Annotated in this window: 98 protein-coding genes and 4 tRNA genes (2 of these 102 cut by a window edge); 53 read left to right on the top strand and 49 right to left on the bottom strand. The window is 64.2% G+C overall.

Features of this window, described 5'->3' with window-relative positions:
* The 9 genes in view from spt to G3I74_RS02865 are tightly spaced (at most 44 nt apart) and all read left to right on the top strand, a layout consistent with a single transcriptional unit that may run on beyond the window.
* On the top strand, positions 1-1,120 hold the 3' portion of the coding sequence (gene spt / locus G3I74_RS02905; RefSeq protein ID WP_164210071.1) for a serine palmitoyltransferase. 65 nt of this gene lie to the left of the window's left edge; 1,120 of the gene's 1,185 nt are visible here — the last part of the coding sequence; its start codon lies beyond the left edge, outside the window; its stop codon occupies positions 1,118-1,120.
* A gap of 44 nt (positions 1,121-1,164) precedes the next feature.
* Entirely contained in the window at positions 1,165-2,235 is a 1,071-nt protein-coding gene (locus G3I74_RS02900; protein WP_203594475.1) for a fatty acid desaturase family protein, read from the top strand.
* Between the two features lie 37 nt (positions 2,236-2,272).
* The gene (locus G3I74_RS02895) at positions 2,273-3,289 is read left to right on the top strand and encodes a diacylglycerol/lipid kinase family protein (protein ID WP_164210070.1); all 1,017 of its coding nucleotides are present in this window, start codon (positions 2,273-2,275) and stop codon (positions 3,287-3,289) included.
* Positions 3,286-4,218, top strand: coding sequence for a hypothetical protein (locus tag G3I74_RS02890; protein ID WP_164210069.1), 933 nt, complete (start codon positions 3,286-3,288; stop codon positions 4,216-4,218). Before G3I74_RS02895 ends, G3I74_RS02890 begins: the two co-directional genes overlap by 4 nt.
* Positions 4,215-5,921 carry an ABC transporter ATP-binding protein gene (locus G3I74_RS02885; protein ID WP_203594474.1) on the top strand — a complete coding sequence of 569 codons (1,707 nt, stop codon included), beginning with the start codon at positions 4,215-4,217 and terminating at the stop codon, positions 5,919-5,921. The genes G3I74_RS02890 and G3I74_RS02885 overlap by 4 nt, the downstream gene beginning before the upstream one ends.
* Complete coding sequence (locus G3I74_RS02880; RefSeq protein ID WP_164210068.1) at positions 5,915-6,826, top strand: lysophospholipid acyltransferase family protein; 912 nt, start codon at positions 5,915-5,917, stop codon at positions 6,824-6,826. Before G3I74_RS02885 ends, G3I74_RS02880 begins: the two co-directional genes overlap by 7 nt.
* A gap of 13 nt (positions 6,827-6,839) precedes the next feature.
* Positions 6,840-9,095: an ELM1/GtrOC1 family putative glycosyltransferase gene (locus G3I74_RS02875; RefSeq protein WP_164210067.1), complete on the top strand. Its 2,256-nt coding sequence runs from the start codon at positions 6,840-6,842 to the stop codon at positions 9,093-9,095.
* On the top strand, positions 9,085-9,807 hold the full coding sequence (locus tag G3I74_RS02870; protein WP_164210066.1) for a 2OG-Fe(II) oxygenase: 723 nt from the start codon (positions 9,085-9,087) through the stop codon (positions 9,805-9,807). The genes G3I74_RS02875 and G3I74_RS02870 overlap by 11 nt, the downstream gene beginning before the upstream one ends.
* Positions 9,807-10,334 (top strand): DUF4124 domain-containing protein, encoded by a 528-nt coding sequence (locus G3I74_RS02865; RefSeq protein ID WP_164210065.1) that lies wholly within the window; start codon positions 9,807-9,809, stop codon positions 10,332-10,334. Before G3I74_RS02870 ends, G3I74_RS02865 begins: the two co-directional genes overlap by 1 nt.
* On the opposite strand, the gene lolA is transcribed toward G3I74_RS02865, so the two are convergent.
* Genes lolA through ald form a run of 3 tightly spaced genes read right to left on the bottom strand, consistent with a single transcriptional unit; the run spans position 10,328 to position 14,371 of the window.
* Positions 10,328-10,927 carry an outer membrane lipoprotein periplasmic chaperone LolA gene (gene lolA, locus G3I74_RS02860; protein ID WP_164210064.1) on the bottom strand — a complete coding sequence of 200 codons (600 nt, stop codon included), beginning with the start codon at positions 10,925-10,927 and terminating at the stop codon, positions 10,328-10,330. The two genes, G3I74_RS02865 and lolA, sit on opposite strands and share 7 nt — an antisense overlap.
* Positions 10,928-10,966: 39 nt before the next feature.
* Complete coding sequence (locus G3I74_RS02855; protein ID WP_164210063.1) at positions 10,967-13,270, bottom strand: DNA translocase FtsK; 2,304 nt, start codon at positions 13,268-13,270, stop codon at positions 10,967-10,969.
* Positions 13,271-13,315: 45 nt separating this feature from the next.
* The gene (ald, locus tag G3I74_RS02850; RefSeq protein ID WP_164210062.1) at positions 13,316-14,371 is read right to left on the bottom strand and encodes an alanine dehydrogenase; all 1,056 of its coding nucleotides are present in this window, start codon (positions 14,369-14,371) and stop codon (positions 13,316-13,318) included.
* 181 nt (positions 14,372-14,552) lie between these two features.
* On the opposite strand from ald, the gene trxB reads away from it, so the two are divergent.
* The 3 genes from trxB to aat are packed head-to-tail and all read left to right on the top strand — an operon-like array spanning position 14,553 to position 17,386.
* On the top strand, positions 14,553-15,509 hold the full coding sequence (gene trxB, locus G3I74_RS02845; RefSeq protein ID WP_164210061.1) for a thioredoxin-disulfide reductase: 957 nt from the start codon (positions 14,553-14,555) through the stop codon (positions 15,507-15,509).
* On the top strand, positions 15,490-16,626 hold the full coding sequence (locus G3I74_RS02840; RefSeq protein WP_164210060.1) for a GNAT family N-acetyltransferase: 1,137 nt from the start codon (positions 15,490-15,492) through the stop codon (positions 16,624-16,626). Before trxB ends, G3I74_RS02840 begins: the two co-directional genes overlap by 20 nt.
* Before the next feature lie 13 nt (positions 16,627-16,639).
* The gene (aat, locus tag G3I74_RS02835; RefSeq protein ID WP_164210059.1) at positions 16,640-17,386 is read left to right on the top strand and encodes a leucyl/phenylalanyl-tRNA--protein transferase; all 747 of its coding nucleotides are present in this window, start codon (positions 16,640-16,642) and stop codon (positions 17,384-17,386) included.
* On the opposite strand, the gene G3I74_RS02830 is transcribed toward aat, so the two are convergent.
* The 19 genes from G3I74_RS02830 to G3I74_RS02740 form a co-directional block, all read right to left on the bottom strand.
* Positions 17,375-17,947, bottom strand: coding sequence for an SRPBCC family protein (locus tag G3I74_RS02830; RefSeq protein WP_203594473.1), 573 nt, complete (start codon positions 17,945-17,947; stop codon positions 17,375-17,377). The genes aat and G3I74_RS02830 overlap by 12 nt on opposite strands.
* 83 nt (positions 17,948-18,030) lie before the next feature.
* Positions 18,031-18,630, bottom strand: coding sequence for a rhomboid family intramembrane serine protease (locus G3I74_RS02825; RefSeq protein ID WP_164210057.1), 600 nt, complete (start codon positions 18,628-18,630; stop codon positions 18,031-18,033).
* A 59-nt stretch (positions 18,631-18,689) separates the two neighbouring features.
* Positions 18,690-19,442 (bottom strand): lysophospholipid acyltransferase family protein, encoded by a 753-nt coding sequence (locus G3I74_RS02820; RefSeq protein WP_164210056.1) that lies wholly within the window; start codon positions 19,440-19,442, stop codon positions 18,690-18,692.
* Between the two features lie 82 nt (positions 19,443-19,524).
* A complete protein-coding gene (locus G3I74_RS02815; protein WP_164210055.1) occupies positions 19,525-19,986 on the bottom strand; it encodes an Hsp20 family protein in 462 nt (153 codons plus the stop codon).
* A 138-nt stretch (positions 19,987-20,124) separates the two neighbouring features.
* Complete coding sequence (greB, locus tag G3I74_RS02810) at positions 20,125-20,631, bottom strand: transcription elongation factor GreB (RefSeq protein ID WP_164210054.1); 507 nt, start codon at positions 20,629-20,631, stop codon at positions 20,125-20,127.
* Between the two features lie 14 nt (positions 20,632-20,645).
* Positions 20,646-22,022, bottom strand: a complete 1,377-nt coding sequence (locus G3I74_RS02805; protein WP_164210053.1) for a class II fumarate hydratase — start codon at positions 22,020-22,022, stop codon at positions 20,646-20,648.
* Positions 22,019-22,873 carry a class I SAM-dependent methyltransferase gene (locus G3I74_RS02800; protein WP_164210052.1) on the bottom strand — a complete coding sequence of 285 codons (855 nt, stop codon included), beginning with the start codon at positions 22,871-22,873 and terminating at the stop codon, positions 22,019-22,021. Before G3I74_RS02800 ends, G3I74_RS02805 begins: the two co-directional genes overlap by 4 nt.
* 15 nt (positions 22,874-22,888) lie before the next feature.
* Complete coding sequence (pgsA, locus tag G3I74_RS02795) at positions 22,889-23,449, bottom strand: CDP-diacylglycerol--glycerol-3-phosphate 3-phosphatidyltransferase (protein ID WP_164210051.1); 561 nt, start codon at positions 23,447-23,449, stop codon at positions 22,889-22,891.
* A gap of 65 nt (positions 23,450-23,514) precedes the next feature.
* On the bottom strand, positions 23,515-25,335 hold the full coding sequence (gene uvrC, locus G3I74_RS02790; protein WP_164210050.1) for an excinuclease ABC subunit UvrC: 1,821 nt from the start codon (positions 25,333-25,335) through the stop codon (positions 23,515-23,517).
* Positions 25,332-25,799 carry a low molecular weight protein-tyrosine-phosphatase gene (locus G3I74_RS02785; RefSeq protein ID WP_164210049.1) on the bottom strand — a complete coding sequence of 156 codons (468 nt, stop codon included), beginning with the start codon at positions 25,797-25,799 and terminating at the stop codon, positions 25,332-25,334. Before G3I74_RS02785 ends, uvrC begins: the two co-directional genes overlap by 4 nt.
* Positions 25,796-26,554: a 3-deoxy-manno-octulosonate cytidylyltransferase gene (gene kdsB, locus G3I74_RS02780; RefSeq protein ID WP_164210048.1), complete on the bottom strand. Its 759-nt coding sequence runs from the start codon at positions 26,552-26,554 to the stop codon at positions 25,796-25,798. Before kdsB ends, G3I74_RS02785 begins: the two co-directional genes overlap by 4 nt.
* Entirely contained in the window at positions 26,551-27,546 is a 996-nt protein-coding gene (gene lpxK / locus G3I74_RS02775) for a tetraacyldisaccharide 4'-kinase (RefSeq protein ID WP_164210047.1), read from the bottom strand. Before lpxK ends, kdsB begins: the two co-directional genes overlap by 4 nt.
* Positions 27,547-27,558: 12 nt before the next feature.
* Entirely contained in the window at positions 27,559-29,310 is a 1,752-nt protein-coding gene (gene msbA / locus G3I74_RS02770) for a lipid A export permease/ATP-binding protein MsbA (protein WP_164210046.1), read from the bottom strand.
* On the bottom strand, positions 29,307-29,738 hold the full coding sequence (locus G3I74_RS02765; RefSeq protein ID WP_164210045.1) for an ExbD/TolR family protein: 432 nt from the start codon (positions 29,736-29,738) through the stop codon (positions 29,307-29,309). The genes msbA and G3I74_RS02765 overlap by 4 nt, the downstream gene beginning before the upstream one ends.
* A 15-nt stretch (positions 29,739-29,753) precedes the next feature.
* On the bottom strand, positions 29,754-30,395 hold the full coding sequence (locus tag G3I74_RS02760; RefSeq protein WP_164210044.1) for a MotA/TolQ/ExbB proton channel family protein: 642 nt from the start codon (positions 30,393-30,395) through the stop codon (positions 29,754-29,756).
* A 100-nt stretch (positions 30,396-30,495) separates the two neighbouring features.
* Positions 30,496-32,772: a DNA internalization-related competence protein ComEC/Rec2 gene (locus G3I74_RS02755; RefSeq protein WP_164210043.1), complete on the bottom strand. Its 2,277-nt coding sequence runs from the start codon at positions 32,770-32,772 to the stop codon at positions 30,496-30,498.
* A gap of 27 nt (positions 32,773-32,799) precedes the next feature.
* On the bottom strand, positions 32,800-33,489 hold the full coding sequence (gene lolD / locus G3I74_RS02750; RefSeq protein ID WP_164210042.1) for a lipoprotein-releasing ABC transporter ATP-binding protein LolD: 690 nt from the start codon (positions 33,487-33,489) through the stop codon (positions 32,800-32,802).
* Complete coding sequence (locus tag G3I74_RS02745; RefSeq protein WP_164210041.1) at positions 33,482-34,726, bottom strand: lipoprotein-releasing ABC transporter permease subunit; 1,245 nt, start codon at positions 34,724-34,726, stop codon at positions 33,482-33,484. The genes lolD and G3I74_RS02745 overlap by 8 nt, the downstream gene beginning before the upstream one ends.
* Before the next feature lie 9 nt (positions 34,727-34,735).
* Complete coding sequence (locus G3I74_RS02740; RefSeq protein ID WP_164210040.1) at positions 34,736-35,665, bottom strand: RluA family pseudouridine synthase; 930 nt, start codon at positions 35,663-35,665, stop codon at positions 34,736-34,738.
* 607 nt (positions 35,666-36,272) lie between these two features.
* Here G3I74_RS02740 and G3I74_RS02735 point away from each other — a divergent pair.
* A complete protein-coding gene (locus G3I74_RS02735) occupies positions 36,273-38,651 on the top strand; it encodes an Rne/Rng family ribonuclease (protein ID WP_164210039.1) in 2,379 nt (792 codons plus the stop codon).
* Between the two features lie 36 nt (positions 38,652-38,687).
* Here G3I74_RS02735 and G3I74_RS02730 read toward each other — a convergent pair whose 3' ends face one another.
* Positions 38,688-39,329, bottom strand: a complete 642-nt coding sequence (locus tag G3I74_RS02730; RefSeq protein ID WP_164210038.1) for a response regulator — start codon at positions 39,327-39,329, stop codon at positions 38,688-38,690.
* 228 nt (positions 39,330-39,557) lie between these two features.
* On the opposite strand from G3I74_RS02730, the gene coaE reads away from it, so the two are divergent.
* On the top strand, positions 39,558-40,184 hold the full coding sequence (gene coaE / locus G3I74_RS02725; RefSeq protein WP_239056523.1) for a dephospho-CoA kinase: 627 nt from the start codon (positions 39,558-39,560) through the stop codon (positions 40,182-40,184).
* A 15-nt stretch (positions 40,185-40,199) separates the two neighbouring features.
* Here coaE and fusA read toward each other — a convergent pair whose 3' ends face one another.
* Positions 40,200-42,242: an elongation factor G gene (gene fusA / locus G3I74_RS02720; protein WP_164210037.1), complete on the bottom strand. Its 2,043-nt coding sequence runs from the start codon at positions 42,240-42,242 to the stop codon at positions 40,200-40,202.
* Between the two features lie 195 nt (positions 42,243-42,437).
* On the opposite strand from fusA, the gene G3I74_RS02715 reads away from it, so the two are divergent.
* The gene (locus G3I74_RS02715; protein WP_203594471.1) at positions 42,438-42,953 is read left to right on the top strand and encodes a glycine zipper 2TM domain-containing protein; all 516 of its coding nucleotides are present in this window, start codon (positions 42,438-42,440) and stop codon (positions 42,951-42,953) included.
* A 50-nt stretch (positions 42,954-43,003) separates the two neighbouring features.
* Here G3I74_RS02715 and G3I74_RS02710 read toward each other — a convergent pair whose 3' ends face one another.
* Genes G3I74_RS02710 through G3I74_RS02700 form a run of 3 tightly spaced genes read right to left on the bottom strand, consistent with a single transcriptional unit; the run spans position 43,004 to position 46,862 of the window.
* A complete protein-coding gene (locus tag G3I74_RS02710) occupies positions 43,004-43,387 on the bottom strand; it encodes a DUF2237 family protein (protein WP_164210035.1) in 384 nt (127 codons plus the stop codon).
* A 35-nt stretch (positions 43,388-43,422) separates the two neighbouring features.
* Positions 43,423-45,444: a S9 family peptidase gene (locus G3I74_RS02705; RefSeq protein ID WP_164210034.1), complete on the bottom strand. Its 2,022-nt coding sequence runs from the start codon at positions 45,442-45,444 to the stop codon at positions 43,423-43,425.
* Positions 45,445-45,500: 56 nt separating this feature from the next.
* The gene (locus G3I74_RS02700) at positions 45,501-46,862 is read right to left on the bottom strand and encodes an FAD-binding oxidoreductase (RefSeq protein WP_164210033.1); all 1,362 of its coding nucleotides are present in this window, start codon (positions 46,860-46,862) and stop codon (positions 45,501-45,503) included.
* An 80-nt stretch (positions 46,863-46,942) separates the two neighbouring features.
* On the opposite strand from G3I74_RS02700, the gene serA reads away from it, so the two are divergent.
* Both serA and G3I74_RS02690 read left to right on the top strand, forming a co-directional pair.
* Entirely contained in the window at positions 46,943-48,178 is a 1,236-nt protein-coding gene (gene serA / locus G3I74_RS02695) for a phosphoglycerate dehydrogenase (protein ID WP_164210032.1), read from the top strand.
* Between the two features lie 25 nt (positions 48,179-48,203).
* Positions 48,204-48,479 carry a GNAT family N-acetyltransferase gene (locus G3I74_RS02690; RefSeq protein ID WP_164210031.1) on the top strand — a complete coding sequence of 92 codons (276 nt, stop codon included), beginning with the start codon at positions 48,204-48,206 and terminating at the stop codon, positions 48,477-48,479.
* Here G3I74_RS02690 and G3I74_RS02685 read toward each other — a convergent pair.
* Positions 48,458-49,834, bottom strand: a complete 1,377-nt coding sequence (locus G3I74_RS02685) for an aminotransferase (RefSeq protein ID WP_203594470.1) — start codon at positions 49,832-49,834, stop codon at positions 48,458-48,460. The two genes, G3I74_RS02690 and G3I74_RS02685, sit on opposite strands and share 22 nt — an antisense overlap.
* A gap of 297 nt (positions 49,835-50,131) precedes the next feature.
* Between G3I74_RS02685 and G3I74_RS02680 the strand changes: the two genes are divergently transcribed.
* The 17 genes from G3I74_RS02680 to glgC all read left to right on the top strand — a co-directional run bounded on the left by G3I74_RS02680 (position 50,132) and on the right by glgC (position 69,527).
* Positions 50,132-51,457: a rhodanese-like domain-containing protein gene (locus G3I74_RS02680; protein ID WP_164210029.1), complete on the top strand. Its 1,326-nt coding sequence runs from the start codon at positions 50,132-50,134 to the stop codon at positions 51,455-51,457.
* 72 nt (positions 51,458-51,529) lie between these two features.
* Positions 51,530-53,722 (top strand): molybdopterin-containing oxidoreductase family protein, encoded by a 2,193-nt coding sequence (locus tag G3I74_RS02675; RefSeq protein WP_164210028.1) that lies wholly within the window; start codon positions 51,530-51,532, stop codon positions 53,720-53,722.
* A complete protein-coding gene (locus tag G3I74_RS02670) occupies positions 53,719-54,258 on the top strand; it encodes a 4Fe-4S dicluster domain-containing protein (protein ID WP_164210026.1) in 540 nt (179 codons plus the stop codon). The genes G3I74_RS02675 and G3I74_RS02670 overlap by 4 nt, the downstream gene beginning before the upstream one ends.
* Before the next feature lie 25 nt (positions 54,259-54,283).
* On the top strand, positions 54,284-55,285 hold the full coding sequence (gene nrfD, locus G3I74_RS02665; protein ID WP_164210023.1) for an NrfD/PsrC family molybdoenzyme membrane anchor subunit: 1,002 nt from the start codon (positions 54,284-54,286) through the stop codon (positions 55,283-55,285).
* 66 nt (positions 55,286-55,351) lie between these two features.
* Entirely contained in the window at positions 55,352-56,119 is a 768-nt protein-coding gene (locus G3I74_RS02660) for a rhodanese-like domain-containing protein (protein WP_164210021.1), read from the top strand.
* Positions 56,120-56,145: 26 nt separating this feature from the next.
* Complete coding sequence (locus tag G3I74_RS02655; RefSeq protein WP_164210019.1) at positions 56,146-57,765, top strand: hypothetical protein; 1,620 nt, start codon at positions 56,146-56,148, stop codon at positions 57,763-57,765.
* Between the two features lie 68 nt (positions 57,766-57,833).
* A complete protein-coding gene (locus tag G3I74_RS02650; protein WP_203594469.1) occupies positions 57,834-58,199 on the top strand; it encodes a hypothetical protein in 366 nt (121 codons plus the stop codon).
* An 84-nt stretch (positions 58,200-58,283) separates the two neighbouring features.
* Positions 58,284-59,540: a TolC family protein gene (locus G3I74_RS02645; protein ID WP_164210016.1), complete on the top strand. Its 1,257-nt coding sequence runs from the start codon at positions 58,284-58,286 to the stop codon at positions 59,538-59,540.
* On the top strand, positions 59,537-60,856 hold the full coding sequence (locus G3I74_RS02640; RefSeq protein WP_164210014.1) for a heavy metal-binding domain-containing protein: 1,320 nt from the start codon (positions 59,537-59,539) through the stop codon (positions 60,854-60,856). Before G3I74_RS02645 ends, G3I74_RS02640 begins: the two co-directional genes overlap by 4 nt.
* Positions 60,843-60,986 (top strand): hypothetical protein, encoded by a 144-nt coding sequence (locus tag G3I74_RS02635; protein WP_164209504.1) that lies wholly within the window; start codon positions 60,843-60,845, stop codon positions 60,984-60,986. Before G3I74_RS02640 ends, G3I74_RS02635 begins: the two co-directional genes overlap by 14 nt.
* Entirely contained in the window at positions 60,979-64,134 is a 3,156-nt protein-coding gene (locus G3I74_RS02630) for an efflux RND transporter permease subunit (protein WP_164210012.1), read from the top strand. The genes G3I74_RS02635 and G3I74_RS02630 overlap by 8 nt, the downstream gene beginning before the upstream one ends.
* A 23-nt stretch (positions 64,135-64,157) precedes the next feature.
* Positions 64,158-64,688, top strand: coding sequence for a c-type cytochrome (locus tag G3I74_RS02625; protein ID WP_164210010.1), 531 nt, complete (start codon positions 64,158-64,160; stop codon positions 64,686-64,688).
* On the top strand, positions 64,685-64,981 hold the full coding sequence (locus G3I74_RS02620) for a hypothetical protein (RefSeq protein ID WP_164210009.1): 297 nt from the start codon (positions 64,685-64,687) through the stop codon (positions 64,979-64,981). Before G3I74_RS02625 ends, G3I74_RS02620 begins: the two co-directional genes overlap by 4 nt.
* A gap of 313 nt (positions 64,982-65,294) precedes the next feature.
* On the top strand, positions 65,295-66,659 hold the full coding sequence (locus tag G3I74_RS02615) for an NAD(P)/FAD-dependent oxidoreductase (protein ID WP_164210007.1): 1,365 nt from the start codon (positions 65,295-65,297) through the stop codon (positions 66,657-66,659).
* Between the two features lie 28 nt (positions 66,660-66,687).
* Positions 66,688-67,035, top strand: coding sequence for a hypothetical protein (locus G3I74_RS02610; RefSeq protein WP_164210004.1), 348 nt, complete (start codon positions 66,688-66,690; stop codon positions 67,033-67,035).
* On the top strand, positions 67,032-68,096 hold the full coding sequence (locus G3I74_RS02605; protein ID WP_164210002.1) for a porin: 1,065 nt from the start codon (positions 67,032-67,034) through the stop codon (positions 68,094-68,096). The genes G3I74_RS02610 and G3I74_RS02605 overlap by 4 nt, the downstream gene beginning before the upstream one ends.
* Positions 68,097-68,231: 135 nt before the next feature.
* Complete coding sequence (gene glgC, locus G3I74_RS02600; protein WP_420823060.1) at positions 68,232-69,527, top strand: glucose-1-phosphate adenylyltransferase; 1,296 nt, start codon at positions 68,232-68,234, stop codon at positions 69,525-69,527.
* A gap of 22 nt (positions 69,528-69,549) precedes the next feature.
* Here glgC and G3I74_RS02595 read toward each other — a convergent pair whose 3' ends face one another.
* A complete protein-coding gene (locus G3I74_RS02595; RefSeq protein ID WP_164210000.1) occupies positions 69,550-70,971 on the bottom strand; it encodes a glycosyltransferase in 1,422 nt (473 codons plus the stop codon).
* Positions 70,968-71,654: a uridine kinase family protein gene (locus G3I74_RS02590; protein WP_164209998.1), complete on the bottom strand. Its 687-nt coding sequence runs from the start codon at positions 71,652-71,654 to the stop codon at positions 70,968-70,970. Before G3I74_RS02590 ends, G3I74_RS02595 begins: the two co-directional genes overlap by 4 nt.
* Positions 71,655-71,735: 81 nt before the next feature.
* Between G3I74_RS02590 and G3I74_RS02585 the strand changes: the two genes are divergently transcribed.
* The gene (locus G3I74_RS02585; protein ID WP_164209996.1) at positions 71,736-72,749 is read left to right on the top strand and encodes a DUF4922 domain-containing protein; all 1,014 of its coding nucleotides are present in this window, start codon (positions 71,736-71,738) and stop codon (positions 72,747-72,749) included.
* 7 nt (positions 72,750-72,756) lie between these two features.
* On the opposite strand, the gene G3I74_RS02580 is transcribed toward G3I74_RS02585, so the two are convergent.
* The gene (locus tag G3I74_RS02580) at positions 72,757-74,439 is read right to left on the bottom strand and encodes an ABC1 kinase family protein (RefSeq protein WP_164209994.1); all 1,683 of its coding nucleotides are present in this window, start codon (positions 74,437-74,439) and stop codon (positions 72,757-72,759) included.
* A gap of 159 nt (positions 74,440-74,598) precedes the next feature.
* Between G3I74_RS02580 and G3I74_RS02575 the strand changes: the two genes are divergently transcribed.
* Positions 74,599-75,225 carry a transglycosylase SLT domain-containing protein gene (locus tag G3I74_RS02575; RefSeq protein ID WP_164209991.1) on the top strand — a complete coding sequence of 209 codons (627 nt, stop codon included), beginning with the start codon at positions 74,599-74,601 and terminating at the stop codon, positions 75,223-75,225.
* Here G3I74_RS02575 and G3I74_RS02570 read toward each other — a convergent pair.
* The gene (locus G3I74_RS02570) at positions 75,201-75,644 is read right to left on the bottom strand and encodes a hypothetical protein (protein ID WP_164209989.1); all 444 of its coding nucleotides are present in this window, start codon (positions 75,642-75,644) and stop codon (positions 75,201-75,203) included. The genes G3I74_RS02575 and G3I74_RS02570 overlap by 25 nt on opposite strands.
* Positions 75,645-75,722: 78 nt before the next feature.
* Here G3I74_RS02570 and G3I74_RS02565 point away from each other — a divergent pair, with 78 nt between their 5' ends.
* From G3I74_RS02565 to G3I74_RS15815, 3 genes are read left to right on the top strand one after another with little or no spacing between them, the layout of a single operon-like run.
* Positions 75,723-76,856: a PQQ-dependent sugar dehydrogenase gene (locus G3I74_RS02565; RefSeq protein WP_164209987.1), complete on the top strand. Its 1,134-nt coding sequence runs from the start codon at positions 75,723-75,725 to the stop codon at positions 76,854-76,856.
* Positions 76,850-78,166, top strand: coding sequence for a ferredoxin reductase family protein (locus G3I74_RS02560; RefSeq protein WP_164209984.1), 1,317 nt, complete (start codon positions 76,850-76,852; stop codon positions 78,164-78,166). The genes G3I74_RS02565 and G3I74_RS02560 overlap by 7 nt, the downstream gene beginning before the upstream one ends.
* A complete protein-coding gene (locus G3I74_RS15815) occupies positions 78,163-78,525 on the top strand; it encodes a cytochrome b5 domain-containing protein (RefSeq protein ID WP_338063044.1) in 363 nt (120 codons plus the stop codon). Before G3I74_RS02560 ends, G3I74_RS15815 begins: the two co-directional genes overlap by 4 nt.
* 4 nt (positions 78,526-78,529) lie before the next feature.
* On the opposite strand, the gene G3I74_RS02550 is transcribed toward G3I74_RS15815, so the two are convergent.
* From G3I74_RS02550 to G3I74_RS02530, 5 genes are all read right to left on the bottom strand, one after another.
* Positions 78,530-79,783, bottom strand: coding sequence for an arginine deiminase (locus G3I74_RS02550; protein WP_164209982.1), 1,254 nt, complete (start codon positions 79,781-79,783; stop codon positions 78,530-78,532).
* Positions 79,784-80,025: 242 nt separating this feature from the next.
* The gene (locus tag G3I74_RS02545; RefSeq protein WP_203594467.1) at positions 80,026-82,185 is read right to left on the bottom strand and encodes a TonB-dependent receptor; all 2,160 of its coding nucleotides are present in this window, start codon (positions 82,183-82,185) and stop codon (positions 80,026-80,028) included.
* A gap of 166 nt (positions 82,186-82,351) precedes the next feature.
* Positions 82,352-82,438, bottom strand: a tRNA-Leu gene (locus G3I74_RS02540).
* Between the two features lie 70 nt (positions 82,439-82,508).
* Positions 82,509-82,582, bottom strand: a tRNA-Cys gene (locus tag G3I74_RS02535).
* Positions 82,583-82,672: 90 nt separating this feature from the next.
* Positions 82,673-82,748 (bottom strand) — tRNA-Gly (locus G3I74_RS02530).
* A 155-nt stretch (positions 82,749-82,903) separates the two neighbouring features.
* Between G3I74_RS02530 and G3I74_RS02525 the strand changes: the two genes are divergently transcribed.
* On the top strand, positions 82,904-85,552 hold the full coding sequence (locus G3I74_RS02525; protein ID WP_164209980.1) for a glycosyltransferase family 39 protein: 2,649 nt from the start codon (positions 82,904-82,906) through the stop codon (positions 85,550-85,552).
* A gap of 62 nt (positions 85,553-85,614) precedes the next feature.
* A complete protein-coding gene (gene infA, locus G3I74_RS02520) occupies positions 85,615-85,833 on the top strand; it encodes a translation initiation factor IF-1 (protein WP_164209977.1) in 219 nt (72 codons plus the stop codon).
* Between the two features lie 54 nt (positions 85,834-85,887).
* Here infA and clpA read toward each other — a convergent pair whose 3' ends face one another.
* The 4 genes from clpA to aceB form a co-directional block, all read right to left on the bottom strand.
* Positions 85,888-88,182 (bottom strand): ATP-dependent Clp protease ATP-binding subunit ClpA, encoded by a 2,295-nt coding sequence (clpA, locus tag G3I74_RS02515; RefSeq protein ID WP_164209975.1) that lies wholly within the window; start codon positions 88,180-88,182, stop codon positions 85,888-85,890.
* A gap of 36 nt (positions 88,183-88,218) precedes the next feature.
* The gene (gene clpS, locus G3I74_RS02510; RefSeq protein ID WP_164209973.1) at positions 88,219-88,554 is read right to left on the bottom strand and encodes an ATP-dependent Clp protease adapter ClpS; all 336 of its coding nucleotides are present in this window, start codon (positions 88,552-88,554) and stop codon (positions 88,219-88,221) included.
* A 70-nt stretch (positions 88,555-88,624) separates the two neighbouring features.
* The gene (aceA, locus tag G3I74_RS02505) at positions 88,625-89,908 is read right to left on the bottom strand and encodes an isocitrate lyase (RefSeq protein ID WP_164209971.1); all 1,284 of its coding nucleotides are present in this window, start codon (positions 89,906-89,908) and stop codon (positions 88,625-88,627) included.
* 45 nt (positions 89,909-89,953) lie between these two features.
* Positions 89,954-91,582 carry a malate synthase A gene (aceB, locus tag G3I74_RS02500; protein ID WP_164209968.1) on the bottom strand — a complete coding sequence of 543 codons (1,629 nt, stop codon included), beginning with the start codon at positions 91,580-91,582 and terminating at the stop codon, positions 89,954-89,956.
* A gap of 115 nt (positions 91,583-91,697) precedes the next feature.
* Between aceB and G3I74_RS02495 the strand changes: the two genes are divergently transcribed.
* The 4 genes from G3I74_RS02495 to acnA all read left to right on the top strand — a co-directional run bounded on the left by G3I74_RS02495 (position 91,698) and on the right by acnA (position 97,376).
* On the top strand, positions 91,698-92,645 hold the full coding sequence (locus G3I74_RS02495; protein WP_164209966.1) for a LysR substrate-binding domain-containing protein: 948 nt from the start codon (positions 91,698-91,700) through the stop codon (positions 92,643-92,645).
* Positions 92,646-92,748: 103 nt separating this feature from the next.
* A complete protein-coding gene (gene mnmA / locus G3I74_RS02490; protein ID WP_164209964.1) occupies positions 92,749-93,897 on the top strand; it encodes a tRNA 2-thiouridine(34) synthase MnmA in 1,149 nt (382 codons plus the stop codon).
* A complete protein-coding gene (hflD, locus tag G3I74_RS02485; protein WP_164209961.1) occupies positions 93,894-94,505 on the top strand; it encodes a high frequency lysogenization protein HflD in 612 nt (203 codons plus the stop codon). The genes mnmA and hflD overlap by 4 nt, the downstream gene beginning before the upstream one ends.
* A gap of 102 nt (positions 94,506-94,607) precedes the next feature.
* On the top strand, positions 94,608-97,376 hold the full coding sequence (gene acnA, locus G3I74_RS02480) for an aconitate hydratase AcnA (RefSeq protein WP_164209959.1): 2,769 nt from the start codon (positions 94,608-94,610) through the stop codon (positions 97,374-97,376).
* Positions 97,377-97,447: 71 nt separating this feature from the next.
* On the opposite strand, the gene G3I74_RS02475 is transcribed toward acnA, so the two are convergent.
* Positions 97,448-97,921: a Crp/Fnr family transcriptional regulator gene (locus G3I74_RS02475; protein WP_164209957.1), complete on the bottom strand. Its 474-nt coding sequence runs from the start codon at positions 97,919-97,921 to the stop codon at positions 97,448-97,450.
* Between the two features lie 183 nt (positions 97,922-98,104).
* Between G3I74_RS02475 and G3I74_RS02470 the strand changes: the two genes are divergently transcribed.
* Entirely contained in the window at positions 98,105-100,072 is a 1,968-nt protein-coding gene (locus G3I74_RS02470) for a S9 family peptidase (protein ID WP_164209955.1), read from the top strand.
* A gap of 37 nt (positions 100,073-100,109) precedes the next feature.
* Positions 100,110-101,486 carry a YfcC family protein gene (locus tag G3I74_RS02465; RefSeq protein ID WP_164209953.1) on the top strand — a complete coding sequence of 459 codons (1,377 nt, stop codon included), beginning with the start codon at positions 100,110-100,112 and terminating at the stop codon, positions 101,484-101,486.
* A gap of 16 nt (positions 101,487-101,502) precedes the next feature.
* Here the strand turns inward: G3I74_RS02465 and G3I74_RS02460 are convergent, their stop codons facing one another.
* The 4 genes from G3I74_RS02460 to G3I74_RS02445 form a co-directional block, all read right to left on the bottom strand.
* Positions 101,503-102,438 carry a ribose-phosphate diphosphokinase gene (locus tag G3I74_RS02460; protein WP_164210270.1) on the bottom strand — a complete coding sequence of 312 codons (936 nt, stop codon included), beginning with the start codon at positions 102,436-102,438 and terminating at the stop codon, positions 101,503-101,505.
* Between the two features lie 59 nt (positions 102,439-102,497).
* Positions 102,498-102,574: transfer RNA gene (locus tag G3I74_RS02455), tRNA-Gln, on the bottom strand.
* Between the two features lie 64 nt (positions 102,575-102,638).
* Positions 102,639-103,250 carry a lipoprotein insertase outer membrane protein LolB gene (gene lolB / locus G3I74_RS02450; protein WP_164209951.1) on the bottom strand — a complete coding sequence of 204 codons (612 nt, stop codon included), beginning with the start codon at positions 103,248-103,250 and terminating at the stop codon, positions 102,639-102,641.
* The gene (locus G3I74_RS02445; protein WP_164209949.1) at positions 103,247-104,971 is read right to left on the bottom strand and encodes a tetratricopeptide repeat protein; all 1,725 of its coding nucleotides are present in this window, start codon (positions 104,969-104,971) and stop codon (positions 103,247-103,249) included. Before G3I74_RS02445 ends, lolB begins: the two co-directional genes overlap by 4 nt.
* A 42-nt stretch (positions 104,972-105,013) precedes the next feature.
* On the opposite strand from G3I74_RS02445, the gene hemA reads away from it, so the two are divergent.
* From hemA to cydC, 6 genes are all read left to right on the top strand, one after another.
* Entirely contained in the window at positions 105,014-106,267 is a 1,254-nt protein-coding gene (gene hemA / locus G3I74_RS02440; RefSeq protein WP_164209947.1) for a glutamyl-tRNA reductase, read from the top strand.
* A gap of 11 nt (positions 106,268-106,278) precedes the next feature.
* A complete protein-coding gene (prfA, locus tag G3I74_RS02435; RefSeq protein WP_164209945.1) occupies positions 106,279-107,364 on the top strand; it encodes a peptide chain release factor 1 in 1,086 nt (361 codons plus the stop codon).
* Between the two features lie 85 nt (positions 107,365-107,449).
* Positions 107,450-108,865, top strand: coding sequence for a cytochrome ubiquinol oxidase subunit I (locus tag G3I74_RS02430; protein ID WP_164209942.1), 1,416 nt, complete (start codon positions 107,450-107,452; stop codon positions 108,863-108,865).
* 5 nt (positions 108,866-108,870) lie between these two features.
* Positions 108,871-109,878 (top strand): cytochrome d ubiquinol oxidase subunit II, encoded by a 1,008-nt coding sequence (gene cydB, locus G3I74_RS02425; protein ID WP_164210269.1) that lies wholly within the window; start codon positions 108,871-108,873, stop codon positions 109,876-109,878.
* A 46-nt stretch (positions 109,879-109,924) separates the two neighbouring features.
* A complete protein-coding gene (cydD, locus tag G3I74_RS02420; RefSeq protein ID WP_164209940.1) occupies positions 109,925-111,568 on the top strand; it encodes a thiol reductant ABC exporter subunit CydD in 1,644 nt (547 codons plus the stop codon).
* Positions 111,561-113,207: a thiol reductant ABC exporter subunit CydC gene (gene cydC, locus G3I74_RS02415; protein WP_164209938.1), complete on the top strand. Its 1,647-nt coding sequence runs from the start codon at positions 111,561-111,563 to the stop codon at positions 113,205-113,207. The genes cydD and cydC overlap by 8 nt, the downstream gene beginning before the upstream one ends.
* Positions 113,208-113,214: 7 nt before the next feature.
* Here cydC and G3I74_RS02410 read toward each other — a convergent pair whose 3' ends face one another.
* The 3 genes from G3I74_RS02410 to ybeY form a co-directional block, all read right to left on the bottom strand.
* Entirely contained in the window at positions 113,215-114,312 is a 1,098-nt protein-coding gene (locus G3I74_RS02410) for a lipoprotein N-acyltransferase Lnb domain-containing protein (protein WP_164209936.1), read from the bottom strand.
* 86 nt (positions 114,313-114,398) lie between these two features.
* Positions 114,399-115,241: an HlyC/CorC family transporter gene (locus G3I74_RS02405; protein WP_164209934.1), complete on the bottom strand. Its 843-nt coding sequence runs from the start codon at positions 115,239-115,241 to the stop codon at positions 114,399-114,401.
* A gap of 51 nt (positions 115,242-115,292) precedes the next feature.
* On the bottom strand, positions 115,293-115,343 hold the end of the coding sequence (gene ybeY / locus G3I74_RS02400; RefSeq protein ID WP_164209932.1) for an rRNA maturation RNase YbeY. It continues 408 nt past the right edge of the window; only the last 51 of its 459 coding nucleotides appear in the window; the start codon falls outside the window, past its right edge; the stop codon is at positions 115,293-115,295.

The following is a 115,343-nucleotide window of genomic DNA, read 5'->3' as shown; positions in this document are numbered from 1 at the left end:
GGCCGCGATCGCCACGCCGATCGAATCGGTTCATTCGGCAACCCGCGGCTCTATCAACGGCAACGAAGTCATCCTGGCCGGCACCAACAACTACCTCGGCCTGACCTTTGATGCCGATGTCGTTGATGCGGCGGGTGCCGCGCTGCGCGGGCTGGGTTCGGGCACCACGGGTTCGCGCATGGCCAACGGCAGCTACGACGCCCACCGTGCGCTGGAGCAGGAACTAGCCGAAGCATTTGGATGGCCGGCCGCCATCGTTTTTTCGACCGGCTACCAGGCCAACCTCGGGGCGCTGTCGACGCTGGTCGGTCGCGGCGAATACCTTGTGCTGGACTCCGACAGCCATGCCAGCATCTACGATGGAGCCCGTCTCAGCCACGCCGAAACGCTGCGCTTTCGCCACAATGATCCCGACAACCTGGACCGACGTCTCGCCCGGCTGGGCAAAGACGCCCGCCGGGCGCTGATCGTGGTCGAGGGCCTGTATTCCATGCTCGGCGATCAACCGCCGCTGGAAGCCTTCGTCGAGGTCAAGGAAAAGCACGGCGCCTGGCTGCTGGTCGACGAGGCCCATTCCTTCGGGGTATTCGGTAACAGAGGCCTGGGTCTGACCGAAGCCTGCGGACTGCTGGACCGGGTCGACTTTGTCGTCGGGACTTTTTCCAAAAGCCTGGCCGGATTGGGCGGTTTTTGCGTATCACCGCATCGCCAGCTCGACCTCATGCGACTGGCCAGCCGCCCCTATATCTTCACGGCTTCGCCCTCACCGGCCACCATTGCCGGCACCCGTAAAGCGCTGCAGAAGCTGCTCGGAGGGCAGGCCCTGCGGGCGCAGCTGCATCGCAATTTCCAACGATTCTACGCGGCAGCAAAAGAACTGGGCTACCGCCTTGGCAGCGACATTCCCGGTCCGGTCGCCGCCATTATCCTGCCCGACCGCGAAACTGCGCTCGCGCACTGGAACGGCCTGCTGGCTGCGGGCGTCTACGCCAACCTGATGATCCCGCCGGCCACGCCATCGGGTCTCAATTTGCTGCGCATTTCGCTCAGCGCCGCCCATAGCGACCATGACGTGGACCTCCTCATCGCCGCGCTCACCGAAATGACGGTTGCGGCCTGAGCGTCATAGCAGGAGCCTTAGCGCCGGCCGCTTATAATGTCAGCATGAACGAAAGCGAACAAAAGCAGTGGATTCGCCAGGCGCACGCCGAAGTCGATGATCTTTTCGCGCGCAGCCCGGCGATCTACTGGACCGACCTGCTGATCAGCGCCACCGTCGCCTGGACGGCCACCGTGGCTTATTTCGCGCTCCCCTGGGGCTCGCCGGGACAGCTTATCGGTCTGATCGTGGCCGGCATCGCCTTTTACCGGGCCGGCACTTTCATGCACGAGATCATCCACATGCCGCGCGGTGAGTTGACCTGGTTCAAGCGTGCCTGGAACCTGCTGGTGGGCATTCCACTGCTGATGCCCTGGATTCTGTATCGCAATCACATCGAGCACCACTCGCGCGCCCATTTCGGCACGCCGCGGGACGGCGAATATCTGCCGCTGGCCGCCGCGCCGCTGCGCGAGACCTTCCTCTACCTGCTGCGCATCCCCATTCTGCCGCTGATGGCCCTGGCGCGTTTCGGTCTGGCCGGACCCCTGTCGCGCTTCAGTCCGAGCTTCCGCGAATGGCTGCTCAGCCGGGGCTCGGCCTACGCATCCAACCCGTTCTATCGAAAGCGCTTCCCGGAAAAAGAGCGCGCTCACCTGGAGACCGTCGAGTGGCTGGCGCTGGCCTGGGTCCTGTTCTGGCTGGCAATGACCGTGTTCGGCCCGGTAGAACCGGCACACTGGCTGATGGCCTGGCTGCTGCACGGCTGGACGATGGCCCTGAATTGGGTGCGTAATCTTGCCGCGCACGGCTATGCGCGCCGCGGCGAAACCATGTCGCACCTGGAACAGCTGGAGGATTCGATCAACATCACCGGCCAGACATGGCTCACGCTCTGGCTTTTCCCGGTGGGGCTTCGTTATCACGCGCTGCATCACCTGTTTCCCGGCCTGCCGTACCACAATATGGGCCAGGCTCATCAGCGGCTGATGGACCGGTTCGGCCAGAATTCGCCCTACGCCGTGGCCAATCATGACAACTATTTCCGGGTCGTCGCGACCCTGTTCAGCCGCGCCGCGGCAGTTCGTCCGGCGGAGTCCGCCATCACGAACTGGCGATCCGGACCGGCGGCCTGAGCCTGCCACCGGCAAAACCTTTGCCCTCCTGACCTGAATGCCCAACCTGGTGACCGAATCCGCTTCGACCGAGAAAGCGGCTGCCGTCAAGTGCAAGAACGGCCGCGCGTCGGCCGGGATTCTGATCAATCCGCGCAGCTTCCGAATCAGCGCCGGCGCCCGGCTCGATCGGGTCTGTGAAACGGCCCGCGCGGCCGGCACGCCGGTCCACGTAGTCCACGGGCCGGACGAAATCCAGGCCGCGCTGGCCAGCTTCGGGGAAGACCTGCCCCTTCGGCTGGTCGTGATCGGTGGCGATGGCACGGTTCAGGCGGCCGTCTCGGCGTTGCTCAAGACGCCGCTGAGCTCAATTCCTCCGCTGCTGGTGCTCGGCGGTGGCAGAACAAACCTCACCGCAAGAGATCTTGGCACGCACCGTTCGCTGGCCCGACTGCTGGAGCGCGCTTTGCACGATCCGGACAGACTGAACCACACTCAGCGACAGATCCTGAGGCTGGAGCAACCCGATCAGGGGCTGAAGCTGTTCGGCTTCTTCGTCGCCGGCGCGCTGGTCGATCACGTCATCCGCGACTGCCACCGTTACCGGACGCGGCATCGCGGCTGGCTGCGCACCGGACACCCGTCTTCGGCCTGGCGGGTTCTGCAGCTTGGTGTGCTGGGTGCGCTCGGACGATCGCGTTTCCGTCCGCGACCGATGAGAATCAACGCCGGCAGGCTGGGTTCACTGGACCAGTCCGTGCGAGTTTTTGTGGCCAGCTCGCTGGAACACGATCGCGGGTGGATCGATCCCTACGCCGCGCGCGGATCGGGGCCTGTTCGGCTGACCGCGATAAGTGCCCAGGCACCCCGGTTCTGGCTCACGCTGCCCGGCCTGCTGCGCGGTCGCCTGAACCCTGCCCTGCGAGCCGAAACCGGCTATTTGAGCGGCCGCACCGAACGGGTGGTCGTGCGGGGGCTGAACGCTGTATGCGTGGACGGACAGGAATACGACCTTGATCCGACATTGGACCTGGTGCTGGATCCCGGACCGGCCATCCGCTTTCTCACGCCATGAACGCGGTTACCTCGGCCATGCTCGAAGATCTTTCACAGCCACCGCCCCAGGGGCTGGACGGGCTGCTGTCTGCCCTGCGAGCGCGCTATGGCGAAGAGCTGCTGGCGATCGTGCTCTACGGATCCTGCCGGCGTGATCAGGATGTCCACGACGGCCTTGTTGACCTGCTGGTGCTGGTGCGGCGTTATCGCACCGTCCACGGTCTGCATCCATCCGCGCTTTTCAATCGCCTGCTGCCACCGAACGTGTACTACCTTCAGGCTGAAAGCAAAAAACGCACGGTGCGCTGCAAGTACGCGCTGGTCACCCTGGAGCAGTTCGCCAGGCGCTGCCGGAGCCGTAGCGATCACTACTTCTGGGCGCGATTCACCCAACCGTGCCGACTGGTGTATGCCCGCGCTGATCAGGCCCTGCCCGAACAACTTGCCGAAATCCGGGCGACGGCGGCACGGCAGTACTGCCGGCGAATCGCGCCGCTGCTGACCTCGCCCGTCGCAGCCACCGGCTTCTGGCAGCGGGCACTGACTGCGACCTACCGCTGTGAACTTCGACCGGAATCATCCGACAATGCCCGACGCCTGATCGCTGCCGACCCGGTGTTCTGGGAAAGAATCACCCAGGCGCTTGCCGACGAGCGGTGCTGCGGACTGAGCGAAGAAGACGCGCTGTTCTTCCGAACCACGAGCAACCGGCAGCGTTTGTTGACTCGGCTGCAGTGGCAGTTGCGGCGGGTGTCCGGAAAAGCCTTCAACCTGGCCCGCCTGTTCAAGGCCGCTGGCACCTTCAGCAACGGCATCGACTACATCAGCTGGAAGGTCGAACGCCACAGCGGCGTTCGCATCGAACCGACCGAACGCATGCGCAGGTATCCGCGGCTGGCAGCATGGGGAATGGCCTGGCGGATGTGGCGCCAGGGAGGGTTCCGATGAGCGCATCCGGGCAGGGCGCCCTGCGCATGTTGTGGACCTTCGCCAAAGCATATCCGGGGCGGACCTCGCTGGCACTGGCAGCACTGGTCGTCGCCGGTCTTGTCGACGGACTGGGGCTATCGCTGCTGCTGTCCATGCTCAACCTGGCCACCGGGGAGCAGGAAGACCCTTCGATGCCGGAGCAGGTCGCGCTGGATGTCGTCGATCGCCTGGGTCTGGATCCTACGCTGGTGACCCTGCTGACGCTGGGCGTGCTCATGATTGCGCTCAAGGCAGTAATCGTGCTGCTGGCCAACCGCCAGGTCGGCTACACGGTTGCCCATGTGGCCACCGATCTGCGTCTGAGCCTGGTGCGCTCGGTCATGGAAAGTCGCTGGCGATATTACCTGTCGCAGCCGGTGGGCAAACTTTCCAACGCCATGGCCACGGAAGCCAATCGCGCCTCCGAAGGGTTCTATCACGGTGCCGTCATGGCCACCCAGATCATCAACGCCGTTGTCTATGCCGGCCTGGCGCTGCTGATCTCATGGCAGGCGAGCCTGATCGCCCTGGTCTTCGGCGGGCTCCTGCTCGGGTTGCTGCACTTTCTGGTGCGTATGGCTGGCGGTGCAGGAAGACGCCAGACCGGACTGTTGAAATCGCTGCTGTCGGTCATGACCGATCAACTGGGCGCCGTCAAACCGCTCAAGGCCATGGGCCGCGAGGATCATGTCGACAGCATGCTTTCCAACCAGACCCGCGAACTGAAAAAAGCCCTGAAGAACCAGGTCTTTGCAAAGGCGGCGCTGATTGCGCTGCAGGAACCCATGCTGGCGATCCTGGTCGGGATCGGGTTCTTCTTTTTCCTGGTCCAGATGAACATGCCCATGGCAACAGTGATGATCATGATTTTCCTGATCGCGCGCTCGGTCAACCATCTGGCCAAGGGTCAGCGCGCCTGGCAGCATATGAGCATCAGCGAAAGCGCCTATTGGTCGCTGGCCGGCACCATCGACGAGGCGCGCAGGGAAGCCGAACCGCCGCGGGGTTTCCGGACGCCCGCGCTGAACGACGAGATCCGGTTCGAGCGGGTCGGATTCAAGTACGACGCCAAAGAGGTCCTCAGCGGGATAGACCTGGACATCCGGTCGGGCCACCTGACGGTACTGACGGGGCCCTCGGGCTCCGGCAAGACGACCCTGATCGACCTCGTCGCCGGCCTGCTCCATCCGGATTCGGGCCGCATCCTGATCGACGGGGTCGATCTGCAGGAAATCGACCATCGACGCTGGCGGCGCATGATCGGCTACGTCCCCCAGGATCCGCTGCTGATCAACGACTCCGTGATTCGCAACCTGACCCTGGGCGATCCCGACCTCGGACCGGATGATGCCGAGCGGGCCCTGAAAATGGCCGATGCCTGGGGGTTCATCAGCACCCTGCCCGACGGCATGGAAACGCTGCTGGGCGAGCGCGGTGGCCGGCTGTCCGGCGGCCAGCGCCAGCGACTGGCCATTGCCAGGGCCCTGATACACCGCCCTAGCCTGCTGATCCTCGATGAGGCCACCAGCAATCTTGACCACGAGTCGGAGGCCGCCGTTATCGCCACCATCGGCCAGCTCAAGGGGCGCTTGACCATGCTTGCCGTCAGCCATGACGAGGGGCTGGTCGAGGCCGCCGACGCGGTGATAAGGGTGCAGGAGGGCCGCATTCGGAAATGCTGAAGATCCGGCGCTGGCTGCGGCGCGGCGGCTTCCATCTGCTCACGGCCACGGCCCGGGTCTCGGCCCTGGGCGGCCCGGAGACGGTGCGCCTTGTCGGTTACCTGCTCGGCACCCTGCATTATCGGCTCGGCAGGCGCAAGCGCCGAAACCTGCTTAAACAAATGGGAACGCTGATGCCCGATCGCCGGACTGACGACAGACTGCAAACCGATCTGCACGAAGCCTACCGAGTCAACGACCGGGCCATCCTGGAAGTCCTCGCTGCCTACAGCGGCGCGCTCAAACCCGGCCAGGTCGCCGAAATGTGCTCGCTGGATCAGATCCAGCGGCTGGATCGATCGCTCGCGCAGGGTCGCGGCGCGGTGCTGCTGGGTATGCACATGGGCAACGGCATTGCCCTGGCCATCCACCTGGCCCGGGCCGGATATCCGGTGAGCGTGGTCTACCGCGAGTCAAAAAAAATCCGGCCAACGTTTTTTGCCCGCGGCATCGCCAGAAACGGGCTCCAGGCCATTCCCGCGCAGCCGGCCGCAGCCGGTTTTCGTCGCATGCTACGGGCGCTGAAAAACGGCGGAATCGTGTTCATCCTGATGGACCAGGCCAGCAGGACAGGCGGCGTACCGGCGCGCTTTCTGGGCAAGGACCTTGACATGCCGCCGGGGCCGGCGGAACTGTCGCGCAGAACCGGCGCGCCCCTGATCCCGCTGCTTCTGACGGGCGCTGAGCAGGGCTGGCAATTCCGGCTCGCAAAGCCGCTGCACCTGGATCCGTCGCGTCCAATCGCGCACGAGGTTAAAATACTGGCCGGTATCATGGAAGCGCATATTCTGGAACATCCGCAATGGTGGACCTGGCATCAGCGCCGCTGGTCCCGCTACCCTTTCGGCCCGCCGATCTGCACCTGAACAGAGACCCCTCATGCCCCTGCTGATCCAGAGAATCGCGCGCGGACTTCGCCCCGCTGGCTTTCATCCAGAGCGGCCACCCGCGCACCGCCGCGCTCCCGATCGGATCGTGCTGGGCGTGCGCAACGGAACACGGCCTTCAAGCAAACCCCCGGTGCGAATCTATCTCGGTACCGAGCGTGGCCAGTTCCGGGCCGAGCGCGTCTTCATCTGGTCAGTGGAGAAACATCGTGATCCGTCAAGGATTTATGAAATATACCTTATGCGAGATCTCAGTGGGTTTCGGCGGCGCTTCTGGCTGACTGGATTCACCAATTACCGCTTCGCCATCCCCGAATTCTGCGACTTCACCGGCCGCGCCATCTACAACGATGCCGACCAGATTTACCTCAAGGATCCCGCCGAGCTGTTCGATACGCCAATGGACGGGGCCGGGTTTTTGTCGATCAACGACCGCGATACCTCGGTGATGCTGATCGATTGCCGGCGCATGCGCGAGGCCTGGAACGCGCACGACGTTCGCCGTCTCGGACGCAAGGCGCTCGAGGCGCGTGCCCGCAAGGCCGGTCTGTGGGGGCACCTGGACGGCGGCTGGAATGCGCGCGACAGCGAGTATCACCCGGACCGCTCGCATCTTGTGCATTTCACCACCCTCCATACCCAGCCCTGGCGGCCCTTTCCTGCCGAATTCGTCTATTTCGACAATCCCACCGATCCGCTCTGGCCCGAGCTCGAGGCCGAGGCCGACCGACACCGCTTTCTGCCGTTCACGGCGGCACAACCCTCTCCGGCCTGGTCCAGGGCCGTTGCCGGGCTGCCGGATGCGAGTCTGCGCGCGCTGCTCGGCCCCCAACGCCCGAACAGCACGCCGTCGAACCTGAAAATCGACCAACTGTTCGAGCGGCTGCCCGACCAGGATGTGCCCTGGGTGCTGGAGCGGCTGTTTGACATGACCGACCGGCTGGCGGTCAGCATTCGCGAGCCGCGCCGACACGCCAGGGGCCGGACACGACGCAGTCTCTGGTTCTGGCTGCAGCAGTTCGCGGCCGCAGGACGCCTCCATCCCGGAACCCGCTGGTCGCTGGATTACCGGCACCCGTGGGGTCGGCATGAGCGCCACGAGGGCGGTCCGGTCCTGGACGGATCGATCGTGGTCCTGACTCATCGCAAGCCCGGTCACGCCAACCAGGCCCGTGCGTTGGGCCGCAGCCTGGCCGCCAGGACGGGCCGACCGCTGACCGAGACCGTCATCGGCTGCAGCGAAGCGGGCTTTGTCCTGGCCCGTCTGTTGGGTCGATCACCTCTGCCCGAAATCGGACGCGATGCCCGTATCGTGTTGGCCGGCGGCTGGCTGCCCTGCCGGATCGCACGGCTGCTGCAGCGCCGGGACCCGCAGCTGCGACTGATCCTGAGCGGACGCAAGGCCGGCCCGGCCGAGGCGATCGGCAGCGTCATCGTGCAGTGCCGTCACTTCGGCCTGCCACCGCATCCCAACCGCCTCACGACCCTGCTTCCGCTCAACGCCGGACGGGTAGATGCAACCGACAGGCCGGCGCGCTGGTCGGCCTGGCTGAACGCCCCCCGCAAGATCGCGCTGCTGGTCGGAGGCAGTTCGCGATCGCACCAGCTCACCGACGCCCAGGCCAGAAATCTGGCCCACGAGGTCTCGGCCTTTGCGCAGAAACAACAGGCCCGGCTGCTGGTCGTGGGCAGTCGCCGCAGCGCGCCTGTCGCGGAGGCGCTGCAGGCCGGGCTTGGCGCCGATGATGCCTTTTACCGCTGGCGCCCAGACGATCCGGAAAATCCGTACCACCTGGCCCTGGTGGAGGCCGATGCATTGATCGTCACCGGGGAAAGCGAATCCATGCTTGCCGACGCGGCCAGTCGCGGCAGAGGGTTCCTGATCTGGCCGATGGAGCAGCGCTCGGCCGGCCTCTGGACGCGGCTGAGCCGGGAGATCACCGAGCGCGCCGTGCGACCGCGATTCAACCGGCGCGGCAGCATCCGGCCGCAGCAGGGGCAGACCTACCTGTGCGCGCGCGCGCTTGAGCGCGGCTGGGTCCTGCCGCCGCGCGATATCCAGGCCCTGCATCGCGCGCTGCACGAAGCCGGCATGGCCGCACCGTTCGGCGAGCCCATTCCCGCGACTTTCCGGCCCACCCCGAATTCGGAGCTCGACCAGATCACCGTGCGTGCCGCTGAACGCCTGGCGATCGATCTTGCTGACACCCGTGCCATCGAAACGAAATCGAAAATCCATGAGTACTGAACAGACGATCCTGGATCGCGACCGACTGACCGCCATCGAAACCGCCACCTTCCGCCAGGCAGACCCATACCCCTGGCTCAATCCGGAGGGGCTGCTGACCGATCGGGGTTTCGAGCTGCTGCGACAAAACCTCCCGGAAACCGGCCAGATGAAGGCCAGCTTTGGCCGTAAGCGCGCCCACGGACAAAAACCGCACGACCGCTATGCGCTGGAATATCACCCGGATCTCGACCTGCACCCGGTCTGGCACCAGTTTATTGCCGAGCTCAACGGCCCGGCCTACCAGGACTGGCTGGCCCGTCTTTTTGCGACCCGACGATTCACGCTGAGCTATCACTGGCACTACGCGCCGCGTGGCGCATCCGTTTCACCCCACTGCGACGCCAAGCGCAAGCTCGGCTCCCATATCTTCTATTTCAATACCGAAGACGAATGGGAACGGGACTGGGGCGGGCAGACCGTCATCCTTGACGACGGCGGTCGTTTCTCCCGCAGCAGCGCGCCAGATTTCGGCGACTTCGAGCGCGCCTGGGTGGCCGATGCCATGGGCAACCGCTCCCTGCTTTTCCAACGCCAGGGCAACTCCTGGCACGGCGTGCAGGCCCTGGATTGCCCGGAAGGACGGCTGCGCAAGGTGTTTATCGTGGTTGTCAACGCCGACAATCTCAAAGCGAGGCTGCGCCGTCTTTTCCACCGCCCCGAGGGCGCCTGATGAAAACCAGAGCGCACTCATCTCGAAGCGGAAGACGCGCAGCCCGGCTGCTGGTCGCCCTGTTCGCCGGCCTCATGCTGGCACCGGCGACGGCCAATGAAACGATTTACCGCTGCGAACGCGAAGACGGCAGCGTGGCCTTCAGCGACCGCCCCTGCGACGAACAGGCGGCAGTCTACCGGGCCGGCAACAACCTCAGCGTGGTCGATGCACCGAAGCGCCTGGCCGAGCGCATCGAGCAGAACCGGGCGTTTATCGATCAACGACGCGAGCGCCTGCAACAGCAGCGCCGGTCCGCGGAGCCGGCAACCGAAAGGGCTGAGCAACCACCACCCCAAAGCAGCCCGCAGCAGCCGTTGCTACAGGTGCCCTACTGGCCACCGCAGCCGATCGAGCCACCGACTCCGCAACCGCCTGGCGGGCGTGAACCCAGCCCCGACGACGATCGTTTTTCGGCTTTGAGCGGTCCGTTTCCCGGCACGACCCGGCGCCGCGACGCCTCGGCGAGAGACCCGGACGCTCAGTAACCCTCGAGTACGTCTACTCCAGGCGGCGGCTCGAAGCGAAAAAGGTCATCGTCCAGATCGGGGTTTCGTTCCAGTGCCCGGAGTTCCACCAGGGTCATCTGCCCAACCAGCCGGTCAGTGAATTCCAGCGTGACCGGCACCCCGTCGACGAAGCGCAGGCTCGCGCGTTCGAAGCCGGACTCGTCGTCGAGTGGAACGAAATGCAGCTCATCGGCGGATTCCGTCGGCTCGATACGATAAAAGCGCTCCAGCATTTCCGGCCGGGTCAGGACCAGCAGGGCGGACTCCCCCGCCGCCGGCTGATCGCGCACGGTGACCTGCTCCAGCGATTCATCGAAATGCCACAGGCGCTGGCCGTCGGCGACCAGTTGCTGAGGAAAAGGATCTGAGTAGTCCCAGCGGAACCGATCCGGTGCCTGGTAATACAGCCTTCCTTCAGATTCCTCGAGGGCGAAGCCGTCGTCGTCGAAGATGATCTGCCGGAACGACCCCGAAAGCGTATCGAGCCCGTCGGCGAAGCGATCGAGTTCGTCTTTGGCGTCGGCCAGAACCAGGCCGGGCAAGAACAGCAGAGCGCAGATCATCCAGCGCATGGCAAACTCCTGGGAAGAAAAAAATGCAGACGACCGTCTTCAGTCGCGCGGCGGCGCCGGTGCCAGCACCTCGCGCTGGCCGTTGTGCTCGGGCGCGCTGACCACGCCCTGGGCCTCCATTTCCTCGATCAGCCGCGCGGCCCGGTTATAGCCGATGCGCAGCTGTCGCTGAACGCTTGAAATCGACGCGCGCCGACTCTCCAGCACGTAGGCAACGGCCTTGTCGTAAAGTTCATCGTCGGAATCGCTGCCGGCGGCTTCCGGCAAACCGTTGGCGCCGATGTTATGGCCGTCGGCGGTGGTCTGGGTCTCGGCGAGCACTTCTTCCAGGTAGTCCGGCTCACCCTGCTGCTTGAGCCAGTGGACCACGGCGTGGACCTCGTGGTCGTCAACAAAAGCGCCGTGAATCCGCTCCGGAAGACCGGAGCCAGGCGGCAGGTACAGCATGTCCCCGTGCCCCAACAGCTGCTCGGCACCCTGCTGGTCCAGGATGGTGCGCGAGTCGATGCGCGACGAGACCTGGAAGGCCATCCGGGTGGGAATATTGGCCTTGATCAGGCCGGTAATGACGTCCACCGACGGACGCTGCGTGGCCAGGATCAGGTGAATGCCCGAAGCGCGCGCCTTTTGCGCCAGTCTGGAGATGAGCTGCTCAACCTTTTTGCCGACGATCATCATCATGTCGGCGAACTCGTCGACCACCACCACGATGAACGGCAATCGCTCCAGGGTCGGGGGCGACTCACCCTCGGCCAGCGCTTCAGCCGGCACCATCGGATCGGGAATCGGCTGATTGCGGTTGATGGCGTCCTGCACCTTGCGGTTGTAGCCGGCCAGATTGCGCACCCCAAGAGAGGCCATGAGGCGGTAGCGCCGCTCCATTTCGGCCACACACCATCGCAGCGCGTTGGCGGCTTCCTTCATGTCGGTCACCACGGGCGTAAGTAGATGCCCGATGCCCTCGTAGACCGACAGCTCCAGCATCTTCGGGTCGACCATGATCAGGCGCACCTGGTCGGGCATTGCCTTGTAGAGCAGGCTCAGGATCATGGCGTTGATCGCCACCGACTTGCCCGATCCGGTCGTGCCGGCCACCAGCAGATGCGGCATGCGCGAGATATCGGCGGTCAGCGGCTTGCCCGAGATGCTTTTGCCCAAGCCCAGCGTCAAGGGCGAGGAGGCCTTGGTGTAGGCTTCCGCGGCAAGGATTTCCCGCAGGTGGACGATTTCCCGATTCTGGTTCGGGATCTCCAGACCAATGACGCTTTTGCCGGGGATGACGTCGACCACGCGCACCGAAATCACGCTCAGTGCCCGGGCCAGGTCCTTGGCCAGGTTGGAGATCTGCGCCCCTTTGACGCCGGGCGCCGGTTGCAGCTCGAAACGGGTGATGACCGGGCCAGGATGAACCGCCACGACTTCGGCCTCGACGCCAAAATCGGCCAGCTTGAGCTCGACCTGCCGGCTCATCGCCTTGAGCGTCTCTTCGGAGTAGCCGGCCCGCTGCACGCCCGCCTCGTCGAGCAGTTCCAGCGGCGGCAGCCCGCCCTCGGGCAGATTCTTGAACAAAGGCTGCTGCCGCTGGCGCAGATCTTCGCGCTTGGAGACCTGCGGCTCGGCCTGGGCTTCGATCTTGACCTCGGCCCGACCTTTGCGCTTGATGGTATCGGCCTTGCGAACCTCTTCGCGAACCGCACGCGCCTTGCGCCCGTGCCACCACTCCCTGGCCTGGCCCACGAATTCGACCAGCCGCTCGGACATCGCAAGCGCCCAGTAACCGGTCCGGTCAACCACCACAATCCACGAAAGTCCCGTCAGCAGGGTCGTTCCAGCCAGAAAAAGGCTCAGGAAGATCAGGGCTGAGCCGGTAAAACCCAGCACCGAGATCATGGGCGCAGCCAGAACCTCACCCAGAGCCCCGCCGGCCTGAGGCAGACTGCCGCGGCTTTGCAGCGCCAGCAGCACGCAGCCGGTGACCACCATGAGCAGCAAGCCGCCGGCCCGCACCGACCATTCCACCAGTCCGGCCGGCTCGGTGCGCTCGCGCAGCAGGCGCAGCCCGAGCACGAGAATCAGCAGCGGCGCCGCGTAGGCCATATAGCCAAACAGAAACAGGAACAAATCCGAAAGCCAGGCACCAAGACGCCCGCCGAGATTGTGAATCTCGCCGCTGGCCGCAGCCCGGGACCAGCCCGGATCGAGCGGATGATGGCTCAACAGGCTGAGCAGCAGATACAGCGCCATGACCGTGATCAGCAGAAAAGCCGCTTCACTCAGCCGCCGGGTCATGGCGACCGTACGCGCGTCGCGGGGCTCGGGTGTCTTGCTCGCCGCTTTTGGCATGCCTGCAATCTTGCGCTACGCAACCGTCATTCCCGCCCGACGCGCTCAGCGCAGGGCCGGGTGGATGATTTCTCCGCCGCGGACGTTGACACCGCGCGCCAGCGGGGCCGCGTGCTCCCAGTCCGGCCGCGCCATGCGCTGAACGTACGGCAGGATCGCCGCCGACAGGGCCTGGCTGGAAGTGCGGGGCACCGCGCCCGGCATGTTGGTGACGGCAAAATGGGTGACGCCGCCGACCTGGTAGGTCGGATCGGCGTACGTCGTCGGGCGGGTGGTTTCGAAACAGCCGCCCTGATCGACCGAAATATCGACCACGACGCTGCCGTCGGCCATGGCGGTGATCATCTCCCGGGTCACCACGTGAGGCGCACGAGCGCCGGTCACCAGCACAGCCCCGACCACCATGTCGGCGCTGGCCACGAAATCGCCAACGGTTTCCGCATAGGGATACAGCGCGGTCACGTTCGGGCCAATCGCCATCATCTCGGCCAGCCGGTCCTGGCGCTTGTCGAACACGGTCACGCGCGCGCCGGTGGCCGCGGCCAGCCGCGCGGCGTTGCCGCCGGCCGCGCCGGCACCCAACACCACCACGTGACCGCGGTCCGCCGCCGGCAATCCGCCCAGCAGAATGCCCCGTCCACCCTGCGGCTGATGGAGCAGATGGGTTGCCACCTGGACGCCGATGCGCCCGGCAATATTACTCATCGGCGCCAGCAGAGGCAGCGAGCCGTTGTCTTCTTCCACGGTTTCGAAGGCAACGCCGGTCAGACCAATCGCAAGCAGTCGCTCGGTCAGCGAGGGCTCGGCGGCCAGGTGGAGATAACAGAACAGCAGGTGCTCCGGGCGCAGGTGATCGAGATCGCCGGCGATCGGCTCCTTGACCTTGACCATGAGTTCGGCTTGACCGTATACGCTCTGCGCATCGGGCACGATACGAACGCCGACCCGCTCGAAATCCTCATCGGTAAAACCGCTTTTCAGACCGGCACCGGACTGCACGAGCACCTCGTTTCCGGCCCGCACAAGGTCGCCGCAGGCCGCCGGCACCAGTGCCACCCTGCCCTCCAGTGTCTTGATTTCCGTCGGTATCCCGATCCGCATGCAATCCCTCCATCAATCCTGTCCAGTGAAACAATGGTCATCGTTCGCCACCGTTACCGGTCTCTTTTTTTGGCGATCGGCTGTTATCTTAGAAAGCATTCCGCCAGGCGCTTGCAATGCAGCGTTCCCGACCCGACCTGACCGGTTGGCCATTCGACCCCGTAAGACTGGAGAAGTATACATGTCCGATCCCCGCCACATTCGCCTGCTGATCCTGGGTTCCGGCCCAGCCGGCTACACTGCGGCGGTGTACGCCGCGCGCGCCAATCTGCAGCCGGCGCTTATCACCGGCATCCAGCAGGGCGGGCAGTTGATGACCACCACCGACGTCGAAAACTGGCCCGGCGACTACCCGGATCTGCAGGGACCGGCGCTGATGCAGCGGATGAGCGCGCACGCCGAGGCCTTTCAGACGGAAATGATCTTCGATCATATCCATACCGCCGATCTCGGTTCGCGTCCCTTTCGCCTGGAGGGCGACAGCGGCGTCTACACCTGCGATGCGCTGATCATTGCCACCGGCGCTTCGGCCCGCTACCTGGGGCTGGAATCAGAGCAGTCCCTGCTGGGCCGCGGCGTATCGGCCTGCGCCACCTGTGACGGATTCTTCTACCGCAACAAGCCGGTTGCCGTGATCGGCGGCGGCAACACCGCAGTCGAAGAAGCGCTGTATCTTGCCAACATCGCCAGCAAGGTCACGCTGGTCCACCGGCGCGACGAGCTTCGCGCCGAAAAAATCCTGCAGGAACGGCTGCTCCAGCGCGTGGAAGAAGGCACGATAGAGATCCGCTGGAACCATGTGCTCGACGAAGTCCTGGGCGACGACGACGGCGTCATCGGCATGCGCATTCGAAATGTCGAAACCGGCGCTGTCACCGACGTTGATCTTGATGCGGTTTTCATCGCCATTGGCCATGATCCCAACACCAAAATCTTTACGGAGCAGCTGGATATGAAAGACGGCTACATCCAGATCCGGAGCGGACTGGAGGGAATGGCCACCGCCACCAGCGTCCCGGGTGTTTTCGCCGCCGGCGACGTGGCTGACCACGTGTACCGGCAGGCCGTGACCTCGGCTGGTTTCGGCTGCATGGCAGCCTTGGATGCCGAAAAGTTCCTTGACGATCCGACAGCCTGACTACGGTTCAAACGCTCACCGATCCCTGCCGGATCGCGAGAGCTGGCAGGCGCTGGAGCACAATCCCGGACCATTCGTCGACTGGGACTTCCTCGACAGCGTACAGCAGACCGGCTGTGTCGGGGACGAGGCCGGATGGCAGCCTTTTTTTCTGACCAACACGGACGGCGGTGGCGTCAGCGCTGCGCTGCCCGGCTGGATCAAGCACCACTCCCACGGTGAGTTCGTTTTCGACTGGGCCTGGGCCCGGGCCGCGCACCAGTCCGGGCTGCCCTGGTATCCAAAGCTGCTGGTCGCGGCACCGTTTTCGCCGGTGACCGGGCCGCGATTGTTCGGCGCTGAAACGAACCGGCCCGCAGCAGAAGCGCTGGCGGAAACCCTGATCAAAACCGTCCACGACGGCGGCCTGTCCTCGGCCGGGGTGAACTTCTGCCGTGACGCCGACGCGGACATTCTCCGCGCCGCCGGGTGGTTGGAGCGCTTCGACTGGCAGTTTCACTGGCAAAATCCGGGCTATCGCGATTTCGATGATTTTCTGGCTCGTTTTCGGCGCAAGGCCCGCAAGAACATCCGCGCCGAGCGCAGAAAGGTCGCCGAAGCGGGCTGGCAGCTGCGCTGGAAAGGGGGCGACGAGCTTGACGAAAAAGACATCGATCTGGTCTGTCGCTGCTATCTGACGACGTTCCAGCTCTACGGCAACCTGCCCAGCCTCAACCACGCGTTTTTCTCCGAAGCGGCGGCGCGTTTTGGCGATCGCTTCCAGGTCTGTCTGGCCGAGCGTGACGGCGAGCCGCTGGCGGCGGCCATCTTCTGGCACGATGGCCGCCGTTTGTACGGCCGCTACTGGGGAAGCCTGGTTGATTGCCGGGACGTCCACTTCGAAGCCTGCTATTACCAGGGCATCGAGTTCTGCATCCGGCGCGGGCTGGAAGCTTTTGAACCCGGCGCGCAGGGCGAGCACAAGATTCGCAGGGGCTTTCTGCCGGCGCGCACGCAGTCGTTTCACTACATCCGCCACCCCGGCATGCGCACCGCCATTGCGCGCTACCTCAGAAGCGAAGGCGCCGCTCTGCTGCACTACCGCGAGCATCTCGACAGCCTGAATCCCTTTGCCTGAGGCGAACTCCCTGATGCGTCATTTCATACCGCAGCTCGCGCCTGACTCCAAGTCGCAATTCCCGGATCCGGCAACGGTCAGCCATCCCGAGGGCCTGCTCGCCTGGGGCGGCGATCTGCGTCCCGAGCGCCTGCTTCGGGCCTACCGGCAAGGTATTTTCCCCTGGTACGAAAAACCGCCGATCCTGTGGTGGTCACCGGCGCCGCGCGCGGTCTTCCTGCCGGGCCATGTCCACGTCAGCCGGCGTTTGCGCCGAACGCTGCGCCAGGGCGCTTTTCGACTCAGCATGGACGCAGACTTCAGCGGCGTCATCGACGGCTGTGCGGCACCGCGGGCGCAGGATGGCGGCACCTGGATTACATCCGAGCTTCGTGCCGCGTTCCTGGACTTGCACCGGGCCGGACATGCGCACAGCCTCGAGGTCTGGCTCGATGACGAGCTGGCCGGTGGTCTTTACGGGCTCAGCCAGGGCAAGATTTTTTTCGCCGAGTCGAAGTTTCACCGTCGGCGGGATGCTTCCAAGATTGCGCTGGTGGCCCTCATGCACGCGCTGCACCGCTGGAACTTCCTGATCGCCGACTGCCAGGTCTGGAATCCGCACCTGGAACGCATGGGGGTGCGCCTGCTCGACGGCGATGAGTTTCGCGCCGTGCTTGCAGAAGGGACGCAACACGAAGATCAGATCGGGAACTGGCAAGCCCGTTTTGCGGCACTGCAGGTTCAGCCCCAGGATCTGGCAAATTGCGACTCAAGCGTCTGAGGCTTCTCCGGCCGGCACCGGCGGCACCCCTTCATGACGTTCGAGGTAGCTGGCCAGCCGCTCAAGACCGCGCGCATACTCGGGCCCGACCAGCCCCGGCAGCAGCAGCGACATGTAGCGGCCCACCAGGTCAAAGCTGGCGGCCTCGACGCGCAACCCCCAGGTAACCCTCTCGCCACCGGATGCGGCCGGCTCAATCAGGAAAAATCCTGCCGTTTCGGTTTCGCCCAGCTCCATGCGCAGCTCGACGCGTCGCGGCGGCGTGACGGAAGTGATCCACAAGCGCCCGTCGCCGCTGCCGCCTTCATCGCTCCAGACCACCGTTGAACCGACACCGCCGGACGGCCCTTCCAGCCGAAATCCGGCCTCCGGCACACGCTCGAACCAGGGCGACCACTGCGGAAAATGGCGAAAATCCTGCAGGACCCGGAAAATGTTTTCTGCCGGCTGGTCAATCACCAGAGAACGCTGGACCACGCTCACCCGCGGCAGGAAGAAACCGACCACCACGACCAGGATGGCCAGCGCCAGAAGAACTGCAAACACCCGTCGAATCAGCATCGAATGATTTCTCAGTGCAGTCCGGGCCAGTCACGGTCGCGATTACCGTCGCGATGCCGGTCCGGGAACTCCTCGTGTCCGGATTACGACCACGATCGATCATCATCCTCCTCGTCCTCGAGTTCCCAGTCATAGGTTTTTAACGGCGGACGATCCCAGTCCCTGTAAAGGAAAGCCAGCAGCAGGCCCAGGATCAGACCGCTGATATGCAACTCCCAGCTCATGGTCGAGATCAGCGGAAAGACGCCCCACAGCAAAGAGCCATAGAAGAACCAGATCATCAGCGATACGCCAACAGAGCGCAGGTCGCGGCGCAGGATGCCGGCGACGAACACGTAGGTCAGGATGCCGTAAACCAGACCGCTGGCGCCGATGTGCACGCTCGGACGGGCAAATGTCCAGGCCAGCGCGGCCGAGCCCAGATACAGCAGGGGCAGCACGCGCAGGCTTGAATTCGGGTACAGAAATAACAACGCAACCCCACCGACAAACAGCGGCAGGGTGTTCGACATCAGGTGCGCCAGGCTGCCGTGCAGCAACGGCGTGGTCAGCAGGCCCAGAAGTCCGCCAGGGTCACGGGGACGCAGCCCGAGGCGGGCCATTTCCGGACCCACCACGGTTTGAATGCCGAACATCAGCCACACGATGACGACGAATCCCAGGGTCAATTTGACCGCGAGCATGAAGCTGGTCCTGGCTCGCGCCGAGGCGGTGTATCCGGGGTCGGGCACCCGCAGCTGCATCAGGCCGACGTCGACAAGGCCGAGGCGATCTGATCGCGCACCTGTCCGCGCAACGCGTCGATGTCACCGGTCTTGAGGCCGGCCGTGGAGACCGGCGGATGGATGCGCAGATGAACCCTGCCCGGTCGAAGACGCAGCGTTCCGGCCGGCAGCACGTCGCGGGTGCCGGTAACGGTCATGGGCAGAACGGGCAACTGCTGGTCCACCGCCACGCGAAAAGCCCCTTTCTTGAACGGCAGCAGCTTGCCGCTGCGGCTGCGCGTCCCCTCGGCAAAAAATAAAATCCCGGTTCCCGGCTGCAGGCGAGCCACGGCGGAGTTGATTGCATCCCGGGCCTGGGCCGGGTCGGCGCGGTCGATGAAGATGTGGCCGATGGCCCGGCAGCCGGCCGCCACGAATGGGATTCTGTTCAGCTCGGCCTTCATGACCCACCGCAGATCAAGACCGCAATAGCCATAAATCACCGGAATATCGAACTGGCTCTGGTGATTGGCCACGACCACGTACGACTGATCCGGGTCAACATGTTCCATGCCCTCGATATCCACTCGCGCCGGCGTCATACGCGTCAGGATTCGGCACCAGCTCACGGCCACGTAAAGATTGGCCGCACGGGGAGAAATCAGGGCGATCGGAATGGCCAGAGCACCGCCGACGATGGTGAGCACGACAGCCGTCGGCACGAACACCAGCCATTGCCACAGCGGGTAGAGCGGAAGCCAGAACGGCGATTTTTCAAGGGTAGCCGACATCGAGCCATTATCGTACAGAAAAGGGGCACCCGAAACCGGGTGCCCCCTGTGACGTCACCGTATCGATGGAGCGACGGCGCGATCAGGCAGCCTTGGCCTTCTTCTCGCTGTCGATCAAACGGCCGTTGCCGATCTCGATCTTGCGTGGCTTCATCTGCTCGGGCAGTTCGCGCTTGAGTTCGATATGCAGCAGGCCGTTTTCCAGTCGGGCGCCGTGCACTTCGACATGGTCAGCCAGCTGGAAGCGACGCTCGAAGGAGCGCGTGGCGATGCCGCGATACAGCAGTTCACCTTCGCTGGATTCCTCGCTCTCGCCCTTGCTGCCCGAAACGGTCAGCGTGTTCCGTTCGGTCACGATGTCGAGATCGTCTTCGGCGAAACCCGCCACCGCCATGGTGATGCGATAGCGATCCTCTCCAAGCGACTCGATGTTGTACGGCGGATAGCCGCCGGAATCCACGCGCGAAGCGTTGGACAACATGTCGGCCAGGCGATCGAATCCGATCGCGGTGCGGTACAGGGGTGTGAGATCAAAGTTGGTCATGGTCTTATCCTCCATAGGAAGCAATAAGTTATTTCGATGGTAAGGTCCGCCTGCCCATCAGGCCGGACCGGGTGAGAGCCCTTGCGGCGCTCTCGCAGACTTAGATGGGCATCGGGCACGGAAGTTTCAAGACGGCGATCAATCACTTTCATCGCCGGCATAGTCGATCTCCAGCACCACCAGGTGACGTTGCCCCTCGGGCACCTGAACGGCGACTTCGTCATCGCGGCGCTTGCCCAGCAGCGCGCGGGCGACCGGCGAGTCCACCGAGATATGGTCCGCCGAATCGCCGATCTCGTCGGCCCCGACGATGCGATAGGCGTCGATCTCGCCAGCCTCGTTCTCGACCCGAACCCGCGCGCCGAAAAACACCCGGTCGCAGTCCGCCGGCGGCGCGGTGACCGGCTTGAGCTGATCAAGACGCTTCTGAAGATAGCGGATACGCCGTTCCATCTCCCGCAGCTGTTTCTTGCGATAGATGTATTCGGCGTTTTCAGACCGGTCGCCCTCGGCCGCAGCCGCGCTCAGCGCCGCGACCACCTCCCTGCGGCTCGGCCACAAACCGGCAAGCTCGTCGCGCAGGCGTCGCAAGCCCGCGGCGGTGATGTAGGGACTGGACTTTTCAGACGGCGGTCGCCAGCGCATCTGTCGCCGGGTGCCTACAGTCCGCCGCGGGTCAGCTTGAGCGGGTCGAGCAGCTTTTCCAGCTCCTCGCGCGACAGATCCGTGACCTCCAGGGCGACGTCGATGATGGGACGACCCTCGCGGTAGGCCTGCTTGGCCGCCGCCGCGCCCTTTTCGTAGCCGATAACCGAGTTGAGCGCGGTGACCAGGATCGGGTTGCGCCCCAGCGCAGCCTCAAGCTGATCGCGACGGACCGAGAAAGTGGCAATGGCCTGGTCGGCCAGGAGACGAGTGACGCTGCCCAGAATATGCAGACTTTCCAGCAGCGTTGCGGCAACGACCGGCAGCATGACGTTGAGCTGGAAGTTGCCGGACTGACCGGCCACCGTGATGGTGGTGTCGTTGCCGATCACCCGCGCCGAGACCATGCACACCGCCTCGGGAATCACCGGGTTGACCTTGCCGGGCATGATGGAACTGCCCGGCTGCAGCGCCTGCAGCTCGATCTCACCCAGCCCCGCCAGGGGTCCGGAGTTCATCCAGCGCAGGTCGTTGGCCATTTTCATCAAGGCCACGGCCAGGGTTTTCAGTTGCCCGGACAATTCCACGGCTGCATCCTGGCTGCCAATGCCCTCGAACTTGTTGTCGGCCGAAGAAAACTCGAAACCGGTGGACGCGCTCAGCGCCGCGGCGACGCGCTGGCCGAATTCAGGATGGGCGTTGATGCCCGTCCCCACCGCGGTTCCGCCCTGCGGAAGACGGCCGATCCTGCCGAGCGCATCGACGATGCGCGCCCGCGCGCTGGCCAGCTGGGCGGCCCAGGCTTCCAGTTCCTGGCCCAGGGTGACGGGCATGGCGTCCATCAGGTGGGTCCGGCCTGTCTTGGCCACCTCAGCCAGTTCGGCAGCGCGATCGAGCAGCACACCATGAAGATGATCGACGCCGGGCAGCAGGTGCTCCGAGGTCTGCAGGCAGGCGCTGACCTGGATGGCGGTGGGAATCACGTCGTTGGAACTCTGGCCCATGTTGACGTGATCATTGGGGTGAATGCCGAGCTCGCCCTCAGGATCGGCCAGGCGCGCGATGACCTCGTTGGCGTTCATGTTCGAACTGGTGCCGGAGCCGGTCTGGTAGACATCGACCGGGAAATGCCCATCGAGCTCGTTGTCGGCCACGCGCCGGGCCGCGGCGCGAATGGCACCGGCACGCGCTGAATCCAGCAGCTCCAGACCCTCGTTGGCCTCGGCGCAGGCACTCTTGATCAGGCCCAGGGCGCGGATGAAAGCGGGCGGCATGCATTGACCGCTGACCGGAAAGTTGTTCACCGCCCGCTGCGTCTGGGCGCCCCAGAGGGCGTCTTCCGGGACCTGGAGTTCGCCCATGCTGTCGCGTTCACTGCGAAATGTACTCATTTTTTCTCCCTGTTGATGCGCTGACCCGATGTTTTTTCGGCGACGATGTAGGCAATCCAGCCGGCGTCGGCGTCGCCGATCTCGGAAGGTGTGTAAACGCCGTCGCCTTCGCCCGTTTCCTCGTCCGTGCCTTCCCAGTAGACAGTCGCCTTCTCAAATCCCGCCTCGAGCAGAACCTCGCGAATTTCGGGAAGAGTCCACAGGCGCCAGTGGTATTCGAAGGCGCTGTGCAGGGTCGAGTCATCGGGAAACTCGAAGTGGATACGGCAGGTCATGTGGTGATGGATGGGATCGAAGCTGGCCTGATCCCAGACATAGGTGAAATCGTCGTACTCGGTGCGCTCCTCGATTTCGCGATGGGCATCGTAGCCGCCAAATGCATCCAGAAACAGCACGCCGTCCTCCTTGAGGCCAGCGCGGGCGCGCTCAAAATAGGCGCGCAGCAGATCGCGCCGGGTGAACAGGTAGTAGCTGAAGTTCATCGCCAGGATGGCGTCCACGGGCGCCGTTACGACTTCAAGTACGTTGCTTTCGATCAGCTCGACGCGCTCCCGGGCCGAGGACTTCAGCGAGGCCAGGTGATGGCGCCGTCCCCATTCGAGCACGTCCGCGTCGAGGTCCACGCCGACGGCTTCGTTCGCGCGATCCATGCGCACCCAGGCGCAGGCGGTATTGGCCGTTCCGCAGAAATCCTCGCGGATTCGCTTCAGCGGTCGGCCGGCCAGCGCCTGATAGGTTTCGGCCACGAACTCCAGCTCGGCTTCAGGATCCTGGACGCTGGCCTCATAGAGGACGTGACGGTCAGCCTGCTCGGCCAGGGTCGATTTCTTCTTGACGGAGGATTTTGCCATTGGGACGCTTGTGCCTCAGCGCTGTTGCTGCACCGCGGGCCAGGCCGCGCGCAGATAGGTGATCATCGAAAGAATGGTCAGGACGGCCGCGGCCACCAGCAGCCAGATCCCGATGCTCAGGATAGGCAACCCGAACAGATCCTGGGCGAAGAGCAGAAAACCGATCGCCACCATCTGCAGAATGGTCTTCATTTTTCCGGTCCAGGCGACCCTGACGCGGGCGCCCTGCCCCAATTCTGCCATCCACTCGCGCAGGGCCGACACGGTGATTTCGCGACCGATGATGACGGCCGCCGATATCGCCAGCAGCAGCTCGGGGTTACGCTGGACGATCAGAATAAGCGCCACCGCCACCATCAGCTTGTCGGCCACCGGATCCAGAAAGGCTCCGAACGCACTGCTCATGCCGAAGCGGCGGGCAATCCAGCCGTCCAGCCAGTCGGTGATAGCCGCAGTGATAAAGATCAGCAGCGCCGCCAGGTTGGACCAGTCGAACGGCAGGTAGAACACGACGACCAGTACCGGGATCATCACGATCCGGAGCAGGGTCAGAATGGTGGGAATGGTCAGCTGCACGCGCCGGAATCCTTTGTCGGAGCCCGAATTATCCCGCATATCGCGCCCCGGGTCAGGGCTTGTGCTCAGATTGACGCGTTTTGCAGGTGCTCGACGATGCGCTCGGCCAGCGCGCGGTGAATGCCCGGCACCTTCATCAGATCATCTGCTCCCGCCTTGCTCAGACCCTGCAGTCCGCCGAAGTGACTGAGCAGCTTCTGGCGGCGGGCCGGACCGACACCGGGAATCGCCTCCAGCGGCGAGGCCTGGGCACGCTTCTGGCGCCGACGGCGATGCCCGGTGATGGCAAAGCGATGGGCCTCGTCGCGGATCTGCTGGACCAGGTGCGAGGCCGGGTGATGCGGCCCCGGCACGACCTCCCTGCTGCCGACCACAAGACGCTCGTAGCCGGCCTTTCGGGCCGCGCCCTTGGCCACGCCGACCAGCCGGATGGCGTCCAGGCCAAGATCATCGAGCACCTGCTGCGCCCGTCCGAGCTGGCCGGCGCCACCGTCGACCAGAATCAGGTCGGGCAGGTTTTCCTCCTGCTCCAGGGCGCGACGATAGCGGCGGGTCAGCGCCTGCTCCATCGCCGCGTAGTCATCACCCGGTTCGATACCGGTGATGTTGTAGTGACGATAGTGTTTCTTCATGGCGCCCTCGGCGCCGAACACCACGCAGGCGCCGACGGTCTCGGTGCCGGAAATATGGCTGATGTCGAAACACTCGATACGCCGCGGTGGCTGATCCAGATCGATCAGTTCGGCCAGCGCCTGCAGGCCGCGGCCGACCTGATCGCGTTCAGCCTGGCGCCGGCGCAGCGCATCTTCGGCGTTGGTCGTGGCCAGGCGCACCCACTGCGCCCGCTGCCCGCGCAGGCGCCAGCGAAGGGCAACCCTGGCGCCGCGCTTGCGTCCCAGGGCTTCGCTCCACAGGGTCGGTTCGGCCAGCGCGTGCGACAGCAGGATCTCGGTCGGGGGGATGCGCTCGGCGTAGTACTGGCCCACGAACGCGGCCATGACCTCGCTTTCTGTCAGGCCGTCGTGGAGGTTGCCGGGAAAGAAGCATCGGCCGCCAACATTGCGCCCCTGGCGAAACTCCACCACCTGCACGGCCGCCTTTCCCGCACGCAGATACAGGGCGATCACATCAAGGCTTTCGCTGCCGCCGGCAACGAACTGGCTGGAACGGACTCTTTGCAGGGACTGGATGTGATCGCGCAGTCTGGCCGCCTTCTCGAAGTCCAGTGCTTCGCTGGCCGACTGCATGCGCTCGGCCAGATACTCGATCACGGCCGTATCCTCCCCCTTGAGCAAGCGCCGGGCCGCCTCGACGTCGCGCGCATAGTCCTCGGCGGCGATGTAACCCACGCAAGGCGCCGAACAGCGTCCGATCTGGTACTGCAGGCACGGGCGGGTCCGGTTGGCAAATACGCTGTCGCGACACTGACGCAGGCCAAACAGCCGGTAGATCTCGCTCAGGGACTCGCGCACCGCGCCGGCGCTGGAATACGGCCCGAAGTACTCTCCGGGGGCCTTGCGGCTGCCGCGGTAGAACGCGATCCGCGGAAAGTCGTGCGAGGTATCGAGGCGGATCCAGGGATAGCTCTTGTCGTCGCGCAGGTTGATGTTGAAACGCGGACGAAACGCCTTGATCCACTCGTTTTCCAGCAGCAGCGCCTCGGCCTCGGTGCGCGTCAGGCTGACTTCCATCGCGGCGGTCCTGGCGATCATCAGGTTGATCCGCGAACCCTTGTCGCGACGGTCGAAATAGCTGGCCACGCGCCGGCGCAGGTTGCGCGCCTTGCCGACGTACAGCACCCGGCCCTCGTCATCCTTCATGAGGTAAACCCCGGGCCCGGTGTTCAGGCTGCGGGCGAAAGCGGCCCCGTCAAAGGCGGCGGTCATCGGCGCTGAGCGCGCAGCTCCGCGATCAGTCGGTCGGCAGCGGTTTCAAGCATGTCGATCACGCGCTGGAAGCCTTCATCGCCGCCGTAGTAAGGATCGGGCACTTCATCGAGACCGTAATCCGGCGCCAGACTCATCACCAGATCGACGCGCGACCCGACTTCTTCGGGCGCCATCTTTCGCAGCGCGGCAAGGTTCGAACGGTCCATGGCGTAAATTCGATCGAAGCTGGCAAAGTCCTCCAGCCGCACCTGACGGGCGCGCTGCTCGCTCATGTCCACGCCCCAACTGAGGGCGAAGGCCTGCGACCGGGGATCCGGCGGATGACCGATGTGCCAGTCACCGGTGCCGGCAGAGTCGGTGACCAGCTCGATCCCGGCGCCGGCCAGCTTGTGATCGAACACGGCCTTGGCCGTGGGACTGCGGCAGATATTGCCGAGGCAGACAAACAGGATGCTTTTCATAGCTTTTGTTCAACGTTGAAATGACTCGCCCGAACGCGCGCCAGGTCTTCGGGCGTATCGATACCGGGCGGAACCGGCTCCGGCGACGGCGCGCAGGCGATCCGCCAGCCCGCCGCGAGCGCTCGCAGTTGCTCAAGCGATTCCACGGCTTCCAGGTGGCTGGCCGGCAGTTCCGGCCAAGCCTGCAGCGCGCTCACCCGGTAAGCATACAGGCCGACGTGTCGACAGCCATCGCCGGCCCGAAAGGCGCGACCGCGCGGCCAGGGCACCGGCGCGCGGGAAAAATACAGCGCCCGCCCGCCAGCGTCGGTCACGAGCTTGACGACGTTGGGATCGCGCCACTGCGACTGGTCTTCCAGCGGCCGCCACAGCGTCGCCATGTGCGCCCCAGGGTCTTCGGCCAGCAGCTCGACCACCCGCCGAATGGCCGAAACCGGCATCAGCGGCTCGTCGCCCTGCAGGTTGACCACCACCTGGTCGGCGGCCAGGCCCAGCCGACCGACGGCCTCGACCAGCCGGTCGGTGCCTGAGACATGGTCGGCGCCGGTCATGACCACCTCGCCACCCGCCTCACGCACGCAGCGCGCCACCTGCTCGCTGTCGGTGGCCACGTGCACGCCGGCCGCGCCGGCGGCCAGGGCTCGCTCGAGCACGCGAACAACCAGGCTGCGCCCGCCGAGATCGACCAGCGGCTTGTTCGGCAGCCGGGTCGAGGCCAGTCGGGCCGGAATCAGAACGTGGAAGCCGTTATTCATTGCCCGAATTGTTGCACATGCGCGGCAACCGACTGCAGCAGGGCTTCAGGCAGCGCGGCGCTGACCTCGAGCACGTGGATCCCCGTCGGCAGCGGCTTCAATCGCCGCAGTTTGACGGCGTCTTTGGCGGTGGTCACGATCGGTGCGGGAATCCCTTCAAGGTCCCCGGCAACGAAGGCATGATGGTCGGGGAAGGCGTGCAGCGTCGGTTGCTGGCCGAGCGCTTCCAGAGAGCGAACAAACTGACCTGGATGGGCGATACCGGCCACGGCGCTGACCGCGCTTCCGGCCAGGGCGTCCGGGTCAAGACGCGCATCGTCGTCCAGCCGAACCAGTGCTTCGGGCCGCAGCTCAAAGTACTGTTCCGTCGCCGCTATCTGTTCGTCCGGCCCCCGGAAAAGAACCGCATCGACCTGCTCCAGGCGCTTCAGGGGCTGACGCAGCGGTCCGGCCGGCAGAAGCCAGCCGTTGCCGAAGCGGCGTCGGCCATCGATGAGCACGATTTCGAAGCTTCGAGCCAGACCTCGGTGCTGGAGGCCATCGTCGCTGACGATGACCCCGGCCCCTGCCGCGACCGCCGCATCCATCGCCGCCCGGCGGTCGCGACAGACCCAGACCGGCACTGCCGACTGCTGGGCGATCAGCACCGGCTCGTCACCGCACACGCCGGGATCAGATTCCGGATTCACCCGTACCGGCCGTTTACCGGAGCCTGCCCCCCTGTCACCACCGTAGCCGCGACTGATAACCGCGGTTTGCAGGCCCAGGCCGGTGAGATATCGGGCCAGCGCGATCACCGTTGGCGTCTTGCCGCTGCCCCCCACGGCCAGGTTGCCGACCACAATCACCGGAACCGGAGGATGCCCGTCCGGGCGCTGCCAGCGTGAGCCGAGCACGATCCCGTGCAGGGCAGACAGCATCCGCCAAAACCACGGCGGGCACGGCGTTTCGTACCACAGGTGATTGGCGTAGCGCTCGAGGCGGGCCCGCATCAGGCAGAACCGTCAGCGATCGACCAACTGCAGCTTGTGCAGATGGCGATAGATGCCCCCCTCGTGCGCCAGCAGCGATTCGTGCGTCCCGCGCTCGACCATACGGCCACCGTCCAGCACCACGACCTGGTCCGCTTTCTGCACCGTAGCCAGCCTGTGCGCAATCACCAGCGTGGTCCTTCCTGCCATCAGCACCTCCAACGCGGCCTGAACGGCCTGCTCCGATTCTGCATCCAGGGCCGAAGTGGCCTCGTCGAGAATCAGAATCGGCGCATCCTTGAGCAACGCCCGGGCAATGGCCAGGCGCTGCCGCTGGCCGCCGGAGAGCAAGGCCCCGCCTTCACCGATGGATGCATCCAGGCCATCCGGCAAACGTTCGATGAACTCCATCGCGTGGGCCGCCCGCGCCGCCTCCTCGATCGCCGCGCGCGACGGGCGGTCGATACTGCCGTAGGCGATATTGGCCGCCACCGTGTCGTTGAACAACACCACGTCCTGGCTGACCAGGGCGATCTGACGACGCAAAGCGTCCAGCTTGTACTCGCCCAGCTCAACGCCGTCAATCCGCAGCTGACCGCTGTCCGGGCTGTAAAACCGAGGCAGCAGCTTGACCAGGGTGGTCTTGCCGGAGCCGGAGCGACCGACCAGGGCGGTCACCGAGCCGGGTGATACGCGAAAGCTGATGTCGGTCAGCGCCGCCAGGTCCGCCGACGGGTAGCGGAAACAAACCCGATCGAATTCGATTTCGCCGCGCACCCGGCCCGGATCCACGCTGCCCTCGTCCGGCTCCGGCGGCGTATCCAGCACCGCGAAAATGCTCTCGGCGGCGGCCAGGCCTTTCTCGATCACCACGTGCATCTTGGTCAGACGCTTGAGCGGGGGAATGCAGGCGACCATCGCGGCCAGCACGGACATGAAGATCCCGGCGGTGACCTCGGCGCGCATGAAGTCGCTGGCGGCGATGATCAGCAGCAGAATCACCGCGGCACCGGCCGCCAGCTGGATCAGCGACGATGACAGCAACTGGGTCGCTGTCAACTTAAGGTGAAGTCTCCTGTTGTTCTCATTAATACTTGAAAATGAGTCTTTTTCCTGGTCTCTCGCGCCAAACACCTTGATCACTTCATGACCGTTCACCGCTTCCTCGGTCACATGGGTTACGTCGCCCATGGAGTCCTGGATGCGCGTCGAGATACGGCGGAATCGATGGCTGATCACGGTGACCACCAGGGCAATCACCGGCACCAGCAGCAGCATGGTCATCGTCAGCCGCCAGGACTGAATCAGCATGACGGTGACCAGTGCCACCACCGTGAGAATGTCGCGAATCGTGCCGATCAGCGCGGTGGTGGTCGCCTGCGCGACCTGCTCGGCGTTGTAGGTCACCCGCGAAATCATCTGCCCGGAGGAGTGGCGGTCAAAGTAGGCGGCCGGAAGCTCCAGGTAACGCGCGAACAGATCGCCGCGCAGGTCGGCGATCACGCGACGGCCGACCCACTCCATCCCGAACACGCCGCCGAAATTGCCCAGAATCCGCAGCAGTACCGCGGCAAGGACCAGCGTCGGCAAGACCAGATTGAACGTGGGATCGGGGGCGGCGATGGTGTCATCGATCAGTGGCCGCAGCAGGTAGAAAAACAGACCCTGCCCGGCCGCATCCAGCGCAACGGCCAGCACCGACAGGGCGAAGACGCCGCGCTGGCGCCTGACGTAGCCCAGCAGTCGCCGGTAGAGGCGCGGCGCATCAGCCGGAGCAAGTTTCACCGCTCGTCCCCGGCCGGATCCGCTTCCATCGTGGCGATACCAACACGGCCGATGCCCTCGGCGGCCGCAGCATCCAGTACCAGCACCACCAGTCCGTGGGAGGCGCGGCCATCGGCGCGAACAACGAGCGGCGCCTCGGGCGCGGCCTCGCGGCGCTCGTTCAGCACGGCCTGCAGCGCCGCGCGCGTATTGTCGGTCAGCAGTTGATCATCGACGAAAATCCGCCCGTCTTCGCTGACGGTGACTTCGATAACCTCCGGCACGGATTCGGCTTCCGAGGTCGACGCTTCCGGTAGCTCGAGACGCAGCAGCGCCTGCTGATCAAAAGTGGTGGAGACCATGAAAAAGATCAGCAGCAGGAACACCACGTCAATCAGCGAGGTCAGGTTGATCTCGGGTTCCTCGCGGTCTTCGTTCTGCAGGCGCATGGCGGCGTTCTCCGCTCAGCCGTTGCCGCGACCGTGGAATTTCTGCCGGCTGATCTGGCCATGCTCGATGGCCTGCAGCAGGTTGAGCGCCTGGGCTTCCATCTGGAGGACGTAATCGCGCACCAGACCGCGGAAATAGCGGTAGAAAAAATAGCTCGGAATGGCCACGCTCAAGCCCGCGGCGGTGGTGATCAGGGCCTCGGAAATGCCGCCGGCCATTTCGTTCGGGTCACCGACCCCGTGCAGCATGATCGCGCTGAAAACACGAATCATGCCGATGACCGTGCCCAGCAGACCAAGCAGCGGCGTGATGCCGGCAATCGTGCCCAGCGTGTTGAGAAAGCGCTCCAGGCTGTGGACGACCTGTCGGCCGGTATCTTCAACCGCCTCCTTGATCACCTCCCGGCGCCGGTCACGATGCTCAAGAGCGGCCGCCAGCACCTCCCCGAGCGGCGAACTCAGCCGGAGCTGCTCGATGTGCTGATGATCGAGCTCCTCCTGGGCGGCCCAGCGCTGGACCTGGTCCGGAAGACCGTGCGGCACGACCCTGGATCGACGCAGGGCCAGAAAGCGCTCCACGATGATCGCCACCGCCAGCACCGAGCACAACACGATCGGCGTCATCAGCCAGCCGCCGGCAATCACGATTTCTAGCATGGTCTTTGCAGCCTCATCGGTACATCCGGTCCGGACAACCCTCGCCGCGCATGATAACGGGTTTGCCGCCGCGGATTCGCCGAGCGGCGGCCGACCAGGCTCAGGGACAGCCGTAGGAATCGTGCCAGAACTGTCGCCGGCGCCCTCTTTCGGTCCGCACACGGGGTGGCTGGTCTGGCGCCATCCGCACCTGCAGGGCACCGCATCTCCCGGTGGTCAGCAGCGCGGTACCGCGTCGCTCCAGGCGCTCGACGATCTCCTGATGAGGACGCCCGAAACGGTCGTGGCGGTCGACCGACGCCAGAGCAAGCTGCGGCGACAAACGATCCAGGAACGGCGCACTGGCGGCGCGCCGATGACCGCCGGCCGACAACACCAGGAGGTCGGCGTTGATCCGCGGATAGTCGACCAGCAGGCGGTTTTCGACCCGGTGGTCGATGCCGCCCGTCAGCAGTGCGCGGCCGCCGGGCCCGTCGATCAGCAGCACGCAGCTACTGTTGTCGCCCAGGTCCGGCAGGGCCGGCGAGGGATGCAGGAAGCGCAAGCGATAGCGGCCCAGAGGCCATACCTCTCCCTGACGGCAATCGCTGCCGCCCAGACCCGGCGCGACTCGCACCCGCAACGGGTGGGACCAGCCCGCTGCCGTTGCCAGACCGCCGGCGTGGCCGCGATGTCCGCGCGCGACCACCACGCCGTCCAGGAAATGGCCGAAACGGGAAGAACCTGCGCCCGGGAGCAGGCGACTGATGGCGTCCCGGCCCTCGCCGTCTCCGGGGCCGGTGTCGAACAGTACGCGTTGGCCGTCGCTTTCCAGCAGCACGGCCTGGCCGTCGCCGACGTCGAACATCGTCAACTCGAGCACGGAAGCATCCGGCTTGCGATCCGCGGGCAGCACCAGCGGCAGCAACAGGAAAGCCCCCAGCCAACGAGCGGGCCAGCCGGGCGGAGCCATCAGCCACAGCGCGCCAACAACGGCAAGGATGACAGCAAACAATCCGGCGCCGGCCACGTGCCGATTCGTCCAGGCTTGCGCGTTCAGCCACTCCAGCAACGACAGCAAGAGCTGCAGACCCGGCTCCAACGCCGCGATCAGCCAGTCCGAAGGCAGGCCCAGCATCATCGTCAGCAGGGTCGCGAGCAATAACGGCAGGATCCAGAAACCCACCAGCGGGATGGCGATGAGGTTGGCCGGCAGCGCGCCGGGAATCCACTGCTGGAAAACCCCGATGTTGAGCGGCAGCAGGCCGATCCCGATCACCAGCTGGGTCAGCACCAGACCACGCAGCCAGCCCTGCCCAACCCGCGACGGCCGCCAGGCAAATGCCCACACGAGAACGGCAACCGCGCTGAAAGACAGCCAGAAACCGGTCGCCAGCGGCGCCATGGGATCGAGCAGCAGCACGGCCAGCAGCGCCAGCAGCAAGGCATGTGCCGGCTGTACGCCGCGGCGCAGCGACAGAGCGGTTCCCGCCACCGCAAGCATGATCAGGGCGCGGACCGTCGGCAGGGTAAAGCCGGCCAGCCAGGCGTAACCCAGGCCGGCTGCAAGACCCGCGACCACCGCGAGCCGGCGGCGGTCGAGGCTGGCGTTGAACAGCAAAAGCGGGCTCAGCAACCATCCGCCCAAAAAACCGGCCAGTCCAGCCACCATGCCGATGTGGAGCCCGGAGATCGCGAGCAGATGCGCCGTGCCCGTGCGCTGCAGCAGCTCACGAAGCTCCGGACTGATCGCAGTGCGGTCGGCCAGCCCCAGCGCGCGCAGCAGCGCGGCGTTGTCCAGATCCGTGGTTTCGGCCTGCAGCCGTTCGGCGAGGTATTGGCGTTTTCGATCCACGGCGCCGCGCCAGCCGGCCGTCGCCAGGCGCTCGGCGCCGCCCTGGACGGAGGCCGTCGCACCAACGCCCAGCGAGAGCAAATGACGGGTCAGATCGAAGGCGCCGGGGTTCAGACGGCCCGCCGGCGGATCCAGGCGCAGGTCGAAGCGCCACCTTTGTCCGGGTCGCAGGTACTCCCGGGGACGGTACCAGGTCACCTGAATGCGCCCGGGAAGCTCGTCAGCTGCGGCACCATCCGGCACCAGCATGAAACGCAGCCGATCACCCTGACGTTCCGGCAGCCCGGCGATCCGTCCGCTCACCGGAAGCTCGCTTCCGGCACGATCGGCCGGCCAGCTTTCAGCCAGGAGAAAGTGGGCGTGCACCAGAAACCAGCAGCCCCCCAGCACCAGCGCGGCCGGCATGCGCGCCGGCCGAAAGCGGATGGCAGCCAGCAATGAAAAAGCGCCCAGGACGCCGAGCAGCCACGGCGGCGGCAGCGCCGGAGACAGCACCGCAATCAGGGCGCCGGCGGCAAAAGCAAATCCGTGGCGCCAGTCCATGCCTACTGACCCACTCGTCCAGACCGGTCAGTCCAGCGGCTGCAGCGTACCGCCGGTCATTTCCAGGCGGCGATCCATGCGTCGAGCCAGCTGCAGATCATGGGTGACCAGGACGATACTGGTCTGCATCTCCCGGTTCAGCTCCAGCATCAGGCCGTGAATCTGGTCGGCGTTGCGTTCGTCGAGGTTCCCGGTCGGCTCGTCGCCCAGCACGCAGGCGGGGCGATTGATCAACGCCCGGGCTACAGCAGCGCGCTGACGCTCGCCGCCCGACAGCTCTCCGGGTTTGTGGTGCAGCCGCTGACCGAGACCGACCCGCTCCAGCAGCTCGGCCGCCAGGCGCCCGGCATTGCCCGCGTCATCGCCGCGGATCAGCAGCGGCATGGCGACGTTCTCCAGCGCGCTGAATTCGGCCAGGAGGTGATGAAACTGGTAGATGAAACCCAGCGAGCGGTTGCGAATCGTGGCGCGCCGGTGTTCGTCGGCCGATCCCATATCCTCGCCGACGATCCGGACTGTGCCGGCCGTCGGCTGATCCAGACCGCCCAGCAGGTGCAGCAGCGTGCTCTTGCCCACGCCTGAGGCGCCGACAATGGCCAGCCGCTCACCGGGCAGGACGTCAAAGTCCACGCCGGTGAGCACGCGTACCTCGGCCGGACCCTGCCGGAAGGTCTTGACCAGACCGCGGCAGCTGACCACGCTTTCGGAGCTACTCATAGCGTAGCGCCTCCACCGCCTCGGTGCGCGCGGCCCGCCATGCCGGGTACAGCGTCGACAGCAGGGACAGCACCAGCGCCAGGCCGGCAAAGCGGAACACGTCGCCGGCCCGCAGTTCCGAAGGCAGGTCACTGATGTAATAGACCTCGGCCGAGAGAAACTCGATGCTCATGAGATTCTCGATCGCGGCAACCACCGATTCCACGTTCAGCGCCAGCGCGATACCCGCCACGACGCCGATCAGGGTGCCGATCACCCCGATCAACGAGCCCTGGATCATGAACACGGCCATGACCCGGCGCGGGGTCAGGCCCATGGTTTTCAGGATGGCGATATCGGCCTGCTTGTCGGTCACCACCATCACCAGCGTGGAGATGATATTGAAGGCCGCCACCGCGATGATCAGCGACAGGATAATGAACATTACCGTCTTTTCGGTCTGGACGGCGCGGAAGAAGTTGGCGTGCTGCTGGGTCCAGTCGCGCACCTGGTAAAGCCCCGGAAGCTCGGCGCTGATATCGCGCGCGATCCAGCGCGCCCGCATCATGTCGTCGAGCTTCAAACGGATGCCGCTGATGTCTTCGCCCAGCCGGAACAGGCGCTGGGCGTCCTGATAGTGAATCAAGGCCAGGGCGGTATCGTACTCGTGGACCCCGGCCTCAAACAGGCCGCTGACCTCAAAGCGGCGGACCTGCGGTATGACCCCGCCCGGCGTGGCCCGGATTTCAGGCGCAAAAATCGTCACCGAATCGCCCGGGCCGACCCCAAGACGATTGGCCAGCCCGACACCCAGCACCACCTGCCATGCGCCCGGCTGCAGGCTGTCGAGGCTGCCTGAGCGCATCATGTCGAGAATTTCCGAGACTTCAGGCTCCGCCGCCGGATCGATACCACGAATCATCGCCCCGGCCGTGCGCCGCGCCCGCAGCATCGTCTCCTGCTCCACATACGGCGCGGCGCCCAGCACGCGCGGCTGGGCCCGGGCCGTGTCAACGACCTCGCGCCAGTCCGGAAAGCGACCGTCATAGCCCTGGATCGTGGCATGAGAAACCATGCCCAGAATCCTTTCGCGCAATTCGCGCTCGAACCCGTTCATCACACTCAAGACCGTGATCAGCGTCATCACGCCCAGAGCGATCCCCGCCATGGAGATCAGCGAGATGAAGGAGATGAAATGGTTCCTGCGCTTGGCGCGCAGATACCTGAGACCGACAAACAGGGGCAGAGGCTGATACATGGGGTTCGGTCAGTCCTGGACGCCCTTCCGGCGCAATGGCTGCAGTACCGTGCTCAATTCTTGCGGCAACGGCGAGCTGAAAAGCTGATCCTCAGGCCACGGCAGGCGCAGGCAATGCGCATGCAAAAACAGGCGCTTGAGCCCATCTGGTGGCGGCGCTTCATTGTAGCGTGAGTCTCCGGCCAGGGGATGACCGATGGCGGCGGCATGCGCCCGAATCTGATGGGTTCTCCCCGTTTCAATCCGCACCTCGGCGTAGGCATAACCGGCCAGACGCTCCAGCACCCGAAAATGCGAGCGCGCCGACTGGCCGTCCTGATCGGCCACGACCCGGTGCTGACCGCTGCCGTCGCGGATCTTTGTCAGCGGCAAATCCACGGTGAAAGCCTGCTCGCCAGGCTGGCCGGAGAGCAGAGCCAGGTAGCGCTTGTCGATCTCGCGGCCGGTAAAACAGCGCTGCAGAGCCACCAGGGCTTGATGATGGCAGGCCAGAATCACCAGTCCGCTGGTGGCACGGTCGAGCCGATGAACCGGCCGCCATTCCGGCGAAATCCTCGCGACCACATCCATCAGGCCAAACGACAGCCCGGATCCGCCGTGCATCGCCAGTCCGGCCGGCTTGTCGATCACGCAGAAGTCGGCCGTGCGGGCGACGATACGCGAGCGAATTTCGGCGACCAGGTCATCGGGGACGGTCGCCGGTCCGGACGGCTTGACCGAGACCGGCGGAACGCGCACCTCGTCGCCGACCCGGAGCTTCCTCATCGGCTTGGCGCGGCCGCCGTTGACGCGCACCTGCCCGGTCCTGACCAGTCGGTAGACCAGGCTGCGCGGCACGCCGTCCAGCAGCCCGACCAGGAAATTATCCAGACGCTGCCCGCCGCGATCGGCCGGTACCAGTACGTGTCGAACCCGCGAAGCCACTTTCCCGGAATTCATAAGCACTTGCACGGCAACCAAAAACCCATTGATGTATCTATCGCCCGGATGATGCAAGTGCTAACATATCAGGGTTGAAGGCTGGCGATGGGGCCGTCGGCCGGTTGTCGATCGTTACCATCCGGCACCGGGATCACAACAGCATGGCTTTTGCGTGTGATCAAAACCGGCCTGACCCGCCACCTTGAACAAGAACGCTTTGAACGTGCAGCCGGCGCCAGGCGCGGTTTCACGATCCATCCGGAGGAATTGCCTCCGGAGCGAATACAGACACAGGCCGGCCCGGATGCCGGCATGAACTCAACAATGAGCCCGTTCCCGGCGACCGAAAAGAATTCCGGACGGCCGGGATTGGTGAAGAAAGACATTCTGGCGATCACGCCCGCCCGCTGCGGGCGCGACGATGCAGGGACTTGCTGCTGGCGGTCATATCCCGCCGCGCGCACGGCCTGTAGAACAACAGTCCACCCGGGCATTCAGGCCAGGGCATGGTTTGGCCGTCAGCGCTGCGACAGGGTTCGCCGCTGGCGGCGACCTGGCGACCAGAATGTCTCCGTCACCGGTTCCGGTCCGCTCGGCGGCTGGAACGGCGGAGGACCCAATAAAAATGAAACGCATGCTGATCAACGCAACTCAACCCGAAGAGGTGCGTGTCGCCATCGCCGATGGCCAGAGTCTGCTGGATCTCGATATCGAGGTGCCGGCACAGGAACAGAAAAAATCCAACATCTACAAGGGCAAGATTACGCGGGTCGAACCGAGTCTCGACGCCTGTTTTGTCGAGTTCGGATCCGAACGCCACGGCTTTTTGTCGATGAAGGAAATCGCCCGGGAGTACTTCTCCGAAACCGCCCGTAAAGCGCTGGATGAGGGCAACCGGGTCGAGATCAAGGAAGCCGTCCGGGCCGGACAGGAAGTCATCGTCCAGGTCGACAAGGAAGAGCGCGGAACCAAGGGCGCCGCCCTGACCACCTTCATCAGCCTGGCCGGCCGCTACATGGTCCTGATGCCGAACAACCCGCGCGCCGGTGGTGTCTCGCGCCAGATCTCGCGCGACGAACGCAAGGAAATCCTCGACACCCTCAAACAGGTCGAAGTCCCCAACGGCATGGGTCTGATCGTGCGTACCGCCGGCGTGGGCCGCGAGCAGGAGGAACTGCAGTGGGATCTGGACTACCTGCTCCAGCTGTGGACCGCGATCCTGGAGGCGGCCAAGACCCGCCCGGCGCCGTTCCTGATCTACCAGGAGAGCAACCTCATCATCCGCGCCCTGCGCGACTACCTGCGCGAGGATATCGGTGAAATCCTGATCGACGACGATCGCGTCTTTGAAGATGCGCGCGAGTTCATGCAGCAGGTCATGCCGCACAACCTGCGCAAACTCAAAGCCTACCGCGACGACACGCCGCTGTTTTCTCGCTACCAGATCGAAAGCCAGATCGAATCGGCCTTCGCCCGCGAGGTGCGTCTGCCCTCCGGAGGGGCGGTGGTCATCGACCATACCGAAGCGCTGCTGTCGATCGACATCAACTCCGCGCGTGCAACCAAGGGGGCCGACATCGAGGAAACGGCGCTGCAGACCAACCTTGAGGCCGCCGGGGAAATTGCCCGCCAGCTGCGCATTCGCGATCTCGGCGGATTGATCGTGATTGATTTCATCGACATGCTCAGCAAAGAGGCCCAGCGCCAGGTCGAAAACTGCCTGCGCGACGCCATGCGCATGGACAAGGCCCGGGTCCAGATCGGACGCATTTCGCGCTTCGGCCTGCTGGAGATGTCGCGCCAGCGACTGCGGCCGTCGCTGGGCGAGTCCAGCCATATCACCTGCCCGCGCTGCGACGGCTACGGTTCGATCCGATCGGTGGAGTCGCTTGCCCTCGCCATCCTCCGCCTGGCCGAAGAAGAAGCGATGAAAGACCACACCTCACGCGTCATCGTGCAGTCGCCTCCCGAGGTCGCCAATTTCCTGCTCAACGAAAAGCGCGGCGTCATGGCCGATCTGGAGCGCCGCAACAAGTTACCGATCACCATCGTGGCCAACCGCTGGCTGGAAACCCCGCGCTTTGAAATCCAGCGATTGCGCGGCAGCGAAACAATGGAAGAACCCAGCTATGCCCTGCCCAACGGAGATGAAACCGAAATGGCGCCGATGGCGGCGCGCGATGGCGCTGAAAACACGACGCGCCCGGCCGAGGCCGCCGTCAGCGGTATCCGCCCCGCCACACCCGCCCCGGAGCGCACCCCGGAACCGTCAGGGTTGGCCGCTTTCTGGAAATCATTGATGGCCAGTCTCGCCTCGCTGTTCGGTGCGGGGGGCAAGGAATCAAAGCGCAAATCCAGTCAGGGCCAGGGCAGCAAGCGTCGGGCCCCGCGTTCAGATCAACGGGCCGGGGCTCGCAGTGGCCCGACGTCAAAGCCCGATCGGCAGGACAAACCGAGGCGGGATAATCAGGGCCAGAACGACGCCGGCAACAGCGACAAAAAGAGGAAGAAAAAGAAGAAGAGCGGCAACCGCGGCAAGCCGACAAAAGGCCAGCCGTCAACAGCGCAGGACAACGAGCAAACGCCCCAGGGTGAGAGCGAAAAACCACCGCGCAAGAAGCGACGCCGTCGCGGCGGCAAGAAGCGGCGCAGCAGCAAGGAAGCCTCAGGTCCCTCTGCTTCCAACGCGTCACAGCAGGACAAGCCTGACAGCAAACCCGCCGACGGCTCACCCGACCAGACCCAGAAAGAGTCCGGCTCGACCGACCTGAAGGCGACGCCGCGTCGAATCCGCCATGAAGAGGCATCCTCTCCCCCGGTGAAAAGCGAAAGCCCCTCGCAAAAGCCCGAACCGCAGGCGCCAAGTGGCGGTGGCGACCCGGCCGGCGATCAGTCGGCCGCAAAAAGTGCGGCGGGCGGGCAGGACAAACCCAAATCCGTTCGTGGCGAAGACGGTATTTACCGACTGGCCGATGGCGGTAAAGAGGAAAAGCCGGACTCGTGAATCTGGCCGTCCGGGCCGGGCGATTCTCGGCCCGGCTCAGACTTCAGGCTTGAACAGCCCGTAGCGGATGGCAAGGCGCAGCAATTCGACCTCGTTACGAACCCCGACCTTGTCGTAGATGCGGTACTTGTGGGTCGCCACCGTCTTGGGGCTGAGCTTGAGCACCTCGCCGATCGAGTTCGCCTTCATCCCCTGAATCAACATCAGGGTGACTTCCAGCTCGCGACCGGTCAGATCCTGAAACGGCGAGGCCGGCGTCCCCGGCAGGAGAGAAAGCGCCAGCTGCTGGGCAATTTCAGAACCGATATAGCGCTCCCCGCGATGCACGGCCTGGACGGCGGAAACAAGCTCGTCCGCGCTGGCGCCCTTGGTCAGGTAACCGCTGGCGCCGATATCCAGCAGCCGCGCCGGCAACGGCGGCTCGGCGTGGGCGGTCAGCACGATCACCCGGATGTCGGACTGGGTCTTGAGGATTCGCTCGGTGGTCTCAAGCCCCGAAAGACCCGGTAGACCGACGTCCATCAGGATGACGTCCGGCTCCAGTTGGCGTGCCAGTCGGATTGCGTCTTCACCGTTCGAGGTTTCCGCAACCACTTCGATATTGTCGAACTTCGCCAGGATGTTGTTGATCCCGGTGCGAAAGAGCTCATGATCCTCGACGATCATCAGCTTGATCATGGCATTCCCCATCTGCGCGTTCCCTGCCCCTTAAAGTACCCCAAAAACCGCCGCCTGAAAAGTTGGAGCTCCCCGCTGGTCCAGGATCAGGCTGGCCGTGCGCTACCATCTGTCCTGTTCCCCACAACCCGTAGCGCCGCCAAAATGAATGATGATTCATCTCTCCCCCCTGCGAATCTCGGCCTGACCGGCGCTTGGATTTGCCGCAGCCGGGCCAGCGCCTGAGCGATGTCGACCGCGGCCAAGCCGATGCCCATGGTAGCGCTGACCGGCGGGATCGCCTCCGGGAAGACCGCGGTTTCCGATCGTCTTGCCGCGCTGGGCATTCCCGTGGTCGACACCGACCTGATCGCGCGCGACGTGGTCGCGCCCGGCACACCCGGACTGGCTGCCGTCGAGACGGCTTTCGGCCCCGCTGTCCTGCGCCCCGACGGCGCACTCGACCGCAAGGCGCTCGGCTCAAAGGTATTTCAGAACGCCGCGGCCCGGGAACGGTTGGAGGGTATTCTGCATCCCCTGATCGAGGCCGAGGCACGAGTGCGCGTCCGCCGACTTCCTGCCGCCCCCTATTGCGTGCTGGTCGTGCCACTGCTGGTCGAAAGCGGCCTGTTTGCCGATGCCGACCTGGTGGTTGTGGTCGACGTGCCGGAGACCCTGCAGCGGCAACGCCTGGCAGCGCGAGACGGCGTCGATGATCTCACCGTAGACCGGATTCTGGCCGCGCAGGCCAAACGCGAAGTGCGTCTGGCCCGTGCCGACCGCGTCATCGAGAACACGGGCTCGCCGGCCGATCTGAAAGACCGCGTGGACCGACTGCACGCAGACTTGCTCGAGCACTTCGGCCCGCGCCCCTGAAGCCGGGAGCCAGGGTCAGTCGTCGTCTTCGTCTGACGGGCGGTGGGCCTCGACCAGCTGCTTCTGGATATCGCCGGGTACGGCCTCGTAATGGGAGAAAGACATCGTGTAGCGGCCCTCGCCGCCGGTCAGACTTTTCAGCTCGGTCGGGAAATCACTGAGCACCGATAGCGGCACGGCCGCCTTGATGGTCGTGGTTGTGCCGCTGTGGCTGTCCGTACCCTGGATGCGGGCTCGCTTGGAAGCCAGCGCCCCGGTCACGTCGCCCATGACCGTATCCGGCACCGTGACCTCGAGCTCGACGATGGGCTCGAGAATCTGCGGACCGGCATCGGCGATCGCATCGAGGAATGCCTTGCGCCCGGCCACCACAAAGGCGATTTCCTTGGAATCCACCGAGTGGAACTTGCCGTCGTAGACCACGACCTCGACGTCCTGTAGCGGAAAGCCAGCGATGGCGCCATCGTCGAGCACCTGGCGCACGCCTTTCTCCACGGCCGGAATCAGGCTGGTGGGGATGGCGCCCCCGACCACCTCGCTTTTGAAAACGAAACCTTCGCCGCGCCCCAGCGGCGCGATACGCAGAAAGACCTCGCCGAACTGGCCGGCCCCGCCGGTTTGCTTCTTGTGGCGATGATGGCCCTCGGCCCGACGGGTGATGGTTTCGCGGTAGGCAATCCGCGGCGGCCGGGTATCGACTTCCACGCCATAGCGCGTCTCCAGACGCTCCAGCATCACCCGCAGGTGCATTTCTCCCAGCCCGCGGACCACGGTTTCGTTGAGCTCCTGGTTGTGGTCGATCACGAAACAGGGGTCTTCTTCGCTCAGGCGCTCCAGCGAGGCGGCCAGTTTCTGCTCCTGCCCGCGGGTTTTGGCCGCAACGGCAACCCCGAACATCGGCTGCGGGAAATCCACCGGCTTGAGAAAGTAGTGATCCTCATCGTGCGAGTCATGCAGGATGGCGTCGTAGTAGATGTCGTCCACCTTGGCCACCGCGCACAGATCGCCCGGAATGGCGACGTCGATTTCCTGGTGCTCCTTGCCGTGCATGCGGTACAGGTGCGAGACCTTGAAAGGCTTGCGGCCGTCGCCGATGTAGAGCTGGGTATCGGGCTCGATCGTGCCCTGGTACAGCCGAAAGATCCCGAGCTTGCCGGCGTACGGATCGTTGGCGATCTTGAAAACATGCGCCAGCACGTGACCGTCGGGGTCCGGCGTGGCCGTCACCCGCTCCCGCTCCGGGCCCTTGCGGAACGGCGGCGGATTGCCCTCGGCCGGGTTGGGCAGCAGGCGCTGGGCCAGCCGAAGAAAGTGTTCGCAGCCGGCGCCGGTCAGGGCCGAGGTAAAGCAGATCGGCACCAGGTGCCCCTGGCAGAACGCCTTCTCGAAGGCGTCGTGGAGCTGCTCTGGGCTGATTTCCTCGCCTTCCAGGTAAGCCGCCATCAGTTCCTCGTCGACTTCGACCACCTGGTCGACGATCTCGGTGTGGGCATCGGCCACCGACAGAATGTCGGTCTCGCCTTCAGTGCGATAGAAGCAGTCGCGGACGGTGGTGAAGCCCTCGGCGGGCAGGTTGATCGGCAGACACTGGGGGCCGAATTCTTCGCGAATCGCGGCCACCAGTCCGGGGAGGTCGAGATCGTCGCCGTCGATGCGGTTGATGACGATCATCCGTCCCAGCTTGCGCTGCCTGGCGCGGCGCATCATGCTGCGCGTCGACATCTCGATCCCGGCGCTGGCGTTGACCACGATCACAGCGGTTTCGATCGCGCTCATCGCCGAAAGCGCCTGGCCGCGGAAATCGGGATCGCCCGGCGTATCGATGATGTTCAGCCGCGCATCCTGGTAAGGAATGGTGACCAGACCCGAGACCAGCGAATACTGGTATTTGCGCTCCAGCGGGTCGTAGTCGGTGGTCATGGTGCCGCGCTCCAGGCTGCCGGGCTCACCCTGCATCCCGGCCTTGACCATCAGCATGTCCAAAAGAGAGGTCTTGCCGGCCCCGGCGTGTCCGAACAAGGCGAGGTTTCTGATTTGTTGCGTGGTCTGGGCAGGCATGGTCTCTCCGTAGATTTTATGGCAAGTTGCCTCGGATGATTTTCCAGCATCGGGGCCGGTTCAGGCCGAATTCAGCCAGCCCGTTCTAACCTGTCGATGACGCTGGACATCGATGCCCTTCAAGCTTACCGAATCCAGCGCCGGGTATTGGACTTTTGTCATCGACGCACGACCCTTCGATTAAGGAGAACCGACATGCTTGCCAGAACCGCGACCGTTGCCCTGTTCACCCTCGCCGCAGGCCTTGCCCAGGCAGCCGGCGTCCACTACCAGACCGTGCCGGTGGTCGAGGTCGAGCCGAACTACAGCGTCACCCGCACGCCGGTGGACCGGACCGTGTGCTGGGACGAGACCTCTTATCAGCGCACCGCGGACTCGCGCCGTTCGGCCACGCCAACCGTCGTCGGCGCCATCATCGGCGGCGTGATCGGCAACCAGTTCGGCGGCGGCAACGGTAAAAAGGCGGCCACCGTGGCCGGTGCCGCCCTGGGCGGATCGATCGGCCGCGATGCCGGGCGCGCCAGGCAGCCGGGGCGTTACTTACCGGTCACCGAAGAGCGCTGCACCGTTCAGCGCGATTACGAGGAACGCAGCGTGATCAGCGGCTACCGGGTTTCCTATCTGTACGAGGGCCAGGTCCATCAAACGACGATGCGCGACCACCCGGGCGATCAGATGCGGGTGCGGGTGTCGATCACGCCGGCGCCCTGAGGTCTCGCTTAAAGCCCAATACGCCCCGCCTTGCGCGGGGCGTTTTTGGTTCAGTGCAGCGTGCCGGTTGCGTGCGCTCTTAGCTGGTCCAGGGTGACGTAGGACAGCGCCGCCTGGTGGGTTGCCTCCAGCACCACGCGCGGCGCACAACCCGCTTCAAACGCTTCGCGCCAGCGCGCCGCACACAGGCACCACTGATCACCCGCCTTCAGGCCCGGAAAACCGAACTGCGGGCGCGGCGTGGAAAGGTCGTTGCCGCGGCTGGCGCTAAAGCGCAGAAAGGCGTCGGTCATGATCGCGCAGATGGTATGGCTGCCGGCATCGGAATCGCCGGTGTTGCAGCAGCCGTCACGATAAAAGCCGGTGACCGGATCGCGGCCGCATTCGCGCAGCCGCTCACCGAGCACATTGACGCTTTCAGCCTGGTCGGTCATGGCAAATCCTCTTGTATCAATCCAGGCGATTTTTATCAATCCAGGCGATAGTCGATCTGGTAGGGCGGTGGATCCCCACCCTCGCCTTTCAGGTAATGATCCATCCAGCGCATCAGGCGCAGGCTGTAGTCCCAGCGCGGAGCCGCGCGCCGGTTGCCGTGGCCCTCGCCGCGGTAGAGCACCAGCCGGACCGGCGGCGGATCATCCTGGAGCACCAGGTAGCGGTACAGGATCCGGGACTGGGTGGGGTCGACGCGCGGGTCGGCATCGCCGTGCAGGATCAGGATTGGCGTCTGTGCCTGCTCGGCGTAATAGATCGGGCTGGCCTTGCGATACAGATCCCAGTCCTCCCAGGGCCAGGTGCGGTAGTGGAGCAGGTAAAGCTCCTGCGGGATGTCGGAGGTCCCCAGCATGGCGATCTTGTCCGACAGCCCAACGTTCATGACCGCGGCCGCGAAACGCTCCGAATAATAGGTTGCCGCCCAGGCCGAGGCGTAGCCGCCGTAAGAGCCGCCGGTGATGCCGACGCGCTCGCCGTCGACCAGGCCCTGCTCGACGAGATGGTCGATACCGTCGACTAAGTCGCTGAACTCTTCCTTGGCCGGGCGGCCCTGGGACGTCAGGGCAAACTCCACCCCGCGCCCGGTGCTGCCGCGATAGTTCGGGTAGAACATGAAGTAGCCTTCGGCGGCAGCGTGCTGGGCCGGCAGGTTGTACGAGGTCAGCCAGCCGTTGGAATAATGGGCCTCCGGGCCACCGTGCGCGGCGAGGATGAGCGGGTAGCGCTGCCCTTCCCGATAGTCCAGCGGCCGCACCAGCAGCCCCTCGATCTCCAGGCCGTCGGCGGCCGGGTAACGCACCACTTCCTGACGGGCCAGGGCCACGTCTTCCAGCCAGGGATTGCTGTCGGTCAGGCGCTCCGGCGCGCCGCTGGCGCTGGCGGCTGCATACACCTCGGGCGGGTGCGCAGGCGTGTGGGCGCGCAGGGCCAGGCGCCCGCTCTCGGCCACCGACAGGGCATCGAAGATCAGCCCGTCTTCGGCAAACAGGGTCTGCTCGGCGCTGCCGTCGACGGCGATCTGACCGACGCGGGCCTCCACGCCTTCGTAGCTGATGAACAACACGCGATCGGGGCCGTTCCAGTCCACGTGCCAGACGTGGCCTTCCAGATCCGGCAGCAGGTTCAGCCACTCGCCGCCATCACGATCGGCAACCATCAGGCGGCCTTCGCGGGTATCGTTGATGATGTCGGTGGCGATGAACGCAAAGTGGTCGCCGTCGGGGCTCCAGGCGCTCTGGCCGAGCTTGCCGGGGTTTTCGATCCGCCCCAGCTCCTCACCGTCGGGCCGGATGATGCGGATGCGCGGAAACATCAGGGTATCGTCGACCAGCTGGCGCGGGGTCACGACCACCGCCAGGCGATCGCCGGCCGGCGACCACTGTACCCGCTGCACGGAACCGTCAATCTCGACCGGTTCGGGCTCGCCGTTTTCAAGCTCGGCGATCCACAGCCGGCGCGGACGCCAATCCTCCTCGAAAATGACCTGGTCGAAGCCCTTGTCGTGCAGCGACTGGATTTCCTCGTCGAGCGGATCGGTGGCTACCAGAGCCACGCGCTCGCCGTCTGGCGACAGGCTGTAGCCGGCCACGCCGGTGCCGACCGAGATCAGGCGCTGCGCCTCACCGCCGCCGACCGGGATGCGATACAGCGCGGCGTGTTCATCGTCACCGCGCGTAGCCACGAAGGTGACGGCCGAGCCGTCCGGCATCCAGCCCAGCTGGCCGATATTGACCTCGCCGGTGATGAATCCACGGCTGACGCCGGAAGCATCGATCAGGTGCAGTTCGGCCCAGGCCGGACCGTCTTCGTCGACGCCGGGGCGTCGCGGAACCGATCTCGTGTAGGCGATGTTTTGACCATCAGGGCTGATCGCGACCTGTCCCACCTGCTCGAGCCGGGCGATCTGCTCCAGCGTCATGCCGTCATCGGCCAGCGCCGACAATGACGCCATCAAACCCAGAGAAACCAGACAAAACAACATACTTTTCAATCGCATGAGCGATACTCCTGAGAAAAAGCTTTGCAAAATAGGTCGGTCAACACGATAGCAGATCAGGCCAGCAGCTTGCCGGGGTTGAGTACGCCGTCGGGATCGAACAAGGCCTTGAGCCCGCGCAACGCCTCGATCTCTGCCGGACTGCGACAGTAGTGCAGGTAGTCGCGCTTGAGCAGGCCCACGCCATGCTCGGCGGAAATGCTGCCACCGTGCGAGCGGACCAGGTCGAACACGCGCGGGCTGAGCCCATCGCAGGCGGTGCGAAAATCGCCCACGTCCATCTTCGGCGGACGCAGGATGTTCATGTGCAGGTTGCCGTCGCCGATATGGCCGAACCAGACGACCTCGAAATCCGGATAGTGGCGCCCGACCAGATCATCCAGCGCGGCCAGAAAGCCCGGCACTTTCGAGACCCGCACCGACAGGTCGTTCTTGTAGGGCGTGCGCGGCGTGATCGCCTCGCTGATGGCCTCGCGCCAGCGCCACAACTCGGCGGCCTGGGCCGCGGACTGGCTGAGCACGCCGTCGCTGACCATGGCGTCTTCGACCAGCTGCTCGAACACCGCCAGCGCATCGCTCTCGCGCTCGCCGCCGGGGTTATCGAACTCCACCAAGCCAAAATACGGCGCCTGCGGATCCAGCGGGAAGGTCTGGTCTGCGTGCGCGGCCACCTGCTCGACCGAGCGCCGGTCGAAAAACTCGAAGGCCGACAGACCAAGCGCCCGACGCAGGGCCGTAAACGCCGGCATGATGGCGGCCAGATCGGCAAACGCCAGCAGCAGCACGGACTGCTCCGGCGGCGGCCGGGTCAGGGCCAGGCTCGCCTGGGTAATAATGCCCAGCGTCCCCTCGCTGCCGATCAGCAGCTGGCTCAGATCCGGTCCGGCGTTGTTCTTGACCAGTCCGCGGTTGAGCCGCAGGACCTCACCACGACCGTCGACGACCTCGAGGCCCCGCACCCACTGCCGCGTCATGCCGTAGCGCAACACGCGGATGCCGCCGGCGTTGGTCGCGATACTGCCGCCGACCTGGCTGGAGTCGGCCGCCGCCCAGTCGACCGGGTAGTACAGCCCGGCCTCGGCGGCCAGGCGCTGGACTTCGCCGATGCTCATCCCGGCCTCGGCGGTCAGACTGGGCTCGACGGAATCGAGCTCAACCAGCGTGCGCATCCGGTCCATGGACACCACGATCTCGGCGGCGGCGGCGACCGCGCCACCCGACAGCCCGGTTCTCCCGCCGCTGGGCACCAGGCGCGCCTTGTTGCTGCGCGCCCACTTCACCAGCGCCACAACTTCTTCTGTGGAGCGCGGAAAGACCACCTTCGCCGGCGACGGTGTCCAGAACCGGGTCCAGTCCTGACCGTAATGCACCAGGCTTTCGGTGTCGCTCAGCGTTTCGATCTCAGGGAATCCGCTCATCGTTCAAAATGCCGCAGCTTTGATCCTGCGATAATCGAGCACTGGAACCAGCACGCCGACTTTCACCACAGGATGCACTCATGACGACCAGACACCATTCTCTGGCCAAGAACAAGATCAAGTTTCTCATGCTCGAGGGCGTCCATGCGCGAGGACTCGATGAGATCCGGCGCCAGGGCTACGAAACGATTGCAACCGAGCCCAAGGCGCCGCCGCCTGAGCAACTGCTCGACATGGTCGAAGACGTGCATTTTCTCGGCATTCGCTCCCGCACGCAGGTCACGAGCCAGTTGCTGGATCGGGCGCGCAAACTGACCGCCATCGGCTGTTTCTGCATCGGCACCGACCAGGTCGACCTGACCGAGGCGCGCCGGCGCGGCATCCCGGTCTTCAACGCCCCGTACGCCAATACCCGTTCGGTCGCCGAACTGGTGCTGGCCGAGATCGTCATGCTGCTGCGCGGCATCCCGGCGCGCAACGCGGCCGCTCATCGCGGCGAATGGCTCAAGAGCGCACGCGGATCGCACGAGGTGCGCGGCAAGACGCTGGGCATCCTGGGCTACGGACATATCGGGTCGCAGCTGGGCATACTCGCCGAGGGTCTGGGGATGCGGGTGATTTACTACGATATCGCCGCCAAGCTGCCGCTGGGCAACGCCGAGCCGGTGAACACCATGTCCGATGTTCTGGCGCGGTCCGACGTCGTCACCGTCCACGTGCCCGACACCGAGCTGACCCGCAACATGATCGACGCGCAGGCCCTTGAGCAGATGCAGGCCGGCGCTTACCTGATCAACGCCGCACGCGGCCGCATCGTCGATATCCCGGCCCTGGCCGACGCGCTGCGCGGCGGACACCTGGCCGGGGCCGCGATCGACGTTTTCCCGGTCGAGCCCAAGGGCAACGACGAGTCCTTCGAATCCGAACTGCGCGGCATGGACAACGTTCTGCTCACGCCCCATATCGGCGGCAGCACCGAAGAGGCCCAGGAAAACATCGCCCTGGACGTGGCCACCAAGCTGGTCCGTTACTCCGACAACGGCTCGACCATGGGCGCTGTCAACTTCCCCGAAGTCAGCCTGCCCGATCACGCCAGCGCCCGGCGCATCATGCATATCCACCGCAACGAGCCGGGCGTGCTGCAGGCCGTCAACAGCGTGATCTCGAAGGCCTCGGTCAACATCGCGGCCCAGTACCTGCAGACCCTGCCCGACGTCGGTTACGTGGTCATGGACCTGGAAACCGACGACGCCCCCGCGCTGGTCCGCGAACTCGACGCCATTCCGGCCACGCTGCGCACCCGCTTTCTTTATTGATCCGCTACAGCCCGAGGCCAATGTCATGAGCGAACCCATCAACCACTTAAGCGACCAGCGGCTCTTCCGGACCATCGTCGAAGACCACGCTTGCGAACTGCACTACAGCTTCGATGACGACATCGTCAGCTTCGACAGTGTGCGGGTCCCCGACGCCGTGGGCGGGCGCGGCATCGCCGGCCGTCTCACGCGCCACGCCCTGGACTGGGCGCGCGCCCAGGACTTATCGGTGCGCCCCGCCTGCCCCTACGTGGCCACCTGGATCAAGCGCCACCCCGACTACGCCGACCGGGTCGCCTGAACGGACTTCAGCGCCCGGTCCAGACCACGCTCCAGCTTGCCGGCCAGCTCCTCGATCTGGGCCGGATCGATGATCAACGGCGGGCACACGGCAACGATATCGCCCGGCAGGGCGCGCACCACCAGCCCTTCCTCCAGGCAGGCGGCGGCGACCCGAAACGCCATCTTCTCGGCCGCGGGAAAGGACTGGCGGCTTTCCTTGTCGGCGACCAGCTCCAGCCCGCCGATCAGACCAATGCCGCGCTGATGGCCGACCAGCGGATGGTCGGCCAGTCGCTGCAGCGCGCCCTGAAAGGCCGGCGCCATCGCCGCGGCATGGTTGATCAGCCCGCGCTCTTCCATCAGTTCCAGGTTGCGCACCGCCACCGCGGCCGCGACCGGGTGGCCGGAATAGGTCAGGCCGTGGCCGAAAATCCCCACCTCGCCGGCGGCTTTCTCGATCGGCTCGTACATGAACGGCGGCACCGCCACGGCTGAAATCGGCACGTAGGCCGACGACAGCGCCTTGGCCATGGTCATGGTGGCCGGGCGCATGCCGTAGGTCTGGCAGCCAAAGGCCTGGCCGGTGCGGCCGAATGCGCACACCACCTCGTCGTCGACCAGCAGGATGTCGTTGGCTTCCAGCAAAGGCTGGATGCGCTGAAAATAGCCTTCCGGCGGCAAAATCACCCCACCGGCGCCCATCAGCGGTTCGGCGAAAAACGCGGCGATGTTGTCGGCGCCTTCGCGCTCGATCACCTGCTCGAGTTCCTGACCCAGGCGCTCGACGAACTCGGACTCGCTTTCGCCCGGCCGGCCCTGGCGATAGAAATGCGGCGAGGTCAGGTGGATGACCTCGTCCATGGCCAGACCGAAATGCTTGTGGAAAGCGGGCAGCCCGGTCAGTGCCGCGGTCGCCACGGTCACGCCGTGGTAGGCGTTGCCGCGCGAGAGAATCTTGCGCTTGCCGGGTTTGCCGATGGCGTGGAAGTAGTAGCGCACCAGCTTGACCTGGGCATCGTTGGCGTCGGAGCCGGAACATCCGAACAGGAAGCGCGCGCCGTCGATCGGCACCCATTCAGACAGCTTCGCGGCCAGCCGAATCGATGGCTCATTGCTCTTGCCGGCAAACAGCGGCCCGTAGCAAAAGGTCTCCATCTGCTCGGCCGCCACCCGCGCCAGTTCCTTTTCGCCATAGCCCAGCGCGGTGCACCACAGACCGGCCATGCCCTCCAGATACTGCTTGCCGGCGCTGTCGTAAACATACACACCCTCACCGCGCGACCAGATCAGCGGACCGGCGCGGGAGTGCCCCGCCAGATCGGTGCACGGATGAAAAAGATGGTCCAGGTCCTGTTGTTCAAGTGAGGCGTTCAAGTTGCAAGACTCCCAATGAGTAGATACGGCAGACCTCATGGTAGTGCTTTTCACGACCCGAAGCGCTCCCGACGGGGTCGTGAAAAGGAAATAGAACGGTCTAATTAAGCGCTCTTTGATGCACGTCAATTACTTCCAATCCGGAGATGCATAGGATGCTGCCATGAGATTGAGGGTGACCGCACCCGTCAGGCTCATGCAGGGACTGCAGATCAAGCGAATCGGATCAAAGCCTTGGAACTGCAGGCCATACGGGTAAAGACTCACTACAACGAAGAGATCAAGGAGTACTTGAACATGAAGTCCAAATTCTTCAACACTTTAGGCAACCTGGGTCGAATCGGCCTGCTGCTTGCCTTCCTCGCCCCCTTCAGCGCTCTGGCGCAGGACACTGAAACCGTCAAGGGCCGGGTCATGGATATCTCGCGCAAGGCCGAGACCATCCAGCTCAACGTCAGCGGTCAGGACCCGGTGGTCGTGCGCTTCGATTCCGACACCCAGTTCCTCGGCGCCGACGGCATCGCCGATGTCGGCGGCAACGAACTGCTGGAAGTTACCTACGTCCCCGGCAGCCCGGCCAGCACGATCGAAAAGATCGTTTTCGGCCTGCCCGATGGCGTCGAAATCGACACCGATGAACTATTGGCCATCATGACCGCCGATGCACCCTACCTGCTGGTCGATACGCGCCCGGCTCGCCGCTTCCTCGCCGCGACCATCCCGTCTTCGATTAACGCCTTTCCCGGCGACGGCGCGGATGCCGTGCTGGGTGTGCTGCCGGAAGACAAGTCCGAGCTGGTGATCTTCTACTGCGGCGGACCGACCTGCCCGTACACCGGCCAGGCCGTCGACATCGCCATCGAAGCCGGCTACACCAACGTCAAGGGCTACCAGGACGGCGCCCCGACCTGGAAAAAAAAGCAGCTGCCGATGCACACCGACCCCGAGTGGCTGGCCGAGCGCCTGAACCCGGGCCACGTGGTGATCGACACCCGCAGCCCGGCGATCGCGAACATGGAACACATCCCAACGGCTGTTTCCATGGAGGCCTCGACCTTCCAGGCCATGACCCAGCGCTTCATCGACCAGCAGCAGCCTGCCCGCCTGCCCGGCGTGGCCGACAAGAAGGCGCCGATCATCCTGTACGCCGACAGCCACGTTGACCAGGACCTGCTGACCGCGTTCAAGGAACTGCGCAGCTGGGGCTACAGCGGCGTGAGCGTGATCAAGGACGGCTTCGACGGCTGGACCTCGGCTGACCTGCCGACCGAAAGCAACGGCCTGTCGCTGTCGATCAACTACGAGCGCCAGCTCGCCCCCGGCGCCATCAAGCCGGCCGAGTTCGCGGCCATGTCGTTCCCGACCGATGAGGTCCAGATTCTCGATGTGCGTTCCGACGAGGAAGTCGCAGCCGGCATGATTCCCGGCGCGGTTCACATCGGCCTGGACAACCTGGAAGACCAGCTCGGCCAGTTGAGCAAGGACAAGCCCGTCATCGTCCACTGCTCCACGGGCGTACGCGCCCAGATGGCCTACCAGGTCCTCAACGATGAAGGCTTCGAGGCCAGCTTCCTGAACGAGGAAGTTGAAATCGACTCCGACGGCGACTACGAGATTCTGTAGCCGACCCGCAGCATCGGCGGGGCCACGCTGCCCCGCCGATCCTTCCGCAACACGAAACACCTGAGAGTCCCCATGAAAAGACGCGAGTTCATCCAGCTATCCGCAACGGCCGGTGCCGCCGCCATGGCGCCCCTTACGCTGACCGGCTGCAAGGCACGGCCGCTGCCCGGAGAAGGCGAAGTGGTACAAACGCCGGTCTTGTGCAACGTCTGTTTCTGGCGCTGCGCCGGCACCGTATCGGTCGAAAACGGCCAGCCCTGGAAAATTGAGGGCAACCCCGACGATCTGCACTCCAACGGTCGCTTCTGCACCCGCGGCGATGCCGGCCTGGGCATGTATACCGACCCGGACCGCCTCAAGCAGCCGATGCTTCGCGTGACCGAAAACGGGCGCCAGCGCTTCAAGCCGGTGTCGTGGGACGAGGCTTTCGATTACATCGCTGAAAAAATGAACAAGATCAAGGAAGAGCACGGCCAGGACCGCCTGTGCCTGTTCTCCCACGGTTCCGGCGGCAACTTCTTCCGCCGCACCCTGCGCGCATTCGGCTCGCCGGCCTACACGGCGCCCTCTTACGCCCAGTGCCGGGGTCCGCGCGAAGTCGCGTTTGCCCTGACCTACGGTGAAGGCGTCGGCTCGCCCGACCGCACCGATATGGAAAACTCGCGCTGCATCGTGCTGATCGGCTCGCACTTGGGCGAGAACCTGCACAACGGCCAGGTCCAGACCTGGATCGAGGCGGTGCGCAAGGGCGCCACCATGATCACCGTCGACCCGCGCTTCTCGGTCGCCGCCGGCAAGTCCAAGCACTGGCTGCCGATCAAGCCCGGCACCGATATCGCCCTCATGCTGGCGTGGATGAACGTCCTGATCAACGAAAATCTCTACGACGCCGACTACATCGCCCGCTACGCATCGGGCTTCGATGAACTCAAGGCTCACGTCCAGCCCTACACCCCCGAATGGGCCTACGGGCAGACCGGTATCCGGCCCGACGTGATCCGCACCACCGCCCGCGAAATGGCCATGGCCGCCCCGGCCACGCTGGTTCACCCAGGCCGTCACGTGACCTGGTACGGCGACGACACCCAACGCGAGCGCGCCATCGCCATCCTCACCGCGCTGCTCGGCGCCTGGGGTCGCGAAGGCGGCTACTACGAGCAGGAAAACGTCTCGATCCCCAGCTTCCCGCTGCCGGACCCACCCGCGCCCGCGACCAACTGGCGCGACGAGGTGCAGGGCGATTTTCCGGTGGCCCCGTCCGGCATTTCGCAGAAGTTCATCGACGCCTCGATCGGCGAAGACGCCTACTTCAAGGGCTGGTTCGTCTACAGCAGCAATCTCGGCCACACCATTCCCGGGGTCACCGAGAAGCTGGCCCAGGCCTCGCAGGATCTCGACTTGCTCGTCGTCGTCGACACCATGCCGTACGGCATCACCGGCTACGCCGACGTGATCCTGCCCGAGTGCACCTACCTGGAGCGCCTGGATCCCATGCGCAACAGCCCCGAGCGCGAGCCGTCGCTGGCCGTGTCGGTGCCGGCTTTCGAGCCCAAGTACGACTCCAAGCCCGGCTGGTGGATCGCCAAGCAGATCGCCGAACGCCTTGATCTGGGCGACTGGTTCCCCTGGGACGACTACAGCGAAGAGCTGGACTGGCAGCTGCGCCAGGTCGGCAGTTCGTTTGAAGAAATGCGGCGCATCGGGGTCAAGAAATTCCCGCGCCAGACGCCGAAGTACTTCGCCCCCGGCGAGAACCGCAGCTTCCGCACCAGCTCCGGCAAGATTGAGCTGTACTCGCAGATGCTGGCCGATTTCGGGCACGACCCGCTGCCGGTGTTTACCCCGCCGCCGAGCAAGCCCGAGGGCGAGTTCCTGCACCTCAACTACGGCCGCGCCCCGGCGCATACCTTTGGCCGCACCATCAACAACCCGCAGCTGTTCGAGCTGATGCCGGAAAACACGGTCTGGATTCACCCGGTGGCCGCAAGCACGTTCCAGGTCAGCAACGGCCAGTACGTGCGCCTGAAAAACCAGGACGGCGTAGAAAGCAACGCCGTTCGCGTGCGGGTCACCGAACGCATCCGCCCCGACTCGCTGTTCATGGCCCACGGTTTCGGCCACAACTCGGCTGATCTCAGCCTGGCCAACGGCCGCGGTGCCGACGACCAGGGCCTGATCACCCGGATCCTGGTCGACCCGATCGCAGGCAGCACCGGCATGCGCGGCAATTTCGTAACCCTGATTCCCGAGGAGGCAAGCGCATGATCCGCTACGCGATGGTCATCGACACCAAACTCTGCATCGGCTGCGGCGACTGCGTCGTTGCCTGCAAGACCGAAAACAAGGTACCGGCCGGACTCAACCGCGACTGGGTCGTCGAGGCGACCACCGGCACCTACCCGGACTTAAAGACCGAGTTCCGTTCGGAGCGCTGCAATCACTGCACCAAGCCGACCTGCCTGTATGCCTGCCCCACGGCGGCGACCTACCGCTGGGAAGGCACCAACATCGTGCTCGTCGACCCGGACAAATGCACCGGTTGCGGGGCCTGTATCGCGGCCTGCCCCTACGACGCCCGCCTGATCATGAACGAAGGTTATGTCAGCAAGTGCACGTTCTGCCATCACCGCGTCGAGCAGGGCCTGGACCCGGCCTGCGTCGCTTCCTGCCCGACCAACTGCATGCATTTCGGCGTGCTCGACGATCCCAACTCGACCGTCAGCCGCCTGCTCGCCACGCGCGAGCACAAGGCCATGCACGAAGAGACGGGTAACGAACCGCAAGTCTATTACCTGACCTGATGCCCTTACAGCCGGAATCAATACCATGCGTGAAGAAATCCTGATTACCGTTAGAGACAACTACAAGATCGACCCGACCGTCAGCGTCTGGGGCTGGCAGGTCATCGCCGACCTGTTCCTCGTCGGCCTGACCGCCGGTGCGCTGATCTTTGCTGCGCTGGTCATCCTGCGCGGCAAGGAAGAGACCTTCGACTTTACCGCCAAGCGGCTGCCCTTGATCGGGCTGATTTCGATCGGTCTGGCCATGACCTTCCTGTTTCTGAAGCTGACCCACAAAATCGTTTTCTGGCGGTTCTTCGGCGCTTTCGTGCCGACCGCGGTGATGTCGTGGGGCGCCTGGCTGCTGCAGCTGGTGATTCTGGCCATCCTGCTGCTGACCCTGCAGGGACTGCGCAAGGGCTACCCGTCCCTGGCCTCGCCGGTCGAGAAGTTCGGCATCGGTCGATGGGCGCTGAACTGGGCCGAGCGGATCAAGCGCCCGGTCGCCTGGGCCAGCGTCGTACTCGGCGTGATCATCGCCTTCTACACCGGCACGCTGATGACCTCGATGGACGCCCGGCCTTTCTCCAGCAGCGGGCTGATGGCGCCATTGTTCCTGGTCTCCGGCCTGGCAACCGCCGCAGCGGTGGTGCTTATCGGCTCGCGCAACGCTGAAGAGCGCCGGCTCTTTACCGGTACGCTGTTCGGACTGTTGGCCTTCAAAGTCCTGTTGCTGGCACTGACCCTGGCCAACCTTGCCAACGGCTCGCAGCAGCAGATCGAGTCTCTGCACCCGATTTTCGGCGGTGACTATACCCAGCTGTTCTGGCTGTTCTTCGTCATCCCCGGACTGCTGGTTCCGCTGGTCATCGAGGCGTTTGGTTTGCGCGGCAAACGGCCGGCCTGGATGATCATCAGTCCGGTCCTGGTGCTCTACGGCGCCTATATGCTGCGCCAGCTGTTCGTCGACCTGGGCCAGGTGTCCGGATATATCGACTACGTCAACACCTACAACCCGGCACTATTAGATCTACTTGGCATGCATTAATGGTTTGTTTTGGGATAAACTCTCGATTTAGTCCAACCTAATGAAGAGGTTTATTCCATGCAAGCTGTGTCGCGGAAGTCTTGGCGTATCGTCGCCCTGCTGGGTGCCACCGTTGCCCTGACCACGGCCTGTGGTCAGAGCGGCGATCCGATGCAATACGACGTCGAACGGGTCGGTTCGGCGATTGCCCGGGGTGAGGCGCAGATTTCGATCCCCGAGCTGTCCCGGCGGGTGGTGGAGGATCAAGGCGACTTCCGGCTGGTCGACATTCGAGATGCCGCGGCTTTCGAAGCCTTCCACATTCCCGGCGCGGTCAATGTCGGGGCCATGGAAATCGTTCGGCCCGAAAAGGCTGAAGAAGTCGCCGGCGGACGTCAGATCGTCCTGTATGGCGAGACCGGCATCGCCGCCAGCCAGGCCAGCGCGGTTCTGCAGATGGCCGGCATCAACGCCCTGGCACTGGCCGGAGATTTCGACGACTGGTTCGCCTATACCAGCGACCCGGCCGTCGAGCTCGCCGGGGTCAGCGACCCGCTCGGCGACAGCGAGCGCCAGGCTTTTGTCGAGTTCTTCCACGGCGATAGCGCCGAAGCGCCTGATGGCTATTCTCCCGGCGTCACGCCGGCCGGCGGCGGCGCTTCCGCCGCCCTGGGCATGTCGGCTCCGTCAGCGGAACCCGCCGAGTCGGCGCCGGCCAGCGCCAGCGACCCCCACGGTCTGGGACTGCACCTGGGCGTCGGCGTCGACATCGAGCGGCCCGAACTGGCCGTGGTCGAGGAAGAAGAGACAGCGGAAGAAGAACCGCGCCGCCTGATCATCGGCGAGGGCTGCTGACAGCGATTTCAAGTTTGGACAGCATCGTGACAGCGTTCTTCAAGCCGGTCCTCTGGGCCGGCTTTTTCGTCCTGGCCGGCGTTTTGCCGGCCAGCGCCGCGTGCCTGGACTGTCATCAGCCGCATGCCCTGGACGAGTCCGACCCGCACGCCTTTCTGGCCCAGCAGTGCCAGGCCTGCCACCTGGGCGAGGTCGACGCCGCTAACCGCGAGGATGCGCACGCCGGCATGATCTCATCGCCGGGCTGGCTGGACAACGCGGCCGAGACCTGCGGCACCTGCCACGTCGACGAAACCCGACACGTGGTCGAGGGTTTGATGCACAGCGGCCGCGGCATGGTCAACGTGACCCGCCATACCGTGGGCGAGCAGGACCGACCCGACCAGGGCGATGGCCGCCTCGACGGCCTGGGACACACGCCCGCCGATTCGATTCTGCGCAAGCACTGCGCCAGCTGCCATCTCGGCCAGCCCCAGCACCAGATGACTACCGAGGATCCGATCGGCAGCCGCGGCGGCGGCTGCCTGGCCTGCCACGCACCCCACGAGACCCAGCGAGGACAGGGACACGTGACCCTGTCGGCCACGGTCAGCGATCAGAGCTGCTCGGGCTGCCACTCGCGTTCGGGCCGAATCGCCCTGAACTACGCCGGCCTCGCCGAAGTCGACGCTCATGTCCTCGACGAGAACCACCCCAACCCGCTGGGCCGTCTCCCCGACGGCCGACTGGTGGAATCCACCCATCGCGACGTCCACCACCAGGCCGGGCTGGCCTGCATCGACTGCCACACCACCCGCGACGTCATGGGGCCAACCGGCCAGTTCAACCACGGCTCGGATGCGGTCGATATCCAGTGCGCCGACTGTCACGACAACCGCCAGCCGCGCATCACCGAAGCCGATTGGCCGTCGGATCTGCGTGGCCAGCTCGGCCGCCTGCCGTTCGAGCGTGATCCGCAGCGGCGCTTCCTGACCACCGAACGTCGCAGCACGCCCCTGTGGCATATCGAACTGCGCGCCGACGGCAGCAAGATCCTGCACCGCAAGGTCAACGGCGGCAGCCTGCCGATTCCGCCGCTGACCGAGGCCAGCCATCCCGACGACGGCCACCATGATCGGTTGACCTGCTCGACCTGCCACACCCAGTGGGCGCCGCAGTGCCACGGCTGCCACATGGACTACGACCCCGAAAAGGAACAGTTTGACCACGTCGCGCGCGAGTTCACGCCCGGGTCGTGGTCGGACCAGCGCTGGAACGTGCACAACGACGCCCCGCCCATGGGCGTGGATAGCGAGGGCCACATCGTGACCTTCGTGCCCGGCATGATTCGCACCATCGACCATCCCGACTGGGAACAGACCCAGTTCCGCCGCTATTTCGCGCCCTTGAGTCCGCACACCATCGGACCGGCCAGAAGCTGCGAGGATTGCCATCGCTCCAGCCAGGCGCTGGGCCTGGGTCGCGGCACGCTGGAACACAACGGCGACGAGTGGGTCTTCAACCCCAACCAGGCAGATCTGCAGGATGGCCTGCCGGCCGATGCGTTCGTTGACCTGGAAGGCCGCTCAGGCCGCACCACCCGGGCCGGCGCCCGGGCCCTGACCGCCGAAGAGATCCAGCGGGTGCTGAACGCCCTGCCGCCATAGAAGGCGATGGACTGGGCACAGCGACTGTGGTAGCGTCTCCGCCAATGACTCGGCACTATCGCCTCTTTGTGCTTCTGCTCGGCCTCGTGCTGGCCTGCGCCGGGCTGCCCGCCCACGCCTGCCCCGCCCACGGCAGCGCAGTCGCCGGCGCGCCCGCTGAATCGGAAAACCCCGCCACAGACGGCAGCGATTGTCCGTTCCACGCCGCCCAGGCTGATAACCAGGGCGATGCGCCATCGGAAAACGCGCCGGACGACGCCGGCTGCTGCTTTTTCGATTGCGGCTGCGGCTGCAGCGCGCCGGTGCCGGGTCCGGTCGGCGCATTGGGCAGCGAAGCCTGCCCCGACCACAGCGCGGCCAACGCGACGACCCGCCACTTCGATCCGTCTCCATCTCCCGAACGCCTGCTGCGACCTCCCCAGTCTCAAGCCTGAGTCCGGCGCGTATCCACGCGCGTGTAACGCCCTCGTATGACGGGGTAGCACAATGGCCTATAAAGAACTCTTCGGGAGAGCTGCATGTCGTTCAAATCTGTTTTCAGCGGGCTCGTCGTGCTCGGCGCACTGTGCCAGCCGCTCAGCGCTCTGGCCCTGTCGATCGAGTCGGCGGTCGAACAGGCGCTGGCTCGCGACGCCGGCCTGCGCGAGCTGGACCGCAAGGCCCGGGCCTTCGATCATCTCGCCGTTGCCGAAAGCGCCCTGCCCGACCCGGAGGTAACCATCGGCGCCGAAGGCCTGCCGATCGACGACCCGCTGTCAGCCGACATGATGACGATGTACCGGATCGGAGTGCGCCAGCGGTTTCCGGCCGGCGATTCACGCCGCCTTGCCGGCGACCGCAACAGCGCCCGGGCGCGGGCCGTGGCCGCCGACCTGCGGGCGCGCGAACTCGAGGTCGCGTTGCAGACCCGCCTGGCCTGGCTGGACTGGGTCAGCGCGCGCGCCTCGGCCGATCAGGTCGACGCCATGCTCGAGCAGCTCGGTCAGCTGGTGAGCATTACCCAGCGGCGGTTTCAGGCCGGGAGCGGTCGCCTGCAGGACGAGTCCCAGGCGCTGCTGGAGCTGGCGCTGCTCGAGCGCCGGCGGGTCGATGCCCAGACCTCGATGGACGAAGCCCGCGCCCGGCTCGAGCGCTGGATCGGTCCCTTGACACCAGGCGCGGCCGACCCTCGCCTGCCGCAGTGGTCGCTTCAGGAATCGCCAGGTGACGATATCCCCGCGCAACTCTCCCGGCATCCCGAGCTGATCGCTGCCGGCATCCGGGTGGAGGCCGAAGAGGTCGCCGCCGATCTGGCCCGCCAGGCCTATCGCCCGCAGTGGATGCTGGAAGCCGGCTACGGTCATCAGCGGGGCAAGGACCCCAGCGGCCGGCGCATGTCCGACAAACTCTTTGCCATGGCCACGATCAGCCTGCCGCTGTTTACCGACGACCGCCAGGACCGCCGGGTCGATGCCGCGCTGGCCGAACGCGATGCGCAGCAGGCGCAGGCGCAGTTGATCCTGCAGCGCCTGAGCGGCGAACTGGCCCGGCAGCAGGCGCTGCAGGCACGCCTGGCCGAGAGCCGGGAACTGCTGGAACAGCGCATCCTGCCGCGCGCCCAGGACACCGTGGACGCGACACTCTCGGCCTACGAGAGCGATCGGGCCAGCTTCGACGAGCTGGTCCGTGCGCGCCTGCGCCAGCTTGAAATCGACCTTGACCTGATCGACACCCGGCGCCGCCAGCTGGGCGCGATTGCCCGCATTGCCAGCCTGACCGACAAGGAACTGCCATGACCAAGAACCTCTACAGCCGGCCGGTGTTGTCCACTCTGGCCCTGCTTCTGATGCTGATCCTGGCCGGCTGTGCCGACCCCGAGGGCCACGAGGAGCACGATGCTTCGGAACACGCGGAATCAGCGCAGGCAAGCGATTCCGAGGACCACGCCGATCACGACCACTCGGAACACGACCATGCATCAGAGCAAGACAGCGCGGTCGATCGCATGCTCGGCGACCAGACCGAAACCCGCTACGTCTGCCCGATGCACCCCCAGATTGTCCAGGACAGTCCGGGCAGCTGCCCGATCTGCGGCATGGATCTGGTCCAGCGCGAGCGCGAGGGCGGCGGCACCACCACCGTCAACGTTCACCCGGCCGTGCAGCAGGCGATGAACCTGCGCACCGCCGAGGTCGAGCGCGGACGCCTTTTCCGCCGCATCAGCGCCGTCGGCACGCTCGAAGTCGACCAGGCTGCGCTCAGTCATCTGCACCCGCGCACCGAAGGCTGGATCGGCGAGCTGGACGTGGCCAGCGTCGGCGAACCGGTGCGTGCGGGCCAGCGCCTGTTTACCCTGTACGCCACCGAACTGGTCAACGTCCAGGATGAGTTCCTGCAGGCGGTCAGGGCCGGCAACGACAGTCTGATCCGGGCCACCCGACGCCGGCTGGAGGTGCTGGATGTCCAGCCGGAGGTCATCGAGCGCATCCGCGACGGCAACGAAGTCCTGACCTACGTGCCCTGGTACGCCGAGCGCGACGGCTATGTCTCCGAGCTCAACATCCGCGCCGGCATGTTCGTGCAACCCGGGCTGGACATGATCGAGATCGCCGACCCCAGCCGGGTCTGGCTGATCGCCGACATCTTCGGCAGCCAGATCGACTGGCTGGGCGAGGACCAGCCGGTTCGAATCCAGCAGGTGAGCAATCCCGGCCAGACCCTGCGCGGGCGCGTCGATCTGGTCTATCCGGAACTTTCGCCCCGTACCCGCACCGCCCGCGCCCGTATCGTGCTGGACAATCCGGACGGCGAGCTCAAGGTCGGCGACTGGGCCAGCCTGGCAATCCTGGCCGGGCCGAAGAACGACATCGTCTACGTCCCCAGCGAGGCGATCATCCGCACCGGCGAGGAGCAGCGCGTGATCGTGCAGGACGACGAGCAGCAATTCAGCGTCCGCCTGGTCCACGCCGGCCTCGAGTCGGGTGAATACACCGAGGTGATCCACGGCCTGGAAGAAGGCGAGCGGGTTGTGGTCTCGGGCCACTTCCTGATCGATTCCGAGGCCAGCATCAGCGCCGGCCACAGCCGGATGACCAGCCATGACAATCATTGATTGGATTAAACCGCGGATGAACGCGGATGAACACGGATGTTTCCTTCAGCGCCGTTTGCCTTCCTTTATCTGCGTTCATCTGCGTTCATCTGCGGTTAAATTAATTGCTGAGGAGCAGCGGCATGATTGACGCGATCATTCGATGGTCGATCGCCAACCGGCAGCTGGTGCTGGTGATGGCCGTGGTGCTGACCGTGGCCGGTCTCTGGGCGCTGCGCAACACGCCGGTCGACGCCATCCCCGACCTGACCGATACCCAGGTCATCGTGCGCGCCACCTTCCCCGGACAGGCGCCGCAGGTGGTCGAAGACCAGGTCACCTACCCGCTGACCACGGCGCTGATGTCGGTGCCGGGCGCGCACACCGTGCGCGGCTTTTCGATGTTCGGCGACGCCTTCGTCTACGTTCTGTTCGAAGACGGCACCGACCTGTACTGGGCCCGGGCCCGGGTGCTGGAGTACCTGAGCCAGGTCGAGGGCCGGCTGCCCGAGGGCGTCAACGCCGAGCTCGGGCCCGACGCCAGCGGGGTCGGCTGGGTCTACAAGTACGCCCTGGTCGATCGCAGCGGCAACCACGATCTGAGCCAGCTGCGCGCCCTGCAGGACTGGTTTTTGAAGTTCGAGCTGCAGTCGGTCCCCGGCGTGTCCGAGGTCGCCAGCGCCGGCGGCATGGTCCGGCAATACCAGGTCGCGGTCGATCCCAACGCCCTGCGCGCCTATGATTTGACCCTGGGCCAGCTTGAAAGCGCGATCCGGCGCGGCAACGCCGAGGCCGGCGGTTCGCTGATCGAGCTGGCCGAGGCCGAGTACATGGTGCGCGCCGGCGGCTACATCCAGTCGCTGGAGGATCTGAGCCAGATCCCGGTCGGCGTGCTGGAAGACGGCACGCCGGTCCTGCTGGAACAGGTCGCCGAGATCCGCTTCGGCCCCGAATCACGACGCGGCATCGTCGATCTCAACGGCCAGGGCGAGGTCGTCTCCGGCATCGTGGTGATGCGCCAGGGCGAAAACGCGCGCGCGGTGATCGCCGCCATCCAGCAGCGCCTGGACGATCTTCGCCCCGGCCTGCCCGAGGGCGTGGAGATCGTCGAGACCTACGACCGCTCGCCGCTGATCGATCGCTCCATCCGCACACTGTGGGAAAAGCTGGCCCTGGAGTTCGCCATCGTCGTGCTGGTGATCGCGCTTTTTCTATGGCACCTGAAGTCCTCGCTGGTGCTGCTGATCAGCCTGCCGCTGGGGGTGCTGGCCGCTTACCTGGTGATGTACTTCCAGGGCATCAACGCCAACATCATGTCCTTAGGCGGCATCATCATCTCCATCGGCGTGATGGTCGATGCCGCCATCGTGCTGATCGAAAACGTCCACCGCCGGATCGAACGCGACGCCCCGCGCACCAGCGAGGAGCGCTGGGAGGCCATCACCCAGGCCACGCTCGAGGTCGGCAAGCCGATCTTCGTGTCGCTGCTGATCGTGGCCCTGTCGTTCCTGCCGGTGTTCGCCCTGCAGGCCCAGGAGGGCCGGCTGTTCTCGCCGCTGGCCTTTACCAAGACCTACGCCATGGCGGCCGCGGCCGGTCTTTCGGTCACGCTGGTGCCGGTGCTGATGGGGTATTTCGTCGGATCCCTGGGATCGGGCAAGGGAACAGGCAGCCCGTTCGCGCGCTGGCTGGAAGCCGGCTACCGACCGCTGGCGCGCTTCAGCGGCAACCATCCCTGGATCGTCGCGGTGCTGGCTCTGGCGCTGGTCGTCTCCATGCTCTTTCCGGCCTCGCGCCTGGGCACGGAGTTCATGCCGGAACTCGACGAGGGCGACCTGATGTACATGCCCACCACGCTGCCCGGCTTGAGCCCCGGCAAGGCGCGCGAGCTGCTGCAGCAGACCGATGCCATCATCGCCTCGCACCCGGAGGTCGAGCGCGTCATGGGCAAGGCCGGGCGGGCCGAGACGGCGACCGATCCGGCGCCGCTGACCATGATCGAAACCTTCATCACCCTGAAACCGCGATCGCAGTGGCGGCCCGGAATCGACACCGCCGACATCATGGCCGAACTCGACGAGATGGTGCAGTTCCCCGGCCTGACCAACGCCTGGGTTTTCCCCATCCAGACCCGCATCGACATGCTCCAGACCGGGATCCGCACCGACATCGGCATCCAGATCTCGGGCCCCGACCTGGGCGTGATCCAGGATATCGCCGAGCAGGTCGAGGCGGTGGCGGCCGAACTGCCCGGGACCACCAGCGCCTTTGCCGACCGTCCGGCCTCGGGCCGCTACATCGAGATCAGCCCCGATCGCCGCGCCCTGGCCCGTCACGGCATGAACATCGCCGACCTGCACGATCTGATCCGCTTCGGTGTCGGCGGCGCCAACGTCACCGAAACAGTCGAAGGCCTGGAGCGTTTTCCGGTCAACCTGCGTTATCTGGCCGACTGGCGCGACTCGCCCGAGCAGCTGCGCGTGATGCCGCTGGTCACCCCGTCGGGTACCCATATCGCCCTGGGCGAGGTCGCCGAGATCGAGATCGCCGCCGGACCCGCCATGATCCGCAGCGAAAATACCCGTCCGGCCGGTTTCGTCTTCGTCGACATCAACGACGACGACCTGAGTGGCTGGGTGGCCATGGCCCAGGCCGAGATCGCCCAGCAGGTGGAACTGCCCGGCGGTTACTCCATTACCTTTGCCGGCCAGTACGAGTACATCGAGCGGGCCCGGGAGCGCCTGAGCGTGCTGATCCCGCTGGTGGTTGCCATCATCGTCGTGCTGCTGATGATGATCTTCCGCACGATCTTCGAGGTCGCGCTGGTGCTGGTGACGGTGCCGCTGTCGCTGGCCGGCGGGTTCTGGCTGATGTGGCTGCTGGACTTCCAGATGTCGGTAGGCGTGGCCGTGGGCTTTATTGCCCTGGGCGGGCTGGCCGCCGAGACCGGCGTGATCATGCTGGTCTATCTCAACAACGCCTACCAGCGGTTTCGCGAGCAGGTCGGCGAGCGCACCTTCACCCGCGCCGACCTGCGCCATGCCATCATCGAGGGCGCCTGCCAGCGGGTTCGGCCCATCACCATGACCGAGACCACGGTGTTCCTCGGTCTGCTGCCGGTGATGTTTTCTTCCGGCACCGGCTCGGAAGTCATGCAGCGCATCGCCGCGCCCATGGTCGGCGGGGTGTTCACGGTCTGGCTGGTTGCCCTGCTGGTCATGCCGGCCCTGTACTATCTGTGGCACCGGCGCGGTTTGCCGCAAGCGACCGAAGCTGAACGGGCAACTGAACGGGCCTGAAACCGGAGCACAGGAGAAAACGCTTGGCGTTTATCAAGCACGCAGCAATCGTCCTGCTTCTGGCCGCCCTGATCGGGGCGTCCGTGGCCGGCTGGATCATTCTCGGCGGACGCTTTGATGTCGCGGTCTCGGCCCAGCTGCCGCAGCCCGTTCACGACCTGATCCACCTCACCCGGGTCAACGCGGTCAGGCGCGAAGTGCGCGATCTGGACGCGCGGCCGATTGATCTGGACGACGAGGCGGTCCTGTTGGGCGCGGTGCGGGGCTTTGAATCCATGTGCGCCGATTGCCACCAGCGGCCCGGTGGCGATCCGCCGGCGCTGGCCCGCAGCCTGAACCCGGCACCGGCCAAGCTGTGCGAGGCCGCCGAAAAACGCTCCGTGGAAGAGCTGTTCTGGGTTACCAAACACGGCATTCGCATGAGCGCCATGCCGGCCTGGGGCACAACCCGCGATGACCAGGAACTCTGGGCCATCGCCACCCTGGTCGCTCGATTCCCGAACCTGACGGCGGCGGAATATGAACAAATGCGGGCCGCCGCCATGGCGCAATGATTTTCGCCCTGGTCGGCGCCATCGTCATCCTGGCCTCGCCCTGGATCTTCCTCTACTTCTCGCCTTCTCCAAAAAATCGGCCACACCTGCGAAAGATCAATGGCGCGATTCTGGCCATCGCCGCCCTTGCCTGCGGACTGCTTGCGCTCTGGATTCGCCAGACCCTGGCCGGATCCGAGGATTTCCAATGGTGGCCCGCGGTCGCGCTTGCCTACAGCGCGCTGCTTTTTCCCACGATCCTGCTGATTGGTGGATTGATCCGTAACTTCTACCTGTTTCCGGATCGCAAGTAGGCGTCGATCTTGGCCGAAACGCCAACCCGGCCCCGGAGCCGTCCCTCATCGTTCGACGCTCCAATCATTCGTCTTTCATGCATCTTATCTACATAAGTACGAATTGATGCAGATCAAAGGACAAAACAAAATTTTCACGGACAATTGATCTCGCTTTGGAGTGAGCCGCTCCGATCGCGCCGGATCAGTGCACAAGATCGATCTGATATTTAAAAAGCGCTGCTTACCGACCCGATCGGCCCTGCGGGGTAGTCAGGAAAAAAACGCCATTCCATACCAAGGTAGCCAAGCCCGGTGCCGGAGAGGAGCAAGCATGAAAAATCAACTGCTGTCACTGATTAAAGAACAAAAAGACCTCGCCCTGCCCGACCCCGGGCGCCGGCGTCTGCTGCAGGCCTCCGGTCTCGGCCTGGCCGGCCTGGCCGCTGGCGGTACGCTACTGGCGTCCCAACCCGCAAAAGCCGTCGACACCTCGGCTCGTATCGTCATCGTCGGCGGCGGCGCGGCCGGTCTTTCGGTTGCCAACCGACTGGCCGACGGCCTGTCCGGCGCGCGCATCACCATCATCGAAAAGCGCGAGCAGCACATCTATCAGCCGGGCCTGACGCTGGTGGCGACCGGCATCTGGAACCAGCGCAAAGTGCTCGACCGCAACGCGCGCTACATGCCCTCCGGGATCGACTGGATCAAGGGCCTGGTCAGCGAGTTCGACCCGGAGTCCAACCGGGTCGTAACCGACAGCGGCCAGGTGGTCGAGTACGACTACCTGATGGTCACCACCGGTCTGCACGTCGACTTTGCCGCGATCGAGGGCATGAACACCGATCTGATCGGCACCCAGGGCATCGGTTGCGTCTACGACAACAACGACCACGCCACCCGCACCTGGCAGATGATCGACCGCTTTGCCGAAGAAGGCGGCGTCGGCCTGTTCACGCGACCGCCCGGGGGCATCAAGTGCGCCGGCGCGCCGCTCAAGGTCACCATGCTCACCGAGGACCTGATGCAGCGTCGCGGCACCCGCGAGCGCGCCCAGTTCTTCTACCCGACCGCGGGCACGGGGCTGTTTTCGCAGCCGGACATGAACGACTTCCTCAAGCAGGAGTTTCCCAGCCGCGACATTACCGTGCAGTGGAACCACGTGCTCGCCGGAATCGAACCTGAAATCAAGCGGGCCACCTTCGCCACACCCGAGGGCAACGTGCGTCTGGACTACGACTTCATCCATGTCGTCCCGCCGATGCGTGCCCCGGATGCGCTGGCCAACAGCGACCTGGCCTGGCAGGCCGGCTCGTTTGCCGACGACGGGCGCTGGATGGAAGTCGACAAGCACACCATGCGCCACCCGCGCTTCCCCAACGTGTTCGGCGCCGGCGACTGCGTCGGCACGCCGATCGGCAAGACCGCGGCCAGCGTCAAGGCCCAGGTGCCGGTGGCGGTGGAAAACATGATCCAGGCCATCCAGCAGCGCGAGATGACGGCCAGCTACAACGGCTATACCTCCTGCCCGCTGATCACCGCGCGCGGGCGCGGCATCCTGGTCGAGTTCGACTATGCCCTCGACATGGTGCCCTCGTTCCCCTTCATCAGCCCGTACGAAGAGCACTGGGTGCCCTGGGTGATGAAGGATCGCATGCTGCACGCCGCCTACAACGCGATGATGCGCGGCCGCGTCTGAACCTGACCGACCCTAAGGAGACATAACAATGGCATTTTCCATCGTCGGCATTCTTTCGGTTCTGCTCGAAGTGATTCGACCGCTGCTGCCGCTTCTGATTGCGGTTGTCGTGATCGATTTCATTCTTTTGCTGCTGGCGCTTCGCCGCGGCACCCTGGTCACGTCCGGCGCGATCCGCCTGGCGGTCATCGTCGGCGCCATCGCCGCCGTCATCACCTTTTTTCTTGCACCGGCTCTCACCAGGTCGAGTTTCGCCAACCTCTCGGGGGCACTTGATTATCTGTCCCTGATCGGTGGCGCGCTCGGCGTGGGAGTGCTGTTTGCATTACTCACCTGGCCCCCTGCGGCCTTACTTCAACGGAGTCAAAAATCATGAAGTCGCAAAGAAAGATGAAAATCTCGACGCTGGTTGGCGCCATGGCGCTGGCCGGAGCCGTCACCCTGCCCAGCGTTGTCATGGCCAACGAGCCGAGCAACAGCTTCAGCATCTTCCTGCGCATGCAGGCCGAGCTGGTCGACGGCAGCGGCGATATCGTGGAGTCCCAAGGCAACGACGGCCTGAATTTCGGTGATGGCTGGATCAACGGCCGTTCCGACGCCGGTGGCTGGAGCGGTTTGTTCTTCAACGGCAGCGTCGGCATCACCGAAGATCTCCAGGCCGTCGGCCGTTACTCCATGAATCTCGACATGGGCGGCTACAAGGACAGCGATCGCGATGTCTGGATCGGCCTGCACAGCAAGACCTTCGGCCGGATTACGGCCGGTCGCCACCACACTCCCTACAAGCTCTCCACGCTGGGATGGGACCCGTTCAACGCCACCTTCCTGCAGGCGCGCGCCAACCAGGGTCGTTCCGGCAGCGTATTTGGTCACAACAGCTTCCTGGACGATTCGATCAATTACCAGCATTCGTTCAGCGGCATCAAGTTTGCGGCCATGGTCGGGATCGATGACAGCAACGAGCCGGACACCGGCAAAACCCGTGGCGACCACATGGTTGCGTTTTCGCTCAGCGCGCCGGTCGGCCCGGTCGAGCTGGTCGCATCCTACATCGACGCCAGCGAATACCGCGGACGGGCCGATGACAGCACCGGCTTCAAGGTCGGGGCGCGCTACAACGAAGGCGCGTTCACGCTGGCCGGCCAGTACGAGATGCGTGATGAAGGTTTCGAAGACGGCGATTTCGTCTTCCTGACCGGCAGCTACAAGATGGGCAAGTGGACCCACAGCATCAACTACGGCCAGTTCATGGACGATCTTGACGGTCGCGACAACGACGGCGATTACTTCGCCATCGGCACGCGCTACAGCCTGGGCCGGATTGCCTCGATCCACGTCGGCTACAAGCGCTCCGAGCGCGACATCCAGGGTGACGACAACGTGTTCGGTATCGGCTTCCGGTTTGGCCTGAACACCGGCAACCTGCTGGCGCGCTAAAAGCAGCAAGCTCGCAGGGACTTCGCCTGCCTGAAAGCGCCGCGGCCCTCCGCGGCGCTTTTTTGTGGTCTAAAACAACCGTCAATCACTCAAATTCGGTACTCTGTAACCTGGTTGGCAAAACATCCTCTGCAGATGAACTCGGCACGCTACGTCAGTCGCCTCACCCGCCAGACGCAAGCCCTCATCCTCGCCGGTGGTCGCGGCACCCGCCTGGAAATGCTGACCAACTGGCGCGCCAAGCCGGCGGTACCCTTCGGCGGCCAGTTCCGCATCATCGATTTCAGTCTTTCCAACTGCCTGCATTCCGACATCCGGCGGATCGCGGTCCTGACCCAGTACAAGTCCCACTCGCTGATCCGCCACCTCATGGTCGGCTGGAAGAAACTCAACACCGACTACGGCAGCATCCTCGACATTGTCCCGGCCCAGCAGTGGCTGGAAGACGAAAGCTGGTACCAGGGCACCGCCGACGCGGTCTTCCAGAGCCTGGACATCGTCGAGGCCTATGATCACACCTACACGCTGATCCTGGCCGGCGACCACATCTACAAGATGGACTACGGCGAAATGCTGGCCGAACACGCCCGCAGCGGGGCCGACATGACCGTGGCCTGCAACGTCGTGCCGCTGCAAGACGCCTGCGGGTTCGGGGTCATGCGCGTCGACGACCGCGACTGGGTGACCGGATTTACGGAAAAGCCGGCCGAGCCGGAGCCGATGCCGGATGATCCCAGCCAGGCCCTGGCGAGCATGGGCATCTACATCTTCAACTCCGAGTTCCTGCACGAGGCGCTGACCCGCGACGCCAGTTCCGAAAGCTCAAGCCATGATTTTGGCAAGGACATCATCCCGGCCGCGATCCAGGCGGGCCGAAAGGTTCTCGCCTTTCCGCTGGCGCGTGCTGTCAGCGGCAAGCCTTACTGGCGCGACGTGGGCACGCTGGATGCGCTTTACCAGGCCAATATGGAACTGCTTACCGACGATCCACCGCTGGACGTGCACGAACAGCACTGGCCGATCTTCACCTATCCCGTCCAGGGTCCGCCGGCCAAGTTCACCGACCACGGTCCCCGCGGCGGCTGCACCGTGGTCGAGTCCATGGTCGGCAACGGCTGCGTGATCACCGATTCGAGTATCCGCAAGAGCCTGGTCTTCAACGACTGCCGAATCGAGACCGACTGCGAACTCGACGGCGCGCTGGTTCACCCGGGCTGCCAGATCGGTTCCGGCTCACGGCTGAAGAACGTTCTGCTCGACAACGGCTGTATCGTGCCGGCCGGTACCGTGATCGGCGAGGACCACGCCGCCGACAAGGCGCGCTTTCACGTCACCGAAGGCGGCATCGTGGTGGTCAATCGCGAAATGCTGGGCCAGGAACGCCGCTACCAGCCGCCCGACTACACCCATATCCCGCGCGCATCAGCCTGAAAGGCGCGCGAGCCCAAGCAAACTAAGCCTTGTCGAGGTAGGCCCTGATCCGGCGGCTGGCGTCCAGCACCGGGACGGCACCCTCCATCGCGCGCACGCCGATGCCGCGATTGGTCTCGATCTGCTCGAGGTAAGCGGCCGCCGTCTTGTCCCAGGTATAGGTCGACAGCACGCGCTCGATCCCGGCGCGGGCCAGCTGCGGGTATCGATCCAGCCCTTCCAGAAAAGCCCGGCCCATGTCTTCGGGATCTTCGGGATCCATCAGCACCCCGGCGCCGCCGGCGAAGATTTCCGACGGCCCACCGTTGCGGGTGGCGACCACCGCCAGCCCGCAGGCCGCGGCCTCGATCGGCGCCAGACCAAATGGTTCGAACAGCGAGGGCAGCGCAAACACCGAGCCGCTGGCGGCGAACAGCCGGTAGCCGGCAGCCAGTTCACGCTGCGAGCGGGCGTTGACAAAGCTGACCCGCTCTATCAGGCCGGCCTGGCGGATGCGATCGAGAATCGGGCCGAGCACAGCCTGCTCGTCTGCGCGCAGCGCCTCGATCCCGGCCCAGGGATCGTCCACGCCGCGCACGAAAAGCGCCAGGTCGGCGCCGGAGGCCAGCTCCGGGCTGCGGCAAAAAGCCTCGACCACGCCGGCAACGTTTTTCTTCGGGTCCAGCCGACTGGCCACCACGACGTGGGGACGCCCGGGATTTCTGACGCCGGATCTCAGTCGTGCCAGCGTTTCGCGCTCATCAAGCGATGAATCGGCGTGAAAGATAGCGCTATTGATGCCGGGTGGAATGACGCGGAAACGGCGATCGTCGGTCGGCTCGATTGCACCCGTATAGAGCGGGTGCCCGTACTGGCTCATCCGCTCATCGCTCGTGGAAGCGATGATCGTATCGGCGTCTGCCATGGCCAGGCGCTCGGCATCGATGCGCTGCGAGAACCGGTAGCGATCATCCAGGCTCTCAAAGGATTTGCCGGTGCTGCTGATCAGCTTGTCGAGCTTCTGCGCACCCAGCGAGTGCCCGGTGAAGGTAAAACCGAGTCCCATCCTTGCCTTTAGCAGCACGGCGAGGTAGCCGCCATCAGCGTAATGGGCGGTCAGGAAATCCGGGGCCTTGTCGGCGTAGAAGTCGGCAATGGCGTCGGCCATTTCCGGTAAATGCGGCCACAGCGCCTCCTTGGCCAGAAAGGCATCGCCGCCGCACGGCAGGCGCACGATGCGAACGCGGTCGGCGAGCTGGCCGAAGTCATCCAGCATCTGCTCAAAGCCCTGCCATTCGGGATCGCGAATCCGGCGCGTGATGATATCGACGTCCACTCCCAGCCTGCCCAGCGCCAGGGCAACTTCCTTGACGTAGACCAGCTGGCCGCCGAAGTCGGGATGCTCGGTCAGGTAGGCGTCGGTGCGGTCGAAGTTACCCTGGGGATTTAAAAAGACAATTCTCATGACTTTCCTTCTTCGCCGACATGGGGATCCGGTCGCGGCTCGGCGCGGCTGACCGAATAGTCTTCGTTGATGATCAGGTCGGCCAGCATTCGATGGGGGGCGATGATGCCGTGCTCGACGGCCAGTACCTGGTCGATGAAGGGGTCAAGCTCGGAGGCGTGGCGGCGCCGCTTTTCGCGGTGGGCACGACTGGCGTGATAATCGCGGGCAATGAACACGCGCACGTCAACGTGCTTGAGCAGGGTGACGTAAGTGCCCTCGACAATGGCGATGTCGAAGGGCGACAGGTCGACGTTGACTCGATCAATCCGGTCTTCAAGATAACGGACCAGTGGCTTGGTCAGACAGGCCCGCGCCCGGAACAGCTCCAGGTGTTCTTCCATCAGATCAAGCCGCACTTCGCTGGGTCCGACCCAGCCGATATCTTCGCGCCGAACCCGGTCGTTGCTGCGTGGCGGATGCACAAAATAGTCATCCTGCTGGAGAATGGTGGTCCGATACCCTTCCTCCTCGAACCGCTCGGCCAGGGCCTCGGCGATTTCGGACTTTCCGGCGCCGGACTCGCCGGCCACCGACACCACCAGCCGCCCGCCCGGCCGCTCGGGCCGGTCTGTGATCAGCTCATGGACGCCGCTTGCGGCGCGCTGATGGTGCGGTTCGACAACAATGCTGTCGCCTCTCATGCAATCTCCGGACGATGGATCAACAGACTCCGATTATACTGGCCGCTTTCGCCCGCCCCTTGCCACCGTGCGGATTTCCTGATGGACCAGTTGAACAACCGTGCCTACCGCGAAGAATGGAAAGCGCTGAAGAAACGGCTGGACCGGACGCGCAATGAGGCCGGTCTGGGTGCCGCCCTCCACGGTCTGATGGTCCATCAGATCGAATCGGGCTTTATCCAGGACGAGCTGCGCGAAATCGTCCGCTACCGTTTTCCCTGCCCTTTCGAGCCTGCCCGCGCTTTCAGCGCCCAGTTCAATCCCGCCAGAGCGCGCCGGTTTCGCGGCGCAGGTCAAACCGATCCGGCGGCGCCCCGGGTTCACGATGGCTGTTTTTTGTGCGTAGACAATATCCAGTGGCAGCATCAGGGTACTGAAGTCGGCTACAACCTCCCGTTCGCGGAGGGTCGCTACACCGCCTGGATGAACCCCTTTCCGCTCCTGCCGTGCCACACGGTCATCGCCAGTAACCGCCACCGGCCCCAGCACTGGCAGAGCTCCGGAGCGCGATCGCTGGCCGAGCTCGTGGCCGACCTGGCCGAACTTTCGCAACAACTGCCCGGTTGGATCGGTTTTTACAACGGGGTTGGCGCCGGCGCCTCCATTCCGCACCACCTGCACTTCCACTTTCTACCCCGCCCGCCGGGCTATGAGGAAATGCCGCTGGAGCAAGCGGCCCGCGAGCGCCCCCAGCGCGACTGCGTCGATTCCTTCTACCCGTTGAGTTTCATGCACTGGAGCGGGTCAAAAAGCGAGGTGCTCCAACAGGCCCTGGCCTGGATTGAGCAGTGGCAGCTCGGCAGTGGCGCGCTGGAGGACGCAACCGCCAACGTCATCGCCTGCACCCGCTTCGACAACCGTGGCATGGACTTGTATTTCATCCCCCGGCATCAGCGCCGATCGCGTGCCGAGGGCCTTCAGGGCGTGGTCGGCAGTTTCGAAGCGCTGGGCGAGATCGTGTGCTCCACGCGCGAAGAAAAACAGCGCCTGGACAGCGGTCAGGTCGACTATCCAGCCGTGGCGGGGATGCTGCGACAGGTCTCGGTCGCTTTCTGAAGCGCAATCAGTCGCCCCGCCCGCTGCGCCAGATCGAAATCAGCAGCCAGACCCCGCCCAAAGCGGCGCCAATGAAGCCGACCAGGCCGAACAGCGGCAAACCGAAGGCTTCACGGTCGCTCTGGACATTCAGGACGATGGCCGATCCGATGATCAGCGCGGCCGTGACCACGCCCAGCGTCAGCCGGCTGGCCGCCCGATCGAGGCGGTAGCCGACCTCCTTGAGCGACTGGATATCGAGCTGGATCTCGATCCGGCCGCGCCGGGCCGCACGCATCAGCCGGCTCAGGTCGGCCGGCAGGGCGCCCAGAATCTTCATCGTCTCGGCCATGCTGTGCCGCATCCTGCGCGCCACGTTGATCGGTGAATAGTGTTTCCTGAGCACGTCCTCGATGATCGGCGCAGCTTCACCGGCCATGTCGAAATCCGGGTCCAGCGATCGGCCCATGCCCTCCATGGTGATGAAGGCCTTGAGCATCAGCACCAGATCGGCCGGCAGCATGAGCCGGTGGTTGCGCAGCACGCCGGTGATCTCGCCAATCATCTCGCCCATGTCAAGATTCTCCAGCGGCACGCCGTGGTAATGCTCGATGAACTCGACGATATCGGCGCGCAAGGCGTCGCTGACCGCATCATGGCTCTCGCTCCAGTCGATCAGCGTAGTCGCCACCAGCTCGGCCTCGCGCGACACCAGACCGTGGAGCAGTTCAGCGACCTCCTGACGACGATCCTCCGAAAGCCGTCCCACCATGCCGAAATCCATCAGACCGATGCGACTTTCAGGCAGGTATTTGACATTGCCCGGATGCGGGTCGGCATGGAAAAAGCCGTGCTCGAGAATCATTTGCAGGATGATGCGAGTGCCGGCGCTGGCAATGGCGTGCCGGTCCAGACCGGCGGCCTTGACCGCCTCGAGATTGCTGCCGGAAATTCCATCCAGCCAGCCTTGAACGTTCAGGCGTTCACCGCTCCATTCCCAGAAGACCTCGGGTACGACCAGTTCCTCATCGTCGGCGAAATCTCGCCCGATGCGCTCGGCGTTGCGGCACTCGGCGGCAAAATCCAGCTCCCTTCTCAGCGAGCTGGAGAACTGCCTGACCAGCAGGCGCGGATGATAACGCTCCAGCTCATCGGTCTCGCTCTCAACGATCTCGGCCAGCCGCTGCAGCAGGCGCAGATCCGCCTGGACCACCGGCCGGATCCCGGGGCGCCGCACTTTCAGGACGACTTCTGTCCCGTCTTCGAGCCGGGCCCGATGCACCTGGGCCAGGGACGCGGCCGCCAGCGGCTCCGGATCCACCCAGGCAAATACCTCTTCCGGCGGCGCACCCAGATCTTCGCGCAGCTGGGCATGGATTTCTTCCCAATCGACGGCGGGCGCATGATCCTGCAGCTTGCGAAACTCGTTGAGCCATTCCGGCCCGAACAGATCCACGCGGGTCGCCAGCAATTGTCCGAGCTTGACGAACGTGGGCCCCAGCTCCTCGAGGATGCGGCGGACACGCTCCGGCGGCTGCAGGCGGGCCAGTTCCTCGGCCTTTTTCCAGTGCAGGGCCCTGCCGGCACTCTCGAGCGCGCCGGCCATGCCAATGCGCCGTACCAGATCGCCGAACCCGTAGCGAACCAGCACCGAGGCAATGTCTTGTACCCGGCCCAGATCGCGGGCGGCATTGAGCGCCTGCCAGAGCATCAGCGCCGGCCCTCGCTGGCAGTTGCGGTCGAATCAGTGGCCATATCTGTGCTCCCGAAAATCGTTCCTGAATGGTAACGCTTCGCCCCGATGGCGCGGCACGAGCCGTTATCATGCCCGATATGCTCGACAGAGCGCATCGCGCGCGGAGTATTGCCCATGCCCAAGCCGGTCTTCCTTGTGCCGCTTGCCGCAATCGTCTTGTTGCTGGCCGGCTGTGCCGCCACGCCGCCGCGTCAGCAGGATAATCTCTGCAGCATTTTCCGCGAGCAACCTGGATGGTATGACGATGCGAAGGCTTCCGAGCGGCGCTGGGGTACACCGATCCCGGTCCAGATGGCCTTCGTTCAGCAGGAGTCTTCGTTCCGGGCCAGGGCACGGCCCGAGCGAAAGCGTATTCTCGGTATCTTCCCCGGCCCTCGCCCCTCCAGCGCAAAAGGCTATGCCCAGGCGCAGGACCCGGCCTGGCAAGACTACCAGCGCGCGACCGGCCGACGCTTTGCCAGTCGCACGGACATGGCTGACGCGCTGGATTTCATCGGTTGGTACAACGACGTCTCCCAGCGGCGGCTGGGCCTGGGCAAAACCGACGCCTTCCATTTATACCTGGCCTATCACGACGGCCATACCGGATTCCAGCGCGGCGGCTGGCGCAACAACGCCCAGCTGCAGGCCGTCGCCCGCCGGGTTGCGCAGCGCGCCAGCGACTACAGCCGCCAGCTCCCCGCCTGCGAAGAGCGGCTGCGCTGCCGCCGCTGGTATCAGTTCTGGCCCTTCTGCCGGTAGGGCACGATGGCAATGTAGACCGCGCCCGCCAGCGCGCCCGCCAGGCACAACAGTGAAACCCCCAGTGCACTTCGGGCCGCCGCGATCACGGTCACCGGCAGCATGGCATCCATCACCAGCAAAGCGGTCAGCACGGCAGCCAGACCGGCGAGCGGAAACAGGACCGCGTGCCAGCGCGGTCGGTAATGCGCCAGCCATCCGGCTACCGGAAAGGCAATCAGCAAGCCCAAGGCCATGATGACCGCCCACAGGGGCGCGAAGTGCACCAGGTCGTAGGCGTACAAGGCCAGGCGATCGCGCAAGGCCACCGGTGCATGGATTCGTGCGATGGCGGCAAGCGTGAAATGCGACTGGACCAGACTGCCGGCCACCGTGGCGACCAGCACCGCCGTCAGCCATCCGATCAGGATTCTCACCATGGATGCCGCCTCCGCGACCCGTCAGATAACGCTGCGATGGTATCTTACCGACGAAGCTTCATGAGGGAACTTCGAGGCATGTCCCTTTCCCGTCTCCTGTGGATGAGCTGGCTGCTGATTGCCCTGCCGGCAGCCGCCGGGTCGCTGCGCGTCGAAACCGTCGTCAGCGGGCTTGAACACCCGTGGGCGCTGGTCTTTCTCGACCGCGACCGCATGCTCGTCAGCGAGCGCGCCGGCCGCCTTCGTCTGGTGGTCAATGGCGAACTGCTCGATGAAGCCATTGCCGGAGTTCCCGACAGCTTCGTTCGCGCCCAGGGCGGCCTCCAGGATCTGGTGCTGCATCCCCGCTTTGCCGAGAACGGCTGGATCTATCTGAGTCTCGCCCACGGCAAGGCCGACGCCAACTCGACACGGGTCGTGCGCGGACGCCTGCGGGATCAAACCTGGATCGATAACGAGGTGATATTTACCGCTTCTCCCCTCAAAGACACCCCCGTGCACTACGGCGCGCGAATGGCATTTTTGCCCGACGAGACCCTGTTGATCAGCGTCGGCGACGGCTTTGACTACCGCGAACAGGCCCAGCGACTGGACAGTCACCTCGGCAAGATTGTTCGGATCAGCGATCGCGGTGGGACACCTCCCGACAATCCATTCATAGGACAGCCGGACGCACGACCGGAAATTTTCAGCTACGGTCACCGCAACGTGCAGGGCATCGTGCTTGATCGTGATTCCGGCCGTATCTGGGCGCATGAACACGGTCCGCGAGGCGGCGACGAGCTCAACCTGATCCGGGCCGGCGCCAATTTCGGCTGGCCAGTGGTCACAACCGGCGTGGATTATTCAGGCGCTCGCGTTTCGCCCTATACCTCGCTTCCCGGCATGGTCGATCCATTGCTCGAATGGACTCCCTCCATCGCGCCGGCCGGCCTCGCTCTGTATCGCGGCGATGTGTTCCCGGACTGGCGCGGCGATCTGCTTATCGCCAGCCTGGCCGAGCGCAGCCTGCGCCGAGTGCGCCTGTCCGGCGACCGCGTCGAGGGTGAAGAGATCCTGGCGCTGGGCATGGACAAACGTCTGCGCGATGTCCAGGTGGGACCCGACGGTGCTGTCTACCTGCTCACCGATGAACCGGACGGGGCCGTGCTGCGGGTCACGCCGGCTGCCGACACCACGGCGACAGCGCCGGGCCGGGGTTCGGCATGGTGATTCGGGCACGCCTGGCCCGCATCCTGGTCTGGGCGCTGGCGCTGGTGCCGGTGGTGTTTTTCCTGGCCGGGCTGCGACCGGCGGATTTCGACGACGTGCCGGGGCTGCTCAACGTACTCGGCAGGCTGACCGGCGTGCTGGGTCTGGCCTTCCTGCTGCTGTCGGCCGCCTTGAGCGCGCGCGTGCCGGGTTTCGACCTGCCCTTCGGCGGCCTGACCCGCCTGTGGAACACACACCATCTGCTGGGTGCATCGGCCCTGGTGCTGCTGCTCTTGCACCCGCTGTTGCTGGCCTTCTCGGCGCAGGGCTATGGCCAGGGCCTGGCCTTCGAGACCCTGTTTCCGCCGCTGTCCGACCTGGCGACCTGGGGCGGCTGGCTGGCGCTGCTGCTGATGATGACGTTTCTGGCGCCGAGCTTCAGCTTCTTCGGACCACCGGACTACGAGCGCTGGAAGCGGGTTCACGATCTCGCGCCCTTTGCCGTGATTCTGGCCCTCGCCCATACTTTCCTGTTCAGCCGTACCATGCCGGCGCATCTGGACATTGTGGTGTGGGCCGGCTTTGCCCTGCTCGCGGTGGGCGCGGTGCTGTGGCGGTTTGTCTTTTCACGCCGCGTCGGGCGCTTGCCCTACGCCGTGGTCCAGGTCGACCGACCCGCCAACAACGTGATCGAACTCACGCTGGAGCCCAAACGTCGCGGCTTGCGCTACCGCGCCGGCAACTTCGTTTACATGACGCCGTTTGACAGTGAACTCGAGGCCGGCTGCGGCGAGGAACACCCCTACACGCTGTCCTCGTCACCGCGCGAACCCAATCTGCGCATCGCGATCAAGGACCTGGGCAACGCCAGCCGGGCGCTGCAGTCCATCCAGTGCGGCTCGCGCGTCACGGTGGAAGGTCCCTACGGGCGCTTCTTCAAAAATCCCGACGATGTCCCGATCCCGGAACTCTGGATTTCCGGGGGGATCGGCGTGACCCCGTTCCTGGCCCGCATGCGTCACCTCGATCGGCTCGACCAGGGTGGCGATATCCGCTTCATCTATTGCGTCCAGGATGAAGCGCGCGCGCTGTACCTGGAGGAACTGCGCGCGCTGGCCGGGACCATCCCCGGCTTCGGGCTGATCCCGCATTACTTTTACCGCCAGGGACCACTGTCGGCCGCCTTCTTGCGCGAGCATTGCGGCGACATCGAGCAGCGCGAGGTCTATATCTGCGGGCCGCAACCGCTCAACCGCCTTGCGCAGAGCCATTTGCGCGCGCTGGGCGTGGACCGCTGGAGCATTCATACCGAAGAGTTCGAATTGCTGTGAAGAAATTCATCTTTGCCGTCTTCATTGCGTTCTGGGCCAGCGTCGGGACCGTCGCCGTGCTCCAGGTGCTCACGCCGGAACCGCCCACCGGCGACGATCCAGACTCTCCTGCAGTCTTCGACTTGGGCGAGGTTGCCGAGCACGATTCGCTGGACGATTGCTGGATGGTCATCGAAGGCAAGGTCTACGACTTCACCGACTATGTCGGACAGCACCCGGCGCCGCCGTCGGTACTCGAGCCCTGGTGCGGAAAGCAAGCGACCGAGGGTATGCGCACCAAGGGCATCGGCCGCGATCACAGCCCGGCGGCCTGGGCCATGCTCGACGACTATCGCATCGGCAAGCTGGCCGACGACTGAAGTTTCAGGCAATCGCCAGCGGCTGCCGGGCCAGCGGCATGGTCATGCAGCGGCAGCCCCCACCGCCGCGGCTGAGCTCGGCGCCATCGATGGTGACCACCACGCGCTCTTGCGGGCTCAGCGAGCGACCACCACCAGTGATCTCCCCGGCCCGGGCGACGTTGAAATCGGCCCGCGTCAGTGCTTCCAGCGTCCGCTCGTTATGGGCATAGCCGAGAATCCGTCCGGGCCCGAAGGCAAAGAAATTGGCGCCGCTGGCCCACTGCTCGCGCTGCTGCTCGAACTCGTCCTCGCCCCCACAGCTGATCGGCGACAGGTCCACCCCCAGCGCCCGCAGCGCCGGCAGAACCCCGTCGAATTCACGGATTTCGGCGCGATCGGCATCGTCAAATCGACAGTGAAAGGCGCGCGACCGATGCTGCCCGGTGATCAGCGGCGGAAAGACCACGCACTTGTCGCGATCGACCATGGTAAAGATCATGTCCAGGTGAATCGTCGCCCGGGTTTTGGGAATCTCGACGACGATGAAGTTGCGGACCGGGCCGCGCGCCGCGATCGCGCGCATCAGCTGATCGACGCCCGAAACCGAGGTACGTTCGCTGTAGCCGATCACGACCAGGTCGCGACGAATCACCAACAGATCACCGCCCTCGATGGTGACCTCGGAATCGCGCAGCTCGGTGCCGTCGAAATAGAAACCGTCGCTGCAAATCTCGGGGTGGTACTTGAAGACCGCCTTGAGCAGCAGCGCTTCGGCCATCCGCGCCTTGTAGGCCATCGACCCGATGATGACCTTGTCGTTAAGGCACATGGTCGCATCGCGGGTAAAGAAAGTATTGGGCAACGGAGGAATCGCGTAACGAGAGGGATCGAGGTACTTTTCAAGACTGACCGCGCGCTTCGGCGTACCCTCGATCAGCCGGGAAGCCAGCTGGGCTGATTCGTACTCGATAAGCTCATCGATGAGCTCGGGGCAGTGGTAAAGCTGGCATAAGCCGTTGACCAGCGCACCGCGCACCTGATCGACTTCCAGCACCTCGGACAGCAGATCCTTCAACTCCAGCACCTGGGCAAACTGCTCGAGCACCCCGGTCAGCTGGCGATGCTCGGCCAGCGCCAGGCGCAGGCTAAGGATGTCGTCGTACAACACCTCGGAGGCCGTATCCGGCGTCATGTTCTCCATCTCCCGCCCCGGGGTGTGCACAACGACGGTCTGCAGGGAACCAATTTCAGAGTCAAGGCCGATTTGGATGGTCATGGGATCATCTGCAAGGTGTATTGATTGAGCCAGATGCCGTCAGGGTACCTGCCCGCCCCCCGACAAACTTCAAGTCAGCGGCGCGACGCCATCTTCTGGACAATGAGCATACCGCCAATCCACGCCGATTGTGGCTGTTTCGGATGCCAAAAAAGCAAAAGTCCTGACCGAAATCAGGACTTTGCTACATACTTGATCAGGAAGAAACGGAGTCGACTCATCGTCTCCGCTGGCAGCTAACCCTAGTAGCGCCACTCCAGGGACAACTGACCGTTCAGCGGTGCTCCAACGCTGGCCTGGTGCGTGGAGTGCGAGTAGGGGAAATACAGCGTGTCCGTCAGGTTTTCGATGTTGAGCTGGATACTGAGCGTTTCAGACACATCATAGTAGGCGGCCGCATCGACTCGGGTGTAGCTGGGCAAGACGGCCGTATTGGAATTATTGATGAAGCTTTCGTCCTGATAAGTCAGGCCAACGCCGACGCCAAACCGCTCGGTGACTTCGTAGGCGCTCCAGATCGAGAAGGTATTCTCCGGCAGCTCCCTAGGCCGAAGCCCGGTGTTACCCTGACGGTTGACCTGCTCGCCATCCAGATAGCTGTAACCGGCCGAGATGAACCAGCGGTCGGTGACCTCGCCTTTAAGCTGGAGTTCAAACCCGGAAATCTCGGAATCAATGACGTCCAGCGTCTCAGGGTTATCGTCGGCCACCTGGGGCGAACTCTGCTCGATTTCAAACAGCGCGGCTGTCAGGCTGAGGCCAACGCCGAAGTCCCACTTGACGCCCACCTCGCGATTGCTGAAAGTGTCAGGGTCGAGCTGGTTATTGGCACCGTTGATATTGTCAAACTGCTCACCGCTTCTGGGCAGGAACGATTCGCTGTAGCTGGCGTACAGGGAGATCTCTTCGAACGGCTTGAAAATCAGGCCACCGCGCGGTGAGATTTCTTCATCCTTGCGCGTGCGACGCTCGTTGGCGGGCACGTTGAAGACATCAATATCAAAGCTGTCGTAGCGCGCGCCAATGATCAGGTCCAGGTGATCAGTGATTTGAATCTCGTCCTGAATATAGGCCGAGAAGACGTCGATCCCGACCCGGGTATCGTCGTTGATATCGGCCGTAAAGCTGTTGGCAGTCGGTTGCCCGAAGGCGTTAATGCCGCGGCCGTTGAACAGATCCAGCGGTCGCGTGATGTCAAACATCTCGGTATCAGCCTGGGTGGTATTCCAGAACGCGTTGAAGCGGTCCTGGTCGGACGATGTATCGATATACTCCACCCCGCCAATCACCGTATGCTCCATGCTTCCGACGAAGAACTCACCGATAAGATTGCCTGAAAGAATCAGATTCTGACGGTCGGTCGTATCCACGTAACCGTCCAGGGTTACCACGTCCGGGCTGTTGACCTGGTCATAACCCGAGGCATAGAAGTTCTGGTAGAGCTTGTCGTAGTCACCGTAAAAGGCGCTGAAATTACCCTTCAGATTCTCGGAAAACTCATGCTGAAGGGCAGCCCGGAACAAGTGCGCCTCGAGCGCAGACGTGTTTAGCTCAGGATCGGCAAACACAATATCCTTGAACTCTTCCACGGGGCGACCGTCACTGCCCGTGGGAATCCCGCGATCGATAAACCGTTCATGGTCCATATACTCGTAGGAAACATCGAGGATCGAACGGTCGGACAGCTCGAAGCGTGCGGTGGGATTGAAGCCGATGCGCTCGCCGTCGTAGAAGTCCCGGTGGTTGTCCAGCACCTCGTACATGGCGTTGACACGGACCGCCGCGTTCTCTCCCGTGCCGAGATTGCCATCGATTTCAAAGGCAAAACCACCGAAGGAGTTGAAGCGAGTTCGCGTGCTGGCGAAACCATCATCCACCACGGCCTTCTTGGTCACCCGGTTCAACACGCCGCCGGTGCCACCCCGACCGAACAGAAGCGCGTTGGGGCCACGAAGGATTTCCACCTGCTCCAGGTTATAAATCGGACGGTAGTACCAGACATCGTCACGCATCCCGTCAATGAAGAAATCGGCTGTGGAACGCACGCCGCGAAAAACCACCGCATCGCGATGACCCTCACCTTGGGAGTTATTGACCCCCGGGGTGTACTCGATGATGTCGGAAATGCTGTCAAAGCCTCGCTGGGTCAGTTCTTCACCGGTGAAGATCGTCAGGCTTTGCGGCACATCGATAATCGGCGTTGGGGTACGCAGGGCGTTGACCTGATCCGAATATAAAACCCTGCCAACCACATTGACTCGGTCCATCTCCTCCGACTCATTCTCTGTGCTGGCTTCGGCGTCTCCGGTCAGCTGATCGCCTGCAGCCTGCCCGTAAACGAGATTCGCATTGAGGAGCATTGCTCCGGCGCAGCCGATAGACAATAGGAACTTCTGGTTCATTGGGAAACAACTGATAGGTGAAGGTTGCGCAAAGATAATAAGAATGCGACTGATTGTCAATAAGATTGTAGTTTTTTTTACATAGCCTTCACTATTGTTCTGAAGAACAATGCTGTTACGTCCGAGCTTTGCGGGAGAGATTGATTACCAGACCCTGGGGAAGCTGTGGTGCCCGGAGCCGGACTCGAACCGGCATGACCTTGCGGTCGAGGGATTTTAAGTCCCTTGCGTCTACCAATTTCGCCATCCGGGCGGCGCTGACGTTCATGATAATCGACGCGGGCCGAACGCTGGGACCAGGGATGCGCGGGCGGGATAAACAATGGAGGCTAGGCCCGGAATCGAACCGAGGTAAACGGCTTTGCAGGCCGCTGCATAACCACTCTGCCACCTAGCCTGAGGCGCTTCAAACAGCCTGGACAGTATACCCGAAGAGGCCGGAAACGACAGGGCCCCGACGACTGCCGGGGCCCTTGTCAGAAAACGCTGGAGCGGGAAACGAGACTCGAACTCGCGACCCCAACCTTGGCAAGGTTGTGCTCTACCAACTGAGCTATTCCCGCGTCAGAACCGAGCATTGTAGGGACTTCACTGCGCCTGTCAAGTAGCTCGGGCGGATTTTCCGCACAACCGCCACGAGCCTGGGCGTCCGGTAAGCCGATCGGTGACAATAGCGCTGCCCTGACTCTTTGCATTAGCGCCTGGAGACACGCTGTCCGTGGCCCAAGACTCGCCGACGATCCTACACTCCACCGAACCCGTTGTCAGCATCGTCGTGCCCACGCTCAACGAGGCCGACAACATTGACCGCCTGCTGGAGGGCATCCGCACGGCCATGGCCGGCCTCCAGCCTTACGAAGTCCTGATCGTGGACGACGCCTCGCGCGACGGCACCGCCCAGCGCGCCCTGGCCTGGCAGGATCGCATGAACGTTCGCGTCATCGAGCGCCAGGCTCCGCCGGATCTGTCGGGTGCAGTGCTCGACGGCGCCCGGGCAGCACGTGCCGCCTGGGTGGTAGTGATGGACGCCGACGGCTCGCACCCGCCCGATCGCCTGCCGGCCTTGCTGGAGCCGCTCCTGGCGGGCACGCATGACGTCACCATCGGCTCGCGCCACGCTGAGGGCGGGCTGACCGAAGGCTGGCCCTGGCAGCGGCACCTGACCTCCGGGGTCGCCACGCTGCTGGCGTGGCCGTTCACCGAAGTTCGCGACCCGATGGCCGGGTTCTTCGCCACTACGCGCGAGCGCCTGCTGGATCTCAAGAACCAGACCGCCGGCTACAAGATCCTCCTCGAATTGCTGGTTCAGGGGGGGGACCGGATCCGCACGCTGGAGGTGCCGATCCACTTCGAAGATCGCCGACACGGCCAGTCCAAGCTCGGCCTGAACCAGCAACTCACCTACCTGAAACGGCTGGCCTGGCTGGCCGGCGGCCGAGTGTCGCTGGGCAGTGCCTCGAAATTCGGACTGGTCGGGCTGGCCGGCATGGTCGTCGACCTGCTGCTCTTCCAGCTGATGATCGGCAGCGGATCCGGGCTGGGGCCGGCCCATGTCGCCAGTTTCGTGGTGGCCACGGTGGTCAATTTCTTTCTCAACCACGGTTGGACCTTCCGCGGCCAGGCCCAGGCGAGCATGCCCCTGGGCCAACGCTACGCGCGCTTTTTCATTGTTGCGGTCATGGCGTTGATGATCCGCGGCGGAGTTCTGGTGCTGCTGGTTGACGTGTTCGGGTTGTCGGCCATGGCAGCGATCGTGCCCGCGATCCTGGTCACTGCCGGGGTCAACTACCTGGGCTCGGCCTTTTACGTGTTTGCCTCGACCGCTTCGGGCGTCATCCCGCGGGTGCGCTGGCACCTGGCAGCGCTGGGCTTGCTGGCCTACATGCTCGTCCTTCGCGTGCTCTACATGGGCCAGGTCGATCTGATTCCGGACGAGATGTATTACTGGATGTATGCCCAGAATCTGGCCCTGTCCTACCTGGATCATCCGCCGCTGACCGGCTGGATCATCGCCGCGGGCACCGCACTGGCCGGTGATACGGTTTTCGGGGTCCGTCTGTTCCTGCTGCCGCTGACGCTGGTCGCCGCCTGGTACTTTTACCGCTACGGGGCGACCATGGGCGGCAAGACCACGGGACTGCTTTGCCTGCTCGCCTTCACGGTGCTGCCCTTCTTTGCCGTCGCCGGCATCCTGATGACCCCCGACGCGCCGATGATCGCCGCCTGGGCAGCCGCGCTTTACTATTTCAAGCGCAGCCTGGTCGATGGAGAGCAAACCGCGTTCCTTGGCCTGGGTCTGGCCATGGGCCTGGGCCTGCTGGCGAAATACACGATTGTTCTGCTGGCGCCGGCCGCGCTGGTGTTCATGTTGATCGACCATCAGGCACGGCGCTGGTTTTTCCGGCCGCAGCCATACCTGGCCGCGCTGCTGGCCACGCTGATATTTCTGCCTGTCGTGGTCTGGAACTGGCAGAACGACTGGGCTTCGTTCGTGTTTCAGAGCACCCGGCGCCTGGTCGAGAATCCCGACTTTTCCAGCCATCTGGTGGTGCTCTATGCACTCGCCCTGCTCTCGCCCGTGGTTGCCGTGGCAGGATTTCTTTGCTTCGGCAGCATCCGTAAAACCATCCAGCCCGAGCAGCGCAAACGCCGTTTCATGCTGGTCATGACAGCGGTGCCGCTGGCAGTATTTACTGCCTATGGTGCGTTCTCGGTGATCAAGTTCCACTGGACGCTGCCGCCCTGGATTGCCATGCTGCCGCTGATCATGAACGCCCTGGCGTGGCCCATCTGGCCCGAGCGACGGCCGGTCGGCCGCCTGCACGGCCTGCTCATCCGCGCCTGGTCACCGACGGTGGTCGGCCTGGTGCTCGCCTACGGATTACTGCTGCATTTCCTGACTCTGGGCCTGCCCGGGCTGAAAACCACGGATTTCGGTACCGGTTACCTGGGCTGGCCAGAAATTGCGGCCGAACTGAACGAGCTCGAACACCAGGTTGCCGTGGCTGCCGGCAAACCGCCGCTGCTGGCGGCAGCCAGCAAATGGGGCGGCGCCGCCGCCCTCGCCTTCCACCATCCCGACGGCCGCCACAACCACATTACCGGCCAGAATCTGATCGGCATGAGCGGATCGATGTGGGAGTACTGGTTTGATCGCGACACGGACCCCGAGCGCCCCGTGATCCTGTACAACACCCGGTCGCGTCTGATCAACGAGGCATGGCTGGAGCGGGCACTGATTGGACTTGGACCGCTCCGGGAGAAGCCGGTGTACCGCGACGGGCAGGTCATCCAGACCCTCTATTACCGGATCGCGGAGGGATTTCGGCCGGAACAGGTGCGTTATCCCGACCGAATCCCCGAATAAGAAGCGGCACAGGCCGCTTTTTCTGGCACAATAACGCGGCCTTAACGACCTCAGGAGACTTCATGGCAAAAGACGACCAGCTTGAAATGGAAGGCAAGGTACTCGATACCCTGCCCAACACCATGTTCCGGGTAGAACTGGACAACGGCCACATCATCACCGCCCATATTTCGGGGCGCATGCGCAAGCACTACATCCGTATTCTTACCGGCGACCGGGTCAAGGTCGAGATGACGCCGTACGATCTGAGCAAAGGGCGGATCACTTACCGCATGAAATAGCCCCCGCACACCGGTCAGCAGGGTCGCCCCTGCCCAACCGGCATGCAGCAGTCTTCAACCGTCTTCTTCGGCAGCCGCCTCCGGGCACGGCTCGGCGGTCTGTACTTCCAGCTCCAGGCCTTCGCCGTCGGGCTTGAGGTCAACCTTCACTTCACCACCCAGATCCGATAGCGGGCCGAACAGCAGTTCGTCGGCCAGCGGCCGCTTGATGTGATCCTGAATCACGCGTTTCATGGGTCTTGCACCCATCTGCTCGTCGAAGCCGTGCTCGGCCAGCCACTCGCGCGCCGGGCCGCTGACGTCCAGCCCCACGCCCTTGTCGGCGAGCTGGTTTTCCAGGTCCATCAGGAACTTGTCGACGACCTTGAGGATGATCTCCAGCGGCAGCGAACGGAACTGAATGACCGCATCCAGGCGGTTGCGGAATTCCGGCGTGAACTGCCGCCGGATGGCTTCCATGCCGTCGGAACTGTGGTCGGACTGGGTAAACCCGATGCCGCGACGGTTGACCAGTGCAGCGCCGGCGTTGGTCGTCATCACCAGGATCACGTTGCGGAAATCGGCCGAGCGTCCGTTGGCGTCGGTCAGCTTGCCGTGATCCATGATCTGCAGCAGCAGGTTGTAGACATCCGGATGCGCTTTTTCGATTTCATCGAGCAGCAGCACGGCGTGCGGCGTCTGAGTCACGGCTTCGGTCAACAGACCGCCGCGGTCGAATCCGACGTAGCCCGGCGGGGCGCCCACCAGCCGCGAGACGGTATGCGCCTCCATGTACTCCGACATGTCGAAGCGGATCAACTCGATGCCCATGGTCAGCGCCAGCTGGCGGGTGACCTCGGTCTTGCCGACACCGGTGGGGCCGGCGAACAGGAAGCTGCCGATCGGCCGATCGGAATCGCCCAGGCCTGATCGCGACATCTTGATGGCGGCCGACAGCGTCGTAATCGCCTCGTCCTGACCGAACACCACCATTTTCAGGTCGCGCTCGAGCGTTTTGAGCGCATCCCGATCCGAGCGCGAGACCTGTCTCGGCGGAATCCGCGCCATTCGGGCGACCACGTCCTCGATGGCTTCCACGGTAATCACCTCGGCCCGCTCCTCGGCCGGCTTGAGACGCTCGCGCGCGCCCGCCTCGTCGATCACGTCGATCGCCTTGTCGGGCAGGTGGCGATCATTGATGTGTCGGGCCGACAGTCGGGCTGCCGCATCCAGCGCCTCGATCGCGTAGGTGACGCCGTGGTGTTCTTCGAACCGGTGCTTGAGGCCGTTGAGAATCTCGACCGTCTCGCCCACCGAGGGTTCGACGATATCGATCTTCTGGAAGCGCCGGGCCAGCGCCCGGTCCTTTTCAAACACGCCGCGGTATTCCTCGAAAGTCGTCGAGCCGATGCAGCGTAGTTCACCATTGGCCAGCACCGGCTTGATCAGATTCGACGCGTCCATCACACCGCCGGAGGCCGCGCCGGCGCCGATGATGGTATGAATTTCATCGATGAACAGCACCGACTTCGGGCGCTCCTTGAGCTCGGCCAGCACGGCCTTGAGCCGCTTCTCGAAATCACCGCGGTACTTGGTGCCCGCCAGCAGCGAGCCCAGATCCAGCGCCCAGATCTCGGCATCCAGCAATATTTCCGGGACTTCCTCTTCCACGATCCGGCGGGCAAGCCCTTCGGCCAGCGCGGTCTTGCCGACCCCCGACTCGCCGACGTAGAGCGGATTGTTCTTGCGCCGACGGCACAGGATCTGGATGGTGCGCTCGACTTCCAGGGCGCGTCCGATCAGCGGGTCGATCCGGTCAGCCCGGGCACGCTCGTTGAGGTTGGTGGCATAGGACGCCAGGGCGGACTTGTCCTGTTCCTCGCCGCGCCCGGCCTGGGCGGCCGACTCGGCCGCCGCGTCCGGCGCACTCGCCGCTTCGCCCTTGGCGATGCCGTGGGAAATGAAATTGACGACGTCCAGGCGCGCCAGGTCCTGCTTGCCCATCAGGTAAACGGCGTGCGAATCCTTTTCGCCAAAAATGGCGACCAGCACATTGGCGCCCAGCACCTCCTTGCGCTCTGCCGACTGCACGTGATAGAGCGCGCGCTGCAGAACGCGCTGGAAGCCGACCGTGGGCTGGGTGTCGCGCTGATCGCCGGCCGACAGCACCGGAATGGTCTCTTCGAGCACCTGGTCGAGTTCGTAGCCCAGCCGCCGCATGTCAACGCCGCAGGCGTCGAATACCTCACGCGCCGAGGGGTTGTCCAGCAACGCCAGCAGCAGATGTTCCACGGTCAGGAATTCATGGCGCTTGCTGCGGGCCGTGTTGTAGGCCTGGGAAATGGAAAGTTCAAGATCCTTGCTGAACATGATGACTACGCCTTTTAGGTCGGGGCGGATTTCGGACTAGTTTTCGGATTCTTCCAGCGTACACTGCAGCGGATGCTCGTGTTCACGCGCGCATTCGTTCACCAGGATGACCTTGGTTTCTGCGATTTCATAGGTATAGACGCCCGCCACGCCGCGTCCGCGCGTGTGGACATGCAGCATGATGCTGGTCGCCTTGTCGTGGGAGAGCCCGAAGAAGCGCTTGAGCACTTCGATCACAAACTCCATCGGCGTGTAGTCGTCATTGAGAATGACGACCTTGTACAACGGGGGTTTGCGCAGCTTCGGCCGCGCCTCGTCCAGCGCTAGGCCGGCTCCCTCGGAGCCGGATTCATGGTTTTCTTCTTCACTCATGATCTGCCGCGGCAGGGGTTGAAAACATGGACTCCATACTGCGGCAGGTGGGGTGAATTTTCAAGCAAGCTCAATCCTCGTCGAACTGCTCTTCCTCGGTCGAACCCGTCAGCGCGCCAAGCGAGGACTGACCCGAACTGATGGCCTGGGTCAGCTGGTCAAAATACCCGGTACCGACCTCGCGCTGGTGACGCGTGGCGGTGTAGCCCTGGTCTTCGGCGGCAAACTCGGCTTCCTGCAGCTCCACGTAGGCCTCCATCTGGCGGGCCTTGTAGCCGCGCGCGAGCTGGAACATGGAGTGATTGAGGGCGTGAAAACCGGCCAGGGTGATGAACTGGAACTTGTAGCCCATGGCGCCGAGTTCGCGCTGGAAGCGGGCGATATCGGTTTCCGACAGGTTCTTTTTCCAGTTGAAGCTGGGCGAGCAGTTGTAGGCCAGCATCTGGTCCGGATATTCAGCCCGAATGGCCTCGGCGAAGGCCTTGGCCTGCTCCAGGCTCGGCGTCGAGGTCTCGCACCAGACCAGGTCGGCGTAGGGGGCATAGGCCAGGCCACGCGAAATCGCCTGCTCCAGGCCCTGATTGACGCGGTAAAACCCTTCGACCGTGCGGTCCCCGGTCAGGAATTCATGGTCGCGGGGGTCGATGTCGGAGGTCAGCAGGTTGGCGCCCATGGCGTCGGTGCGGGCCACGATGATGGTTGGCGCATTGCAGATGTCGGCGGCCAGCCGCGCGGCGACCAGTTTCTGCACGGCCTCCTGCGTTGGCACCAGCACCTTCCCGCCCATGTGGCCACACTTTTTGGCAGAGGCCAGCTGGTCTTCGAAATGAACGCCGGCTGCGCCCGCCTCGATCATGCCTTTCATCAGTTCGTGGGCGTTGAGAACGCCGCCGAAGCCGGCCTCGGCATCGGCCACGATGGGCGCGAACCAGTCGATGTCGCCCTTGCCTTCGCTACTCTGAATCTGGTCGGCGCGCTGGAAGGTGTTATTGATCCGCTTGACCACCGCGGGCACCGAATCAGCCGGGTAGAGCGACTGGTCGGGATACATCTGCCCGGCCAGGTTGGCGTCGGCGGCGACCTGCCAGCCGGACAGGTAAATGGCCTTCAGGCCGGCACGGACCTGCTGCATCGCCTGATTGCCGGTCAGCGCACCCAACGCGTTGACATAATCTTCCTCGTGCATCAGTCGCCAGAGTTTTTCGGCCCCCATGCGCGCCAGCGTGTATTCGATCGTCACGCTGCCTCGCAGGCGCATCACTTCGGCCGCGTCGTACGGCCGCTCTACGCCTTTCCAGCGCGGGTTTTCCAGCCATTCCTTTTCCATGGCGATGATGCTGTTGACGTCCGTCATCGGTTTGGTGCTCCCATTAGCAGTTGCGGTATTGAGTAGAAGGTTTCAGTCCAGCCGGTCGTAGCCCGGCAGCGTCAGAAACGGTATGAATTCATCGTTTTCGGTGACCTCGGTGATCAGGTCCGCGGCGGCCTGGAACTGTCCTGCCGAAAAGACCTGATCCCCCACATCTTCACGGATCCGTTCCAGTTCCTCGGCCTGCCAGCCACGCACCAGCGGCAGGTCGATATCGCGCCCGTCATCAAGCCGGCCGGCCGGATGCCGGATCCACTGCCAGACCTGGGCGCGGGCGATTTCCGCGGTTGCCGCATCTTCCATCAGATGATTGATGGGCACACACCCCTGACCGTCCAGCCAGGACGCCATGTAGCGAATGGCGACGTTCAGATTGCCGCGCAAGCCGGCCTCGGTAATACTGCCGGTACAGGGAGCAACGAGTTCATCGGCGCTCACCTGCACGTCCTCGCGTTTGACGGCAAGCTGGTTCGGACCGTCCAGGTGTCGGTCGAAAATCTCCATGGCAACGGGAATCAGCCCCGGGTGCGCAACCCAGGTGCCGTCGTGACCGTTGCCGGCCTCGCGTTCCTTGTCTTCGCGAACTTTCTGGAGTGCCGCCTCGTTGGCCGCCTCATCGCCCTTGATCGGAATCTGCGCCGCCATGCCGCCCATGGCGAATGCACCCCGGCGATGGCAGGTCTTGATCAGCAACTGCGAGTAGGCGCTCAGGAAAGGCACCTTCATGGTGACCTGAGCACGATCAGGAAGCACTTTATCAGAATGTTTCTGGAAGCACTTGATATAACTGAAAATATAATCCCATCGGCCGCAGTTAAGACCGACGATCCGGCTCTTGAGTGCGTGCAGGATTTCGTCCATCTGGAATACCGCGGGCAGGGTTTCGATCAGCACCGTGACCTTGATCGTGCCCGGCTCGATCTGCAGCGCTTTTTCAATATCGGTCAGCACCGACTCCCACAGTTCAGCCTCGCGCCAGTGCTCAAGCTTGGGCAGGTACAGGTAGGGACCGCTGCCCTGCTGCAACAGCGCCTGGGCGTTGTTAAACAGGTAAACCGCCGCGTCGAAGATGCCACCAGCAATCGGCCGGCCGTCCACCAGCACGTGCTTCTCATCCAGATGCCAGCCGCGCGGTCGGACGATCAGCACCGCCGGGTCCTGCTTGAGCTCGTAGTGCTTGCCGTCGGCCTGGGTCAGGCTGATGGTGCGCCGAACGGCATCGAACAGGTTGACCTGTCCGTCGACCATGTTGCCCCAGGTCGGGGTCGATGAATCCTCAAAGTCAGCCATGAAAACCCGCGCGCCCGAATTGAGCGCGTTGATGATCATCTTTCGGTCCACGGGGCCGGTGATTTCCACCCGGCGATCGCGCAGGTCTGCAGGAATCGGCGCCACCGTCCAGTCATCCTCGCGTAGTGACGCCGTGGACGGATCGAAATCGGGGCTTTCTCCGGCGTTGAAACGTTGCTGACGCTGCTCGCGTTGCTCAAGCAAGGCATCGACACGGGGCCGATAACGCCGGCCGAGCTCACCGAGCAGGTTCAGCATGGCCTGAGAAAACAGCGGCCGGGCGGCCTCGGGCAGAGACGCGACCAGTTCGACTTCGGGGGCATCAGCGCGCAGGCTGTCGGAAGGATGTTGCTGTGAAGACTGGTTCATAAAGCCCCCTTCGCGGGCGTATGGCTGACAGCGGGAGCCTAGAGGGGGCACCAGTATTTGGCAAATTAAATCTTTTGATTTAAATTATCCAATTTACCAATACAAAAAAGTCGCCGTGTATAAAGGCAACTTGCTCAAGCACCTGCGCGCCTTCATTCAGACTGCCCGTTCCGGCAGCGTCTCGTCGGCGGCCGAAACCCTGTTTCTCAGCCAGCCTTCGGTCAGCCAGCAAATCCGTGCCCTGGAAGATGAACTCGGCCAGACGCTGTTCAGCCGCCACGGCCCGCGTCTCCAGTTGACTCCGGCCGGCAAGGCGCTTCTGGAAATGGCGCGACCGCTGGTCAACCGCATCGACGCCCTGCCCGACGAGTTCGCCCGTCGCTATGGCTCGCTGGAAAGCGGCGAGGTCCGTATCGCAGCCGGCGAATCCACCATCATGCACTTGCTGCCCTCGCTGATGATGCGGTTCCGGCGCCAACATCCCGGCATATACGTTCATCTGCACAACGTCACGGGCGCCAACGGGCTGGGCATGATCCGCGAGGACCGGGTCGATTTTGCCGTCGGCTCGATGCTCGACGTACCGGCCGATATCGATTATCAGCCGATCTATCACTTCAATCCGGTCCTGATCATGAGCCCGGACCATCCGCTGGCGCGTCGCCGCGAGATCCGGCTGGCCGACATCAGTCCGCATGGGCTGATCCTGCCGCCGCGCCGACTGACGACGTTCCAGATGGTCGACATGGTGTTTCGCAAGCACCGACTGCCATTCCGCGTGGCTCTGGAAGTCGGCGGATGGGAGGTCATCAAGCGCTATGTCGCCCAGGGCATGGGCATTTCCATCGTCACCAGCATCTGTATCACTGACGCCGACCGCCAGCGGCTGCTGATCCGCGACATGAGCGAGTTCTTTCCGCGTCGTTCCTACGGGGTGGTGATGCGTCGCGGCGCCTACCTCTCACCGCAGGCAGAGCGGTTCATCGACCTGATGAGTCCGGAGCTGTTTTCGTACGAGGCGGAAAAGGAGCCGCCGCAAATCGAGGGGGATGACCGGGGATAAGGAACTTGCAACCAGGGGTTTGTTCGAGAGTATGGAATCTCACTCATTTATCTGCCCTGGACTGCGGTTCCCTTACACCATCCCCGTCCCCATCTAAGCAGCCATGAAGAAAACAGCCCCCGACATCATGGTCGCCCTGTCCGGCGGCGTGGATTCTGCAACCACGGCCTGGCTGCTGCGCCAGCAGGGCCATGCTATCGCCGGCATGTTCATGAAAAACTGGGAAGAGGACGATCCCGACTCGGGCTGCAGCGCCGAGGCCGACGCCGCCGACGCTCGGGCCGTGTGTGCGCTGCTCGACATTCCGTTCCACGGTCGCAATTTTTCTGCCGAGTACTGGGAAGGCGTATTCGAGCACTTTCTTGCCGAGTTGGCCGCCGGTCGCACCCCCAACCCTGACGTTCTTTGCAACCGCGAGATCAAGTTCAAGGCGTTCGTCGAGCACGCCCTGGACCTCGGAGCCACCGAAATCGCCACCGGGCACTACGCGCGCAGGCGGGACAATGCCGACGGCTCGGTCTCACTGCTCAAAGGCCGCGATGCCGGCAAGGATCAGAGCTATTTCCTGTACGCGCTGACCCAGGAACAACTGGCCCGGGCGCGCTTCCCGCTGGGCGAGCTGGAGAAAAGCGAAGTTCGCAGACTGGCCGAAAAAGCCGCCCTGCCGGTGGCAAGAAAGAAGGATTCCACCGGCATTTGCTTTATCGGCGAGCGCCGTTTCGATGATTTCATCGATCGTTACTTGCGCTCCGAGCCCGGGCCGATTCGCAGCGAGGACGGTACCCGGATCGGACAACACTCGGGTCTGATTCACTACACCCTGGGCCAGCGCAAGGGCCTGGATATCGGCGGCCTGAGCGATTTTCCCGAAGGCGCCTGGTACGTCGCGGCCAAGGACCTGACAGCAAACGCGCTGTGCGCGGTTCAGGCATCGGAACACCGACTGCTGATGTCCGATGAACTGACCGCCGGACAGCTGACCTGGATCGATGGGAAAGCGCCCGCGGCCGGAACCCGGCTGACCGCCAAGGTTCGCTATCGGCAGCCCGATCAGGCCTGCATCATCAAGCGATGCACCGGGTCGAAGCTGCAGCTGCGCTTCGCGCGGCCGCAGCGCGCGGTCACCCCGGGCCAGTCGGTCGTGCTGTACGATGGCGACCATTGCCTCGGGGGCGGCGTGATAGAACACTGCAACGCACCGCGCCCCGACTGGATGCCATCGCCCTCCTTTCCGCACGCGGTCGAATCATGAGAGACGCCACCATTGCCTTTGCCGGGATGCTGCAGGCCGGTGAACTGGTCCGCCAGATCGCCACCTCGGGCACCTGCAGCCAGCAAGCCGCACGCGCCAGTCTGGACAGCATTTTCAATCTGAGCCCCAGGACCGCCGAAGACGTCTACGACGGCCTTGGCGGCGTGCGTATGGGTCTGCGGGTGCTGATTGAGCTGTTCACTTCGCGAGCCGCCCAGGACAACCTGGTGAGCCTGAATTATGCGCTCGGCATGGGCAAGCTCGGACGCCGGATCCAGCGCGACCAGGCCCGCCAGCAAGCGCTCGGGGAGGCCATCAGCCTGGTTGAATCGGCCTGGCGCGAAAGCGAGGACGCGCTGGATGAATCCGTCATCAGCCAGCTCGGCGACGTCTACCAGAGACACGTCTCGACCCTGGATTTCAGGCTGTCGATCAGCGGCAAACCGGAAATCCTCAAGCAGGATGAAAAGGTGGCCCTGGTCCGCGCCCTGCTGCTGGCCGGTGTCCGCTCGGCTTTCCTTTGGCATCAGGTCGGTGGCCGCCAGTGGCGGCTGGTTTTTCAGCGCCGAAAGATGCTCAGCCAGGCCGAGGCTCTGATCTCAGCCTGAGGCTGAAGCTGTTTCCGATGTTGAGGACGGGGCGCATGTTAAAATCCGGGGGTTTTCCGCTGGCGTCGAAGGCCGGCGCTCGACACTCTGGAGGTTTCCCGCATGCGAGACGAACTTGGCTGCCGCGATTATTTTGATGCCGCTGGCAAACACTACGCTTTTTACAGCCTTAAAAAACTGGGCGAAGCACACCCTTCAGTGGCGCGACTGCCATACTCCCTGAAGATTCTGCTCGAAAACCTGCTGCGCCACGAAGACGGCGTCAACATCACCGCGGCCGACGTCTCCGGGCTGGCCAACTGGGATGCCGCGGCCCAGCCGGATCAGGAAATTGCCTTCACGCCGGCCCGCGTGGTTCTCCAGGACTTCACCGGTGTGCCGGCGATCGTCGATTTGGCCGCCATGCGCGACGCCATGAAAAAACTCGGCGGCAACCCGAACCGGATCAACCCGCTATCACCGGCCGAACTGGTCATTGATCACTCGGTGCAGGTCGATAATTACGGCCGCGCCGACTCGCTGGACCTGAACAACCAGATCGAATTCCAGCGCAACAAGGAACGCTACGCCTTCCTGCGCTGGGGTCAGGGTGCTTTCGACAATTTCAAGGTCGTGCCGCCGAACACCGGCATTGTCCACCAGGTCAATCTGGAGCACCTCTCGCGCGTGGTCTTCGGCGAGGAGGTCGACGGCGAACTCGTCGCCTGGCCCGACACCGTGGTCGGCACCGATTCCCACACCACCATGATCAACGGACTGGGCATTCTCGGCTGGGGCGTGGGCGGCATCGAAGCCGAAGCCGCCATGCTGGGCCAGCCCATCTCCATGCTGATCCCGCAGGTCATCGGCTTCAAGCTCAACGGCAAACTGCCCGAAGGCACTACCGCCACCGATCTGGTGCTGACCATCACCGAAATCCTGCGCGAAAAGGGCGTGGTCGGCAAGTTCGTGGAGTTTTTCGGCGACGGTCTCTCGCACCTGCCGCTGGCCGACCGCGCGACCATCGGCAACATGTCGCCGGAATTCGGTTCGACCTGCGCCATCTTCCCGATCGACGCCGAGACCATCCGCTATCTGGAGTTGTCCGGACGTGACCCGGCAAGACGCGAGCTGGTCGAAGCCTATGCCCGCGCCCAGGGCCTGTGGCGCGAGGACGGTGCTGCCGACCCGGTCTACACCGAGGTGATCGAGCTCGACATGGGCGAAGTCGTCCCCAGCCTGGCCGGCCCCAAGCGTCCCCAGGACCGCGTCCTGCTGAGCAATGCCAAAAACGATTTCCTCGCCGCCAAAGCGAAGATGACGGCCGAACGCGACGCTGCCCACAGCCAGGAAGAGGCGCGATTTGCCGGCGAAGGCGGCAGCACCGCGGTCGGCGCACGCCTGCCCGCCGGCACCGCCGAGGTCACCTACAAGGATCAGACCTTCCAACTCTCTGACGGTGCCGTGGTCATCGCGGCGATCACCTCCTGCACCAACACCTCCAACCCTGCGGTGATGCTGGGCGCAGGCCTGCTGGCGCGCAACGCTCGCCGGAAGGGCTTGAACGTCAAGCCCTGGGTCAAGACTTCGCTGGCGCCGGGCTCGAAAGTCGTCACCGATTATCTGGAATCTGCCGGTCTGGTCGATGACCTGGAAGCGCTGGGCTTTTTCACCGTTGGCTATGGCTGCACCACCTGCATCGGCAATTCCGGCCCCTTGCCGGAGCCTATCGAGGCGGCCATCAAGGACCGGGACATGGTGGTCTGCTCGGTGCTGTCCGGCAACCGCAATTTCGAGGGCCGTATCCACGCCGAAATCAAGACCAACTATCTGGCCTCGCCACCCCTGGTGGTGGCCTATGCGCTGGCCGGCCGGATGGACGCCGACCTGGTCAATGATCCGCTGGGCGAGGATGCAGATGGCAACCCGGTGTACCTGAAAGACATCTGGCCGGATGCAAAAGAGCTGCAGGAGTTCATCGCCGACAACGTGTCTTCCGGCATGTTCCAGAGCTCGTATCAGAACGTGTTTGAAGGCGATGAGCGCTGGAAGAGCATGGATACGCCCACCGGCGAGATGTTTGCCTGGAATGATGATTCCACTTACGTCCAGAACCCGCCCTATTTCGAGGGCATGGACATGGAGTTGCCGGAGATTTCCGACATTCACGGCGCGCGCGTTCTGGCCAAGCTGGCCGACTCGGTCACGACCGATCACATCTCTCCGGCCGGCAACATCAAACCGGATTCTCCGGCCGGCGAATACCTGCAAAAACACGGCGTATCGCCAGTCGACTTCAACTCCTACGGCTCGCGGCGCGGCAATCATCAGGTGATGATGCGCGGCACCTTTGCCAACGTGCGCATTCGCAACCAGATCGCACCCGGCACGGAAGGCGGCTTCACCAAATATCTCCCCGACGATGCCGTGATGCCGATTTATGACGCGGCCATGAAATATCAGGCCGACAAGACCCCGTTGATCGTGATTGCCGGCAAGGAATACGGTTCCGGATCATCGCGTGACTGGGCGGCCAAGGGCACCCGCCTGCTTGGCATCAAGGCCGTGATCTGCGAAAGCTTCGAGCGCATTCACCGCTCCAACCTGGTCGGCATGGGCGTGCTACCGCTGAACTTTATCGACGGCGACACGCCGGAAAGCCTGGGGCTGGACGGCACCGAGACCTACGACATCGTGGGTCTGGGCGACGGCACGGCAAAGCAGGTCGAGGTGACCGCCACCCGGGCCGACGGCTCGAAGATCGAGTTCAGCGCGCGCGTTCGCCTGGATACGCCCAAGGAAATCGAGTACTACCGTCACGGCGGCATCCTGCACTACGTGCTGCGCCAGATGGCCGGGGGTGATCCGGGAGAGACTGCGAAAGCGGCCTGACCGAGGCCCGTCACCTTAAAAAAGAGCCGGCCTTGGCGCCGGCTCTTTTTTTTAGATCTGGCATTTACGGGTCAGGCAAAGCCCGGCGGACTCCACTGGTCCATCATCTTGCGCTGGGCGGCGTCCAAACGCCGGGCCATCAGCTCCGAGAAGCGCCGCAGCAATGGATACCCGAAGGCGGGATCGGCCTCGCAGCGCTCGAGCAGAGCCTTGCCGTCGAATTCCAGAACGCGCGTAGGCCCGGAGGCGCGCGCATGGAAGTGCCACTCGTAAGGCGCGATCAGCCACGACCAGCCAAACACCTCGCCCTCGCCCAGCCTTGTGACCTCAAGCTTCGGCCCGGTCAGGGCGGGAACCTCGATCACCAGCGCCCCGTCCAGAATCAGGTAAAAGCTTTCAGCCCTTGCGCCCTGGCTGGCCAACACCTGGTCGGACTCAAGGTCTCGCTCGCGCGCGTGCGCGGCCAGCGTCTCCAGCTGCGCTTCGGCCAGGCCGGCAAAAAGACTCTGCTCGGAAAGAAATTGTTTGATCTCGCGTTGTTCCATAAGGTCTCTCCCTGCTGCTGAAACGGTTGCTGCGATCTTAAAAACCAAAAAACAGCGATCGCTTCCAGCAATCAGATTACCACCGTCTGCGCATTGCCCAAAACCGCGCCCCGAGACATCCAGTAGGCACAATGAATTGAGCGTGCCATAATCGGACGCGGTCCGAATCGCAGCCTATCTCGCATGATCCCAATCCGCTCTGCCCTTCTCGGCGCGTTGCTGGTCGCCCTGACCCACCCGGCGCTGACGGAAACCATTCCGACCCGCCACTTCTTTGACAACGCCCAGGTCCGCGAGATGCGGATCGCACCCGACGGCGAGCACATCGCCTTCACTTTCGAGTCCGGTTCAGAAGTGCAGCTGACCGTGCTCGACCTCGAGTCCATGCAGCTGACTACCGCTCCCTTCGGTTTTGGGGACAATCAGCACGTACAGGATTTCTGGTGGGCCAGCGACACTCGCGTGGTGATGTCGGTGGCCACCGTCACCGGCAATCTGGATACACTTCAAGCCGGTCCCCGACCATTGTATGCAGCCAACATCGACGGTTCCAGGCGCCAGGAAATCTTCGGGGCCAGCAACCTGGCGGGCTACCAGGTCCTGCACCCATTGCCCGATGACCCGGATCATATCCTGATCGCGCGCTACCACCTGGCCGATGAAGGCGAACCCAGCGCCATGCTGCTCAACGTTTTTGACGGCCGCACCCGCTACCTGGCCGACAGTCCGGACAGCCGCAACGTCAGTGCTTTCATCGCCGACAACGCCGGCGAGCTGCGCGCGGCCATCGAGTTCATAGACGCCGAGAACTTTGACGAAATGGAGTTCAATCTGTTCGTCAAGCACGACGATCAGTGGCGCGAACTTCAGGTGGACTCCGAGCGCGAGCGCCCGTCCATCACCCCCCTGGGTTTCAGCGCCGACAATCAGCGGATGTATTTCCTCTCCAATCACGACATGGCTGAAAACGATCGCAGCGGCGCTTTCCGCTACGATTTCGAAAGCGGAGACCTGGAGCTTCTGTTCCGCCATCCCCAGGTCGACGTCAGCGGCGCGATTCGCGGCCACGATGACGAAGTGCTGGGCGTGGTCAGCCGCTTCGGACCCCTGACCTATGCTTTTTTCGAAGACAAGGCGGCCGAGCACCCGGACGCGCGCCTGCTGCAGCAGCTGGCCCGTTCGTTTCCCGAAAACGACGTCAGCCTGACCTCCTTCTCCCGCGACGGCAAGCGCGCGGTATTGTTCGTGCGCGGTGACCGCAACCCCGGCGAGTTCTTTTTGTTCCACACCGACAAGCTGCAGGCTGAATTCCTGGCCGCCACGCGGCCCGAATTGCCCAAGGAGCGCCTGAGCCCCATGCGCGCGCTGGAGATCCCGGCCCGCGACGGCCTGAACCTGCACGGCTTGCTGACCACCCCGGCAGACGCGCAGCAGCCGCTGCCGCTGATCGTCAACGTCCACGGCGGCCCGTTCGGTATTACCGATCGGTGGGGCTTCAACCCCGAAGCCCAGTTCTTCGCCCATCACGGCTACGCCACCCTGCAGGTCAACTTCCGCGGCTCCGGCAACCGCGGCGAGGATTTCGTTCGCAAGGGCCGGCGCCAGTGGGGCCAGGCCATGCAGAACGATGTTACCGACGCCACCCGCTGGGCGATCGAGCAAGGCATCGCCGATCCCGAACGGATCTGCATCATGGGCGGCAGCTACGGCGGCTACGCCACCCTCATGGGGCTGATCACCGCACCCGAGCTCTACGAGTGCGGCGTGGGCATCGTCGGGGTCTACGACCTGGTCTGGTTCCGCGAAGGCGATGGCTCGGACTTCTCACGCGGCTCTGACCGCCAATCGCGCATGGCTTTCGAGCGTTTCATGAGCAGCCACGTTGCCGCCAGCACAGACGGGCTCGAGGCCTACTCGCCGGTCCACCTGGCCGATCACATTGAAGACGAGGTGTTCATTGTCCACGGCGGCAGCGACGTGCGAGTACCCGTGGGCCACGCCGAGCGCTTGCGCGATGCGCTGGATGCGCGCGGTAAACCCTACCGCTGGATGCTGAAACAAGAAGAAGGCCACGGCTTTTTCGACGTCGACAACCGGGTCGAGCTCTACGACGCGGTGCTGGCGTTCTTCAATGACCACATCGGCGAATGAAGCGACATCGTTCAGCAACTCTGCTTGAGGTGTTGGCATGAGCGCCCGCTTCCGCGTACCGCATACCCTGGTTCTGATGTTCGCGATGATGATCGCGGCACTTGTGCTGACCTGGGTTCTGCCAGCCGGTCAGTTTCAGACCGAAATGAACGAGGCCGGTCGCGAAATAGTGGTACCCGGCACCTACACGGCAGTCGAAGACGAACCCGCCCTGAGCCCCTGGACGCTGTTCACTGTGGTGCCCAGAGCACTGGCGGATGCCCAGGGCATCATCTTTTTCGTCCTGATTATCGGCGGGGCGTTGGCGATCATCCGCAAGACCGGCGCCATCGACGCCATACTCGATCGCCTGATCCGGCGCTTCGGCCGTCTGCCCTGGCTGCTGATTCTGGGCGGCATGCTGGCCTTCGGCATCGCCTCGGCAACGCTGGGCATGGCCGAGGAATACATCCCCTTCGCCGCCATCCTGATCGCCTTGTGCGTGTCTTTGCGCATGGACACCATGACCGCCATCGGCATTATGGTCGTCGGCTACGGGATCGGCTACGGTGTCGCCCTGATCAATCCGTTTACCCTGCTGGTGGCGCAAGAAGTCGCCGAACTGCAGCCCGGATCCGGCATGGGTTATCGCCTGGCCCTGTGGCTGCCTTTTTTCGCGGTCGGGTTTCACCATGTCTGGCGCTACGCCAAGCGGGTACAGGCCGATCCGCAGGCCAGCCTGGTGGCCGATGTAGCTTCGGCGCAGCCGCCGGCGCCTTCGGGTCCGACCGACCTCACCCCGAGGCGAGCACTGGTGCTTGCCGCCACGCTGGCCGCCTTGACCGTGCTGGTGATCGGCATCGCACGGTTTGGTTGGTACCTGGTTGAATTAGGCGCAGTTTTCTTGCTGCTGGCAATCGTTACCGGCCTGATCGCCCGGCTCCGCCTTGATGACATCGCCGAAACCTTTGTCAAGGGGGCGTCCGAACTGGCCGGCACCGCCATGCTGATCGGATTTGCGCGGTCCATTGCCCTGATTCTCGAAGACGGGCTGGTGCTTCACACCATTGTCAACGGGCTGGCCACGCCGCTGGGTCAGCTGCCGGCAGCGCTCTCTGCGGTGGGAATGCTGGGTATCCAGAGCCTGCTGAACCTGTTCATCCCGTCCGGCAGCGGCCAGGCTTTCGTGACCATGCCGCTGATGGCGCCGATCGGGGATCTGGTCGGTGTGTCGCGGCAGGTCGCGGTCCTGGCATTTCAGTTCGGGGATGGCTTCATGAACATGGTCGTGCCGACCAACCCGGTGCTGATGAGCATTATCGGACTGGCCGGCATCCCATACGAACGCTGGTTCCGGTTCATTTTCCCGCTGATATTGAAGCTGCTGGCGCTGGCGGCCGCGGCGCTGATCGTGGGCGTGTGGATCGGATACTAATAGCGCCCGATGAAGATCAGTCAACGTACATCGAGCTGACTGATTCTCCCTCAGACATCCGGCGGATGGTCTCGGCCAGCATCTGGGCCACCGACAGCTGCCGAATTCGACCGCAGTCCAGCGCTTCCTGACTCAACGGAATGGTGTCGGTGACGACAATCTCGTCGAGTCGGGAGCCACTGATATTCTCGATCGCCCTGCCCGATAGCACCGGATGGACACAGTAAGCGACCACCTTCAGGGCGCCGGCGTCCTTGAGCGCGCCGGCTGCAGCGCAGAGCGTGCCGGCGGTATCGATCATGTCGTCGACCAGCACGCAGACCTTGCCGCGCACGTCGCCGATCAGGTTCATCACGGTGGCTTCGTTGGCGCGCGGGCGGCGCTTGTCGATAATCGCCAGATCGGCATCCAGGCGCTTGGCAATCGCCCTGGCGCGCACCACACCGCCCACGTCGGGCGAGACCACGATGATTTCCTCGGCGCTGTACTGCTTCCAGATATCGGCCAGGGTCAGCGGCGAGGCATAGACATTATCCACCGGTATATCAAAAAAACCCTGGATCTGGTCGGCGTGCAAATCCACCGTAACCACTCGATCGGTACCGACGGCGCCGATCATCCGCGCGGCCACCTTGGCCGTGATCGGCACCCGGGCAGAGCGCGGGCGGCGGTCCTGCCGGGCGTAGCCGAAATACGGGATCACCGCGGTCAGCCGCCAAGCCGAGGCCCGCGACAGGGCATCGATCATGACCAGCAGCTCCATGAAATTCTCCGCCGCCGGGGAGCAGGTTGGCTGGATCACGTACACATCGCGGCCGCGCACGTTTTCCATGATCTCGACCATGGTTTCGCCATCGCTGAAGCGGCCGACATTCGCCCGGCCCAGGGGAACTCCGAGAGAACGGGCAAGCGCCGCGGCCAGCGCCGGATTGGCGTTGCCGGAAAAGACCATCAGGGATGAATCTGTCAAGAGCGCACCGCCTCGCTTTTGAACGTCCGGAGATTATGGAATGGCTGGGACGGCAGGACTCGAACCTGCGAATGCGGGGATCAAAACCCCGTGCCTTAACCAGCTTGGCGACGTCCCAGCAGTAAACGTCGGCTCATCTGCCGCCGGACCGGCCCGCCGACGCGCTGCATTATAACGGCATTTCACGCAGCCGGGTCCATCCACCGCCAGGTTCGCAGAATCATCCGCACCCGGTAAGGCGGACTGAGCGCCTGTACGCGTTCCGGCATCAGGGGACCGGAAGCGGGCTGGTCGTAGCGCAGATATTCCAGGGTCCAATCGTCCTGACCAATCATGTCCATGGTGCCATCGGCGGCAAAACTCACCCGATCATCCTCGGAAGCGGTCAGCCCCCGAAGCCAATAGGCCAGCTGACTGACGGGGATCGGCCAGCCCACGATCTCGGCGACCAGCAAATCCGGATCCTCGGCCCGGACCAGGCCGACGTCGCTGCCCTCAATCAACGCCCCGCCCTCGTTAAACATCAATCGCCACTGCTTGCCGCCGACCACGCTGCGCAGGCGCAGGTCATGCTGCGAGCCCTGCCCGCGCCAGTCGAACGCCATCTGACCGCCCTGCTCGCCGTCAGAAACCGACAGGCGACCCGTCACGCGCCAGTCGGGGTAGTTTTCGAACCAGCTCTGCCGCTCTTCGAGCCACTCGCCCTCAGGCCGCTGCTCGCGAACCGCGCAAGCACCCAGCAGCATGCTCAGCGACAAGGCCAGCAAGACGGCGCGACGGGTCCTGACGTTCATAACGTGATCTCCAGGCGCTGCATGACTTCTTTCAGGTCACTGTTGTCGGGATGCCGGATGCGGGCCTCGCGAAGCATTTCACCGGCCCGCTCGGTCTGGTCCAGATGCCACAGCACCTCGGCCAGATGCGCGGCGATTTCCGGGTTGTCATCGCCGGCGAACGCGCGCTCAAGGTACGGCAGGGCCGATTCAGGCTCACCCAGCCGGAAATACACCCAGCCCATCGAGTCCAGAATCGCCGGCTCTTCCGGCGCCAGCTCCAGCGCGCGGCGGATCAGGCGATAGGCCTCACTGTGCCGGCTGGTGCGATCGGTCAGGGTGTAGCCCAACGCGTTGAGCGCCATGGCGTTGTCGCCATCGATGCGAATGATGCGACGCAGATCCTGTTCGGCCAGATCAAGGTTATCGGTATTCACCGCAATCATGGCACGAGCGTAGAGCAAGCCGACGCTGTCCGGGGTCTCGCGCAGGGCGTCGCTCAAAAGCTCCAGCGCCTGAGCATGCTGGTCATGCTCGCCCAGCAGTTCGACCTCGACCAGGTAGGCGCGCTCGCGCTGGTCGCGCTGTTCGGTGTCCCGCGCCAGCTTGAGCAGTTCGCGCGCCTCGGGCAGCCGGTCATCGGCGGCCAGCAGGACCGCGCGTCGGATCATCGCGCGGTCGGCCTGGGGGCCGCTGCGAACGCGCGCATACCAGTCGGCGGCCTCTTCCTCGAGCGCCAGAAACTCAGCCAGCCAGCCGACCATGAAAGCATGCTGGTCGCCGTCCTCGACCGGGGCCCAGGCCGCCAGCTGCTGCCAGACATCCCTGGCCGCCTCTTTCTGGTCGGCCTCGAAGAGATAACTGGCGCGACTGTAGAGCACGTCCGGGTTGTCCGGCAGCCCGGACAGCACGTCGAGCGCCTCGGGCAGGCGGCCCAGGTTGCGCAGGGCCTGCGCCTCAGCCAGCCCCAGAGTCCACTCGTCCGGCGCGACGGCGTACGCCCGTCGGTACAGCATCAGCGCCGACTCATGGTCCTCCAGCGCCGAGGCCAGCTGAGCGGCCCAGGCAAGCTCGTCGCGCTCGCCGCTCAGGTCGGCCGCCCTTCGCGCCAGAACCAGGGCCTGCTCCGCATCACCGGTTTCCCAATGCAGGCGGCTGCGAGCCACAAGCGCGGGCACCCCCTCCGGATCGAAACCAGCCGCTTCGATCAGTGCGTCGAGCAGGCGAGGCGCCTGATCGGTTGACTCCGCCGCAGCGATGATCTGGACCAGGTCACGCTGCAGCAGGCGTGCGGCGTTGTCCGGGTCTTCGGCCAGCCAGTCTTGCATCCGGCTGATCGCTTCTTCCGACTGATCTGCATTGAGCCGGGCGAGGATTCCCAGGCGGCGCGCATCGGCACTTCCCGGTTCCTGCGCCAGCCAGACGTCGGTGGCTTCAATCAGTCCGGGCCAGTGGCGGGTGCGCCAGGCCATGCCGGCAGCCTGCCGGACGAGCTCGAGGTCGCGCTGTTCGCGCGCCGTATCCAGCAGCCGACGGATCGCTTCCTGATGTTCATCGCCGCCGCCGGCGTGCCGGGCCGCCCGCAAGTGAAACAGAACCTCCTCGGACCATTCGTCTTCGGTGTACGATGCGGGTGTCTTCTCATTCGGTTCTGAATCACCACGCCCCGCGTCCGGCGTCACGCTGCAGGCGGCTAGCAGCAATGCGAGGATGCCGGTTATCGCTGGCTTGATCTGCGTCATTTTCGGCGCCACAATGAAAGGTTTGTTCAAAAGTCTATCAGCATGTCCTTGTCGGTCGTTGGAATCAGTCATCACACCGCACCGATTGCCATTCGGGAGCGGCTCGCTTTCCCGGCCGACAGCCTCCCGGATGCATTGCGAAGCCTGGCCGCGACGCCGGAAATCAGCGGTTGCGCGATCGTCAGCACCTGTAACCGGACCGAGATATTCACCTCCAGCGAGCGCCCCTCCACCCGTTTGATCACCGACTGGCTGCACGCCTGGCATAAGCTCGACCCCGGGCAATATCAGGAACATTTGTACCATCTCGAGCATTCTGCCGGCATCTTTCACCTGATGAAAGTCGTCTGCGGGGCCGACTCCATGGTGGTCGGCGAGCCGCAGATCGCCGGACAGGTCAAGCAGGCCTGGCAGCTGGCGCGCGATACCGACACCCTGGACAGCAAGCTCGACCGAATGTTCCAGCATGCGTTCGCCGGCTCGAAGCGGGTTCGTTCTGAAACAGGTATCGGCCAGAACCCGGTCACGCTGCCGTTCGCGGCCATGCGCCTGGCCCGCCAGATTTTCGGCTCGCTCGATCGCCTGCGAATCCTGCTGGTCGGTGCCGGTGAGATGATCGAGGATTGCGCGGTCCACTTCGGGGACAGCGGCATTCGCGGCATGAGCATTGCCAACCGAAGCATTGAACGTGCTCAGACGCTGGCCGAGCGATTCGAGGCCCAGCCCTTCACACTGGACGATTTGCCCCGGCTGCTGCCCGAACACGACATGGTGCTCGCCTGCACCGGAGCCAAAGAGCCGATCCTGACCCGGCCGATGATCAAGAAGGCCTTGGCCAGCCGCCGCCACCGCCCCATGTTTGCGCTGGACCTGTCGGTACCGCGCAATATCGACCCCTCAGCGAGCGATCTCGGCGATTTGTTTCTCTACACCATCGATGACCTGCACGCCATCGTCGAGTCCGGTCACAAGCAGCGCGTGGCGGCACTGCAGAAGGCCATGGAGATCATCGAGTCGGAAGTGACCACGTTCGAGCGCTGGTTGCGGCTGCAAAACACCAGCGCAACGCTCAAAGAACTGCGCCAGCGGGCCCAGCAGGAGCGTGATGAGCTGCTTGAGCAGGCCATCCAGGACCTGGCCGCCGGCAAGGAGGCCGAAGCGGTGATCCGGCGCATGGGCCACAAGCTGGTCAACCGGCTGCTGCACGGTCCCAGCATCCGCCTGCGCCAGGCCGCCGAAAGCGACGACGAGACCCTGCTCGAAGCCGCGCGTTTCTATTTTCTCGACCGGGACTGAGCAGGAGCGACGTGGACGACGGGATTCGCCAGCGACTGGAGCAGGCCAGCGAACGCTCCCAGGAACTCGCCCACCTGCTGGCCGACCCCGACATCATCGCCGATCAGCGCGAGTTTCAGGCCTTGTCGCGCGAATATGCCGAGCTGGATCCCATCATCGCGGTCTGGCGCAGCTATAGAGATTGCGAGATCGCGTGCCGCGATGCCCGCGAAATGCTCGTCGAAGACGATCCCAGCCTGCGCCAGCTGGCCCGCGAGGAAATCGCCAGGGCCGAACACCAGCAGGCAGCCCTCGAACAAGAACTGCAGCGTCTGCTGCTGCCGCGCGACCCGAACGACGAACGCAGCATCTTTCTCGAGGTTCGCGCCGGAACAGGCGGGCAGGAGGCTGGGATATTTGCCGGCGACCTCCTGCGCATGTACAGCCGCTTCGCCGAGCGTCAGGGCTGGCAGGTCGAGATCCTGTCAGCCCAGGAAAGCGATGCCGGCGGATACCGCGAGGTCATCGCCCGAATCATCGGTCGGGGCGCTTACTCTCGACTGAAGTTCGAGTCCGGAACGCACCGGGTACAGCGGGTGCCGGCGACCGAATCCCAGGGCCGCATCCATACCTCGGCCTGCACCGTGGCCATCCTGCCCGAGGTGGACGAGGTCGACGCCATCGACGTCAACCCCAATGACCTCAGGATCGACACCTTTCGATCCTCCGGTGCAGGCGGCCAGCACGTCAACACCACCGATTCGGCCATCCGCATCACGCACCTGCCGACCGGTATCGTGGTCGAGTGTCAGGATGAGCGTTCGCAGCACAAGAACAAGGCACGCGCACTCAGCCTCCTCGGCGCGCGGCTGCTGGCGGCCGAGCGCGAGAGCCAGCGCTCGCAGCGGGCGGCCGACCGCAAGCTGCAGGTCGGTTCCGGCGACCGTTCAGAACGGATTCGAACCTACAATTTTCCCCAGGGCCGGGTCACCGACCACCGCATTGGCGTGACGCTGTATGAACTTGACAGCGTGCTGGAGGGCGGCCTGGACAGCGTCATCGAGCCGTTGTCAGAGGCCCATCAGGCCGACCTTCTCGCAGAGATCAGCCAGTCGTGACGAACTGATATGTTGTTACTTATTCATTAAGTATCTGCGGGCGGTGATGTATACTTCAGCCTAGTTCCAGTCAAGGACATTAACCATGGATTTTGATCCGGTTCTCATCTCTCGAATCCAGTTCGCGTTCGTCGTTTCATTTCACGCCATATTCCCGGTGTTCACCATCGGACTGGCCTCCTACGTAGCCGTGCTGGAAGGTCTGTACTACCGAACCGACAATCCGCTGTACCTGAGGCTATCGAAGTTCTGGACGAAAGTCTTTGCCGTGGTCTTCGGCATGGGCGTGGTTTCGGGCATCGTCATGGCGTTCCAGTTCGGTACCAACTGGTCGAATTTCGCCTACTCGGCCTCGAACTTTCTCGGTCCCGTGCTGAGCTACGAGGTCGTGACCGCGTTCTTCCTCGAAGCGACCTTCCTTGGCGTGCTGCTGTTCGGCCGCGACAAGGTGCCACGCGGGCTGCATTTGTTTTCGGCCTGCATGGTGGCGATCGGCACATTCATTTCCTCGTTCTGGATTCTTTCAGCCAACAGCTGGATGCACACGCCAGCCGGCGTCGAGATGGTCGACGGCATGGTCCAGATGACGTCCTGGACGCAGGCAATCTTCAATTCGTCGTTCCCGTATCGCTTCGCCCACATGGCGCTGGCTTCTTTCATTACCGGCGGCTTTGTCGTGGCTGGCGTCAGCGCGCTCTATCTGCTGCGCGGCAACCACGTGGAGACGAGCAAGAAGGCGCTGAAAATGTGCGTAATCATGCTCGCCGTGGTCACGCCGATGCAGCTGCTCATAGGCCACGAGCACGGCCTGAATACCTTCGAGAATCAGCCGGTCAAGGTCGCGGCCATGGAAGGCGCCTGGGAAACCAAGTCCGCCGCGCCGCTGATCCTGTTTGCCATTCCGGACGCGGCCAACGAGACCAATCACTTCGAGATCAAGATCCCTTACCTGGCCAGCATCGTGCTGACCCACAGCGCCGACGGCGTGGTCCCGGGCTTGCTGGAAGTCCCCGCCGACGAGCGGCCGCCGGTCGGGATCGTGTTCTGGAGCTTCCGGATCATGGTCGGTCTGGGGTTGATCTTCATCGCCATTTCGCTACTGTCGGCCTATCAGCTTTACCGCGGCCATCTGTATGACTCGCGGCTTCTGCTTCGGGCCTATACCTGGCTGATCCCGGCCCCGTTCGTAGCCGTCCTGACCGGATGGTTCGTGACCGAGGTCGGACGCCAGCCCTGGATGATTCAGGGCCTGATGCGTCTTGATGAAGCGGTCACGCCGTCGGTGACCGGCTGGATGGCGCTGGTGACGCTGATCGGCTATTTCGCTGTCTATGCCGTCGTCTTTTCGGCCGGCGTGTTCTACCTGCGCAAAGTGGTCGAAGGTGGCCCCGACCCCATCGAGAGCGATAGCGATAGCGAGGGCAGCAATGCCCGACCGAAGCGTCCGTGGTCGGCAGTGTCCAATCAACTTGACGAAGCGCCAAGCGCTGCAGGGAGCTGAACATGATGGGATTAATCGATCTGACCCTGATCTGGGTCGGCCTTATTGGACTGGGTGTGTTCATGTATGTACTCATGGACGGCTTTGATCTCGGCGTCGGCATTCTTTTCCCGTTTGCCCCGGACGACGAATCGCGCGATCTCATGATGAACTCGGTTGCGCCGGTCTGGGACGGCAACGAAACCTGGCTGATTCTGGGCGGTGCGGGACTGCTGGCCGCTTTCCCGCTGATCTACACGGTCTTTCTACCGGCCCTGTACATCGGCGTCTTCCTGCTGCTGGCGGGACTGATCTTTCGCGGCATCGCGTTCGAGTTCCGTTTCAAGGCGACCAAGAACAAGCACCTTTGGAATTACTCGTTCTTCGGTGGCTCCACGGTCGCCTCGTTCGCCCAGGGTGCGGTCATCGGGGCTTACGTGCAGGGATTCGAGACCGAGAACTTCCGCTACGTCGGCGGCGCATTCGACTGGCTGACGCCGTTTACGCTTATGACGGGCCTGGGCGTGGTCGCGGGCTACGCATTGCTCGGCGTGACCTGGACCATCATGAAGACCGAAGGACGCACTCAGGACTGGGCTTACAAGCTGGCGCCATGGTTGCTGGGGGCCGTGCTGGTGTTTTTCCTCCTGGTCAGTCTGTGGACGCCGATGATGAACGAGCGGGTCATGGATCGCTGGATGAGCAACATCAGCTGGCTATGGATTTTCCCGGCGACAACGGTGGCCTTTGCCGGCTGGATCTTCACCCGTCTTCGCAAGCGGGCGGAAGGTTCTCCGTTCATCGGCTCCATGGTGCTGTTCGCGATGTTCTACGTCGGTGTTCTGATCAGCATGTGGCCGTACGCGGTGCCGCCGAACTACACCTTCTGGGACGCCGCCTCGGATCCCGGCAGCCAGCTGTTCTTGCTGATTGGTTTTCTGTTCCTGATTCCGATCGTGCTGGGATACACCGCCTGGACCTACTGGGTCTTCCGCGGCAAGGTCCGGCCCGGAGCCGGGTACGCTGGCCACTAGCGCCGGACATCGCCAATGGCTCAACGAGAGGGCACCAGCCTGGCTGGTGCCTTCTTCGTTTGCGCTGGCCGCAGTCGAGGGTGCGGCCATCCTGATCCAGGCGGGCCTGCTGGCCTGGATCATTTCCGCCGTTGTCGTGGACGGGGTCCAGCTGCCGGCGCTGACGCTGGCCCTGACCGCCCTGTTACTGGCCTGGATGTTGCGTGCCGGCGTGGTTGGGCTGCGAAGCCAGCTCACGGCCAAAGCCTCCAGTCTGATTCGCCAGCAGTTGCGCCACGATCTATTTACCACCGTGGCCCGCGCCGGACCGCTACACGCGGCGCATTCCGGTACCGGCCAGATCACCAGTGGGCTGATTGAGCAGGTGGATCAGCTGGACCCCTACTATTCACGCTATCTGCCCCAGTCGGCGGTCGCGCTGCTGGTGCCGGTGTTCATTCTGATCGCGGTTTTCCCGACCGACTGGCTGTCCGGGCTGATGTTGATGATCACGGCGCCGATCATTCCCGCCTTCATGATCATCATCGGCATGGGCGCCAGCCAGGTCAGCCGCCAGCAGCAGGACGCGCTGGCGCGTCTTAGCGGAATCTTCTTCGACCGCTTGCGCGGCCTGGACACCCTGAAGCGCTTCGGCGCCGAGCGTCAGGAAAGCGCGCGCATCGGCGAGCTGTCCGAACAGTTCCGGGTGCGCACCATGCGCGTGCTGCGCGTCGCCTTTCTGTCGTCGGCCGTACTGGAATTCTTTGCGGCCGTGGCGATCGCGACGCTGGCCATCTACATCGGCCTGGGCCTGCTTGGCATGATCGACTTTGCCACCGCCCCGTCGCTGACCCTGTTCAAGGGCCTGTTCATCCTGCTGCTGGCGCCGGAGTTCTTCAATCCGATGCGGACGCTGGCCCAGTTCTGGCACGACCGGGCCGGCGCGCTGGCCGCGGCCGGTTCCCTGCGCGAACAACTGGCCGCAAAACCGGCCCGCGCCGAGCCTGAAACCGCAGTCGATCGCCTGCCGTCGGCAGCATGCACGGTCGCGATCCGTGACCTTCGCCTTGGCTTTGCGGGACGCCGGGAAGTGCTCAAGGGGATCGATCTGGACGTTGCGCCAGGCGAGAAACTGCTGATCACCGGCATCAGCGGCGGCGGCAAGACCACCCTGCTCGGCCTGATGGCCGGCTTCGCGGAGCCAGACCAGGGCAGTGTCCGGATCGATGAACAGGATCTCAGCCGCTTCAGCAGCGCCCAGCTGGCCCAGGTACGAGGCTACCTGGGCCAGCACCCCCTGCTGCTGCCGGCCAGCATCGCCGACAACATACGTCTGCCCGACCCAAAAGCCGATGATCAGCAGGTTATGGCCGCAGCTCGCCGCGCCGGACTGGGCGAATTCATTGAGCATCTGCCCGACGGCATGAACACGAGAATCGGCCAGGACGCGTTCGGCCTTTCCGGCGGCCAGGCGCGGCGAATCGCGCTGGCCCGAGTGCTGCTCAGGCCTTATCCGCTGCTGCTGCTCGACGAGCCCACCGCAAGCCTGGATGAGGTCACCGCAAACCAGGTCTGGCAAGCGCTGGAAAACGCCCTGGCTGAGACCCCGATGACCGTGATCTGCGTCAGTCATAGTGAGCGGGCCAGAGCCTGGGCCGATCGCGTCGTCACCTTGCGCGACGGAACACTGGAGGCGGGTCACCATGCATGAATCGGAGCTGAAGCTGGGCGCGATCCTCGGACGCAGACGCTGGTGGCTCCTGGCCGGCACGCTTTTGATGGTCCTGAGCCTGATCGCCGGCACCGCCCTGCTCGGCCTGTCGGGCTGGTTCATCACCGCCAGCGCACTGGCGGGACTGGGCGTGATCGCCTCCCTGGATATCTTCACCCCCGGGGCAGGCATTCGCCTGGCCGCGGTCGTGAGAACGGTCTCGCGTTACCTGGAACGACTCATCACCCACGAGGCGACTTTCCGCCTTCTGACCGACCTGCGCGGCCAGGTTTTCGGTCGCCTGCTCCAGCTTGACGAATACCAGCTGCGCGGGCTTCGCCGCGGCGACACGCTCAACCGGCTGACCACCGATGTCGACACCCTCGATCATTTATTCATCGGCGTGGCCGGACCGACCGCGGCAGCCCTGATGTTGACCATGGCGGTCGCGGGACTGTTCGGGATCCTGCTCGACGCCTGGACGGCGCTGGCCGTGCTGGGGCTACTGCTGGTCAATCCGGCGCTGGCCGAGCTCAGCCGGCGGCGCGGCCACCGGGCCAGCCATCAGCTCGTCGAGACCCTGCCGGAACTGCGGCGCGAGGCCAGCGAGAGCCTGGAAAGCCTGTCCGACCTGGTGGCCTACGACCGCGTCCCGGCGCAACGCCAGCGACTGCTGGAGGTATCCGCGCGCGTCATCGGTCTGCAGGAAAAGCTTGCGCGGCTGGACGCGCTCAGCCAGGGGCTGGTCACCATGACCGGGTTCCTGGCCGTCTGGGCGGTACTGGTTCTGAGTATCGGTCTGTTCCAGCAAGGGCTGATCTCGGGGCCGGTGCTGGGCCTGGCAGTTTTGACCACCCTGGGGCTGGGCGAGGCCTGGCAGACCTTGCCGGGCGCCTGGCGGAAACTGGAACAGTGCCGGGGTGCCCATCGTCGCATCGCCGCGCTGACAGCAGCGGGGCCGGGCCTGCCGGTTGCAGAACAGCCCCGAACGGCCGCCGGCAACGATCTGGTCGTCGACAACGTTAGCTTCCGCTACCGGCCCGAACTGCCGCGGGTGCTGGACGGCTTCAACCTGCGCGTGGCCGGCGGCGAGAGAATCGCGCTGATCGGTCCCAGCGGCTGCGGCAAGACCACGCTGGCCCAGCTCATCATGCGCCAGCTCGATCCCGACGAGGGCCGGCTGTTGCTCGGCGGTGAAGACCTGCGCCGACTGGAACCCGCCAGCCTGCGCCGTCATATCGGGCTGCTTTCCCAGCACCCGATGCTGTTTCATGACACGGTCGCGCGCAACCTTCGGCTGGCACGACCCGAGGCCAGCGACGAGGACCTGGGCCGAGCCCTGGCGATCGCCGGGCTGGCCAACTTCATGGACGGGCTGGAGCACGGCCTGGAAACCTGGATCAGCGAGGCGGGCGGCAACGTCTCCGGGGGCGAGGGCCGCCGCCTGGCGCTGGCGCGTCTGATCCTGACCGACTGTCCTGTCGTGATTCTCGACGAACCCACCACCGGCCTGGATCGTGAGACCGCGCTTGGCCTGGCCGAAACGCTGGATCAGTGGCTGGGCTCACGCACCGCGATCATGATTACGCACGACCCCGACACGCTGCCCCGCCACGATCGTCGAATCCGGATGGGCTGAGCGGTCGCTACCGACGCGACCGGCCAGCACTCCACAATATGGCGGCCAGGATGGGCAGCAACAAACCCAGCAGCGCCGGCCGATCCTGCAGCAAGCCGGGCCAGGCCAGCACCAGCGCACCGGCCAGCATGGACAGCAGCAATCCAAGCTTCAGCCAGCGTTTCCAGCGCGCGACCCGCGGCACGAGCAACAGCCACCACAAGGGGTGCAGCAGCAACAGCGCAGCGTTTCCGCCGGTATCGTGATGATCCGTGGCCAGAGCCATCAACAGCAACACCGAACCGGCCAAACCCGCGCCAGCCGCGCCCAAACGCCAGACCCAGGCACCCGCTGCACCGCCCCGGCGGGTGGCAAGCACAATCAGCCCCCCGCCAACCAGGCCAGCCAGCAGAAGCAGTCCCCAAGGACTGCGCGGCGACGGCGGCGGGACAAAGATGCCGGGATCGTGGAGAACCATCCGGTCGGTGACCAGCGGCCCGGTGTCCAGCTCGGCTTCGGCCAGCCAGCGGGCCAGGGCTTCGGGCAGAAACGCCTCTTCCCACGCCGTAATCGGCTGATCGATAGCGTGCCCCATCAGCAGCAGAATGCCGGTCTGGATCCAGGGCCGGTGATGCGTCATTCGCCGCGTATGGTCGCGGTAATTCAGACGCGCCGGTGTCGCCTGAAGGCCCGGGCGCAGCTGATCCCCGGTGGCATCGTTGATCAGATCGCGCAGCCAGGTGGAACAGTTGGCGCGGTAATAGTCGTAGGCGTAGAACCGGGGATGAGGGTGGATAGCCCCGTGCAGCGCCCGATGCAGCTCGCGCACCTGTTCAGGTGCAAGCGCCAGCTTCTGGGCCGAAATCGAGCGTCCGCGCTGACGATAGAAGGCGAACTCCCGCTCGGCCGGGCTCGCCGCGCCATAGTAATTCATTATGCCTCGGGCGAAATCGAGATGAAAACCAGCCCGCTCAATCTCGAAATAACCGAAGCTGTAGGTGTGGTCCAGGCCGGTGGCCGGGTCACGCAGCCAGAGCGCGTTGTGCCCGAACATTTCCCAGACTTCTTCGCCTGGACCGTAGGTAACCAACCAGGCTTCCTGGGCACGACCGGTTGACGACAGCAAAACCAGCAGTCCGCCCAGTAACGGTAACAGCCACCTGACATTTACCCGAGCCGCGTGATCGCCGCCCGACGCACGCCGCACCGGCGTCATCCCTCGGGACGACGGACTACCATGGCATGCAGCCGCCGGTCGTCCGCGCTTTCGACCTCGAAGCGCCATTCGCCAACGATCACCGATTCTCCGGCCTCTGGCAACCGCCCGAACTCCGCCACGACCAGTCCGCCGATGGTGTCATATTCATCATCGCTGAAGTCGGTACCCAAAAGCTCGTTGAAATCGTCAATCGGCGTCAGCGCCTGCACTCGGTAGACGCCGTCTTCGATCGGGTCGATATCTTCCACCGCTTCGGCGTCGTGTTCATCGTCGATGTCACCGACGATCTCTTCAAGCACGTCCTCGATGGTCACCAGACCCGATACCCCGCCGTATTCATCAACGACGATGGCCATATGATTCTTGCTTACCCGGAACTCGCGCAGCAAGACGTTGAGCGGCTTTGACTCCGGGATAATGACCGGCGCCCGCATCAGGTCGGACAGAACCAGTTCCGCGTGCTCGGAAAACAGCTGCAGAAGATCCTTGGCCAGGAGAATGCCGCGAACTTCGTCCCGGTCTGCACCGACGACGGGAAAACGCGAATGGCCGGACTCGAGAATGACCGGCATGATGTCCTCCAGCGACGCATTTTCATTGATGACCACCATGTGCGAGCGAGGGACCATCACGTCTCGCACCTGCAACTCATCAACTTCCAGCGCACCCTCGAGCATGGCCAGGGTGTCGCTTTCAATCAATCCCTGGGCGGCGACATCGCGCAGCAATTCCGTCAGGTCATCGCGGTTTTTCGGCTCACCGCCGAAGGCGCGGCCCAATCGTTCAAACCAGGTTCGGTTGGAGGAGCCGTTGCCGGCTGCACTGTCTTCGGTCATGCCGCTACCCTGGCAGGCGCGAACATGCCGGCTGCGGTCGTAGGGGGAGGTTCAGCGTCCATTGCTTGATTCATAAGGGTTGGGAAAGCCAAGCTCAGCCAG

This window comes from Wenzhouxiangella limi, assembly GCF_010499265.1.
Taxonomy (GTDB): domain Bacteria; phylum Pseudomonadota; class Gammaproteobacteria; order Xanthomonadales; family Wenzhouxiangellaceae; genus Wenzhouxiangella; species Wenzhouxiangella limi.
Note: the sequence above shows the minus strand (reverse complement) of the source record. Positions and strands in the feature narration are given on the sequence as shown.

Excerpts from the sequence above, each read along its gene's own strand:
- G3I74_RS02730 (WP_164210038.1), bottom strand. The coding sequence starts at position 39,329 with ATGATCAAGCTGATGATCGTCGAGGATCATGAGCTCTTTCGCACCGGG.
- greB (WP_164210054.1), bottom strand. The coding sequence starts at position 20,631 with ATGCGCTGGCGACCGCCGTCTGAAAAGTCCAGTCCCTACATCACCGCC.
- G3I74_RS02465 (WP_164209953.1), top strand. The coding sequence starts at position 100,110 with ATGAGCGCCCGCTTCCGCGTACCGCATACCCTGGTTCTGATGTTCGCG.
- G3I74_RS02800 (WP_164210052.1), bottom strand. The coding sequence starts at position 22,873 with ATGGCAAAATCCTCCGTCAAGAAGAAATCGACCCTGGCCGAGCAGGCT.
- G3I74_RS02785 (WP_164210049.1), bottom strand. The coding sequence starts at position 25,799 with ATGAAAAGCATCCTGTTTGTCTGCCTCGGCAATATCTGCCGCAGTCCC.
- lolD (WP_164210042.1), bottom strand. The coding sequence starts at position 33,489 with ATGAGTAGCTCCGAAAGCGTGGTCAGCTGCCGCGGTCTGGTCAAGACC.
- G3I74_RS02620 (WP_164210009.1), top strand. The coding sequence starts at position 64,685 with ATGATTTTCGCCCTGGTCGGCGCCATCGTCATCCTGGCCTCGCCCTGG.
- G3I74_RS02545 (WP_203594467.1), bottom strand. The coding sequence starts at position 82,185 with ATGAACCAGAAGTTCCTATTGTCTATCGGCTGCGCCGGAGCAATGCTC.
- infA (WP_164209977.1), top strand. The coding sequence starts at position 85,615 with ATGGCAAAAGACGACCAGCTTGAAATGGAAGGCAAGGTACTCGATACC.
- G3I74_RS02460 (WP_164210270.1), bottom strand. The coding sequence starts at position 102,438 with ATGGTCTTTTCCGGCAACGCCAATCCGGCGCTGGCCGCGGCGCTTGCC.
- G3I74_RS02900 (WP_203594475.1), top strand. The coding sequence starts at position 1,165 with ATGAACGAAAGCGAACAAAAGCAGTGGATTCGCCAGGCGCACGCCGAA.
- cydB (WP_164210269.1), top strand. The coding sequence starts at position 108,871 with ATGGGATTAATCGATCTGACCCTGATCTGGGTCGGCCTTATTGGACTG.
- G3I74_RS02830 (WP_203594473.1), bottom strand. The coding sequence starts at position 17,947 with ATGCTGATTCGACGGGTGTTTGCAGTTCTTCTGGCGCTGGCCATCCTG.
- G3I74_RS02580 (WP_164209994.1), bottom strand. The coding sequence starts at position 74,439 with ATGCTCTGGCAGGCGCTCAATGCCGCCCGCGATCTGGGCCGGGTACAA.
- G3I74_RS02885 (WP_203594474.1), top strand. The coding sequence starts at position 4,215 with ATGAGCGCATCCGGGCAGGGCGCCCTGCGCATGTTGTGGACCTTCGCC.
- G3I74_RS02755 (WP_164210043.1), bottom strand. The coding sequence starts at position 32,772 with ATGGACTGGCGCCACGGATTTGCTTTTGCCGCCGGCGCCCTGATTGCG.
- lolA (WP_164210064.1), bottom strand. The coding sequence starts at position 10,927 with ATGCGCTGGATGATCTGCGCTCTGCTGTTCTTGCCCGGCCTGGTTCTG.
- G3I74_RS02805 (WP_164210053.1), bottom strand. The coding sequence starts at position 22,022 with ATGAGTACATTTCGCAGTGAACGCGACAGCATGGGCGAACTCCAGGTC.
- coaE (WP_239056523.1), top strand. The coding sequence starts at position 39,558 with ATGTCGACCGCGGCCAAGCCGATGCCCATGGTAGCGCTGACCGGCGGG.
- G3I74_RS02895 (WP_164210070.1), top strand. The coding sequence starts at position 2,273 with ATGCCCAACCTGGTGACCGAATCCGCTTCGACCGAGAAAGCGGCTGCC.
- G3I74_RS02690 (WP_164210031.1), top strand. The coding sequence starts at position 48,204 with ATGAGCGAACCCATCAACCACTTAAGCGACCAGCGGCTCTTCCGGACC.
- G3I74_RS02675 (WP_164210028.1), top strand. The coding sequence starts at position 51,530 with ATGAAAAGACGCGAGTTCATCCAGCTATCCGCAACGGCCGGTGCCGCC.
- aceB (WP_164209968.1), bottom strand. The coding sequence starts at position 91,582 with ATGAACCAGTCTTCACAGCAACATCCTTCCGACAGCCTGCGCGCTGAT.
- kdsB (WP_164210048.1), bottom strand. The coding sequence starts at position 26,554 with ATGAATAACGGCTTCCACGTTCTGATTCCGGCCCGACTGGCCTCGACC.
- G3I74_RS02595 (WP_164210000.1), bottom strand. The coding sequence starts at position 70,971 with ATGAGAATTGTCTTTTTAAATCCCCAGGGTAACTTCGACCGCACCGAC.
- G3I74_RS02760 (WP_164210044.1), bottom strand. The coding sequence starts at position 30,395 with ATGCTAGAAATCGTGATTGCCGGCGGCTGGCTGATGACGCCGATCGTG.
- G3I74_RS02765 (WP_164210045.1), bottom strand. The coding sequence starts at position 29,738 with ATGCGCCTGCAGAACGAAGACCGCGAGGAACCCGAGATCAACCTGACC.
- G3I74_RS02445 (WP_164209949.1), bottom strand. The coding sequence starts at position 104,971 with ATGACGCAGATCAAGCCAGCGATAACCGGCATCCTCGCATTGCTGCTA.
- G3I74_RS02680 (WP_164210029.1), top strand. The coding sequence starts at position 50,132 with ATGAAGTCCAAATTCTTCAACACTTTAGGCAACCTGGGTCGAATCGGC.
- G3I74_RS02405 (WP_164209934.1), bottom strand. The coding sequence starts at position 115,241 with ATGACCGAAGACAGTGCAGCCGGCAACGGCTCCTCCAACCGAACCTGG.
- G3I74_RS02635 (WP_164209504.1), top strand. The coding sequence starts at position 60,843 with ATGACAATCATTGATTGGATTAAACCGCGGATGAACGCGGATGAACAC.
- G3I74_RS02430 (WP_164209942.1), top strand. The coding sequence starts at position 107,450 with ATGGATTTTGATCCGGTTCTCATCTCTCGAATCCAGTTCGCGTTCGTC.
- G3I74_RS02880 (WP_164210068.1), top strand. The coding sequence starts at position 5,915 with ATGCTGAAGATCCGGCGCTGGCTGCGGCGCGGCGGCTTCCATCTGCTC.
- hflD (WP_164209961.1), top strand. The coding sequence starts at position 93,894 with ATGAGAGACGCCACCATTGCCTTTGCCGGGATGCTGCAGGCCGGTGAA.
- clpS (WP_164209973.1), bottom strand. The coding sequence starts at position 88,554 with ATGAGTGAAGAAGAAAACCATGAATCCGGCTCCGAGGGAGCCGGCCTA.
- G3I74_RS02740 (WP_164210040.1), bottom strand. The coding sequence starts at position 35,665 with ATGAATTCCGGGAAAGTGGCTTCGCGGGTTCGACACGTACTGGTACCG.
- G3I74_RS02470 (WP_164209955.1), top strand. The coding sequence starts at position 98,105 with ATGATCCCAATCCGCTCTGCCCTTCTCGGCGCGTTGCTGGTCGCCCTG.
- G3I74_RS02820 (WP_164210056.1), bottom strand. The coding sequence starts at position 19,442 with ATGTCGGCTACCCTTGAAAAATCGCCGTTCTGGCTTCCGCTCTACCCG.
- G3I74_RS02825 (WP_164210057.1), bottom strand. The coding sequence starts at position 18,630 with ATGCTCGCGGTCAAATTGACCCTGGGATTCGTCGTCATCGTGTGGCTG.
- aceA (WP_164209971.1), bottom strand. The coding sequence starts at position 89,908 with ATGACGGACGTCAACAGCATCATCGCCATGGAAAAGGAATGGCTGGAA.
- mnmA (WP_164209964.1), top strand. The coding sequence starts at position 92,749 with ATGAAGAAAACAGCCCCCGACATCATGGTCGCCCTGTCCGGCGGCGTG.
- G3I74_RS02815 (WP_164210055.1), bottom strand. The coding sequence starts at position 19,986 with ATGACCAACTTTGATCTCACACCCCTGTACCGCACCGCGATCGGATTC.
- G3I74_RS02640 (WP_164210014.1), top strand. The coding sequence starts at position 59,537 with ATGACCAAGAACCTCTACAGCCGGCCGGTGTTGTCCACTCTGGCCCTG.
- fusA (WP_164210037.1), bottom strand. The coding sequence starts at position 42,242 with ATGCCTGCCCAGACCACGCAACAAATCAGAAACCTCGCCTTGTTCGGA.
- G3I74_RS02585 (WP_164209996.1), top strand. The coding sequence starts at position 71,736 with ATGGACCAGTTGAACAACCGTGCCTACCGCGAAGAATGGAAAGCGCTG.
- cydC (WP_164209938.1), top strand. The coding sequence starts at position 111,561 with ATGCATGAATCGGAGCTGAAGCTGGGCGCGATCCTCGGACGCAGACGC.
- G3I74_RS02745 (WP_164210041.1), bottom strand. The coding sequence starts at position 34,726 with ATGTATCAGCCTCTGCCCCTGTTTGTCGGTCTCAGGTATCTGCGCGCC.
- G3I74_RS02890 (WP_164210069.1), top strand. The coding sequence starts at position 3,286 with ATGAACGCGGTTACCTCGGCCATGCTCGAAGATCTTTCACAGCCACCG.
- lpxK (WP_164210047.1), bottom strand. The coding sequence starts at position 27,546 with ATGCGGGCCCGCCTCGAGCGCTACGCCAATCACCTGTGGTACGAAACG.
- G3I74_RS02870 (WP_164210066.1), top strand. The coding sequence starts at position 9,085 with ATGAGTACTGAACAGACGATCCTGGATCGCGACCGACTGACCGCCATC.
- G3I74_RS02875 (WP_164210067.1), top strand. The coding sequence starts at position 6,840 with ATGCCCCTGCTGATCCAGAGAATCGCGCGCGGACTTCGCCCCGCTGGC.
- G3I74_RS02865 (WP_164210065.1), top strand. The coding sequence starts at position 9,807 with ATGAAAACCAGAGCGCACTCATCTCGAAGCGGAAGACGCGCAGCCCGG.
- G3I74_RS02670 (WP_164210026.1), top strand. The coding sequence starts at position 53,719 with ATGATCCGCTACGCGATGGTCATCGACACCAAACTCTGCATCGGCTGC.
- trxB (WP_164210061.1), top strand. The coding sequence starts at position 14,553 with ATGTCCGATCCCCGCCACATTCGCCTGCTGATCCTGGGTTCCGGCCCA.
- G3I74_RS02605 (WP_164210002.1), top strand. The coding sequence starts at position 67,032 with ATGAAGTCGCAAAGAAAGATGAAAATCTCGACGCTGGTTGGCGCCATG.
- clpA (WP_164209975.1), bottom strand. The coding sequence starts at position 88,182 with ATGTTCAGCAAGGATCTTGAACTTTCCATTTCCCAGGCCTACAACACG.
- G3I74_RS02735 (WP_164210039.1), top strand. The coding sequence starts at position 36,273 with ATGAAACGCATGCTGATCAACGCAACTCAACCCGAAGAGGTGCGTGTC.
- G3I74_RS02565 (WP_164209987.1), top strand. The coding sequence starts at position 75,723 with ATGTCCCTTTCCCGTCTCCTGTGGATGAGCTGGCTGCTGATTGCCCTG.
- G3I74_RS02705 (WP_164210034.1), bottom strand. The coding sequence starts at position 45,444 with ATGCGATTGAAAAGTATGTTGTTTTGTCTGGTTTCTCTGGGTTTGATG.
- G3I74_RS02645 (WP_164210016.1), top strand. The coding sequence starts at position 58,284 with ATGTCGTTCAAATCTGTTTTCAGCGGGCTCGTCGTGCTCGGCGCACTG.
- G3I74_RS02615 (WP_164210007.1), top strand. The coding sequence starts at position 65,295 with ATGAAAAATCAACTGCTGTCACTGATTAAAGAACAAAAAGACCTCGCC.
- G3I74_RS02855 (WP_164210063.1), bottom strand. The coding sequence starts at position 13,270 with ATGCCAAAAGCGGCGAGCAAGACACCCGAGCCCCGCGACGCGCGTACG.
- G3I74_RS02630 (WP_164210012.1), top strand. The coding sequence starts at position 60,979 with ATGATTGACGCGATCATTCGATGGTCGATCGCCAACCGGCAGCTGGTG.
- ald (WP_164210062.1), bottom strand. The coding sequence starts at position 14,371 with ATGCGGATCGGGATACCGACGGAAATCAAGACACTGGAGGGCAGGGTG.
- G3I74_RS02550 (WP_164209982.1), bottom strand. The coding sequence starts at position 79,783 with ATGACCATCCAAATCGGCCTTGACTCTGAAATTGGTTCCCTGCAGACC.
- nrfD (WP_164210023.1), top strand. The coding sequence starts at position 54,284 with ATGCGTGAAGAAATCCTGATTACCGTTAGAGACAACTACAAGATCGAC.
- aat (WP_164210059.1), top strand. The coding sequence starts at position 16,640 with ATGCGTCATTTCATACCGCAGCTCGCGCCTGACTCCAAGTCGCAATTC.
- G3I74_RS02710 (WP_164210035.1), bottom strand. The coding sequence starts at position 43,387 with ATGACCGACCAGGCTGAAAGCGTCAATGTGCTCGGTGAGCGGCTGCGC.
- G3I74_RS02475 (WP_164209957.1), bottom strand. The coding sequence starts at position 97,921 with ATGGAACAACGCGAGATCAAACAATTTCTTTCCGAGCAGAGTCTTTTT.
- G3I74_RS02715 (WP_203594471.1), top strand. The coding sequence starts at position 42,438 with ATGCTTGCCAGAACCGCGACCGTTGCCCTGTTCACCCTCGCCGCAGGC.
- G3I74_RS02700 (WP_164210033.1), bottom strand. The coding sequence starts at position 46,862 with ATGAGCGGATTCCCTGAGATCGAAACGCTGAGCGACACCGAAAGCCTG.
- G3I74_RS02610 (WP_164210004.1), top strand. The coding sequence starts at position 66,688 with ATGGCATTTTCCATCGTCGGCATTCTTTCGGTTCTGCTCGAAGTGATT.
- glgC (WP_420823060.1), top strand. The coding sequence starts at position 68,232 with ATGAACTCGGCACGCTACGTCAGTCGCCTCACCCGCCAGACGCAAGCC.
- G3I74_RS02590 (WP_164209998.1), bottom strand. The coding sequence starts at position 71,654 with ATGAGAGGCGACAGCATTGTTGTCGAACCGCACCATCAGCGCGCCGCA.
- uvrC (WP_164210050.1), bottom strand. The coding sequence starts at position 25,335 with ATGACCGCCGCCTTTGACGGGGCCGCTTTCGCCCGCAGCCTGAACACC.
- serA (WP_164210032.1), top strand. The coding sequence starts at position 46,943 with ATGACGACCAGACACCATTCTCTGGCCAAGAACAAGATCAAGTTTCTC.
- G3I74_RS02570 (WP_164209989.1), bottom strand. The coding sequence starts at position 75,644 with ATGGTGAGAATCCTGATCGGATGGCTGACGGCGGTGCTGGTCGCCACG.
- lolB (WP_164209951.1), bottom strand. The coding sequence starts at position 103,250 with ATGAACGTCAGGACCCGTCGCGCCGTCTTGCTGGCCTTGTCGCTGAGC.
- G3I74_RS02575 (WP_164209991.1), top strand. The coding sequence starts at position 74,599 with ATGCCCAAGCCGGTCTTCCTTGTGCCGCTTGCCGCAATCGTCTTGTTG.
- hemA (WP_164209947.1), top strand. The coding sequence starts at position 105,014 with ATGTCCTTGTCGGTCGTTGGAATCAGTCATCACACCGCACCGATTGCC.
- G3I74_RS02560 (WP_164209984.1), top strand. The coding sequence starts at position 76,850 with ATGGTGATTCGGGCACGCCTGGCCCGCATCCTGGTCTGGGCGCTGGCG.
- acnA (WP_164209959.1), top strand. The coding sequence starts at position 94,608 with ATGCGAGACGAACTTGGCTGCCGCGATTATTTTGATGCCGCTGGCAAA.